A 97857-nucleotide genomic window follows, 5' to 3' on the forward strand; every position below is an offset into this window, starting at 1 on the left:
GTCAACAACCGTCACCTCGTGGCCGGCTCGAGCGAGTTGGTAGGCGGATGTGACACCGACGATGCCGGCGCCGAGGACGATGACTTTCATGATAACCTCGAAAGAAGAAACAATTCAGCAGTAAATTCGTTGGTAGCGGTTTCCGAGGCCGGTCAGGATCTCGTAGGAAATGGTACCGGCGTCGCGGGCCACATCCTCTAACGTCTGGTTGGGGCCGAGCAACTCGACACGGCTTCCGAGAGTTAGGCGCCGCTCTGGCAACGCCGAAATGTCGATGGTGATGCTGTCCATCGAGACGCGTCCCAAAATAGGTAGACGAACCCCATCGCAATAGAATGCACCGCGGTCCGATAGGCTACGAGGCAGGCCGTCCGCATAGCCGGCAGCGATAGTGGCAAGACGGGTTTCGCACGTCGCGATATGGGTACCGCTGTAACCAACGGGGGTACCGGCCTGTACCGTCCGCGTCTGCACCACCGATATGTCGAGGCTGACGACCTGCTCCATCGGGTTCGCTCGGCCAGAAACAGGAGCGCCGCCGTAAAGCGCGATACCCGGGCGGGCGAGCACCCCGTGATAGGGGCGCCCAAGAAAAATCCCTCCGGAATTGGCGAAGCACATATCGAAGTGCGGGAAGGCAGCGATGACGGCCTGCATATCGGCAAGCTGGCTGGCGTTTTGCGCGCTTTCGGCGTCATCTGCGCTTGCGAGATGGCTCATCACGAAAAGCACGACGATCCTGGCTTCGGTTTTCACCATTTCCGCAAGTGCATCGCGCTCCTCCGGCGGCACGCCGAGCCGCGACATGCCAGTGTCGAACTGGAGGACAGCGGGAAGCGAACGTCCGGCAATCCTCGCCGCATCGGCCCACCGCCTCCACTGCTCGAGGGAGTTGATAACGGGTACAATGCCGTGGCGCGCGCAGGTGCTTTCGTTGCCAGGGAGGAGACCGTTCAGCACAAATATGCTTGCATCGTCTGCCAGAAGCGGGCGTAACTGCAGCGCCTCACTGAACTGTGCGACGAAGAAGTGACGGCACCCCTCCGCATAGAGTCGCGTCCCGACCCGATCCGCGCCCAGCCCATAGGCATCGGCCTTGACAACGGCCGCCGCCCGCGCCGGAGCAATGTCGGCCGCCAGCCGCGCATAATTACGAGCAAGCGCCGCCAGATTGATGGTGAGGTAGCCGGGCGAGGCGCCAGCCTCGAGGCTGATATATCGTGATGTGACGCCGTCCATTACCGTTCCCCGAGTCCTTTTCGTAGAACCCTAATGAAACGATCATGAAATTTCTCGTTCTTGAGTGGTTGATTATTGCCCATCTGAATGATTGTTGGAAGAATGAAACGAATTTTGGAATAATCTGCCATGTCCGCTCTTGATGCCATTGATCGCAATATTCTGCGGCTTCTCCGGCTCGATGCGCGCATGAGCAATGCTGCTCTTGCATCCGAGGTGGGACTGTCGCCTTCCGCCTGCTTGCGGCGGATCCGCTTGATGGAAAAGAGCGGCGTCATCCGAGGCTATACTGCGCTTGTCGATGCCGGAAACGCTGAGGCGGCGATCGCGGTCATCATCAATATCACGCTGGAGCGCCAGACGGAGGACCATCTGGATCGTTTCGAGGCAGCGGTAAGACGCCACCCGGAAATCCGAGAATGCTTCCTAATGACAGGCGGTTCGGATTATCTCCTTCGCGTAGAGGTAGCCAATGCCGGCGACTTCGAGCGCATCCACAAGGAAATTCTGTCTGCGCTTCCCGGCGTTCAGCGCATCCATTCCAGCTTCTCGATCCGTAATGTGCTGGCAACGCGCGCGAAGGCACAACGGTAAGGAACCATAGCTCGAGAATGGCCGAGAATCGCATTCGGAATACTTGATGACTTGAAACGTGGGCGGTCGTGGGCCGGAGCATCATTGGGTGTAGACGGAGAGGGCGTGCCGGAGGAGAGCGTTGAGGTGAGCGAAGCTCCGGTTGGGTGTGGGAGGCGGGGGATCGCGACATTTATGGCCTGGGTGATGCGCTTGCCGCGATTGATGCAGTGCTTGCGCGCTCCGAGGCCGCGATCGAAGGGGCGAAGAAGTCGGGTCGTGCCAAAAACGTTCCGGACAAGGATCCCTTCCTCTACGATCTCGACTGGGATGAGGACGAGCGGCTGGCGGAGTGGCAGGCCGTGCTGGCGCGGGCCCAGGACCTGCCGCCGGTCCTGCAGGCCATCGTGGCGCTCGATGCCTGGAACGAGATCGCCGTGCTCCAGCATGCGCCCTGGCTCGGTCGGCTGTTGGCTGCCTCGATCATGCGCGAGGGCGGCGTTACCAGTGGCATCCACCTCGTCGCTATCAATCTCGGGCTAAAAGCGATCCCCATCGATCGGCGCCGGCGTCGTGATCGGGAGACGCGGTTGCTGGCGATATCAAGGGCGCTGATCATTGCCGCCGAGACGGGGCTCAAGGAGCATGACCGGTTGGTGCTGGCGCGGCATATGATGATGCGCAAGCTGGAGGGGCGGCGGACGTCATCCAGGCTACCGAAGCTGGTCGAGCTTCCGCCGATCTCCGCCGGCATAGTGGCAACGACGCTTGAGGTCACGCCTCAAGGCGCGCGGCGCATCGTGCAGGAGCTCGGTCTTCGCGAGATGACGGGGAGGGGGAGGTTTCGGGCATGGGGGATTTCCTAGCCGAAAAGATACTTTTGCCGACTTCTGCGACGGTATTTCTCGTCGCTAGGCTTCGTACGCTCAAATTTTGCTTTGTACACCTCGGTGATGAGCGCTAACACGAAGGCCGGATGGGAAACAGGTCCTCGCGGTGATGCTGATGCTTCGCGTGCTGGCGACGGCATAGCCACCGGACCTTCAGAGGCTCATCATATTGATCGTGATGGGCATGGACGGCTTCTTTGCCGCAGACCTCACAAAGGGCATCGCGTTGGTTTCCCGCTGAACAACGCTTGATCAGGCAGCGGCCTTGGTGTGGGAGGGGATCGATATCGTCGCGACAGCCGCAACGACAGAGGCGATGCCCGTCAGAACGAATGTCGTGGACAGCAATCACGTAATCACCATGCCGGCCAATGCGGAGCTGTGAGAGAGAAACCGGCCAGATCCAGGCTGAAATCGACATGATGCGGCCGAGCTGTTGCGGATCGGTTCGACACTGGCGAAGCGTCAGAAGAGCAACATCGATCGGACCGGACACGACGCCGGCCAGTATAAGACCGATAGCCAGGCGGCCATACCCAGATTCAGCTGCCACGGGCCATGCCGCCAAGGCCGTAATGACCATTCCGATTGGCACAATGTGACGCTGGCGACCGGTCGTTCGCAAATGCCCGGCGACCCGCGCACCAACCCCGCCGGCTGTCATTTCGGCTGGCCTTCGGGGCTGCTCTTTCCTTCCCTACGCGCCACGCTGGCGGAGCTAATCATGTGATTTTTCCTATCAATCTCATCGCAGATGATGACGTGCATGTTCACGATCCATGCAATCGATTGCCGCGAGATCAATCGTCCTCGCCGCACTATCAGCAATAGATACAGGCTGGTTTCGGAGGAGGGGAATGAAACGCTTCAGCATCAACAGTGTTCAGCCTGGAGATATTCTCTTCACGGCTCGACCGGGAAAGATAAGTAATCCCCGCGGGCTTACGCGTTTCGCCCATTGGCACCTAAAAGAAATCGGAAAATCATGAGGCTGGAATTCAAAGCTTTGTAACTGACCGGTTCCACACGGGAATTACCCGCTGGGTAAGGGTTCGATTCCGTTCAAGAGCAAGACAGCAGGGCCCACGCAGATGCGGGGATTGATTTGCATCTGCATGGGCGGTGTGGATCAGCTATTGATCCGAGTGGCGATGCAGCCTCCCGAACCCGATTGAGGATCTTCGCCGTAAGTGCAGCTTTGTCTACGGCAGGAACCGACCGTAGTGCCATAGTTGGTCAATTCCTAGGGATATCGGGCCAAGTATCGGAGAGCCGGTAGCCTGCAGGCCAGGGATCGTCCGGGTCGAGCATCACCTGGTGAGTGCCGGTAATCCACGCACGGCCGGAGATTTCTGGCACGATTGCGGCGCGCCCACCGACAGTCGTTTGCCTCACGATGCGACAATCGAAGCGTGAGCCGATAATAGAATAGCCGCAGAAGAGCTGATCGACCTTGATCTGGCCACGAGCGTGAAGCAATGCCATGCGGGCCGAGCAGCCGGTTCCGGTCGGCGAGCGGTCAAGCTTGGCGGGTTGTATCACAACAGTATTTCGACCATGTAAAACACCATCGCGCTCTTCGATCGGCAGCGTCAGTTGGCAAAAAGAGATATGGTTCCACTCCGGATTATCCGGGTGCGTGAAGCCGAGCTGCTCATTTGCAGCGTTTGTAATTCTGATGCCAGTCTCGGCAAGTTCGCGTGCTTCGTCGGGTGTGATTTTGAAACCAAGCGCTTGAGCATCAGCAAAAACGAAACTGTCTCCCCCATATGCGGTGTCGACCGTGAGTGTGCCAAGGCCTGCGACTTCAATCTTCGCGTTGAGCTTGTCGACGAAGGAGGGCACATTGGTGACCGTGATGCGTTCAGCCTTTCCATCGCGACACGACGCGACAACGTTGACCAATCCGCCAGGGGCCTCGAGCACCATCCGCGTTTCCGGCTCCACCATCGGCACGATACCGCTATCGAGCAACACTGTGGAGACACAAATAGAGTTGGACCCGGACATGGGAGGCGTATCCTCGGGCTCCATGATAATAAAGCCCATCGTGGCCCGCGGATCCTTGGGGGGGACCAGCAAATTGATGTGACGAAAAACTCCACCTCGGGGCTCATTCAATACAAAGTCGCGCAGCGTCTTATCCTCGGCAATGAACCTACGCTGCTCCCATAGCGTCTGGCCAGGTGGTGGTGCGACGCCACCAACGATCACATCGCCCACTTCGCCTTCTGCGTGGCAGGACACGATATGTATTACTCTGCTACTGCGCATTATCTCTCCCCACCGGATGCCGTTCCGTATCGAATGCAGAGGGCATACGATTTCGTCAAAATCCACCCGCTGCGCTTGACGCAACGGCAACGTCAATGCCCTTTTAAAACGATTGATTGGGCAGTTATGAGTTTGTATTTTATCTGTCGACAAGAGGGTTATCAATGGTCGATTCTGCTTCTCTCCCACTAGCCGCGCGTAAGCGCGGTTCTGGCGTCAAGATGGTCTACGATATCTTGCGCGACGAAATTCTCGATTTGAAGCTTCCGCCTGGGAGCCCGATTGACGAGGTCCAACTGGCGGAGCGTTTCCACATGTCGCGCACGCCGATCCGAGAGGCGCTTGTCCGGCTTGCGGGTGATGGGCTTATCGAGACCCTACCAAATCGGTCGACGATGGTGTTGAATTTTGATTTTATCAATCTTGGGCCATTCTTCGAAGCGCTCGTGCTAATGTATCGTGTCACGACCCGTCTTGCAGCACAGAACCACCGGCCGAGCGATCTAGCCGTTATCCGAATTCATCACGAGGAATATGCGGCGGCGGTGAACGCCCGCGACGCGATGCTGATGATTGCAACAAATGCGGCCTTCCACGCCGCGATTTCCGAAGCGGGCCGTAACCCCTACTTTACAGGCCTGTTCCGCAAACTGCTCGACGAGGGCAGGCGGATCCTGCGACTGTATTATCAGTCCTATGACGAACAGTTCCCTCAACGCTTCGTGGAGGAACATGCAGAACTCATTGCTGCGATTGTTGCCCGCGACGTCGATCGCGCCGATCATCTTGGGAAGGCTCACGCTGAGCAGATCGTTGCACAAGTGCAGAAATTGTTCAGTCGCAGCGGAGGACTCGACCTCGAGTTCTGATCGTTGTATTTTTTTTGTCGACAAACTAAATGCAAGTTGGTACTGCAGGGGAAACCGTTAGGGAGGTTATTCCTTCTTCTGACGGCCGGTTATATCTTCAAATGGAGACTGACGTGAAAGCCACCATATTTTCCGGCGTAATCCCCGCCTTGATGACCCCTTGCAAGAGTGATCGCACGCCAGATTTCGATTCTTTGGTCCGCAAGGGCAAAGAACTGATCGACAATGGGATGTCTGCGGTCGTCTACTGCGGGTCGATGGGTGACTGGCCGCTATTGACCGATGAGCAGCGTATGGAAGGCGTGGAACGCCTTGTGAAGGCCGGAGTGCCGGTCATTGTGGGTACCGGAGCCGTCAATACGGCATCTGCCGTCGCACACGCTGCTCACGCGCAAAAAATTGGGGCACAGGGTCTGATGGTTATACCGCGTGTCTTGTCTCGAGGGTCAGTCGTGGCCGCGCAAAGAAACCACTTTAAGGCCATTCTTTCCGCAGCGCCGGATTTGCCGGCAGTGATTTACAACAGCCCCTACTATGGTTTTGCTACACGCGCCGATCTCTTCTTCGCTTTGCGTGCGGAACATCCGAATCTAGTCGGCTTCAAGGAGTTCGGCGGCGCGGAGGACATGCGTTATGCGGCGGAAAACATTACAAGTCGCGACGATGATGTCTCGCTGATGATCGGCGTGGATACATGCGTGTTCCATGGCTTCGTCAACTGTGGGGCGACCGGTGCCATTACCGGTATTGGCTGTGTACTGCCTAAGGAAGTGCTGCACATGTGCAACCTTGCCCAGGCCGCGGCGAAGGGCGATCCGGATGCCCGCCAGCGCGCCCTTGAACTTGAATCGGCGCTTGGGGTGCTCTCTTCCTTCGACGAGGGGCCTGATCTTGTTCTCTACTTCAAGCACATGATGGTGCTCAAGGGTGACAGGGAATACACGCTGCACTTCAATGAGACGGACGAGCTCTCCGAAAGCCAGCGTGGTTATGTCGAAGCTCAACTGAAGCTCTTTGATACTTGGTATGCAGAGTGGAGCAAGCTTCCGGGCGCCGTCCAGACATGCAAGGCCTAGATCACCGGTCCTCCCAGGAAAAGGCCCTCCGCAAGGAGGGCCTCAGACCGCTGACAAACCCGCCTATTTTTGCTTGGCGGGTTTTCTGGTTTTTGAGGTTCATGCTCAGGTGGTGTTTCGGCCGTAGATTTTGGTGAACTCAATGGGACCTGTGCCCTTATGCCCAGGCGGGGTTCGTGGCTTTGGTGACTGCCATTGCGATCTTCTTGATGTTCTGGGCGCTCGCCGCCAGCAGGCATTGCCATTGGACTTTGATGAGGCCGCGGAAGCGGGCATAGCGATGCCCGTGGAGCTGTTTGGCATCGGCAAAGGAGCGCTCGACCGTCTCCTTTCGCCGCTTGTAGATCGCCTTGCCTCTGGCCGTCTTGCGGTTGGCATCGGTTCGCTCGCGGGCATCGGCCCAGACATGGCGGGTGATGGTCCGCTCCGCCTTGGCGTTTGCGGTGCAGGAGGCAAGAAGCGGGCAGTCGCGGCAAAGGGACGGGTCCGAGCGGTAGTGCTTGTAGCCGTTCCGGTCGGTGGTGGCATAGGTGAGCAGCTGACCCTGCGGGCAACGATAGCCGTCGGTCTCGGGCTCAAAGACGAACTGCGACTTGCGCATCATCCCGTCCTTTGGCGGGGGTCGGGTTGCGATAGCCGGTCACCCCGAGGATTTGTCTCTCCTCCAGCCCCTTAGCGATGCCCGAAGTGGCGTAGCCCGCATCCAGGCCGACTGCGCCAACATGGAAGTCGAAGCGCTGGCGCTGCCGGTCGAGCCGTTCCCGATAGACGATACTGTCATGCACATTGGCCGGCGTGACATGCGTGTCGGTGATGATCGCATGGCGGCCATCGACCGTGCGATGATCGAGATAAAAGAAGCCCTTGGGCTTGCCGTCGCGCACCATGTAGCCCGCATCCCGATCGGTGCGGCTGATCTTGGTTTCCTTCACCTCAGGCTCGCGCTCCTTTTGCCTAAGCGACTTCTGGCCGTGCGCCGCCCGCTCGGCCTCGATCGCCCGGTCAAGATCGGCCCAGTAGTCGGCGCGTGACTTCGCAAGCATCTCAAGATCATACTTGCCCTTGTTGGCATTGGCCTTCAGATGGGTCGAATCCGTATAGAGCACCGTGCCATCGACCAGGCCGTGGCGGATCGCCTGTTCCACGATCGCATCGAAGATTGTAGTGGCCCCCTAAATCCCCGGACACGATCTCCCACTTGCTAAGTGTTAGGAGTAATGTGCCCATTATGACCAGTCACATCCCCAAGATTGAAGTGCTGTCCGGCCGTGAGCGTCGCCGTCGCTGGTCGACAGCGGAGAAGCTGGCGATAGTCCAGGAGACCTACGAGCCTGATGTCACGGTCAGCATCGTGGCGCGACGGCACGGCATTCAACCGAACCAGCTATTCGCCTGGCGCAAACTTGCGGCGCAGGGTGCGCTGACGGCCACGGCATCGCAGGAAGAGGTCGTTCCTGCATCCGAATACAGAGCGCTTCAGAACCAGGTTAAAGAGCTGCAGCGCCTCCTCGGCAAGAAGACGATGGAAGGCGAAATCCTCAAGGAAGCGCTTGAGATCGCATCAGGGTCAAAAAAACACCTGTTGCGCTCGCTCTCGTTGCCGAAGGACGGTTCCCGATGACGACGGTGTGTAAGACCTTGGGTGTCGCCCGATCCAACATCGCGGAATCTGTGAAGCGACGTCCCTCCAAAGCCAGAGGGCGTCCGCCGCTTGCTGATCGGGAGCTGGTGGATGAGATCAAGACCATCATCGACGATATGCCCACCTACGGATATCGCCGGGTGCACGCGATCCTTTGCCGTAAAGCCCGAAGCGAAAGCCGACCGTGGCCAAATGCCAAACGCGTCTACCGGGTGATGAAGGTTCACGGCATGCTTCTTCAGCGCCACACCGGTGCTCTCGACACCCATCGCCACGATGGCCGTGTTGCCGTCGAGCAATCCAATCTGCGCTGGTGTTCAGACGGCTTCGAGATCGGCTGCGACAACAAGGAGAAGGTCCGCGTTGCGTTCGCGCTCGATTGCTGTGATCGCGAAGCCATTGCCCATGTCGCGACAACAGAGGGCATCAAGAGTGAGGACGTCCAAGACCTGGTCATTACGGCTGTGGAGAATCGCTTCGGTCTCATCAACACTCTTCCAAAGCCAATCGAATGGCTGACTGACAACGGCTCCTGCTTCATCGCAAAGGACACCAGGTCACTGCTTGTCGATATCGGCATGGAGCCTTGCTCCACGCCCATTCGCAGCCCCCAATCCAATGGGATGGCAGAGGCTTTCGTCAAAACATTCAAGCGCGACTACGTCTCAGTGAACCCTCGACCAGACGCCGCAACCGTCATCGCGCAACTGCCCTCATGGTTCGAACACTACAATACCCTTCACCCGCACAAGGCATTGGGGTATCGCTCGCCTCGTGAGTTCTTAAACCGTCAAACAGAAACCTGATCCTGTCCGGTTTTTAAGGGGCAACTCCAAAGATGTCCTGCGCCACATCAGTGCCGTTGAAGCGGCGGCGGCGGTTCTGACTGAGCGTCGAGGCATCAAAGACGGGATCAGTCAGCTTCATCCGCAGGAACCACCGATAGGCGACATTCATCTCGATCTCGCGCACCAACTGTCGCTCCGAACGCACCCCGAACAGGTAACCAAGGAACAGCGCTTTGAACATCAAGGTCGGGTCGAGCGGCGGGCGGCCGTTGCCGGCGCAATAAAGACCGGCAACCCGATCATGGATGAAGGAAAAATCAATCACCGCATCGATTTTGCGAAGCAGGTGATCCTTCGGCACAAGGCTGTCGAGCGTCACCATCTCGAGAGCCGTCTGTTCGGGAGCAGGTTTCTTCAACATGTCCCAGTGAATCATAAACCCCCGGCTGTAGCCAGGGGTTTGTCAGCAGTCTGAAGGCCCTCCGCAAGGAGGGCCTTTTTGCTTCGTCCTGAGCTTGAACCGTACAGGCGGTAATGTTCAGGGCACGCTATCGGATCACGCGATCGCGTCCAGCCCCTTCTCCAGAAGCCGGTCAAGCTGCTCCATTTCGGCAGCCGTCAGCGCAATCCCTTCCGCCTCGGATTTCGCACGGGCCTCAAAGCGGCGCTGCGACGGTAGGCGGGCGCCCTGGCCGACAATGCTCTCGAACAAGTTTTCGGCACGCGCAAAGGGGTTACCGGGACGCCCGGCGGCAAAGGCCTCAGGCGAGAGGGCGATGATCAGTTCCCCATGCATGGGCGCAAGCGTCGTGGTCCCGAGATAGTCCAGGACTTCAGGGCTCGTCAGGTCGCCGATCATGATGCCGGCCAGAAGCTCGATCATGGTGCCGATCGCCGAGCCCTTGTGGCCACCGAAGGGAAGCATGGCGCCGGCCAGGGCCGCTTCCGGATCGGTCGTCGGCTGTCCTTCGGCATCGATCGCCCAGCCTTCCGGCAGCGGCTTGCCGGCGCGTCGATGCAGTTCGAGCTCCCCGTGCGGCCACGGAGGTGGCGAAGTCGAAGACATAGGGTGAGTGATCCGGACGCGGCCAGCCGAAAGCGAAGGGGTTCGTCCCGAGCAAGGGCTTGCTGCCGCCAGTCGGCGCAACGGTCGCATAGCTGGGGCACATGGCGAGCGCGGCAAGGCCTTGGCCAGTCACCGCTTCCACTTCCGGCCATAGGGCGGAAAAGTGGCTGCAATCGTTGATGACCAGCGCCGCGAGACCGAGGGCACGCGCGCGTTCGGCAAGTGCGAGAAGACCGAGTTCGAAGGCGGGGTTGGCAAATCCCCCCTTGGCGTCGACTCTGACAATGGCCGAACCTTGGTTCAGGTCGAGTTCCGGCACTGCAGCCGGCTTGACCTTGCCCGCCTTCACGGTCCGCAGGGCCCCCTCGATACGATAGATCCCATGCGACTTGCAGGCGTCACGCTCGCCTGCGACGATGACGCGTGCAAGCGCCCCCGCCTGCTGCGCATTGAGGCCGGCCTTCCGGAAGATGGCATCGACCCGCCGGTGGAGATCCGCAATCGTGATGGTGGATGTCTGGGGCATATTCGTTTCTCCGAGGCTGGCCAACAAAAAAAGTGTTTGAGATTCGATCTTGCATACATATAGTATACAGCACGCGACAGGCGCAATCCATGCAGCGTCTACTGATCAGCAAATTCCTCCTTGGAAGAAAGGTGCCTCAAATGGCTTTTACCCCCAGTGGTAAACATATCGTCGCCGGCGAGTGGCTGGAGGGCGATGGAACCTTCGCCTCGTCACCTGCACATGGACCGGCACATGATTTTGCAGTCGGAAACCTGGCTCTTGTGAACAGGGCGGCCGAAGCGGCAGAGGAAGCATATGTGAGCTACGGCTACTCCTCCCGCGCGGATCGGGCTGCTTTCTTATGCGCCATCGCAGATGAGATCGAGGCTCGAGCCGACGAGATTACCGACATCGGCACGCAGGAAACCGGCTTGCCGGCCGCGCGCCTTCAAGGGGAGCGGGGTCGCACGACCGGCCAATTGCGCCTGTTTGCCGACCACATCGAAAAGGGTGACTATCTCGATCGCCGTGTAGATGCAGCGCTACCGGACCGCCAGCCGGCTCCGCGCCCGGAGATCCGCCTGATCCAGCGGCCGATTGGTCCAGTCGCCGTCTTCGGCGCCTCCAACTTTCCGCTCGCCTTCTCGACTGCCGGCGGCGACACCGCTGCAGCACTTGCTGCCGGCTGCCCGGTGGTGGTGAAGGGACACTCCGCCCATCCGGGTACAGGCGAGATCGTCGCTCATGCTATCGAAGCAGCGATCAAGAAAACCGGAACGCATCCGGGGGTCTTCTCGCTGATCCAGGGGGGCAGCCGTCAGGTTGGAGAAGCTCTCGTACAGCACCCGCTGATAAAGGCGGTTGGCTTCACCGGTTCGCTCACCGGCGGCCGGGCACTCTTCAACCTGTGCGCAGGCCGTCCAGAGCCGATCCCCTTCTTTGGTGAACTTGGTTCAGTCAACCCGATGTTCCTGCTGCCGGAGGCAATGAAGGCCCGTGCTGAAGCGCTAGGCGAGGGCTGGGCGGCGTCGCTGACCATGGGAGCTGGCCAGTTCTGCACCAATCCCGGCATCGCCATCGTCGCGGATGGAGCAGACGCCGATCGCTTCACCACCTCTACAGTGGAGGCGCTGCGAAAGGTGGGGCCGCAAACCATGCTCACAGACGGTATTGCGAATGCGTACCGGGAGGGGATGAAGCGCTTCAGCGGCCGCAACACTGTGAAGCCCTTATACGTCACTGAATCGAGCGGACGGAACGCCCTTCCGAACCTGTTCGAATTAACGGGCGATCAATTTCTGGCCGATCACGCGCTCTCAGAAGAAGTCTTCGGACCGCTCGGTCTCGTTGTGCGAGTGCAGTCGGTAGAGGAGATGGAGTTGATCGGCCGTCGGCTCGATGGGCAGTTGACTGTGACGATGCACATAGATGCCGGTGATCTCGAAGCCGCCATGCGCCTTCGTCCTATTTTGGAGCGCAAGGCGGGTCGCGTCTTGGTCAATGGCTTTCCCACGGGCGTCGAAGTTGTTGACGCCATGGTTCACGGCGGGCCGTATCCCGCATCGACAAACTTTGGCGCGACGAGCGTCGGCACAATGTCGATTCGTCGTTTCCTGCGGCCTGTATCTTATCAGAACATGCCGCCCGAATTGCTGCCTGAAGACATGAGGGACTAGATCGGGGGGAGGCGGACTGGCGCCTGCCTCCATCAAACTTTTTCAGAGAGGCTATATACTATCTGTATTTTTTTTGTATATTGATCTCAGGTCTTCGCCGTTCGGTGTGGGACGGACCTTCGCGGGCGAGGATTGCTTAGATTGGGAGAGAGCAATGAAAAAGGTTTCGGTACTGGCTTTTGGCCTTGTGGCTGCCACCGCGCTCGGTGGCGCCGCTTACGCGGACAAGCTTGATGATATTATCGGTTCCGGCACCCTGCGTTGCGCAGTGGTCCTCGACTTCCCGCCGATGGGGTCGCGTGATGAAAGCAACAATCCGGTCGGCTTCGACGTAGACTATTGCAACGATCTGGCGAAGGCTCTCGGGGTGACGGCCGAAATCGTCGAGACACCATTCCCGGAGCGCATTCCAGCCCTTATGTCTGGTCGGGTAGATGTAGGCGTAGCCTCGACCTCCGATACGCTTGAGCGAGCGAAAACAGTGGGAATGACTATCCCCTACTTCGCTTTCGAAATGGCCGTCACGGCTAACGACAAGTCTGGTGTGAAGTCCTTCGAAGATATGAAGGGCAAGGTCGTCGGCGCCACGGCCGGCACCTATGAGGCAATTGCTCTCGAAGAGCAGGTCAAGGCCTGGGGGGAGGGCGAGTTTCGTCCATATCAGACCCAGGCAGACGTCTTTCTCGCTTTGAGCCAAGGTCAGATTGACGCGACGGTTTCCACGTCTACCGTCGCTCAGGCGAACGTCAAGTCAGGAAATTTCACTGGGCTTGCAGTGGTCGGTAAGGCGCCGTTTGACACGGACTATGTCGCGCTCTTCACCAACCGGGAAGAATACGGCCTGATCAACTACCTCAACCTATTCATCAACCAGCAAGTCCGGACCGGGCGCTATGCTGAACTTTACGAGAAGTGGGTGGGTGGCGAGGCGCCTGATCTCACCGTCGGCGGCGTTTATCGCTGATTGACCCGTCTCCAAGGTGGCGTCGACAGCAGCCGGCGCCACTGCTCCCTTTAGTGAAGTGAGGCGGGAATGTTCAACTATACCTTTCAATGGAACCAGGCACTTAAGGCGCTGCCGCAGATGCTCGACGGTGCGCTTGTCACTGTTCAGGTTGCCATCCTGTCGATGGTCATCGGGCTGGCTTGCGCAATTGCGCTCACTGTCTTTCGTTTAACTGGCAATAGGGTCCTGTCCGGGTTAGCAGCAACTTGGATCGAGGTCGCACGCAACACTCCGGCACTGTTCCAGATCTATATGGCCCACTTCGGTCTGGGTAATTTTGGTATCCACCTCAGTCCCTATACAGCGTTGCTTGCAGGAATAGCTTTCAACAATGCGGGCTATCTCGCCGAAAACTTCCGTGGTGCGTTGAAGGCAATCCCGGAGACGCAGACGCGCGCAGCTCGCTCGCTCGGGATGACCTCGCTGCAGGCTTTCCGCTTCATAGTGGTGCCTCAGATGCTGCGCATCGCTTATCTGCCGGCGACGAACCAGATGGTTTGGGCAATCCTCATGACGTCGCTCGGCGTTACCGTCGGGATGAACACCGACCTTGCCGGTGTGACCCAGGAGCTGAATGCTCGCTCATTCCGTACGTTCGAATTCTTCGCGATCGCTGCGGTGATCTATTACGTCATCGCCAAGGCTGTGACCTTGGCCGCCAGAGCTTTGGCCTGGCGCATGTTCCGCTACTAGGAGGGCAGGATATGTTCGACACCGCCCTCACCTGGAACGACTTTGTCTTCCTCGGCCAAGGTGCCGCTATGACCCTAGCAGTAACCGCCGTTTCGGTCGCCGCGGGCACCATCATGGGAATTGTTTTCGGCGTGATCCGCTTTCAGGCCGGACCTGTCTGGTCGATGCCCTTGATGTTCTTCCTCGACGTTTTCAGGTCCGTTCCGCTTCTCATCCAGTTGGTGCTCGGCAATGCCTTGCAGTCTATAGCAAAGCTTGGTTGGCCCCCGTTTACCACATCTTGTGTGGTTCTCTCGCTCTATACTGCGGCCTATTGTACCGAGATCGTCAGAGGCGGCATTGAGTCAGTCCCGGTGACCACTCGCCGTGCAGCTCGCTCACTGGGCATGACCTGGGGGCAGGATATGCGCTACATCGTGGCGCCCTTGGCGACGCGCGTTTCGCTCCCCGCGTGGATTGGGCTGACGCTGGGCGTCATGAAGGATTCAGCCTTGGTCCTCTGGCTCGGCTTAATCGAACTGCTACGAGCATCGCAGATCCTGGTCACCCGCCTTCAGGAGCCGTTGTTTATCCTCCTGATCTGCGGTGCCATCTACTTCATCATCAGCTTCCCCATCGCCCGGTTCGGCGGTTATCTCGAAAGACGGTGGTCTCCCTATGATTGAGATTGAAAATGTCCATAAGTCCTTCGGCAGTCTGGAGGTTCTCAAGGGTATCAACCTGAACGTCAAGAACGGCGAGGTAGTCACGATCATAGGCGGGTCTGGCTCGGGGAAATCTACTTTGCTGACCTGTATCAACGGTCTGGAGCCAATCAACGCGGGACGGATCCGCATTGACGGCACCGAGGTCCACGCGAAGACAACCGACCTCAACAAACTGCGCCAGAAGGTCGGGATCGTTTTCCAGCAGTGGAACGCCTTCCCCCACCTCACGGTGCTGGAGAACGTGATGCTGGCGCCGCGCAAAGTCCTCGGCCTTCCCAAGGAGAAGTCCGAGGAGATTGCGGTGAAGCAACTCACCCATGTGGGTTTGCGGGACAAGCTGTCGGTCTATCCGAGCCGGATGTCGGGTGGCCAGCAGCAGCGCATGGCTATCGCTCGCGCGCTTGCCATGTCCCCGGAGTATATGCTGTTCGATGAGGTTACCTCGGCTCTTGACCCTATGCTGGTCGGAGAGGTTCTGGACACACTCAAGATGCTTGCAGAGGAAGGGATGACGATGATCTGCGTCACTCATGAAATGGCCTTTGCGCGCGACGTATCCGACCGTGTTGCTTTCTTCCACCAGGGCGTAATGGCGGAGATCGGTTCGCCCGATCAGATCTTTGGCTCCCCTCAGCGGCCGGAGACGCAGGAGTTTCTCGGGAGCGTCCGCTGATGACACAGCCGGACGTTGTCGTCATCGGTGCAGGCGTGATCGGCCTCTCCGCCGCGATCGCCGCGCAGGCGAGGGGGCTTTCGGTGACGGTGTTCGATCGGGAAGGGCCGGCGGCCGGCGCATCCGCCGGAAATGCCGGGGCCTTCGCCTTCACCGACATCCTGCCGCTTGCCTCGCCCGGTATCATGCGAAAGGCGCCGAAGTGGCTACTCGATCCGCTCGGCCCCCTTTCGGTTCGACCATCTTACGCTCTCAACATCGCGCCATGGATGTATCGCTTCTGGCGCGCCTGTTCTCCGGCTCGCGTTGCATCGTCCACGGATGCGCAGACCGCGTTGATGGATCTCTCCAAGGCAGAGCTCGAGCCGTTCTTGCAGCAGACGGGCACGCTGAACATGCTGCGCAAGGATGGCAACCTGCAGGTCTACGAAAGCCAGGCTGAGCTTGATGCGGCGTTACCGGGATGGGCGGCGCGCGAACGCCATGGCATTGAGTTCCGCCATCTCGATGCTGCAGGTATGGCAGAACTCCAGCCTGGGCTATCGCCCCGTTTTACCCACGGAACCTTTACCCCCGGCTGGTACTCCATCGCTGATCCAAAGCTCTATACGATAGCGCTCGCGGATCATTTTTGTGCCAAGGGCGGCAAGATCGGCCAGGCAGAGGTCACGGCAGTCCGGCCGGATGAGACGGGCGTCGAGATTGTCACCGCACAGGGTGAGCAATATCGTGCGGGGCAGGTGGTGGTGGCTGCGGGCGCTTTTTCGCACCGCATCGCGCGGACCCTTGGAGAAACGATCCCGCTGGAGACGGAGCGGGGCTACAACACGACCCTGCCGCTTACGGCCTTCGACCTCAGGACACAGGTCACTTTTGGCGGACATGGTTTCGTTGTGAGCCGTCTGTCGACCGGCATCCGCGTCGGCGGTGCGGTGGAGCTCGGGGGGCTGGACCTGCCGCCGAACTACAAGCGCTCGCAAGCAATGCTCGGCAAGGCGCAGGCGTTTCTGCCGGGCTTGAAGGCGGAGGAGGGTGTGCAGTGGATGGGCTTCCGCCCCTCATTGCCTGACAGTCTGCCGGCAATCGGACGAGCGCGCGGCCTGACTCGTGTCATCTACGCTTTCGGCCACGGACACCTTGGTCTCACCCAATCAACCGGGACCGCTCGGCTTGTCGCTGATCTGTTGACGGATGAGCGGCTCCCAATCGAAATATCACCCTTCTCGCCGCAACGCTTCTGACAGAGTTTGAGCCATGGCTTCCTATACCTTCTTTTGTATCGACGGGCATACGTGCGGAAACCCCGTCCGGCTTGTTTCCGGGGGTGGTCCGCGTTTGGAAGGGGCGAACATGCTCGAGAAGCGTGCGCATTTTCTTCGCGAGTATGACTGGATCCGCACCGGTCTAATGTACGAGCCGCGCGGCCATGACATGATGTCGGGTTCGATTCTGTATGCGCCCAGTCGGCCGGACTGCGATGTGGCTGTCCTGTTTATTGAGACCTCTGGCTGTCTGCCTATGTGCGGCCACGGGACTATCGGTACGATCACAATGGGTATCGAGAACGGGCTGATCACGCCGCGCGAGCCCGGTAAGCTTTCGATCGAAACGCCAGCTGGAAAGGTGGACATCGCGTACCGCCAGGAAGGGCGCTTCGTGGAGGAAGTGCGGCTCACCAATGTCCCAGGCTTCCTCCATTCCGAGGGGCTGGCGGTGGAGGTTGAAGGACTGGGCGAAATCGTCGTCGACGTTGCCTATGGGGGCAATTTCTACGCTATCGTTGAGCCACAGAAGAATTTCCAGGACATGGCCGATCATTCAGCAGGAGACTTGGTCGGCTGGAGCCCGAAATTGCGAGCCGCTCTCAACGACAAGTACGAGTTCGTGCATCCGGAGCATACGGAGATACGCGGACTGAGCCACATCCAGTGGACCGGCAAGCCGACGAACCCGGAGGCTCACGCACGCAACGCCGTCTTTTACGGCGAGAAGGCGATTGACCGCTCTCCCTGTGGAACGGGCACTTCGGCGCGAATGGCGCAGCTGGCGGCAAAGGGCAAGCTCAAGGTCGGCGACGAATTCATCCACGAATCGATCATCGGCTCGCTCTTCCGTGGTCGTGTCGAGGCGGCGACGACCGTGGCAGGTTGCGATGCGATTATCCCGTCGATTGCCGGTTGGGCGCGAATGACCGGCATCAACACAATCTTCATCGATGAACGCGACCCCTTCGCCCATGGTTTTATCGTCCAATGAATAACGTACATCATTGCCTGACTATCCTCGCTGGAGAAGCAGAAGGACCGATACTCTCAACGACCGAAGCGCTGAGCTTTTGGGGAGGTGTCTCTCCCGCCGATGGGAAAGTCATTGACGTTCATCACCCCTTGCACGGGGCGAGCTTGGCGGGTTCCATCCTCCTGATGCCATCGAGCCGTGGATCGTGCACCGGTTCCGGTGTCTTGCTTGACTTGATACTCAATGATCTCGCCCCCGCTGCTCTGGTATTCAGTGGCCCGGAGGATGTTTTGACACTCGGCGCCCTGGTCGCGGCCATGATGTTCGAAAAGCCGATCCCGGTCGTTCGAGTTTCTGCCGACGTTTTCCGGGAGCTTTCCAATTACCGCCGTGCTCACATCACCAGCAGCTCGATCGAAGCCGGTGAGATGACGATGCCACTAGCACCCCCTCCAAGCGGCGCGATTGATCTGACGGCTGCGGACCGAGCCATCCTCGCGGGTGACAAGGGTGCTGGCGCCCATCAGGCCATGCAGATCATCTGCGCCATGGCGGCGCAGCAAGGCGCAACAAGACTGATCGACGTGACGCAAGCTCATGTCGATGGTTGCATTTATGCGAGCCCTGCCAATCTGGTCTTCGCGGAGAAGATGGCCTATCTTGGCGCGCAGGTCTGTGTTCCAACCACAATGAACGCGATTTCGGTGGACTATGCGAACTGGCAGACGCAAGAGATACCACAAACTTTCGGAGCACCAGCCGCGAAGCTTGCGGAAGCCTATGTACGCATGGGCTGTCAGCCTACCTACACATGTTCGCCCTATTTGCTTCGAAGTGCGCCGGCTCTAGGCGAAGCGGTAGCCTGGGCTGAATCCAACGCCGTCATTTTTGCCAATTCGGTTCTAGGGGCGCGGACGCCGAAACATCCGGACTTTCTTGATCTATGCATCGCATTGACGGGTCGTGCACCGCTTGCCGGCGTGTATCTCGACGAGCAGCGAAAGCCGGAGCTTGTTATCAACGTCACGGTCCCTGCTGAAATCGATGACGCCTACTGGCCTCTGGTGGGCTATGTTGCCGGACAGCTGTGTCCCGACAGCATTCCGTTGTTGCGTGGCCTTGCATCAGCGAATCCATCGAAGGATGACCTAAAAGCTCTCTGCGCGGCCTTCGGTACGACATCAGCAGCGCCCATGTTACACATTGAGGGCGTGACACCTGAGGCCAACGTGCAGGTACTTCAGGAACTGCCTCAACAGACGATGAGCCTAACTCAGATGGCCGCGGCATGGCATCAGCTCGCTGAAGGGCCTGAAGAGGTCGAGCTCGTGGCAATTGGTAGCCCACATGCATCTATCGGCGAGTGTCAGGCCTTCTCCTCCGCGCTTGACGGCCGAGTTCGGCACCCAGATGTCTCCGTTATCATCACAGCGGGCCATCACGTGATAGCTGAGGCCCAGGAAAACGGTACCCTGGCTAAACTTCAAAGTGCCGGCGTCACCATACTACCGGATCTTTGCTGGTGCTCGATTAGCGAACCAGTTTTCCCGCCACGCGCGCGTACTGTCATTACGAATTCGGGCAAGTATGCGCACTACGGTCCTGGTCTAAGCGGTCGCCGCGTTCGCTTCGGCAGCATTGCCGATTGTGTCGCAGCCGCCGTCAGTGGTCGTGTGCCGCACCGCATTCCGGCTTGGTTGGTGTGAAAGAGGCATTGGCCGGGCAAAGCTGACTGGCGTGTGCACAACATGCCACTCCGCCAGCCGATGTCGAACGACATACTGTTGTGCGGTGATTGTCGAGGATCCTGGATCCGGGAGCAGTCAGTCTAATCGACTAGTCGAGGCGGCTAGGGGGCGAGCGGCCGAGAGAGAGAGCCGAATGCAAATACTTCTGATTCATTAGCGGCCGCAATCTCGCTGTTTTCCAGGGCTTGTACTGCGGTTACTGTTCGAGTCCCAGTTTCAGCGCCCGCATCAGCGATCCTGGCAGTTCGTGTGGGACGCAAATTATGTAAATCATCAGCAGCTCTGGCAGGTCACGTGTAGACAGCAAGTATCGAATCTGGACACTCAGCCGGATGACGGGGAGAGTAGTGGCAAAAAGCACTAATTCTCTCATAATACATGCTTTTTGTGCGGTGATTTGGCACGACCTATCCCTTTATTCAGGAACCCGAGTATGAGCGCCCCTGCCTACAAATCATTCGATCAGTCCCTTGGCGAGTTTACTAACACCGCATCCGCCATCCCATCGATCTCGCATCAGGAACTTGCTGCACGAATTACCAAGCTTCAGGGACTGATGCGGGAGGTGGATGTCAAAGCTGTCTATCTCGATACGTCGACCAGCCTCGCCTATTTCACTGGCTTGTCGCTCGGCGCGAGTGAGCGAATGCATGGCGGCATCATTCCGTCTGAAGGAGAACCTATCTATGTCACTCCAGCCTTCGAGGAGCCAAAAACCCGGTCGCTCATCGTGATCCCAGGGAAGATCGCGACATGGGAAGAGCACGAGGATCCGGCCGTTCTGGTGGCGAACCTAGTTTGTGGCCTGAGCGTCGACGGGGAAAGTTTAGCGTTCGACCCCGCGACACCGTTTGCTTTTTTTGACCCGATCACTGCCAATATCGGCGGCCGCCTCAAGGTTGTTGGCGCTCAACGTCTGATTGCCCAATGCCGGCAGATCAAATCGGCGACCGAGATTGCCATTGTCCAGGCCGCGATGACTGCAAGTCTCCAGGTGCATAAGGCTGTCTGGGTAGGCCTCTATGAAGGCGTCTCAACGAAGGAAGTAAACAGTTTCATCGCTGCCGCCCACGCCAAGCTCGGCATGCGTCACATGTTCGCTGCAGCACAGTTTGGCGAGGCGACCGCCTATCCCCATGGTGTGCCTTACGACCAGATACTTAGACGGGGCGACATGGTTCTTATCGATCTTGGGGCTCAGATTCACGGTTACTGCTCCGATATCACCCGGACCTACGTTTTCGGGTCGGCGACGGAACGCCAGCGGGAAGTCTGGAACCTGGAGCGGAAGGCCCAACAAGCAGCCTTCAACGCCGCACAAATTGGTATAGCCTGCGAGGAGGTCGATTTTGCGGCGCGCAAGGTCCTGACAGCCGCCGGATATGGTCCTGACTACGTCGTTCCTGGCCTGCCTCACCGCACGGGCCATGGTTTGGGAATGGATTTGCACGAAGCACCCTACATTGTTCGCGGTAACAAAACCCTTTTAGAGCCAGGGATGGTCTTCTCGGTCGAGCCGATGCTCGCGATCTATGGAGAATGTGGCGTGCGCCTTGAAGATATCATTTACATGACCGCCGACGGTCCCGTTTTTTTCACTCCTCCTCCAGTCTCGCTTGAGCAGCCATTTAACTGACTATCGTACTGATCGTTGGACGATAGAAAGTTGGTTCGGTTTGTATGAACAACTTCGGGCGTTTCGCCCGGAATACTGGCGTTCTGCTCTGGGTGGAGTAAGTCGGAGCTTTATGATCACCCTGATAATAGATGTGCTGACATCATCATGGCCTCGCAGTATCGGCTCTTGTTGCTTGCCAGTGGTTCGCCAGGAGCTGAACAAGGCCACCTCGGGTCGGGCATGACGCCCATCTGAGGTGTTGAAAAGCTCGCGAAGAGACTGCTTCTGACACCGACCTTGATAGGCAGTACGCCGTCATTCCTTCCGCGCGGATGTCGGCAGTCTTGTCCAAGAGAGAGCAGAACACTTCAGCTGCTCTGCATGACAGAAAGACCGCACCAAAAAACGTGCTGTTTCGCAGGCCGTCCAGGGTCGCAGTTGAGATCGACGTCGAGGGCACTGCGACATAAACAATTGTTCTGCGGGCTCGATATCCCCATTGTCGTAACTCCGCAGCGATGTCGCAGCTGATGTCCTCACCTGAGACGTGCACTATTGAGCCATCTCCAGGTCTCCAAGTGGAGTAGATCAGTTGCAGCAATGATGCGGCATCTCCTGATGCAGTATGCACGGTATGGACTCCATGCGCTGCGAGACGACCCGCCGTTTGCGGTCCAACGGCATAGATGACCTTTCCTCTTGCCGACCCGCCTTGTCCCATAAAGGCATCCACGCCGTTCGCGGAGGTGAATACCAAGGCTGAAGCGGGCTCCACGGTATGGGTCTCGAGTTTCCTCACATGCCAGATCGACAACATCGGTTCGCTGACGCAGGATATTCCCACTGACGCCAGCGCTTCGACCATCTCTTCGGCTTGCAAATCAGAGCGAGTGAGCAGGAGCCGACGTCTCGTCTGGTCATGCGGCATTTTTGAATTCGGGTTCATTGCCTTGCTCCAATGGTGAGTTCCTCGTGGTTCGAGACCTACGTGTTTCCGCGCACTGACCCGGCAGGCGTATCGCAGCCTCGCTAAGTGCGCTCGCTATAGAGACGAGTACGCGGTCTCGGCAGTCCATATCCTCAGCGAAGTTTGGTACCCAGAAGCGGACTACATAGGCCGCACCATCCAGTGATAGAGCGACAAGCCTCACGTCAGGAGGTGGATCGCTTCCGATGGTCCCCGCTGCGAGTGCTCCACGCAGGAGGATGGCTTTTGCCGAGGAGACCTCAACGTCATGCTCGAGCATGATTGTGACTTGAGTCCGATAGTGCCGCCGCGGTGCGCTATAGTTGGTGAGTTGTTGTCTTGCCACTTGGCTGTTGGGCAGGATCATATAGGTAGCATCCCTCGTAAGAAGACGCGTCGACCGCCAGCCGATTTCAACAATCTGGCCCTTTGTCGTTCCACCGAAATCGACCCAGTCCCCGATCCTGAATGGCGCTTCCAGACCGAAGGCTATTCCGGTCAGGATGTCAGCGACAACGTTCCTCATCGCAAAACCAATAATGGCGATGATCAGCCCCGAGCCTGCTAGAATGCCATTTGCAAAATCGCCAAACAGAACGGAAGCCGACCCAATCGCAGCTGCTAGGAAAGCCAGCGATCCCGTCAATTCTCTCAGGAGTTTGGGCCGCCGGTTCTTTGTGAGCCGCCGGTCGAAGAAGATAGACAGAAGACGGCTGAAGAGAATTGCGCCGGCGAAAAGGATTACGCAGATCGATGCCTTCTCAGTCCATTCTGGCTGGACCGATTGGTGCGATGAAACGTGAACACCTTGAATGGCCAAAGCCGGGATAATAACTATGATTGGCCAAACAACGCGGCTTGCCCGCCTTACCCGGTCAGTTGATGTCGTCATTTGTCTCCCCTTGCATTGAGTGCGCAGGCACATGGAGGCTCCCCGTCCGTCTGTGAACAGAGCCAGGTATCATTCGCTGCGAGCTTGTTTGGCGGCGGTAACCGGTACGTCGGCCTTCACGTCAACACCGGGCAGTGGCTGCAATGCCGGTCGCCCCTACGTCACATGATTGGTTGTCCGGAAAGATCGAGCAAGGCAGTGCCAATTCGTGTCTTCACACTGACCATCGACGGAGCAATGCTGGCCCCTCGAGGGGCGCGGAGTGTCGCTGCTCGATTATGACCGCTCTTTGTCTCAACAAAGATTCAGGCAATCTCCCCGCAGAGTCTGCTGGGAGTCGATTGCCTTCCACTAGGTCTGCGCCCTCAAGGTCGATCAGCCGCAGTTTGGAAACGTCGGGGTCCCGCGCAGATGCAGAGCCCGCAATAGAGGTCAAGCAAGCGCCGACGAACCGCCCAACGATTATCGTTGGCTTTCCGCGTAGGGTGATGTTCATTTCAATTGCCCCGTATCGCAGCTGAGGAGGCTGCGTTAGATAAAGACTGCTGTGATGGCTGAGTGCCGCGCAACCCCGGAGGATCGAAGCCCGGGTTTAGACGCGCGACAGCAGTCTACGGCCCGGGCTAGTGTCCTTCGACGGGACACTCTCGGCAGAGATGGGGAACATGGAGATCACTAATCTTCATCGTGGCCTCCTGATCATGGCATGCTTGAGGGGGAAGTCAACAAGGGCTTTACCGACAGGTCAGGTGCATGAAGACACGCTGATGGACGCTCGCAGTGCACTTGACTTCCTGGCACCTAGCATAAATGCTGTTGGCATGTTCGACTATAGCGACACACGCGCGATGCGCGCATTCCGGGTCTGCCCTATCGCAGGATCTTAGCTGGATCCGGCCATCGTCGCCGGCCGGATCCTGCAAGGCTCGGTCAACACGTTTCGTCTGACCATCTGCGACAGTCCTCTTTCAAAATGATCAAACAATGCACCTCCGTTGAATGACGGAGCCAATGCGCAGGTGACAATTCCTATGTTTTCACTCAACCGAACCATGCCCGTGATCGGGGTCACTGACTATCATGCGCTGAGCCGCTTAGCCTTCGTAGCCTTAGCCAATAATTTTGATGTCGGCCCCGAACTGAATGAGAGACTAGAAAATTGCTGGGTGGTGGCAGACGAGCAGGTTTCGCCTGTCACCGTTCGCCTTGGATCGGCTGTCTCGTATGAAGTTAATGGAGACCGACGCCATATTACTCTCGTTCTGCCGGACAAAGTGGATGCCGGCCATCTCTCGGTGCTGACGCCTGTTGGGGTCGCACTTATCGGGCTTAGGCCTGGAGAGCGAGGAGAGTGGCACTCTCGTGCTGGACGGAAGTGTCAACTGACGGTGACGAGTGTAGGCCACATCGATAGTGGTCGGTTGGCTTCTAAAACAATCAGCAGCCGCATCAAACTGAGAAGGCTCTAGCAGTGGCGTGGTTCGTGGCTGGGTGGGATGCGACGGGTCTTGTTCCGTCAAGATCCTGCTTTCAATCAACACGGTACTGAATTTTTGGCGAAAAGCACATCAGACTCTGGCCTCCCGAAACGAGGCTGTGCACCTTCGCCATCCTTACGATGAGACCTTTCTCGGAGCAATTATGGCAATTGACAAACGCTTAGCTGCCACACGTGCGCGGGCGGAATTCGTACAGGGCTTGGTTTGGATGGCGCTGAGCATGGCGTCATTCATAAGCATGGCAGTGGGATCGCGGGAAGCTCGCTTCAACCTTATCAATCCGCCAAGTCTTGTTTTTCCGTGCCTTGGTTGGTTTAGGCGTCATAATAATGGTGGGCCGATCGCTCCTACCGGAAATTCGGCAGAGGAAAATGGTTCGACGACACCTCGCCCGAAACGTCGTTCATTTCGCTGCCCAGTACTTTTGGACCGTCGGAGTAGTCCTTCTTCCGCTGGCTTCGGTGTTCGCCCTCGAGTTTACCATGCCCATCTGGGTCGTGTTCTTCGCTTGGCTACTGCTTGGGGAGCAGCTGACCTTGCCGAACTCCTTGCGACACTCGGCGGTTTCCTCGGTGTCCTGGTGGTGGTGCGGCCAGGATACGGTGTCATTGATCCCGCTGCGGGCCTGGTGCTGCTAGCGGCAGGTGGCTATGGGCTATCGTTGATCCTCGTCAAACAACTCACCAAGGAATGCTCACCTGGGGTGATCGTGATCTGGATGATACTCATTCAGCTGCCGCTGGGACTTTTGGCTGCCATGACTGATTGGCGGGACGTTAGCTTGACCGATATCCCATGGATGCTCGTTGCAGGTGTTGGAGCTTTAAGCGCGCATTACTGTCAAGCACAGGCGCTGAAGAGACTCGACGCTTCAGTCATCATGCCCATCGACTTTCTGCGAGTCCCTATGGCCGCGCTCGTCGGATTCTATGCCTATGGCGAAGGCATAGATGTCTGGGTCGTCGTTGGAGGAGGGATAATCCTCCTATCGAATTTCCAGGCGATGCGATCTGAGCGAATGAGGTCTCATGCCAGCATAGAACAATGACCTGTCGTCAAAGATTACTGACTTGTGAGCAAACAAAATCCCCCGCCGAGCCTTCAAAAATACTGGAGTAATTTATGGTACACGTTGACGAGAAACTCGAACCTATCCTCAATGAGGTCTTGCGGCGAAACGCGGGGGAGTTCGAGTTCCACCAAGCTGTGCGGGAGGTTCTGGAGAGCCTTGGTAGGGTCATTGCAAAGCATCCACGCTATGCTGAAAACGCGCTTATCGAGCGTATCTGTGAGCCGGAGCGACAAATCATCTTTCGAGTGCCTTGGGTCGATGACAACGGGCAGGTGCAAATCAACCGTGGCTTCCGTGTCCAGTTCAACTCGGCTCTGGGGCCCTACAAGGGCGGGATCCGTTTTCATCCATCGGTGAACGTCGGCATCATCAAGTTTCTTGGTTTCGAACAGACGTTCAAGAACGCCCTGACTGGAATGCCAATAGGGGGCGGCAAGGGTGGCTCTGACTTCAATCCCCGAGGACGGTCTGATGGCGAAATCATGCGCTTTTGTCAGTCCTTCATGACTGAACTTTACAGGCATATCGGGGAGTACACTGACGTTCCTGCTGGCGATATCGGCGTCGGTGGTCGCGAGATCGGCTACATGTTTGGACAATATAAGAGGCTTACCAATCGCTTTGAAGCGGGTGTTCTCACCGGCAAAGCCCTCTTTTATGGCGGTTCTCGAGCTCGCAGGGAAGCAACCGGTTATGGCGCGACCTACTTTGTCAGCCGAATGCTAAGCAGGAAAGGGATGGATTTTTCCGGGAAGCAAGTGGTGGTCTCTGGTTCGGGAAATGTTGCCATTTACACGATGGAGAAAGTTATCGAGTTTGGCGGAAAAATTGTCGCTTGCTCAGATTCAAATGGATACATTGTTGACAACAGTGGCATAGATCTCGCCCTGGTCAAAGAGATCAAAGAAGTGCGAAGGGAGCGCATTTCCGAATACATCAAGCTCAAAGGTGCCGGCGCTCGCTTTATCGACACCGGATCCATTTGGGATGTGCCGTGTGAAATAGCAATGCCGTCAGCGACCCAAAACGAGCTGACCGGCAAAGACGCCCGAGCCCTGGTCAAGAACGGTGTGATTGCGGTGGGAGAGGGGGCAAACATGCCATGCACTCCCGAAGCGGTGAAGCTGTTTCAGGAGGCTGGGGTGATGTTTGCACCGGGAAAAGCAGCAAACGCTGGAGGGGTCGCCACATCTGCTCTTGAAATGCAGCAAAACGCTTCGCGTGACAGTTGGAGCTTTGAACAGACGGAAGCGCGTCTCGCGGTCATTATGAGTGCTATTCATGATGCCTGCGCTGAAACTGCTGAGGAATATGGTGCGCCGGGGGATTACGTGCTGGGTGCCAACATCACCGGATTCGTAAGGGTCGCGGAAGCGATGGACGCCTTGGGAGTTATCTAAGCACGATAGCCGGGAGATCAGGTTCGGCTTGACTTCGTACGGTGGCAGTCTACGATCATCTTCATGATGACTTTTGGAACCAGAGCGAAGCGGGAGCCACTGCGTCTTAAAGCAGGCTCCTGACCCGATCGCACCAGTGCGGTCGGGCTTTTTGCTGTTCCCCGAAATTCCGTTGTACTCTGCTGCCACAGCGAGCATGCGACGGCTGGTAAAGGTCACCATCATGTTCCCCTCGTTGCTCAGCGGGACCGAACCAGGTCTCAAGGCTTGTGTTATCGACGATTTGCCTACGGCTTTAGGCGAAGACGCCGCCACAGTTGGTGCACTGGTAAAAACGGCAAACCCCTCGGTGGGGAGACCAAGCTTGATCGTGCTTGCGGTAATGCATGCTTTGTGGCGCAAAGCGAACGTCGCTCCTGAGATTACAGCCTCTGTCCTCAATGCTTGGCCGGAGATACCCGCCTCATTGGAAGAAATTCTGTGCTTTAGGATGAATGACTCAGCTGAAGAGAGTGACCCGTTTTTACTCCTCCATCCTTCCGCATCGGAATCGATACCCATCCCCGCTCTCGACGAATACATTGATCTTGTGCAGAACCGTTTCTTTATCTGGAGGCGCCCTGCTGTCGATCGGACCCATATAGCCAAAGGAATGATCGAGGGCTCCTCTCCGGACAGCGGTAGGGCGTATATGGAGTCGCTCAACTCGTTGGTAGCTCGACCGTCGTACGATAGCATTCGGCTCGGCTTTACAGATGGACGCCATTTCTTCCGCAGTGAAGGATCTCAGAAGGACTCGCGGCCGAAACTTGCATCGTCGGTTTTCGAGATCGAGCATTGCAGTTCGTCTATTGAGAGCAGCTACGACTGCAAAACATCCGTCAACGTATCGATCGCTGCTCGCGAGGCAAAACGCAGAGCTCTTGGTCTCAACGTGGTTTCCATGAGTGCGGTGCCGCCCGCAGGACACGACATCTTACGTAGGCGAAGCGAGATTCTGGCCGCAGGATCGGAGCCCTGGTCTAGCGCAGGCTAGGCCAGGGGAATCTGCCTCAATCCAGAATCTTTTCGGAGATAATTTAGATGTCTAGAGAATCCTTCTGTCAGCTGACAGCAGGCGACGTCAGCGTATTGATGTCTATGCTGGAAGCATATCGCGAAACACCGGACTTATTTACGGCCTTCCTCCGCGACAAAATAAACCATGCCGAGATCTACTTCAAAGACGATATTCCGTCAGACGTAGTGACGCTTGATAGTCACGTCATGTATACAATTAATGGACGAGACACGTTACTTCATGTCCTCGTGCGGAGCGGGCTGGAACGCCTGCCGGATTTCGCCCTTTCTGTCCACACGATGCGAGGGCTGGCGCTCTTGGGTCTCGCTGAGGGTGAAAAGGTCGAGTATTTTCTCGAGGACGGTAGGCGAGAGATCTTGCAGGTCGTGACCGTGACTTATCAGCCGGAGGCACGTGAAAGTAAGTTTAAAGGATCGTCGCAGGCGCCCTTTCAGTCTGTCGACAATGCACCGCAGGTACTCAGCTTCAAGCCGCGGCTGAGATCGATCGTTTACGAGCCGGACGACGATCCTGGCCCGAGTGCTGCGTGATGGGTGCCTTCGTCGACAGGCAGTGTAAGGAAATAGTTAGTACTGGGCACTCACTTGGGCCCAGTAGTGACGCCGAGGAGCACGGCTCTGCGCTCGCCAGGAGTAAGCCTTTTCGTCAGGTAGGTGCTTTGCCGTGGCGCTCCTCGAAAAGTGGCAGCCTGCGTATTATGTTGATAACATCAAGCAGCGGCCGTCATTGGATCATCCCGAAAGGATGGCCCATGACAGGTAAATCGGAATTTGACTCTGCCGCTCAGGAGGCACTTGAGGAAGCTGGTGTCATCGGGAGGGTGGCAGCCATTCCCATAGGTGAGTTTGAGTTTGCTAAGTCGGCAGATCCGCAGTCGGCCAGACGTGTTCGCGTTTATCCGCTCGAGGTACGCGGGACGCTGGTGCGGTGGCAAGAGTGGGAGAAGCGGAAGCGCCGCTGGTTCTCTGTGAACGAAGCAGTGGAAGCCGTGCATAATGCTCAACTAGCGGCAGTAATCAAAGGTTATGGCATGGCAAACAGGCAATTGATATCTGATAAATAGCCAGATTTTGGATTAAAATGAAAAGGTGCAGCGTATTATGTTCTCGGATCTTGGCAAATAAATCAGGAATTAGTATTTCGGGACGCCAGTGAAGTATTTTTTTATAGTCAGACGAATTTCGTAATTCACCCAACGGAACCGCCTTCAAAGGCGGTTCTCACAGCCGGTGCGTATAAGGCGAGTGCTGTCTGGGCATGAAGCGGCTTCATTCAAGACCGTCATCCAGCGCGCCCTCAATCGACGTGCCGTGTTTCTCGCACATGATCATCGGTGACTTAGCGCTAACGATCCATGCGTCGTTGCATTGGTCTGCCCAGATGTAACGGCATATGGCGATTTACGTCCTTGTAAAGCAGATACCGAAATGGGCCAGGTCCACCAGCGTAGCAAGCCTGCGGGCAAAAGGCCCGTAGCCACATAAAGTCTCCGGCTTCAACTTCGACCCAGTCATTGTTGAGCCGGTAAGCGGCTTTCCCCTCTAATACATATAGCCCATGCTCCATTACATGTGTTTCCAGGAACGGAATAACAGCGCCAGGCTCCAATGAAACAATGGTTACATGCATGTCATGTCGGAGATCGAGGGGGTCGACAAACCGTGTCGTTGACCATTTCCCATCAGTGCCAGGCATGGACACCGGTGTTATGTCATTTTCATTCAAGACTAGGGCTTCTGGTAGATCCAACCCCTCCACGGCATCATAAGCCTTGCGGATCCAGTGAAATCGGAGAGGCTCGGATCCGTCATTGTGCAACGCCCAGTTCTGGCCGGGTGGCAGATATGCGTACCCTCCAGGTGTCAGCTGGTGAACATCGGTACCGATGCTAAGCTTCGCGGTTCCTTCAACAATGAAAAGAACCGACTGTGCCTCAATGTCGATTTCCGGACGCTCAGATCCGCCGCCTGGCTGTACTTCCATGATGTATTGCGAAAATGTCTCCGCGAACCCACTCATCGGCCGGGCGATCACCCAAAGCCGGGTCTGAGACCAGAACGGGAGATAACTCGCGACGATATCGCGCATTGTCCCTTTCGGCAGAAAAGCGTACGCCTCCGTGAATATCGCGCGGTCGGTCAAAAGCTTATCTTGGCCGGGATGGCCGCCGATAGCGTTGAAGTATTGCCTCGTCATCGATAGTATCCTGTTGATGCTGGTCTGGCTTATCAACGCTCGCCCGGTCACGACGTCAACTCTCGAAATGTAGCTGAATGCGTCGAATGATGGCGGGACGATCTAGCAGACGAAAATTCGCCTCTCCATCATAATGCTGATTGTCCAGGATACCTGTGCATCTGCTGCTGAGGAAAATGGCACCTTGCAGACTACGCAAAGGGCGCGAGATTCGCGGATTTCATGTGGGCTGCACTCGCGATGGAACCGTCTATTTGATTCACGGGATCCGGGTGATGCACTTTGCAGTCTCGACCAGTACCAAATTCAAGCACAGGTGCGAGGCAACTTGCCCAGGGGTGCGCGCGTGAAACGCGTGAAAAAGAAGCGCTGAAGCCGCTTCCTGGCGGGGCTCAAAGCCGGATTCCGAGATATGGTGTAAGAAACCCCGAATAAAAAATGCCACGGCAGATGCCGTGGCTAGGAAGCGACTAACGCGCCGCTGGGGATGCCTTCAACTGGGAGGTCTTGGCCCACTTAGTGAGCCTATAAGTATGCGTCACGAATAGCAAGCTCAGCAATCGAACCAGAAAGCTGCGCGCCACCTGCTGCTTGGCTCGACCCTACGGATAGCGACTATTTGCCTGTTTCTGGGGCGAACTGCTGGCATTGCTTGACTTCGGAATCCGTTGCGCCCATCTTAGGGATATGCTGACAAATTGCTACCATATCATCCGCAAACGGATGTGCCTGATCGCAGGCAGGTAACCCCCGGCCCGGTTGCGTCACGACCAGGTCGTGGGGCATAGGTCGCGTCCCGCATAGCGGGAGCAGGCGTCAAAGCATAATTCATCAATAATCTAAATTACGGCTGTGCGGCAAACGCCCGGCTGCGCTTGTTTACAGGAAACAAGACTATGGTCACTGACACGAAGCGTCATCGCAAGCCTGCGATCGTCCTGACAAAAACAGACTATGAGAGGCTTTTGCGGCTCGCAGAAGCTCATGCTTTGCGCAATCCAGAAGTCTCCGAGGAGCTTATGGTCGAGCTCGATCGTGCGCGCGTCGTGCAAAATTACAAGATTGCCTCCAATGTCGTGCGTATGGGATCGACTGTCCGCTTTACCAGTGATCTTGGCGAGGATCGTACGGTGACACTCGTGTTTCCTGGAGAAGCCGATATTGCCGCTGGTAGGATTTCCATCCTCACACCAATTGGCGCTGCGCTCATTGGTCTCTCTGCCGGCCAGTCCATCGACTGGGTCGCACGCGACGGCCGTGTGCATCGTCTTCATGTTGAGCACGTGGAAAACCTTGCAGCAAGCAAGGTGGCATGATGGCTCACGACGCTCCGTCGTCTCTCCCTCAAGGGAGGCTCCCTAATCGCAGGATAGTCACCCCTGCGCGGAATGCGCGCAGGGGATCTCCCATTCTTGTCGATGTATTCGCTCAGAGGTGAGCGACGGAGAACTGCGAAATGTCGAACGACAATATCATCCTGACGACCAAGGATTTCACCATCCTGGAGGTCCTGCGTGACCGCCACCATGACCAAACTGGCCTGCTGATGCCCCTGATCCGGAACAAGATGGAGAAGGCCATCGTCGTATTCCGAGAAGACCTGCCGGGTGACATTGCAAGCATCAACAGCCGGGTACGCTTCCGCGTCGCAGCTGGCGAGAGTGATACGCGTGTTATCTCAACCGGACAGACTCATGGGCCGGTGGGCATGTTCCTGCCCATCACGACGCTTCGTGGTCTGGCGCTTCTTGGACTGCGCGAAGGTCAGGCGATGTCATTAGTCAATATGAACGGCGTCACGGAGAAGATTGTGCTCGAAAAGGTAGAGTATCAGCCAGAAGCGTCGCGGCGTGAACGAGAGGCGCTAGGTCAAGAAGAGCTTACGGCTGAGCGAAAACCGATGCTGCGCGTCATATCTGGCGGACTTGATAGGCATCGCTGCATGAGTTCCTTTGTGGCCGGCGGATTTGATGATCCGGGACCATCAGCAGCCTGACGTCTAGCCGTAAGCTTCTCCCGGATGCGCGCCGAGATCGAGGTGCGCATCCAATGGTGTGTCGGTAACTCGCCCATCCGCAAGATCGCTTACAGCGGTTGTTTCTCGTTGACCGGAAGCATCATCCTGTTGGTTTCCACGCAGAACTGAGCCGGTTAGGCGCATAATTTCCATTGAGAATTGAGCCATGTGAACCTTCCCCCAACGCGGTGAGCGACGGGGGCAACGGAGTGATCCACATGGGACTTTTAAACATCATCCGTCGGATGAAGCTGCGCGAGAAGCAGTCGATCCGCGAGATCAGTCGGCATACCGGTTTGTCGCGCAACACGATTGCGAAGTATTTGAACGCTGGCACGATCGAGCCGACGTTCACGGTACCGGAGCGGCCGAGCAAGCTTGATCCTTTTGCCGATAAGCTGGCGGCCTGGCTGAAGACCGAGGCCGGGAGGTCGCGCAAGCAGCGCCGAACTCTGAAGCAGCTTCACGCCGATCTGGTGGTTCTCGGGTTTACCGGCTCCTACGGTCGGGTCGCCGCCTTTGCCCGTGAGTGGCGAATTGAGCAGCAGACGACTGGCCGCGGCATATTCGTTCCGCTGTCTTTCCGTGCAGGCGAAGCATTCCAATTCGATTGGAGTGAAGATTATGCCGTGATAGGCGGCGAGCGTACCAAGCTTCAGGTCGCGCACATCAAGCTATCGCACAGTCGGGCGTTTCTGGTCAGAGCCTACTTGCTGCAAACGCATGAGATGCTGTTCGACGCCCATTGGCACGGGTTCCGCGTGTTCGGCGGCGTACCTGGTCGCGGCATCTACGACAACATGAAGACCGCCGTTGATCGCGTGGGCCGCGGGAAGGAACGACAGGTCAATATCCGTTTCCTCGCCATGACCAACCACTACGTCTTTGCGCCCGAGTTCTGCAATCCGGCTGCGGGTTGGGAGAAGGGTCAGGTCGAGAAGAACGTCCAGGATGCTCGACCACGGCTGTGGCAACAGATGCCCGACTTTCCGGATCTGGCGGCATTGAATGCCTGGCTGGAACAGCATTGCCAAGACCTGTGGCGCGACACGGCGCACGGCACCTTGCCCGGTTCGATCGCAGATGTCTGGGCTGATGAGAGGGCCGCATTGATGGCGTTGCCTATCGCGTTTGACGGCTTCGTCGAGCAGAGCAAGCGCGTCTCGCCCACCTGCCTGATTACCTTCGAACGGAACCGCTACAGCGTGCCGGCATCGTTTGCCAACAGGCCTGTGAGCCTGCGGATTTATCCCGAACGACTGGTCGTTGCGGCCGAAGGGAATATCCTATGCGAACATCCACGGGTGATCGAGCGGAGCCACGACAAGCCCCCGAGGACGATTTACGACTGGCGGCATTATCTTGCGGTCATCCAACGCAAGCCCGGTGCCCTGCGCAATGGTGCACCCTTTCTGGAATTGCCGCCGGCCTTTCGGAAGCTGCAGGATCAGATGCTTCGTCGCCCCGGCGGTGATCGGGAGATGGCGGACATCCTTGCCCTCGTTCTTCACCATGACGAACAGGTCGTACTCAAGGCTGTGGAGCTCGCCCTGGATGGGGGTGTCGCGACCAAGACGCATGTGCTGAACCTGCTGCATCGTCTGATCGACGGCAAGACGATCGACGGTCCCGACATCGATACACCACAGGCTCTGGCTTTACTGCGTGAACCCAAGGCCAACGTTGAACGTTACGATGGCCTGCGCGTCCGGATAGCAGGAGGCCGCAATGCGTCATGATCCTGCCAGCGCCTCCGTCGTCATCATGCTGCGTAGCCTGAAGATGTATGGCATGGCCCAAGCCGTTACGGACCTGATCGAACAAGGTGCTCCAGCGTTCGATGCGGCCGTGCCGACCTTGTCCCAGTTGCTGAAGGCCGAGATGGCCGAGCGCGAGGTTCGCTCCATCGCCTATCACATGAAGGCCGCCCGGTTCCCTGCCTACAAGGACATCTCCGGATACGACTTCGCCGCTAGCGAGATCAACGAGGCGACGGTGCGCCAACTGCATCGATGCGAGTTCATGGACGGAGCGCAAAACATCGTGCTCGTCGGCGGGCCAGGCACAGGCAAAACCCATGTGGCGACCGCCCTTGGAGTCCAGGCGGTCGAGCATCATCGCCGAAAGGTCCGCTTCTTCTCGACCATAGAATTGGTCAATGCGCTCGAGCAGGAAAAGGCCAAAGGCAAGGCCGGCCAGATCGCCGAGACGTTGGTCCGTCTCGATCTGCTGATCCTGGATGAGCTCGGATACCTTCCGTTCAGCGCGTCGGGGGGAGCGCTGCTCTTCCACCTGCTGAGCAAGCTTTACGAGCGCACCAGCGTGATCATCACCACCAACCTGAGCTTCAGCGAATGGGCAACCGTCTTCGGCGACGCCAAGATGACCACCGCTCTACTCGACCGTCTGACCCACCGTTGCCACATCCTGGAAACAGGAAACGACAGCTTCCGCTTCAAGGCCAGCTCGGCCGCTGCGGCACAGAAGAGAGGAGAGAAGACCAACCCATTGACCAAGGCCTGATCAGAAAACCATACTTAGAGGTGGCTCAATTCTCGGTGGAAAAACCGGCTCAGTTCCGCGTGGAAACCAACATTCCAGCGCTTGTCGTGTTCAGAAGTCCGGGGTGCAGAGGCCAGGAGGCATTTTCGGACTTTTGCGTGGCTCCTGGTCTTCGGGTAGCAGGCGGCAGTTCGCGCATTGCTTAGGCTCACTTCGCACCTCCACGACGGTTCGAAGTGGCAGACGCGCGGGCTCTCAGGCAGACGATGACGCCAAGCTTAGAGGTTGACCGGTTTAGGGTCCATCCGCAATGGTGCGTTGGTCTAATAGAAGCCGATTTCGCGGACGCTGATATCCGCATCATGGTTGCGACCATAAGCGGCTATCGCGATCGATGTCAGGCTGCTTGCGCGCGGAATGTTGCGCAAGATCGGTCCAGACGCTTTGAATTCAGTAAGGGGAAGTCGCACCTCGGTCCAATCGCGCGTCACATCAAATCCTGCCTGATAGAATTGCCAGGGCAAGATCGTGCCTCCCGTACGCAGATGTACGAAATATCGCTGATCGTTGCCACGGACAATCAAGCGTATGCCGACTGTGTTCTCCGGCGGAGTGTCCTGCAATTTCAACCGGATCTGAATGAAGCCGCCACGGTTATCGGTGCTTACGCGGCCTGTCATCTGTGCATGCGCATGCCCGTCGTCGCTGACGAATTGGACCCGTCCCGATGAAACGCCGCCCATCACGGTGTCTGCGAAAAAGCGCCAGCGCGTTTCGGGTTGCTGCTTGAAATCGTCGATCAACATGTCGCTCGCCAGCGCCGGTGTGTAAGCCGACAGTATCAGGGTGATCACTGTCGCAAGTCCAATTTTGAAACGCATCTGGTTGTCCTATATCCTCTCGGGGGATGACGCGAAGTCAAATCTCATGGCTCAGGCTTACGCGCGACGATGTAGGGGTTTTGCGAATACTTGCCGAAGATCCGCTCGTCTGTGATCTCAAAACCAGCATCTATGATCGAGTGCCGAAGCTCGGGGATGCTGTGTTGCCTGACCGCCGGAAATAGGCCTACGAACTGCAGCGCGCGAAACAGAAGACGGAACTTGAACTTCAGATCGGCGAAACACCAGGTTTTAGAAATGAGCAGGCCGCCGGGTCTCAGATTGGTGAAAATCTGCGCCAAGGTGGCTGGTTGGTTTTCCACCAGATGCAGAACGTTGAAGGCGCAGATGACGTCGAATGGTCCTCCGTCATAGGCATTCTCAGCGTCTGCCATCTTGAAGGTCAGGTTGGCTCCCGCAGGTTTGTCCTGAGCGATCTTGATCATCTCAGCCGAGAAATCTGTCGCTGTCCAGTGTGACACATGGGGCGCAAGCCGGATTGCCGTGCTGCCGGTACCACAGCCGAGCTCAAGGACGTGATCTCCGGGTTTGAGACGTGACGCGACATCACCGATCATGGTGTCATAGGCTGCCACGTCTTTCAGCGGGCGCGCTGCATAGCGCCCGGCGATTCGGTTCCAGAATTTCTGCTGCTTAGACAAAGACATTTCCAAACCTTTCATCAGAGCGGCAGGATCGCAGCACTGCTCTTGTACAGCACATAGAATGCGACGACGAAGATCAGCACGGCAAAGATTCGGTTGAGGATGTTACGCCGTGCTGACAGACGGGTCGCCAGCAGCATGCCGCCGACACCGCCGATCACGCCGCCACCGATAAACTCGGCCGCGACCGCCCAGTCGATCAGGCCCGAGGCCGCATAGTTGATCGCAGTGGCGAGGCCGAAGGTGCCAACGGCGAGAAGCGACGACCCGACCGCGTTGATCATCGGCATGCCGGTCGCGAGCATCAGGCCGGGCACGATCAGGAACCCTCCGCCAATTCCGAAGAAGCCGGATGCTGCTCCTGCCGCTATGGCAACAGCCGCCGTTTTCCAGCATGTCAGGCCATCTGTCTTGACGACGTCTGACGCTATGGTCCTCCGGGGCCGGAGCATCAGGGCTGCAACGACCAGCATCAGAAGGCCAAACAGGAAAAGCAGCTTGTGCCCGTCGAATGCCTTCCCGAGTGTTGAGCCGGCGAGTGCGCCTACCGTCCCGGTGGCGGCAAAAACAAAGGCGCAACGCCACCAGACATGCCCTTTGCGAGCATGACCGATGAGGTTGACATAGGCATTGATCGAAACGGCCAGAGCGCCGGTGCCGATTGCGATATGTGGCTGTGAGATGCCGACTACATAAAGCAACAGAGGTGTCGCCAGAATGGAGCCTCCGCCGCCGATCAGTCCAAGCGTGAAACCTACCAGCCCGCCCGAACCGACAGCCGTCAGAGCCTGGGTGACGAGGTCGTTCATTCCCACGGAGCTTCCTGCAAGCGCGTCGAGCGGGATCTTCAGATAGCGCTTGCCGTTTCCTTCCGGTTCCGGGAGGCGTCCTCCGCGGATGTTGACCTGAAGCGCATGCAGGATCAGCTTCGGCATGGGCAGTGTCTTGTCGCGAGCCTCGCGCAGCTCCACGAAGGACGCCTCGACCTTGCCGGCGATATGCGGATTGCTGCGCTTCTGTTCGGCGACCGTGCTTTCCCAGAGAGGTTTGCGCCCGTCGGGCTGATAATCGTGACCGGTGAACAGACGCGTGTCATCCGGCAGCGACAGGATTTCCTCGATCGAGGCCCAGAGCCGCTTTGCGCTGCCGCCGGGAAAATCCGCGCGCGCCGTGCCGCTGTCCGGCATAAACAGCGTATCATGCACAAAGGCGGCGTCGCCGATCACATAGGTGATCGAGGCAAGCGTGTGACCAGGTGAGAAGAGGACGCGGCCATTGAGTTCACCCACCGAGAAGGTGTCGCCGGCTTCGAACAAGCGGTCCCACTGCGAGCCATCGGTTCGCAGATCCGGCCAGTTGTAAATGTCCTTCCAGAGCTTTTGCACTTCGACGACACGCGCGCCGATCGCGGTCGGCGCGCCGGTCTTTTCCTTCAGATACCGAGCGGCGGAAAAGTGGTCTGCATGGGGATGGGTGTCGAGGATCCACTCGACGCTGAGGCGCTTTTCCCTGATGTAATCCAGGATCGCATCGGCATTGCGAGTCGCGGTTGCGCCCGACTTTTCATCATAGTCGAGGACCGGGTCGATGATTGCGCATTTTCCAGTTGCCGGATCGCTGACCACATATTGGATGCTGAACGTTCGCGCGTCGAAAAAGCCCTTCACATCTGGCTTGGCGGTCATGGTCTCGGCCCTCCTCTGGAAGATGCGGCAGGCGGAACACCTGCCCCGCAAGCAATATATATTCCGATATATATATCTACATATTAACGAAATAAAGGCGTGTGGCTCCTCTTCGGTCTCTCGGCTCTGTTGGACCGGATTCAGTGTGAGCACGGCGTTGCCCGATGTGCAGACGCACCCGATTATTGCGGCCCTAGCAGCATCCCCATCTGAGCTTCGCTCGGCATTCCGGCAAAGGTGTCGATCTTCCCTTCTTCGGTTCTGAAAACGATTGCCGGCGTGCCGCCGAAACCGAGCTCGGTCATTAAGGTGGCGTTGCGATCAAGCTTTGCAGCCGTGTCGCCATCGATCGTGTCTAGCGGGTGAATGCCGCCATCGGCATGTTTGCGCTCGTTCTCCGTCAGTGCTTCTTCCGGCGACTTCGCTTGAAGAATGGCGGCGGCCTTGGCGGGGGAATCCTGGCGGATCACGCCGACCATCACGTGACGCAACTGAACTTTGCCGCTTTCAATCCAGGGCCGAGCGGCCAGCCAGAAGCGATTGCAATAGGGGCAATTGGGGTCGGTGAAGGTATAGACGATGCGACGTGCATCGGGATCGCCATCCTGAACCCAGGTTGCGGCCTCGAGTTTGGTCCAAGCGGCTTCGCTCAAGGGCTCTTCGACCATCCTTTTGAGCTGATCTTCCGCCATATCCTGCCCATAGGCATCGACAAGCGTTCCGACGACCACATGCTGATTATCGGGTGTCAGATAGATCGCCAGAGGCTGCGCTCCGGCTTTGGCGGCGAAGGCTCTGAGACCACCCGGAACCTGCATCTCGCCGAGAATGCGAATGCCCTGCTGCTCGATGGTCTTAAGGATCTCGGGATAGGCCTTGTCTTCAGCTTCAGCACCCGTCGCCATGACGACGCCCAGCAGAAGCGCCAGGGGGACTGCCGGAAATTGTATGGGACGTTGACGTGATCTCAACAGCATGATGCGATCCTTTGATTGTCTGATTTCTTTTTGTGGGTAGGGAGATCAGGCCCCTGCGGGGCCAAGAACGACGATATTGGCGCCTGTCGGAACCTGGCTGTAGAGGTCGATGACGTCCTGGTTCAGCATCCGGATGCAGCCGGATGACGCAGCCGTTCCGATCGTCCAGGGTTCGTTGGTCCCGTGGATGCGATAAAGCGTGTCCTTGCCATCCTTGACGAGATACAGGGCCCGCGCCCCAAGTGGATTTCTGTCACCGCCGTCCATGCCATGGGCCCATTTGCCATAACGAGCGGGGTCACGCTTGAGCATGTCGGGCGTGGGCGTCCAGCGGGGCCATTGGCGCTTGAAGCCGATGTGAGCGGTTCCGGAAAATTCAAAGCCGGCCTTGCCGACGCCCACGCCATAGCGGACAGCTTTTCCCTTCTCCTTGATCAAATAGAGAAAGCGATTTTGGGGATCCACGACGATGGTGCCGGGTGGATGCTCGGTCTTGTAGTCCACGATCTGCTTCAGAAACTGCTGGCCGATCCGTTGTGTATCGACAGCGGGGACTGGGAAGGGTTCGTTTCCACGCGCCTTGTAACGCTCAAGGCCGGATGAGCGTGGTTCAGGTGCTGGCGGTTGAAAGGCATGCGGAGCAATGGTGCGGGTCGTCGGCGCGGTGGCGGCGCAGGAAATGAGGCCGATTGAAACCAGACCCAGAGCGACCAATGTCTTCAGGCACCGGATGTGGGTGCAGCTACGGTAAACGGCAGATACGGGGCAAGGTGAGAAGGGTGCGGACATGTCGAGCGATAAGCTCCTCGTGAGGTTTACCTCGCCCCGCTTCTCTCTCTCACCTTAAGGCTGGCTTAAGGCTCACCTTTCTCCCGTGGCATGGAGAGCGATCGCTCACGCTTCTGAACCTGGCAGCTCCAGACAAACGCAGAAACCCGTCTGCCTATGGAATGAAATCCGACCACCAAGCTTTGTCAGGGCCATCTCAACAATCGAAAGGCCGAGGCCGCTTCCGAGCGCGTTTGCGCTGCTACCGCGCTGGAAGCGGGCCATGAGGCGCTGCTCGTCTTTCTCATCGATGCCGGTTCCGGAATCGCACACGGCGATCGTGGTGCCTGTTACGGTCTGCGTGCCGATGATCCGGACGGATGAATTGCGCGGCGCATGTTGCAGGGCGTTTTCGATTACATTGCGCAAGGCCAGCCGCAAAAGTGTCTTCCCTGGCACGCTGATCACCAGGTCCTCGGCTATGTCGCTCTCAACCGTGATTTCCCTCGACGAAACGAGTGCCGCCATTTCGCCGCGCAGCTCTTCGACCATAGCTTTGACTGCCACTGCTTCTGATGCCGAAGACTTGTCCAGTGAATCAACGGCTGCCAGGTCTATAAGCTGGCGAACGAGGCGCCCGGTCCGGTCGACGCTGAGCGAGATCTGGTTGAGGGCATTGGCACGGACCTCATCGCTATCGCTGCGAAGGGCGACCTGGGCCTGGGTCTTCAAACCGGATAGCGGCGTCTTCAGCTCGTGGGCCGCGTAGGCGATGAAGGTCTTTTCCCGCTCGCGTGCCTCCTCCACGCGTTGGAACAGGGCGTTAAGAGAGCCGAGTAGAGGCCTGATCTCTCGTGGTGCTCCGCTATCGTCGACGGGGTGGAGTTCGTCGGCTGAGCGCAGCGACAAGGCGTCGGCGACTTGCCGGAGAGGGGATAGACCGCGCCCGACACTCAGCCAGATCAGGCCGGCGAGCATTGGCAGGATCGCCAGGGCAGGAACGAGCTGGCCCGTGATGACGTCACCGACCAACTTTTCGCGGATCTCGATACTATCGCCGACTAGGACCCTCACACCAAGCTCGGGATTGACGACAGCGTAGACACGCCAGCGCTCGCCGTTGACGAGCTTTTCGGCGAATCCGCTTTCGTGATCGGCGAGCGACGTACTGGGCGCGCGCTCCGACCGGCTGACAAGGTCACCTTGAAGGGACCAGATCTGACAGGACAATTGCCGGCTATAGTCTCCGTCATGCAGGCCGAAGCCTTCGGGAATGCCTGCCGCCTGCGCCGCGTCGACGGCTGCTGCGACGTCGATGTGGTGGTCGGTGATCAGCGAGCTTACCATGCGCGCCGCTTCCGTCAGGCGCGCGTCGAGAACCCGCTCGACTTCACGCTGCGTGCTGAGATAGGTCCAAAGCACGGCAAGCAGCCATACGGCACCCGTTGCCGCAAGCAGGATGAGAAAAAGCCGGAGCCGGATCGATCGCATCATGCTTTCCCCATGCGGTAGCCGACGCCGCGCACGGTTTCGATCGAGGCGGCACCCAATTTGTGGCGCAGCTTGTGCACGTGTACCTCGATCGTGTTGCTCTCAATCTCTTCCTGCCAGCCATAAAGCCTTGTTTCCAAGCTCTGCTTGGAGTGGACCATGGTCGGATTTTCCATCAATGCTAGCAGGACGGCAAATTCCCGCCGCGACAGGCCAGTGATTTCTCCATTTTTCTGAACCTCCATGCTCGCCGGGTCGAGAGTTAATTCTTCCCAGGTGAGCTTGGGTGTGGCGCGTCCCTCGGCACGCCGGGTGATGGCGCGCAGCCGCGCCGCCACTTCGTCGAGGTCGAAGGGTTTGCCGAGATAGTCGTCGGCGCCGGCGTCGAGACCATCAATGCGATCGGTCACGGCATCCTTGGCCGTCAACAGAAGTACGGGGGTGCGGTTACTGGCGGCGCGCATCGTACGAAGCAGATCCAGCCCAGATCCATCCGGCAACATGCGGTCGAGCACGATGGCATCAAAGGCATCGTTTTCGATCGCTGCCCGAGCATCGGAAAGCGTGCTGACTGTGTCTGCCGAAAAGCCGGCGAGGCCAAGCCCCACCTTCAACCCGTCGAGCAGGATCGCGTCGTCTTCGATGACAAGAATACGCATCACACCTCCGTGAGAAAAATGTCGTTTCACGCCATGGCCTGCCCAGCTTAAGCCTGCCTTAAGCTGCCCCGCAGACACCGCCGCACATTCGATGCGTCACAAGGAATGATGGAATGCAACTCTTGAGGTACCTGGCGATTTTCTTCTCCGTTTTGCTCTTCGCCGGCATCGCCATTGCCCAGACCGCGCCGCTTCAGATGGACGAGGCATTTCGGCCTTCGCTGTCACGGATCTCCGCCACCGAAGTTGCCGTGACGTGGGAGATCGAGCCAGGCTACTATCTCTACCGGGATTATCTCTCCGCCAAAAGTGACGATGGCAGTCCGCTGAAACTGGAGACGCCTGATGGAAAGATCAAGGACGATCCGGGCTTTGGATCGACCGAGGTCTATTATGACACCGCCCGGGCGACGCTTATCAGTGACGCGTCGACGATCGAGTTGACCTATCAAGGCTGCCAGGATGGCGGGCTCTGCTATCCGCCTGTGACGAAAACGATCGACATGGCCAGCCTGAAGTTCAGCGACTCGGAGCACGGAAGTCCGATATCTTTCCAGACATCGAATGCACCGCAAAGCGGATGGTCGTCCTTCAGCGCTCAAAATCCGGATTTCGCGCTCGCTCACGATGAAGCAACGACCGGTGTCGATGGACTCCTGGCGCGAGGCGGCCTGCCTCTGCTTTTGATTGGTTTTGTTGGGTTCGGCGTGCTTCTGGCGTTTACCCCGTGCGTCTTTCCCATGTATCCGATCGTTGCCGCCATGCTGTCGCGAGAGGGCGGGGCCCTTTCGCCGAAACGTGGTTTCATCCTTTCGAGCGTCTATGTCGGAGCGTTGGCGCTGGCGTTCGGGCTGTTCGGCATGGTCGCGGCCTGGTCGGGGCAAAATCTGCAATTTGCCTTGCAATCGACAACGGCGACGATCGTCATCGCCAGCCTGTTCCTGATCCTAGCCCTGTCCAACTTCGGGCTCTTCGAGATCCAGATGCCGGCTGGCTTCAGCAATCGCCTGTCGTCCGGGGGACGCAGTGGCGGATCGCTTGGTGGGGCTGCGATGCTGGGCTTTACCTCCGCATTTCTTATCGGTCCCTGTGTCACCGCGCCACTTGCGGGGGCGCTGCTCTACATTGCCCGCACCGGAGATGTCCTCATCGGGGCGGCCGCGTTGTTCGCGCTTGGGCTAGGCAAAGGCCTCCCCTTGATCCTGATGGCAACGCTCGGCGGCAAGGCACTGCCGCGTGCCGGGGCGTGGATGGCAAGCATCCGCTCCGCCTTCGGCTTCGGTTTCATCGGAACGGCGATCTGGATGGTCAGCCCTCTTCTGCCTGAAACGCTGGTGCTGTTTGCCTGGGCGTGCCTTGCCGTTTCAGTCGGAGTATTCCTCTGGCAAATCCGGGTCGCAAGTGCCTCTGCTGGCGCGGCTGTCATCTCGCGATCTGTGGCCACTGTTTCGGTCGTCTGGGGAGCCCTCCTGCTCGTCGGTGTCGGGCTCGGTGCCCGCGATCCGCTTGCCCCTCTGGAGCCGCTGACGATTAAGACCGGGGTCGGGCAGACGGTGGCCGAAATCGCGAAATCGGACTTTGAAGCCGTCGCCTCGCCACAAATGCTGACTTCGGTGCTGGCCGAGGCTTCTGTTGAGAACAGGCCCAGCCTCGTTTATGTGACCGCGGATTGGTGCGTCACCTGCCGCGCCATAGAGCGAACTGTTCTGACGGACCAGAGTGTCTCGGCGGCCCTCCACGGTGCGCGCCTGCTGACCATCGATATGACCTCGACCTCTCCAGAGACCGATGAACTCCTGAGGTCCCTCAATGCCATTGGTCCGCCGACGATGATCTTCTTCGATCACGAAAAGCAGGAGGTGGCGGGTACGCGTCTGGTGGGCGACGTAACGATCGACAAGCTTGCTGCCTCCGCCCGGGCAGCCAAGGGTACGCCCTGATGGACGTCGTGACACTGGGGCCGCTTGCCTTCGCATCCGGCAGGCTGGCGGCGATCATCGGGTTCTTCGTGTTCCTCGGGCTCGGCTCATTTCTGGCGGGTCGCTATGACAAACGGCTCGCGCCCTGGACGACCGCTGCGGTGCTGTCGGGCCTCATCGCAGCAAGGGCACTGCATGTCCTCATGCATCTCGACAGCTTTCTCGCCGAGCCATGGCGCGCCCTTTATGTATGGCAGGGCGGCTTTTCGATGATTGGCGGCGCGATCGGTGTTGCGATCACGCTCGTCTTTCTGATGCGTGAATCCCGGCAGACGCTGCCGCTTGCCGCCGTGCCGCTCGCCGCAGGATGCTTTGTCTGGTTCTCGCTGACCATGCTCTGGCAAGCAGCGGAAGGGCCGGCTGCGCCCCGTTTCACGCTGGCAAATCTTGATGGTTCTCAGTTTGTCGCTTTGTCAGAGCGCGGTGGGCGCCCTGCCGTCGTGAACCTCTGGGCAACCTGGTGCCCGCCTTGCCGCCGCGAAATGCCACTTCTGGCAGAAGTGGCTGCGGCTCGGGCAGACGTCGATTTCATCTTCGCCAATCAGGGTGAAGGGCCAGCAGTGATCAAGGCGTATCTCGAGGACGAAAACCTCCGGCTTGAAGCCATCCTGCTTGATCCTGCCCGTTCCCTTTCGCGCCACTACGCAGCGCCTGGAATGCCGGTGACCCTCTTTCTTGGCGCTGACGGCCAAGTTGTCACGACCCATTTCGGAGAGATTTCGCGCGAGGCTTTGAATGCCGCCATCGCCCGACTGATCCCCGCAGACAAGGAATAACAGAGAATGAGACTTGCAGAATTGTGGCCGGTTATCGGCATCCTGAAGAAACTAGGCGTAGGGGCGGGGCTCGCTCTCCTGCTTGCCGCCTGCTCGCAGACGACGGGCACGCCGTCTCAGCCATCTCCACCGCCTATCGATCCGGCGTTGCAGGCCATGTATGGCGAAGTGCAGGACGGCGAGGAGATCATTCCTGCTGTCGATGTCTCGAAGATGGATCCGCGCAATGTTCGCCAGGTCGTCAATTATCGCACGTCCTATGCGCCCGGCACGATTGTGGTCGATCCCTATGCTCGCTTCCTTTATCTCGTCATGGAGAATGACAAGGCGATGCGCTACGGCGTCGGCGTCGCCAAGGCCGGGCTGGAATTCCAGGGTGAGGGCGATATCAAGCGCAAGGCCCGTTGGCCCGGCTGGGTTCCGACACCCAACATGATTGCCCGCGAACCTGATCGCTATGGCCCACTCGCCCAGGGCTTACCGGGCGGTATAGACAATCCGCTCGGTGCGCGCGCTCTCTACCTCTATCAGGGCGGAAAAGACACGCTCTACCGGATCCATGGCACCAATGAGGCCTGGTCGATTGGCCAGTCCGTCTCGTCTGGTTGCATTCGCCTTCTTAACCAGGACATCATCGATCTGCATGCCCGTGTTCCGGAAGGGTCAAAGATGGTTGTCCTCACTGCCGAAGAATCCGGAAAGGGAGAATTCTGATGATGAAGCGTCGCACAATACTGACATCGGGGCTCGCCCTTGGCACGTTCGCCGTCTTCGGCAGTCGGCTGGCCTTCGGACAACAGCTCACGAAGGACGAGGTCTTCAACGACAAGGACGCACCGTTTCTCGGCAATTCGAAGGGCGACGTCACGGTTGTCGAGTTCTTCGACTATCAGTGCCCCTACTGCAAAAAGGCGCATCCCATGGTGAAAAAGGTCATCGAAAGGGACGGCAATGTGAAGCTGGTAATGAAGGACTGGCCGATCTTCGGCGATGCCTCGATCTTTGCGGCCCAGGCGGTGCTGGGTGCGGCGCAGATCGGCAAATACGAAATCGCCATGGGCGCGTTGATGAAGACCAAGGGCAAGCTGACACATGATGACATCGAGAGCAGGCTGACCGGGGCGGGCTTGTCCATGGACGAAATCGCTGTTGCCGTGAACAAACACACGGCCAAGATCTCCGGCCTGCTGGACCGCAATTACGCCCAGGCCACGGCCTTCAACTTCGCGGGTACCCCGGCCTATGTCATCGGATCGAGCCTCTATCCCGGTGTGCTGGACGAAAAGGGGCTCGTTGATGCGGTCGCGCGCGCGCGACAGGGCTGAGGGGATGCGGTCTATTGAAAGAGTGAACCGGCGGAGTTTTCTCGTCGGGACCCTTGCCGTCGTCCTCGCACCTCCCGTTGAGGTGCAGGCGGCGTCGACAGTGGTCGGGCCGATACGCTCCGTCCAGGATTATACCGAAGCAATTGCTTTTGCCCGCATGCGCAACAGGCATGCACTGGTCGATGTCGCGGCAGATTGGTGTGCCTTCTGCAAGACCATTGATGGACAGATCCTCGTGCATCCGAGGGTCCGGGCGCAGATGAATGACTTTGCGTTGCTCAAGATCGACGTGACCGCCTGGACGGCCGACAATGCCGCATTGCTTCAGTTTCTGAATGTGCAGGGTCCGCCAACCGTCTTCATTGCAGAGACGGGGCAGGGAATAGAAGTTCCGGGTACACGCACAGTCGGTGAGTTCGACGTCGACAATCTGGTCGGTCGACTGGAGAGTGCGCGCTAGGTTGGCCCTCCATTCCAGGGAAACAGCGACTAAGGAGCGTCTGATCCGCCACTGAAAGGGAGGATCACAGTTGCCCGCAGGCCACCTTTTGCTCGGTTGAGTAGTTCCACATCCCCACCCTGGGCTCGCAGAATGTCGCGCGCAATCGTCAGGCCGAGACCGTGACCGCCCGTGTCGCGGGAACGGGACGCCTCGAGGCGTTCGAAGGGGCTGAACACGCGTTGCAGGTCCTCCAGAGGAATTCCGGGGCCGTCGTCATCGATATGAATGCGGGCGGCGGATCCGTCCAGTTCACCACTGATGTGAACCTTGCCGCCGTATCTCTGGCCATTTTCGATCAGATTGCGAACGGCGCGGCGTACCGGTAGCTCCCGCAGTGGCGTTGTGACGACCGGCATGCTGCCGAGCGTCACCGGGCTCGCGGTCGTGTTGAGCTCTTTGGCGAGGCGGGCAACGAGTGCGAAGGGGTCGGACGGACGCTTGTCACCTGCTTCGCTGAGGCCCCGTGCATAGGCGAGGGTCGTTTCGGTCATCTCCTGCATTTCGTCGAGAATGCGAGCTATCCGCTCGCGCAGTTGATCCTCATCGATGAATTCTGCTTGCAGCCGAAGTGCTGTGATCGGGCTTCGCAGATCGTGGCCAAGTGCTGCCAGAATGCGGGTCCGCTCGCGGACTGCATTCACAAGGCGTGCATGCAGACTGTGGAGTGCCTTCGCCAGGACTCTCACTTCGCTTGGACCAGTTTCGATACGCTCCGGTGGGGCCCGGTCCAGATCCAGGGCGTCTGCCGTGTCAGCAAGTTGTCGCAAGGGAAGGGTAATGCGTGCCACCAGGAAACGCATGACGATCCAGACCGCGAGAGCTGAGAGGATCGCGCCGAGCAACAGCCGCGGCGGCAGGAATGCGCCGGGCCGCTCCAGATTGGCCTCGATGTTGAGCCATTGACCGTCGGAGGTCGGAAGAGACAGACGCAGGGTTGCTGGTGTGAGGCCAATCCTGCGCGCGAGCGCCGTCACCGTTCCATCGTCGCGGTGGTCGAATGAGGAGCTGCGACGCGCTCCCAGCTCCATGCGCGCATCTCTATCTGATGTCACAGCGGCGACAATTGGCGCGTCGCTCAGCCGGAACAACACGCGGTCCGATCCGGCGGCCGAAAGAACATCCATCCTCGCCGGTTCAGGGATCGTCGGCAGGAGATCAACCAGGCGTTCACCCTGCCTTACAATATCCGCCCTTTGCTCCTCCACATGGGAGAGGCCCCGCTCGGCACCGAACAAGGCGAGGAACAGGATCTGGGTAAAGATCAGCGCGGCGAGGGTGGTCAGTCCGATCTGCGCACTCAGATCCTTGGGCCATCCAATGCTCATGGCAATACTGCCACATCACAGGCGAGGCTGTAGCCTCCCGCCCGTATCGTCGTGATGATGGTCGGGTGTCCCGGATCGGGCTCGATCTTGCGACGCAGCCGGCTGATCTGATTGTCGACCGCCCGATCAAAGACGTCCGGGGCCCGTCCTTCCGTCAGATCCATCAACTGATCCCGGGAGAGAACAAATCGGGGGCGTTCGAGGAAGACGATGAGGAGGCGGAACTCCGTCGAGCTCAGCGATATCTGTTTTCCGTCCTCGTCACGTGTCAGCTGCCGCGTATCCGTGTTCAGTGTCCATCCGGAAAAGGCAAGGCGTCGGCCGGAGAGGCTGCCGGCCAGGCTGGTCGTTCTGCCGGTCCGCCGCAAGATGGCCTTGACCCTTGCCAGCAATTCTCTCGGGCTGAATGGTTTCGGCAAATAGTCGTCAGCGCCTACCTCTAGACCGACAATGCGATCTGTCTCTTCGGCCAGGGCACTGAGCATCAGGATCGGCGGTCCACCTGCGCTGCTCAGCCGCCGTGCGATCGAAAGGCCGTCTTCCCCCGGCATCATGACGTCGAGGATCACGAGATCGAAGCGTCCGCCATGTAGGCACTTGTCCATTTCGGTCGCGTCGCGCGCAGCCGTGGTCCGAAATCCATTCTTCTCAAGGTAACGGACCAGTCCGTCGCGGATGTCGCGATGGTCGTCGACGATCAGGATATGGGGACTGGGCTCGCTTGAGGTCATGGCACGTTTCTAGCGCATGATGGGGACTGCGTTCCACTCCTCCTTTGTCACGCCGGGTGTCAGTCCGCCGATCTGCGACAAACCGTTACAAAAGGGACCGCAGACGGCATCATCGTGCGACATGCATCCGTCATCACATGTCCATCGCAGTCGAGGCGGGGTGAAACAGACTTCGCCGCTCAAGACGCGCAAATGAGATCCGATGAAGAGGAACGCAAAATGCATAGTCTCAAGAAAACTCTGATCGCTGCCATGGCTCTGGCTGCTTCCGCCGCACCCCTTATGGCTCAGCAACAGGGCAATCCCGGTGCCCACTTCCTGGAGAACTGGGACCTCGACGCAAATGGCGAAGCCACCCTTTCCGAGCTGCAGACCAAGCGCGGTGACGTTTTCCTCACCTTCGATTCCAACGAGGACGGGTTTATCGACGCCGATGAATACGTGTATTTCGACGAGGCGCGCGCCAACGACATGAAGGCCAATGCCGGCGGTCATGGTGGCAGAGCCGACCGGGCGTCCCAGGGAATGACACTCCAGAACAACGACACAGACCAGGACGGCAAGGTGTCACGGGACGAATTCCTCGGCGGTGCCGTCGCCTGGATGAGCATGCTGGACCGTGACACAGACGGCGTTGTGACAACGGCTGATTTCGGTCGCTAAACGTTGGGCTTGAGTGGCTTTGTCGCATCTTTCCTGGCCAGACATCCGCTTGGATGTCTGGCCAGGCTCACAAATGCACGATATCAAACAATGGAAATATACGCCTCGTCATATGTGTAGCGTTGCAGTCTGAAAGCTGAGGTATCCTTGCAGGTTGGCAAGACCGTGGCGAAGGTATTGAAGTCAACATCCCATTCAAAGATCGACAGGAACGAGTGACCTGCAATGTCAGCCACGGATGAAAAAAGCCTCCCGATCAATCTGAATCTGTCCGAGCCAAAAACGCCTCGGCAGCGCCGCTGGTTTCGCAAGCGGTACCTGCTGGTGTTGCTGGTCCCAGTCTTCATGTTCTCGGGCGCTGTGCTGGGGATGTATTTTCAGCCGACGGGTTTGCAGAAGTTTTACGCGCTGACGGGACTTCAACCCGGCGGCGGCTCTGACGCACCCATTGCCTTGCCGCCTGACATCGAACTCCCCCCGAAGATGGTGGAAACCCTGTTGCCTTCCGATGTGGTGGGTTTGGCGAGGATGATGCCGCGTGGCGACGTTTCAGTTGTGGCGGCGCCCTATGGGGCTGGGGATGCGCGCATCGCGGACATCCTGGTTTCCGTCGGCGATCGGGTGGAAAAAGGTTCCTTGCTGGCGCGGCTCGACAATCATGCGGCTCTCGCTGGTGCCGTACTCACCGCAGAGGCAAATCTCGCCGTGCGCGAGGCCAACCTCATCCAGACCCGGTTGGCGGTCGAGGCTAGCCGCAACGAAGCAAAAGCCGCACTCGATCAAGCACTGTCCACGGCAGCAGAAGCTGCATCGACGTTGGCGCGAACGGAGGCGCTCGCCTCGAACGCGGTCAGCACGCAGGCTGCACTCGATTCGGCCCGTGCAGCAGCGGAAGGCGCCAATCTCTCCGTTGTGCGCGCAGAGGCAACGCTAACGCGCTATGCCGCAGTCACGCTGGACGAACAGCCTGATGTGATCGTCGCCAGCCGCAATGTCGATGCCGCCCGATCCGAACTGGCCCGTGCTCGGCTCGACCTTGCACGCGCCGAAGTCGTGGCGCCCATCACCGGCACGGTCCTCGACATCCATGTTACGCCCGGACAGCGACCTCCCACCGATGGCATCATGGATATGGGGGACACGGATCAGATGATGGCCGAGGTTGAGATCTGGCAGGACCGTATCAGTGCCGTCATGGTTGGCCAGCCGGTGGAGCTGGTAACCCCGGCTCTCGGCGTCACGCTGCAAGGCCGGGTGGACAGGATCGGACTGACCGTGGGACGGCAAGGCCTGATTTCTGACGATGCGGCGGAAAACAAGGATGCGCGCGTCATCCAGGTCTTGGTGGTACTGGACGAAGCCTCCTCGGATGTCGCTGCACGCTTCACCAATCTCGAGGTCATCGCCCGCATTGACACCACGGTACGGGTCAATCCATGAGCTACCTGCTGCAACGCCTGTTCGGGCGGCTGCCCATCGGCTGGCTGCAATTGACCCACAACCGCACTCGCTTCGCCGCAGCACTCGCCGGGGTGGCCTTTGCCAATGTGCTGGTTTTCGTCCAGCTCGGGATTATGAATTCGATGGGGGCTGCAACATTGCGACCCTATGATTTCTTCCAGGCAGACATCATGATCTCGGCTGGCGATGCGAGTACCTTGACCGACGGTGGCAATGTGGCTCGACAATGGTTGCTGCAGGCGCTGGGAGATCCGGATGTAGCCGCTGGAATGGGTCTCTTCATCGCCAACGTTCCCTGGGACCGCGGCGAAAAGGACATCAGTCTGACGACCTTCGGTGTAGATCCGATCAAGACCGAGTTTCTGTCGAAGGATATTGCAAGCGATCTCAATCTCCTGCAGGTGCGAGACGCAGCGATACTCGATCGGCTGGCCCGAGGGCTGGCCAAGGACGAAGCAGCTTCAATCCGTCCGCAAACGCCTTTGTCCTTTGAAACGCAAGGCCGTACTATTACCGCCTATGCCACGTTCTCCGGCGGTGGAGGCTTCGGTGGCGATGGCTATATGCTGGTTTCTGACCAGACGTTCCTGTCGCTATTCCCGACGCGGAGTTCCTCTGCTCCCGACCATATTTTCTTGAGCCTGCGCCCCGGTGCCGAGACAGAAGCCGTGATTACGCGCCTGAAAACCCTGATTTCCGATCCGTCCCTTCGCATACGCAGCTATAAGGATGCAGCGCAGGAGGATCTGCGCTATCAACAAACCAAGCGGCCCACGGGCATCATCTTCGGGTTCGGCGTGCTGATCGGTGTTCTCGTCGGCATCGTCATCGTCTACCAGGTGCTGTCCACCGACGTGGCCGACCACCTGCGCGAATACGCAACCTTCAAGGCCATGGGCTATAGCCCGCGTTTCTTCCTCGGCATCGTCTTCGAAGAGGCGCTGGTGTTGGGGATCATGGGATTTATCCCAGGACTGATCGTCGGGACGATCATCCTGACGCTGATGGGAAAGATCACGACCCTGCCTCTGGGCATGACACCTTCGATGGCAATGACCGTCTTTCTCGGCACCATAGTCTTTTCCGCCCTTTCTGGCGCCATTGCGACCCGCCGACTTGGTGCGGCCGACCCTGCCGATCTTTTCTAGGAGGCTGCGATGGACAACGAGGCAATCGTTGAGGTGCGTGGATTGAACCATTGGTTCGGCAGTGGCGACGCTCGCAAACAGGCACTGTTTGATGTGAACCTGACGCTGAAGCGCGGCAGCTTCACCGTGCTTATGGGTCCTTCCGGTTCTGGCAAGACGACGGTCCTTACGCTTGTCGGCTGTCTCAGAGCCGTGCAGGATGGATCAGTGCAGCTTCTGGGAAGTGAGTTGAACGGCGCATCGCAGCCACAGCTTGTCAGCCTGCGCCGCCGTCTGGGCTTCATATTTCAGGCACACAATCTGCATGAAAGCCTGACAGCGCTGCAGAACGTGATGATGGGCATGCAGGTACACGGCGAAGTGGCCGATAGCGTGGCGCAAAACGCGGCTGAGCATGCGCTTGGCCTGGTCGGCTTGAGCGACCGCACCACATATCGGCCCGCGAACTTGTCAGGCGGGCAAAAGCAGCGCGTGGCCGTGGCCCGCGCTCTGGTCTCAAGCCCAGCGCTCGTGCTAGCCGACGAGCCCACAGCCGCCTTGGATAAAGACAGCGCGGCGGATGTCGTCGATCTTCTGAAGCGAATGGGTGAGGCACGAGGTACCACCACATTGCTCGTTACCCACGACAATCGCATCCTCGACCGCGCTGACCGCATTCTCACGCTGGAGGACGGTCGCATCGTCAAGACAGAGGAACGAGCACAAAATTAGGATCCATGAAACACGAGAGCCTAGGAAATCATATGTGCGATGAATGGATTTGCGTAGTGGACTGAACAACAATGTAATGTGGGCTAGAAGTTCCATAATTATACTTATGCGATGTTGGTTAAAACGTTGATTCATATCGCAAAATTACGAGGTTTTGCGTGCCTCCATCGTTATGGACAGTGGTTGCGGCGGAGCTGGCAGGAGCCGTGGCATTCGCTCATATCGGACTTTTCAGGCCGAGCACTGCATCCAAACTGTCCTTAGGCCCAGGAAACGAGAACTGCCTGAATAGAACTTCGGCAGCGAAGAAGCTGGTATAGGTACTCATGCGACGGCTCTCTCCGGCCCCTCGGAAGAAGACGGCTGAGCACGCGAATAGCCGACGCCGAAGACGCACCAAACCGCGAGCGCTACGCGTGGGACTGAACGAAAGACATCGCGGCCAGTACGCCACCAGCGTGGGTTCTTTAATATTGCGTGCCGCACGCGCGGCCGGATGCGCCTGTGCCGCAAGGCCGCTAGAAGTCAAAACCTCCGCCATGTTACGGGTTTGCCCGGATGTCCGCGTCCGGCCACGTGTGGCGTGCAGCGTCGCGAAGGGCGGCAAGGCCCGCCTTTGCTTCTTCTAGTCGCATGTCAAGCGTCTCGACGGCATAACGGATCGGGTCGGGATCCTGCAGCTTGTTCAACACCCAGGCGGCGCTCCTCGAAACGAGGCTGCCATACGCTGCTTCCGCAGTTTGCACTGCCACGTGAGGGATTTCCCCCTTCTGGAGAACAAGGAAGCCAAGGTCGATGGCGTCACGGTAGGCAACGGAATTGTCCTGGCAACGGTCGGCGTTTGCGAGCAGCTTCTCTGCGAACATTGATTCGATCGCGAGGGTGGGGACGCCGAGGTCGGGGTCGAGATTTCCCGAGAGGGGGATGCGGCTCTCCCGGACAATTTCGAACTTGATTGCCTGGCCCTGGTATTCGACAAAAGTTCTGATGCCGTACTGGTCGGTTCTAACCTGGCGTAGCTCTTTCGCTCCGTCCGGCAGCACGGCAGCGACGCCATGGTCGAAGAACGCGACCCGCAGTTTCCGGTAGCCTTCCATGTCCGCGCATAAGAAGTCGACGTCGAGCGACCTGCGGTACTCGTTGTTCTTCAGGACGATCGCGGTTCCGCCCCCGAAGTAGCACTGGCATTCCGCTAGGAATGGTGCATCCATTCCGGCAAGCAGCTCTCCGATGATCTCGTGCTCGGGTTTAAGATAAGCCACTATCGCCTCGCGTTCATGGATGCTCGGATGAGATGGCAGCACAGCGCTTTTTTGAAGCGAGGAAGCTAGACGAGCATCACGCCGTGGCCGCATTCGTCGGTCAGCTCTCTAATAAGCAGCTGTTCCCGCGGCGTCAGGTTGTCTGCGTCTACGAGGCGCCAGTTCCGCTCATAAAGAGCGAATGCCTCGTCCGGTGCGATAGGGCGCACGGGATTGCGGTTCCACGCGAGCAACTTAAGCTCCGGGAATTCGGCGGGAACGATCTTGTCGCCAAAGTGCATCATGATGACAATCTAACTCATTGAACACGGTCGATCAACACGACAACGTGTCGCCTCATCCACGAGTTCCTCGCATATGGTCCCCCGCGGAGCAAACGTCAACGTCAGTAGTCGTCGATCTTGCTAGGCTACGCAGTCCCCTGCTCTGGGTCCGAACCGACAGCCGCTGCATCGGATGTGATGTCGGCACCCCCGCTTTCTTTTGGAGGTGTCACACGGGCGAGGACTCCGCCTCCCCTGCCTCCTGCTTTAGGATCCAGCCTCCGACCGAAATTCGCATGGACGAACAGGAAAATGGTTTCGACGAAGACCTGTCGCATCTGTGGACCATGACTCTAGTGCTGCCGCATGTGGAGCGTCTCGACGACGACCAGATGCTTGTCTACTTCCCCGATTATGAAGCCATAGCCAAGTTGCAGGTAAGGAGCCCTGAACTGAACGCAAACAGGGCACTCTTAAGGCGTGACCGGTCGTGTCCCGGCTGCGGGAGATCGAAGAGCGAGATCTTCCGCAGGTCTGAAACGGCAGGCTCGGGTCGGAGTGAGCGGCAATGCCGGGCTTGATAGAAAGCGGCTCATCGCCGAACAATATCGGCTGTTCAGGGAGCATTCTGATCAATATCACTGGCAAATGTGCATTTCTAGTGCTGCGGGCAACAGTTCATCGGGAGGAGCTTAGATCGAATGGCGGCTGTGGTTTTGGAATTCGATGACGACGGCGCGCGGTTTCGGCATGGTGCCGAGGAGCGAGAGGCTGACGGTCAGCTCGACACTCTTCTCGATCAGCGCGCTAGCGGAAGCCTGTCGGAGAAGAAGTTCCATCTGGCATTGGCTGATCTGGTGGAGCACTATCCGAATTATATTGATGGTCATGCGCATCTCGGCTTCGTGATGCTTGAGCGAGGCAAAGCCAAACAGGCGCTCGACGCCTGCGAACGAGGGCTAGGAATTGGCCTAGCGGCTATCCCGCGGACTTACCGGGGCCGCATCGAATGGTCCTGGTTGGAAAACCGGCCTTTCTTGCGCGCAGCTCATGGTGTCGCTCTTTGCTACCAGAAACTTGGTCTACGGTATCAGGCAATCGAAATAATGGAGCATATGTTGCGCTGGAATCCCAGCGACAACCAGGGCATCCGCTACCTGATCGGCTCGGAGTATTTGCGCACGGGCAACGAGAAGAAGGCCCAGAAGATCTTCAAGCAAGAAGCGGACAGCTACCCTCCTTATCGCTACGAGGCTGCCTTGGTTGAAATCATGTCTGGGAAAATGGTCGAGGCCGCAACGATCCTGCGCCGGGCCTTTATCGAGAATCCATACATTGCCGAGATCTTAACGGGCATGCCGAGCCCCTTGCCAATGGCCATCTGGCATGGATCGAACCTGTCGGAGCCCGAAACCGCAGAGGCCTATGCCGAACACTACGACGCTCTGTGGCGCTCGACTCCGGAAGCGGTTGCATTTCTGCGCTGGCTCCATACCCATCCGAAGGTGATGCGTGAGCGCGGGGACATTTTTGCAATCAAGGAAGCGCTGCTCTGGGAACAAGAGTTCGAAAAGCGCAGTGCATTGGGCGCCCAGGAGGAAGTCTTGATGGCCGCAATCGACGACAAGCTCTCGAAAGCGATCGTTATCGAAAGGCGCGATCGCCGGGGCCAACCCGTCAAACCCTGGCTCTATCCTCAACTGCAGCCGCGTTACGGGGTGTGAGACTGACGGCCGGCGCTCGACCGCGCTGCTTTGGTTCCACTAAATGTTTGGCCTAGCCATCGAACCCAAACCGTCGGAGCTGCTACCACTCCCTCCCCTCACCCGGCGGGACTCGATCCGCCACCGCAGCGCGCTCCATCGGCATGCGAGCGACCGGCTCGGAGCGCTCTAGAGACTTATCGATCGCCGGAAGGATCCGTGCGCCTGGGAGCGTCCATTTCTACTCCCCGGTGTCGCTCCCATCTTTTCGGGCTACATTGCTCCTAACAGGGCCTGTAGGCGGTCACTTGATGCATTCATGGTGCGATAATGATCTATGCTGGAATTGAGCGAGCTTCGGACGCCCACCCTCACAGGCCACCCTACCCCCGTCTTGAAATATACCCCGGGTGGTGAGACATGAATAATCAGCTACGGACAGCGGGGCTTCTACTTTGGTAGTCGCCGTCAGCATGTGCGCCCTCGAGGCCGGTACACCACGGTAAGGCACACCCGCATTCCTTTCAAAAGGCTCCTGCTCTGCGGAAGCCTTTTTTCATTCAGGGAATTCGCTTCGCTTCATGCAAGCATTTGCGCAGAATAGTGTGGATGTTGAAACGCTGCTTGATACGGCTGAACGCCACCTCGCGCGAATGGCAGCTGGTGATGACTAGATAAACGTCCGCGGTGATACCAGATGCCGGGTAAAGGTAGAAAAACACGACCTGATGGCCACCTACCACTTCACGCTGTGGCGTAGGCAGACATGTCCTTTTTGACAGCCGGCATACCTGGCGTCCACGTTTCCTGTGCCCGGGCTGCTCCCAGCGAGACCTGAGGTTGCTATACAAGTGCCGCAAGCCTCCAGTTTCGCATTCGCCGACGTCTTACCCGATCTGTTACGACCGCCGAGAATAATGCAGGTGGGCTGGAGCAAAGAGTTCAGACCTCAGGCGGCAGAGACGCGCTTGCTCTGCGCATGTTTCGCCTGATCTTCGGCTTCGTTTTGAAGGTCACGAGCGGAGAGCGGCAGGCCCAAACGACGGCTCTCGGCCATCGCTTCGCGGCCGATCTGCTTCAGGGCTTTCTTGTTTTCGTCAAACTTCTTCAAGAGCATTTGCGGTCGCCTACAGAAAGGATATAGCGCAGAGCAACCCCGTCCGCAAATCATGGCTTTGCCGTTTGAAGGGACGCTCCCAAAGAGCACAAATCAGGCGCCAAATGAAGGCGCCAGGCGACGCCATCGAAAGTTGCAGGTCTGCTCTTTGCGCGTGTACAACGAGGACGGTACCTTTTTGAATCCGTCGCACCGGAAGGATGATCACGCCATGACAGACGAAGTTGTCGACCTTTCGAAAACGCTGGTTTGGACTGTTGGAATGATCACGCAAGCCGGTCCTGATGAACGTGAGAGAGTAGCCAATGCTTATCGCGAAGCGCGGGACCTGGTTGAGCAGATCCCCAAATCCGAGGAAGGCGCACGGCCTCGTATTGTCGCTTGCTTCCATCGCTCGGATAAATACCGCGCTGTCGAAGATATAGCCTGCGTTGGCTGGATCCTGACGGCGATCGAGGAACGCGTCAATGAAGGCGACCTTCCCGATTGGCGAAAGCTTCGTAAGGTCGTGAAGAACGCGGTGAAGCTCCTGTCGGCCCCTGCCCCGACACTGCACTGAATGCAGTCAGGTCCGGCACACATCCGATGGTTAGACATCGCTTTTGGCTTGGTGATGCGGAACGGTCTTGGCGGGGTAAGTCGGTCCCGGCTTCCGCTTCGCGGCGCTATGCTAAGCCTCCTGCGGCTTCCCTTCTTCCGTCAAAACCGTGTCGAGAATTCCCGCTTTCCCGCCCCTGAAGGAGGGGCGGCGCTATGCTGAAAGCTCCGATGTTCTTCATTGTCTTCCTCGGATCTCGGACTGGCGCCGATCGATCCGAGCGGTGTCTTCGCCAGATGGGGGGAAGGACGCCGCATGAGCGCCAGCTGTTCGCCAAAGGCGGCCGGCGCGCGGTGGAAACCAGAGCCAACCCATTGAGTGCAAGTTATGGCGCGGCTTTCGCCGCGCCATTCCCTTTCTGCTTCTCGATCGTCCGGGGCTCCATGGCAAGCACAAGATCATGCACCATCTTCAAGGTCGTATCGTCGAGCTTTTTCAGGTGGTCGACCGTTTCCTCCATCAGCTGGTCTCTCAGGGCTTCGCGTGACTCGGCTTTGGAGTGAGAGGGCTGTTCGTTGACTAGAGGATCGAAGAACTCTTCCGGAGTAACATCGAGGACCTCGAACACGTGGAGCAGGCGTCCGACTGTCATCAAGGAGGAGGCGTTTTCGTAGCGGGCGTAGGTAGCCTCCTTCACCCCTAGAAGCATAGCCACTTTGGCTTGCGCAAGTTGTCGATCGGTTCGCAGGTCACGCAGCCTTTGCGCGACAAGCAGATCCAGTTGCCTGAGATCGATGATCTTTCCGTCGAGCCGTTTGCGATAAACCGGATGATCTTTGTTTGGATCGTCAACGCGTTCAAGTCCGAGATAGTTTACCCACTGCTCGAGTCCGAAACCTGCCATTGCCACCAACCACACTGGAAAATAATCGTTATTCCTCCGGGACAATTAAAGATGGTGCCTCGAAAGTCTACCCCGGATCGCTGCTTTGGCGCATCGCTTTGCGACCCCGCTCTATGCCTTCGGCACGGAGCCAGCAGGCACTGTCTCCGCCCATTCGGGTGACGATCGGTTGCGCTGCGGCTTCGCCTTCCATCACATGCATCTTGGGCAAAAATCGGTTCGGAACATTTACAGCTTCGCCCGATCGACCGATATTGCCGGCTGATCAGGTCAGGTCGTGGCAGATCTCTAGCCCTTTTCTGTCATGTGCCTGCGGAGGCCGCCCTGCCTCGTATCTGGGCGGTCTCCACTCTCCCAAAGCCTCCTTCACATTCATCAGCATCAGGAGGATTTGTCCGGTCCACGTCACGATGAAGCAGTGACGCCGGAGGCGTCCTGTCTGTCTCCTCGATGAGGGAAAGAGGAGCGCCGCCCCCTCTCCCTCACAAGGGGAAAAAACGGTCTCCCCGTCCTTCCTTCGCGCAGCCTTGCGGCCGCGCTTACGTGCAGGAGCGCCGCTGACGCGCCGCCCCTTCGGCTTTGCCTCGGGCGGGCGAACCCCCTCCGTTTTTATCCCCTTGCCACCCTCTCCCCCGCTGCTCCGCGCGAACTCGGGAACAGGAGCGGGGCTCCTGCCCACGAGGGGCATGAGAAGACCGCTTCGCGGAATTGGAGAAAGGGTGAGAACTATGGCCACAAACGCAAACGTTTACCTGCTGGACCCGGAAGTCGGGACCATTCAAGCTGCCGAGGTCGCAGCACCTAGCGCATTCTCTCAGACCTACGGGCTGATTGGATGCCAGCTTGTCGAGGTGGTGCCATTCGACACGAACCACGTTCTTATCGTCGATGAGGAGGGTTTGCGGGACGGCTTGACCGCCTTCACCGTCTTTGACGGCTACCCGCAGCCATTGGCTGGAAAGATCGTTCTTGCCAGCCTGGACGGCGCGCATGTCCTACCGCCGCAGATCAGCATTGAGGAAGCAGCGGCCCGCCTGAACGTCTGCAAGCCGGTTCTTGATCCGGTCTTTGCCAATGCAGACGAGCATTCCCCCAATGGGGTCATTCTGGGCGGCGCCTTGATCGGGTTCCAGACCCGTATCACCCGCACTCACCCAACCGTCATGGCGGGGGTAGTCCGATGATCATCGCTGTTGTCGAGGACCGCACCCTGTCCATTCTCGCCGGAACCTTTGCCGCGACCATCGCGGCGAAGGACATCGAACATAGCTTCCATGCCCTTACTCATTTTCCGGAGCGGCGCACCCTTTCCGAACTCGAAGGGCTGGCAGAGCGTCTGAACGGCTTTGCCGCCTACATGGTGGAGCTGTGGGAGCAAGCAAAACTCCCCCTGCCGGATGCTGAACTAGAGGCCTTTGCCCGTCGTCATGTCGAGATCACCGCCAAGTATTGGGCAGCGGAAGGCCGTTGCATGAACTGGTTCATCACCGGACCTGCCCGCTTTCCCGTCGCCCGCAATGAAAAGCGGATGCGAGTTTCAGACGCCCGCCGTGCTGACATCTCAGCCCATATCGCGACTGCGAAAAAAGCAGTGAAGCGCAAGGCGTTCCCCCACGGGAGCGATGACGAGCCGATCCGAGCCAGTGACCCGGCAGCCATGCAGCGCATCGCCTCGCGGATCGAAGACCTGGCACTGTCCATCGACCGGATGAAACGGGCGAATGTCATCATTCGCCGGATGGAGAAGGATCAGGCGAGCGAAGCCGACATTCTGGCCCGTGTGGTGGCCGAAACCGGCATGGACGAGGAGAGGGCATCGCGTGGCGTTACCCTTGCCCCGTGGCAGAACCGACGCGGCTTTTCCACCACCAACACCCGCGCCGAACTGCGCCGTATGCAAACCCGCCATGCATCGCTTGCTGCGATGAAGAAGCGCGGCGACCGCGCCGAGGACGTCGAGACGGAGGCAGGAGCCGTCACGGTCAAGGAAAATACCGACATGGCCCGCATTCAGTTGCTCTTTCCTGGCAAGCCGGACGAACAGACGCGGCGCACCCTGAAATCTCACGGGTTCCGCTGGTCCCCTTCGCAGGGGGCTTGGCAGCGCAACTTGAACGAGGCCGGGCGCTATGCGGCCAAGTGCGTCTTGAAATCGATCAGCGGCGACAGCGCCGCTTGATCAGCTCCGGAGAACAGAGGATCCCCACATGAATGAGCAGATTTTTACAGTCATGGAGTTTTCCGGCCGAGGCGACGCCATGTTCGGCGGCAGTGCCGCCGACTGGAGCCTATACACCCAAGAAGACGGCTCAAACGCTTTCATGAGTGCCGCCGACGCGCAGCGCCGCCAGCTGGTGAAAGCCTATTTCCCGACCAAGAAGGAGGCAAGTGAGGCCGGAGAGGCAGCCAGTCAGCGCAAGGCCCTGATTTCGGCCTTGCCTGTTCGGCGCGTTGACGAGATCCCCTATGCGCAATTGCGCTGGATTGTCGGAAACATGCACGTTGGGACCAGCGATGACGACTTGAAAGCCGACATCAAGGGACGCGCGAAGTCGGGCATGACCGAGAATCCCGACCTTCTGGCGCAGGCGTGCGCCTATGCACTGGCAAGCCACCGAGCCAATCAGGGCTTGGTTGCTCATTTCCGGCTTTAGGAGGCGAGGCATAAAAAGCAACGGCCAGCGCCGAAGCGTTGAGGTCTTCGACACGCCCTCCGGTCTAGGAGGGAGCCACACGGTTGAGGTGGTCGAGGACCTTGGAAACAATAAGGTCAAGGTGCGGGTCTGGTATGGACGCGCCACCGCGACAGGTTGGGAAGCGTGGAAGGATTGGGACGGCTACCGCTTTGAGACCGACCGCGCCAGGCTAACCAACAAGCGGTCAATGCCGCTGTTCAAATAGGACCTGGGCCGCATTTCGATGCGGCCCGACATCAGGAGGGACACCATTGAGCCGCTACACCGTGACCGTGAAAACCGAGGAAGAGACCGACGAGAACGCCGTAATCGGCTATGATCCGCCGTTGCGCACCTTCTTTCTGCAGGCATTTCCCGACGAGGAAACCGACGAATATGCCCTGTGGTTCGGGACGCTTCTTGAGCAGCACCCAAGCCTTGAATCGATCATCGAGAGCGCGCGCCGGTTTGGCTATGAGATCGAAGGGCTGTCACAGAACGCCATCGTCGCGATGACAAAGGAAGCAGGAAGGCCGCCGCCGCCAAGCCTTGGCGAGCGGTTAGGGCTGGTACGCTGACAATTGTTGGATGCATTTTTGCGGGGCTGGTTCGGAAGAACTGGCCCCGTAGCCATTTTGGCCGTTGCGAACCTGGCCGCATCGAGCGGGCTGCGGTCCGCCCGAAGGGAGCCCATGCCCCTCCCCTCGGCTCCCCTCCCGCCCGATTGCTGCCGCTGAAGCGAGGCCGGGATCGGAACGTCAGGGGCGTCCACGAGCGCCAGAGTTCTCAGAAATCGACTTCAGCTCTTGGAAAGATAATGAGCTCCTGGTCGCGATCAGATAACCGGCCAGATAGGTCAGCTTCAGATATGCTTCACCGTCGCCTCTTGGCTCATAATTGATGATTGCCAAGCGGCTCGCCTTCGCCTTTTTTCCCCCTTGAACTGCCGCTGAATGCTGATCAATCAGCTCACGAAGCGAGGGTTTTTCTCCTGTCGCACCAGCTGCGATCTCCGTTCCCACTTTGTTTGACGTGGACAATGCCGGAGCCGTTTTGGTGCATCGAGCGGCAATTGCTTCACGGGACGAACGCGAACTGGATGACGACAGTAGCATGGCGGATGCCTCACCGATCTAGTTGCATTGGGGATCGTCTCAGACCATCAAATCGTCCACAACGCACGATAGGATACGAAACAAGACGAAATCTTGGGCTGTAAGTCATTGGAAAAAAACGGTAAGATTTTTGTTCCACCGCCGGCGGATGGAAGCGATTTCAAGGAACTGTTCAAGAAAATGGCTGCTGCGGGTGCCGGACGCCTGTTGGGTGAAGACGGTTTTCCCCAAGGCCCGTGGACGCCGGAGCTGCTGGCGGATGCCATCTCAAAGATCGACGCCAACCGTGTCGGAGTGGATCTTCGCACCGTCCAGCTCTGGTTTCAGGAGAATGACAAAGGCATCAGCCCGGCCAACATTCGCTGGCTGGCACGCATCTTCGGTTGCGACGATCGCGAGGCGACGAAAGATTGGCTGAATGAGCTCAGCTCGGCCCAAGCGCGCCTGACCGCCAGGCGGCGAGATCAAAAGAAGACCGGTGGCTCGACTGCGACTGCCCTGCGTGTGCCTGACACGTCAGCGCCAGAAAAAAACCAGGTTCCTCTAACGCCCGTCGTCTCGGTGGACCTTCAAACCATGCCAGCGGAGCGGCCAAGGGGTTTGGCAATCAAGACCGAGGCGATTTTCTCGCATGGATCACATCTGAACTTGCCGGCCTGGATCTTCGCCGGTTCGTCCGCCCTCGGATTCCTCTCTTACATTTTGGGGATCCACAGCATCACCTATGTGCGCTCGGATGGTATCGAGAAGCAGGTTGGCTTCCTCTGGGCACCGAATTGGACCTTCCTGTTCATGGTGCTGTTGCCACTGTTTTTCGCCGTCGTCATCGAGCTTCTGGGTTTCTGGAAGCATGATGGCCGGCTCAGGCTACTGGCGGAGGCTGATCGTGTTAGAAGCGGCGACGCCTGGACGCTACATTTGCAGGCCAACTCACAGACCTATTGGGCAGTTTTCCTGATCTGCATATTATTCGCGGGCGTGGTGCAATGGATCGGCGTGCAGCTTATCCCTCTGCTTGAGCAAGCGCAGGATTTTGCCCCAAGCTGGGGGACGATCGGTATCATCAGGCCGGATATCCTATCGACGCCGGCGGCAATCGTATTTACCGCCCTTGCCTATCTCTACATGTCCACAAGCTTCTACCTGCTGTTCGCTGGCCTGATCCTGCTGCATACGATCATCCATGATCTATGGAAGCTTAAACGCGGAACTGAACTCCTTGGCGAGCAGAGAGCCTGGCCGGACACCAGTGAAATCGGTCTGCGGATCATGCGCGGGGTCTTCAGATGTTCCGTGCTCGTCGTCCTTGCTGCCATCTGCATGAAGGCACAAAGTGCCTATCTTGCATCGCAGGGCCCGGATTTCGTGACATGGCTGGTCCGCGATGTCTGGGCTGCGCTGGCAGATTACGACGATGGAGATAGGACCTTCGATTACATCATGCCCACACACTACAGCAGCTTGCTCGTCGTGCTTTCGACCTGCAGCGTCTTTGTGTATGGAGCAATCCGCTTGGGGGATGATAGGCGGCTTCGTTCCCCCCTGTGGAAGATGTCTGCGGTGATCGGTTTGCTTTTCGTCTCATACATGTTGATCGACGCGTTCGATGGTTTCTCTGTTTTGCTAATCGTTACCGCACTCATTGCGACCTATGGTCTATTCGATCCGGCGTTTGAGCCAGCTTGGCGTGCCCGTGAGATAAGAGGCGACAGCCGTGTTTCATAATTGGCTGGATCGTTGGGACGAGGGTCGCGCACAGCGCGGCGAAGAGGCCAAGAAGATCACGGACTTCATTCTGGACGCCGATCGTGCATTTCCCGGCATGGGGGCGGCTGAAACGGTAGAGGAGTTTTGCGTTCTCGCGGAAACGGCCGCCGCTGACCCGGACTTTTTTGAGCCGCCTGATGCGAGCGATCATAGCTTCGAGCTGCGGAATGGCTGGCTGACATTCCCTTCGGACGTTTCAACCGATGTTGCTGAAAACAACATCGTGTGGGCCAGGATCACGGAGAGCGGAAAACGCGATCAGGCAGTCGTGATCTTCCATCACTGGAACGCGACCAGTCGGAACCGGCAGATCGCCGGGTTCCTTTCCTGGCAGGGGATCACGGTTATTGAGATCGCCATGCCCTACCACTTGGAACGCAAGCGGCCCGGATCGCTCTATGCCGATTACATGCTCAGCGCCAATCTCGGCCGCACGATGCAAGCCGTCAAACAGGCGGTATGGGACGGGCGTAAGCTTATCGGCTGGCTAAAGCGCCAAGGCTATCGGGATGTTTCCGTTCTCGGGATGAGCCTTGGATCTTGGGTTGCAGGATTGGTCGCGGCGTATGAACCCGCCGTCTCGCGGGCGTCTATGTTCCTCACGGCAGGGAGCCTTGCTGAAATGGTATGGACCGGGCGCGCAACCCGCTCGATCCGGACAAGCCTCGAGCCGCATCTTACGCTTGCCCAACTGCAAAGAGCGTGGGCACCGCTCAATCTCGAAAACCAGCCAGACAGGCTGGCGCGGCCAGGCCTCGAACTTCTGGTGATTCTGGCGTCGAGGGATTCGGTTGTTCTGCCGGACCTGTCCGAACGGCTGCTCGGAAGGCTGGAGAACGCCGGAGCCAGAGTGAGCGTGCTGCGGCTGAATTGCGGGCACTACTCTCTTGGGCGGCCACCCTACATCTTGCGAGCCGGATGGAGCTTGAAGCGGTTTCTGTTACGCAAGCGCGGCGCCACTCAGGCTTAGGAGCGATTGAGCGCCGCATCAAGCGGCACCCAACCGCAATGAGGGGAGCCCCCTTCGGCCCCTCCCCTCAAACTTCCCTTCCCCCTCACGACGGAAGCGCCCCGCAAGCTGGGCGGCTCCCTGAGACTTGTTGTCGTTTCCAGCCAGAGCGTCGATGTCAGCTCCCCACCGCTGCAGCATCACGGCGATGGAGATCCGACCTGGCGGCCGGATGGCGATTTGCCGGTTGAAGGCGAAGGCGACGGCCGGGGCTACGAAGGCCGCGTTTTCAGGCCGCTCCTTAGTGGCCGTACGCAATCTAATCCTGCGCACGATACGGCAGGCCCCGCCTTAGCGTGCAACCCTAAAGGGTTCTCCCCTCCGCTTCGCTCTGTTGCGATCGCTACGCGATGCACTCGGCGGTTCCAGCCGTATTCGAGCTTCGCGATTACGCACAACCACTAAGGAGGAACCTCTGATGAAAACGCTCGTAACCTTCTGCCAGAAAACCGGCCGTCGCCTTCGCCAGTTTATCAACCGGCAAATCGCGAAGTTGTCCCATAAGGCCCAACTTCGGTTCTCCATCGCCGTGATGCTTCCGCTCCTCGCCAAGGTCGAGTTCAGCTATCAAGTCGAGTTCAACGGCAAGGCCGGAAACGACAACAAGCCTCAGTGAGGTACGGCCGCACCCTGCCCCGCAGGGTACGGCCTATCATGGAATAGAACGCCCGGCGCAGACGCATGGAAGTGCAGCGCTCAAGCAGGACGAGTGGCAGGAGTTCCGATATTGCGCTATGAGGCCTTTATGTCCGGTGTCGAGGATCTGCCTCTGGGCAGGCGTAATGGTCCGAAAGCCGGGTCTGCGGTCTGATCCCCAAAAAAGACCCGCCGTAAGTGGCGGGTCAAAAGCCGCTCCTGGGAGTCCCAAGCGGCGGGGGCTGCATCAGTTTCGGTCCAAGCTCGGCTCGCCTCTGCCTCCCAAAGCTTGGCATGGCCAGACACACCATAGCGAGCAGTCTGCTTGATGCAATGCTCAAATACAATGGATCGTCCAAGAGCAAGGTACTGGCAGGGGTGGCGATATTCCGCAGCAGTTGTTGGATGCTCGCGGCTATTAAGGCTAGTACGCTTGCTGAGGAAGAACCAGATGGCCAGCAAGTCCACTGTTGCCGTGATCCCGGGGTAAGGCGCTGCGAGCCTTACCTCGTGCTAGTTGTGTCCGGCGGTGATGTGAGAGGTGTCCTCGACAATCTTTACGTCTGCATCGGGCTCATCAAACACAACCAAACCGAGTTTGAGCAGCTGAATACAGCAAACTACCGACAATCCACACAAAAAGACGGTTCGCCACTTCATGCTCAGCCCCACCAGAGATGGAATCCCCTCAGAAACCGACGGCCGCTACAGGCTCTGTAGGCCTGCTGGCCTCGGCAATTAGGTCAATAAACGGCACTGGGATTCCCAAATAGTATCCCTGCAACGTATCGCAGCCGAGCAGCCGCAAGATCTCTAGCTGCGTTGCGGTCTCGACGCCTTCGGCAACAACGGTGTGCCCAAGGCCGTGAGCCATCGAAACTATCGCCGACACAATGATCCGGCTATCGTGATTCGTCACAATGTCAGAGATGAGCGAACGATCGATCTTGAGGCTGTCATAGGGGAGCTTGGACAGCTGGGCCAGGTTGGAAAATCCCATCCCGAAGTCATCGATGGACAGTTTGAAACCGGCGCTTTTCAGAGCGAGCAGATGTTTTCTCGCCTTCTCAACATCTAACATCGCGACAGCTTCCGTGACCTCCAGCTCGAAATTACTAGGCGCGACACCGAGCGACTTCACATAGTCGGTGAGCCGATCGGCAAACTCATCATCCGCGAATTGAGTTGGACACACGTTGACTGCAACGCGGCACGAAATTCCCGATGCACGAAGTTTTGGGATATCGGTCGCGACAATCGACATCACCTTGCGTCCAATCCGCTCCAGCCCATCACCCGTCCCTACGACATCAAGGAAGCTTCCGGGATACAACAGGCCCCGCGTTGGATGCGCCCACCTCACCAGCGCTTCATAACCTTCGACACTATTTGAGGCGAGATTGATCTTGGGTTGATAGTGGACAATGATTTCGTCGTTGGCGATCGCATGGAGGAAGTCACGTTCAAGCTCGCAGCGATCAGTCGCCCTATCTCGCATTTGATCATCAAAAAACGCGTAGGTTCCTCGACCGCGGCTCTTCGCCTCGTACATAGCCATGTCGGCGTACTTGAGGGTGTCAGCAGCATCAACGGCTTCGTCGCCAAGCACGGCAATACCAACACTCGCGCCAATCTGAACTTGTCGTTCGCCGATCACAAACGGCTCAGCGAGTGATCGAATGATCTGCTGAGCTATGTCCGTAACGTCTTTGTCCCCTGCGCTACCTGTCACCAGCACAACGAATTCGTCACCGGCAAATCGAAACAGAAGTTGACATCCGGCCGATTCCAAATTGACACTCTCTGGAGTGAGACATCGGTTCATCCCATCCAGAGTGATTTCAAGGCCGTCCACCATCATTCTGGTCGCAGCCATCTGAAGCAAAGTGTCACCGACCTGATGACCATAGAGGTCATTGACTTGTTTGAACCGGTCGAGGTCGATGAACAGCACATGACCCTTGAGATCAGGATTCCGGTCGATGATCTCGCTCAGTACTGCGCGGTTGGGAAGACCGGTAACACCGTCTTCATAGGCCAATGTGTTGATCTTGGACACATTATCATTGAGGCGCGCCACCATCTTGCGAAAGCTCTCGGCCAAGCCGCCGACTTCACAGTTGCAGTCCACAGTGACAACAGCGCTATAGTCGCCTGAGGCAATAGCCTCCGTACTGGCTTTCAGGTTCTGAATTGGCCGAGTGAGCCGACCAGTCATATAATATGTAAACCCCGAAGCGGCAGCGATCGAAGCTACCAGCTTAATGTAGCCCAAAGTCGTCAACGTGTGGGTGAAATCGCTTCCGGCTTCCAGCAAGTAGAACACGAGTGCTGCAACAATCGAGCAAAAAGTCCCAATCATCAGGGTGAACCGTACGCGTAGGCTGTTCAAGCCACGACCAAGAATGCGTCCTGTGATCAGCTCGGTATCAACTTCCATGACTGCAACCTTCATTGCCGGAATGCGGACGCGGACCAGATCGAGCTGGCCCGCGACTATTATGAACGGAGGACTTTAAAAATCCTCCCACGCCTCGGATTTCACTGCAGCATTCCCTCTGACGGCGGTGGCAACACGATTCATTAGTCGGCGTGCAGGTGATGTGTTTGCCGGGGGCATCGAGGAACGTTCCGCTGGCATGGACTTGTTTTGCGAGTTTCCGATTTCGAAAAGTCCGATGAGCTGGAATAAAGCTTCTGCTTCCTTGGCCAACGAATGGCTGGCTGCAGTCGATTCCTCGACCATCGCAGCATTCTGCTGCGTGCCTTGGTCCATTGTATTGACGGCTGTATTGATTTCCTTCAGCCCCGTCGCTTGCTCCTTGGCGCCCTCGACGATTGCGGTAACATTGACGCTGACCGCCTGAACCTGAGACACGATATGCTCAAGCGCCCTGCCCGTTTCTGTGACGAGATGTACGCCGTTCTCCACCTGCTCGCCAGACTTCGAGATCAAAGTCTTGATTTCTTTCGCCGCGGAGGCGGATCGCTGAGCAAGTTCTCGCACCTCCTGGGCGACGACAGCAAAGCCCTTGCCAGCCTCACCAGCGCGCGCCGCCTCGACCCCAGCGTTGAGCGCCAGCAGGTTCGTCTGGAAGGCGATCTCGTCGATTACACCGATAATGCTTGAGATTTCGCGCGACGAGGATTCAATCTTCTGCATTGCATGAACAGCACGATTGACGATCTCTCCGGAGCGCTCGGCAGACTGCCGTGTTTCTTGGACCTGCTTTCCAGCTTCTTCGGCGCGGCGACTGGAATCGGAGACCGTTGTGGTGATCTGCTCAAGCGCTGCTGCAGTTTCCTCTACAGATGCCGCTTGCTGTTCCGTTCGCTTTGAAAGGTCGTCGGCCGCCGCGCGGATCTGATTGGAGCCGGCCGCGATGGCTTGCGCATTTTGGCCGACCCGGCGCATCGCATCCTCGAGCTTAGCAACGGCTTCGTTGAAGTCTAAGCGAACCTGATCCAGTCGCTCTGAAAAGACGGCATCTATCCGGTAATTCAGTTTGCCATTTGAGAGCTCGTCGAGGGCGTGGCCGATGCTCTCAACGGCGAACCGCACTTCTGCGGCTTCGCGAGCCTGCTGCTGCTCACGCTCGAGACGCTCCTGCTCGCTGAGTGAACGATTTGCCTCAGCTTCCTGTTCAAGGCGCACACGTTCTTGGGCATTGTCTCGGAATATGGCAACGGTGGAGGCCATCTTGCCGATTTCGTCCCGACGGCCCTGGCCGTAGATTTGGACTTGAAGGTTTCCATTCGCGAGATCGGACATCGCCGCGGTGATGGAGTTCACGGGGCGAATTACGCCTCTCAATACGGTCCAAGTGGAGAATGCGGCAACAGCGGCCCCGAAGACCGTGAGTATCGTCATGCCGGCTGTCAAAAGCGATGCCAGCTCATTGCCTTTAGCGAGGTCCTGCTTTGAGACCTCGATCTGCAGATCGATCAGTTTCGAGATATCGGTGCCGAGGGGATCAATAGTCGGGTAGAGCCTCTGCTCAACGAATTCTGAGAGCGCAGCACTGTCGCGGGAAACCAGAATCTGTCTCAGCAACTGCACTCCGTCGTTTGCCTCTCCCTTGACCTGCACGAAGTGATCGGCAATTTGCTTCTCTTCTGCGGTCAGCACCGTCGATGTGTACTCCTTCCAGTGCGTATCGATGGAGGCCAGCGCCGCGTCTATATTATTCAAGCCATCTTGAGGAGAGAGCGCGCCAGATCTCACCTTGTGAGCGCTATCAACAATATTGACGGCATAGCCATCGCCGATCCGCTTCAGTTGCTCCATTGGCAACACCCTGTCGGCAACGATCGAGTTGGCGATTTCCGCTTCCTTTTTAAGGGCTAAAAGCTGAAACCCGTGATGGTTATCAATGCTGCGGTGAGCAACGAAATGCATGCAAGAAGCTTGACCCTGATGGTCATAATGATCCCTTCCCAACGAATGTCCCCGTCGACATTTCAAATGCGGCAAGCCGCATTTGAGGTGAGGCCCATCGAAGAAGCGTTTTTAACGACTTCGGACGGAGCACAGTCACCGAATGCGATATTTAAGGGCCACTTGTTTACGCTTCGCTAATTTCGTGGTTTCTTTTGCACGAAGCGTGGGCAAACGCCCAAAAAAAAGCCAAGCGCGTCTATGCCGTACACCGCACTGCTGCGTCCGCACTGGGATGCCTTGTCCAGCCTTCGGAGTTCTAGCGAAACGCCAGCCGGTCAGATATCCCTGCAAAAGCTCGTAGCCAGCATCGCGCCCAAGACTTGCCTGTCGCTCTGTCTCTCTATCTTCGTCAGGGACTGGGATAGCGGCCGCTATCGACATGTTGAATCAAGTTGAAATGGAGAGCTGCTCGAGGAGCGGAGCGCTCATCACTCGGAGCGCAGCGGGCAGATCCGTCGTGTTATAACCTGTATCAGAAGACGGAGAACCGGCGTCGCCGGTTCGCATCCGAAAGGAGCGGCCAGGGTCGGCCGCCCATCTACCCTGCCCTGTACCGCTCTTACGATAGGTCGCCGATCGCGCCAATGGGCAAGCGCGCAAGCGCTGTCGCTCGTCAGGAAAAACGGCTTTCGCCGTCAGGCCGGCAAACCTTCCGTTTTTCCTTCCTCCCGCCCCATGACCCGATCCGCGTCCTAACGGGAGCGGGCTCAAGCCCTCCCCCTTCGTTCCGCCGGATGTGGGGGCACATCCTTCGAAAACGAAGGCAGAGGCTTCGCCCACTAGCGGGGCTTGCTCCCAAGGGAAACGGGAAAAACTGGAGCAAGGAACCATGAGCGACATCATCGCGGTAGCACTGAACAAGCTGAACGCAGACCCCAAAAACGTCCGCAAGACCTACACCAAGGAGAGCATCGAGAGCCTGTCGGCGTCCATTCTCGCCAATGGCATTATTCAAAACCTTGTGGTGCGCAAAGCTCCCAAAGGCCGATACCTCGTGACGGCCGGCGGTCGCCGCCTCGCAGCCCTCAATCTTCTCGCCGAACGCGGCGAGATCGGGGCCGACTACGCCGTGAACGTCATTGTCCGGGAGGCGGGTGACGCAACGGAGTTAAGCCTGACCGAGAACGTCATGCGGGAGGCCATGCACCCGGCGGACCAGTTCGAGGCATTCAAAGCGTTGTTCGATGAGGGCAAGTCCATCAAGGACATCGCCGCCCGTTTCGGGACAACCGAAATCATCGTCAACCGCCGCCTTGCGCTGGCGAAGGTTTCCCCGGTCCTGTTCGCGGCGTTCCGCGCCGAGAATATGACCTTTGAGCAGCTTGCCGCCTTTACCATCACCGACGATCACGCTCGACAGGAAGAGGTTTGGAATGCCCTCCCCTTATGGGATCGCAGCGCCAACACAATCAAGCGCCGTCTCGTCGTGGATGAAGTCCCCGCAAGCGACAAGCGGCTCGCGCTGATCGGCGGATTAGAGGTTTATGAGGCGGCTGGCGGTCCAGTGCGCCGCGACCTGTTTGCCGAGCAGGGAGGGGGCTTTGCATGCGATAGCGGCTTGCTTGAAAAGCTGGTTGCCGAGAAGTTGGAGGCCGAGGCCGAAACCGTGAAGGCCGAAGGCTGGAAATGGGTAGAGTGGTGCCCTCAGCAGCCGGATAACATCTACCAGATGGCTCGGGTTTACCCGCAGCGCATAGACCTCAACGACGAGGATCAAGCCAAGCTTGACGCGCTGACTGAGCGCTATGACGAATTGGCGGCGCAGATCGATGCGGATCAGGAGGATGAAGGTGCAGAGGCCGCCTTGTCCGCCGTCGAGCAGGAAATCGCCGTCCTGCAGAAGCGTGAAGAAGCCTATCGGAGCGAAGACCTTGCGATTGCAGGGGCAATTGTTACCATCGACCATTGGGGCAAGTTATCGGTGTTGAGAGGCCTTGTCCGAGACGAGGACAAGAAGAAGGCCGAAGCCACAGAACGAAAGCAAGGCGGGGCGACCGAGGACGCTGACGGCGCTTTGAAATCTGCGGCGCTTACTCACTCAGCGGCTTTGATCGAGGACCTGACCGCTCAGAAGACGGCGGCACTTCGTGTCGAGCTGGCGAACAATCCCGAAATCGCGCTTGTGGCAGTCGTCCATGCGATGTTGCTCAAAGTGCAGTATCGGACCGCATGGGGCATTCCCGGCCACCAGAGCGCGCTTGAAATCTCTGTCACTCATGAAGTGCTCGACGGTTCGATGAAGCGTCCCGCCGAGAACAAGGCCCTTGAGGCGTGGGGAAGCCTTGAGGAAAACTACGGGCACCGGCTTCCCGGCGATCCTGCTGACCTTTGGGAATGGCTGATGGATCAATCGCAGAGCGAGTTGTTGCAGCTTCTGGCCTATGCCGCCGCCCATTCCGTCAATGCAGTTGAGAAGAAGTTCAGCAGTCGCAGCCAAGCGCTGGCACATGCCGACCAGATGGGCCGCGCATTGAATGTCGATATGCGGGATTGGTTCGAGACCACGGCGGAAAGCTATTTCAGCCACGTCAACAGGCCGACCATTCAAGCCGTTGTTGCCGAGGTGCGCGGCGAGGATATCGCCGCTGGTGTCGGCAACATGAAGAAGGGCGAGGCTGCGGAGTATGCCGCCAAGTCCATCAAGGACAGCGGGTGGCTTCCGCCTCACGTTCGGATCGCGTCTGACCCCGACGCAGAGGGTGAGGCTGAAACCTCTGAGGAAAAGAGCGAACACTCGTTCCCGATGGCAGCGGAATAATCCCGCCGCTGCTTGTCCCCGGTCACGTCCTCCAGTGTGACCGGCTCCCCTATTCCCGAGGATAAGCCGTGCTCGCTTCCGATCCTGATCCGACCCTTGCCGCCGAAAGCTGCTGTCAGCTAATCAACGCCTACCTGAGCGACCCGGAGCATGTTGATTGGGATGAAGTGCAAAAAGCACTCGATACAGCGCTAAAGGCCTTCGATCTACCGCCGACCTATCTTGAGGATGCTGCTCAGCGCGGCTGAGCCTGCTTCAAGATCGCACTTTAGCGCCCGCCTTGGCATCGAGCCAATGCGGGCGCTTTTGCAGGTGCGTGGGAGGCAGAAACGTATCGGGGGACGGCAGATCAGGCCGCTTGTTGAGAGGAGGCCCTCGCCCCCTCCTCTCAAACTCTCCTCCCCACCCTGTTGAATTTCCCCAACAATAAAGGGGGCTAATTCATACTCTGGAAACGTTCCAATTTTAGGCGCGAAGAGAGGGAAGGCGCGGACAAGCGCGCTAAAAAATTGAAATTTAGGCGCTATTTCAGATGTCAGCTGAACCGGCAAAGCAACGCGGAAATGTGACAACTTGCATCAATTCGGTATCTCAGGTTACTAATCGCAATCGGGCGGAACCTAAACCGATTCCGACTCGCGCATTTTAACAGTTTTTTGGAGATCGCACCCGGCCCAGAAAAGAAAAACCGCTCCCGAATAATCCGGAAGCGGTCTGCAGTTCGAAATATAAAAGCACCATCGTTCTCGCAGACCTCCCCTCCGATGTCAACAATCAAAACACCTTTTCGGTGAACGGCGGAGCTTTGTCTGGCCTCTGACAGGAGACGGACGATGGGGGAACCCAGACAACACAAGCGGCCGACAGGTCGCAGAATGACGAAGGAGCGAGCCGAATTCCGGCGACTGGCGCAGTCAACGGAAATCGGATCTGTTACCCGCGGACAGCTTGCTGTGCTCGCTAAGAATCTGATGACGATCGGAATGATCACGACCTCAGAATATGCGTTGCTCGAGGCTATCATAACGACCGCTAAGGCCGATACCTTTGACAAAGGCGGGCGCCCGATTGTCTACAAGTCGAACCGACAGCTGGGGTATGACATCAACAAGTCACCGGGACGCGTAAGCCGAATTCTTTCCCGGTTGTACGACCTCGGCCTTGTCACCATGCAGGACAGTGCGAATTTCAAGCGCTACCCGATCCGGGACAGCGAAGGAGATATTGCCGACGCCTGCGGCATTGATCTGCGCGTCCTGATCGCTCGGCACCATGAACTTGATCAGCTGGTGCGCCAGAAGCGGGAAGAGATTCGAGTTCGCGACAACGCAGCGCGTCGCTTCCGGGACGCTCTGCGTGCCGCGAGGTATGCTCTCGCGTCCTCAACCGAACGAGGCGAAGTCATTCTCGGGCGGATCGGGTCCCGTGTTGAGAAGATCGCGGCCTTCATCGGATCAGCTAGGCACGAGCCGGCCCACGCCCTTCGGAAGGCCACAATGCTTTTGGAGTGGCTTGCCGACCGATTGCGCAACGTGAATCGGACCCCTCAAGCTTCCGACATAGATGCAAATATGACATGCACGGATGTCGAAAACGACATGCACATACAGATTACAACCCCGAAGCCTTTTGAAGCTCGTAATGATGAACGGCGTTCGGCTGACGCCGAACAAATCAGTTCGTTAGGGGCTGGCTCCGCCAGCAAGAGGGCTTTTGAAGAAAGCCTGGGGAGCCCTTCGCGCCAAAGCAATAGGCAACTGCAAGTGCGGCCTTCACTTGTGGCGCTGGAAGATGTGTGGCGGGCTACGCCAAGCCTTGCCGAATATGGCTACCAGCCCCCGCGCAGTTGGGCGGACCTGGACCGGATCGCTCCCAAACTTTGCCGCATCGCCGGCGTGTCCGAGGATGCGCGCCAGCGCGCCGTGGACCGAATGGGCCACCAGGCGGCCGCCGTTGCGATCGCTCTCACCTTTGAGAAATACACGCGCGCCGAAATCAGCTCGCCGGGCGGCTATTTGCGGGCCATGACAGACCGTGCCGCGAGGGGAGAGCTTCATCTAAACCGCTCGGTATTTGGGCTGGCAGCCCGCAAATCAATGGAGGCACACTCGTGATAGAAAATCGCTTGGTTGGAGCCGCGTTGGCCGCGCTTCTGTTCACCGCGTATTCTGCAGCGGCCGACTATTCAGGCCGAGCGCGAGTGATCGACGGTGACACCTTCAGCATTCGCCAACAGAGGATCCGTATCGCGGCCATTGACGCCTGTGAGCGGGACCAGACCGGCTCCAAAAACGGTGTGATATGGAATTGCGGGATTGAGGCACGTCGCTTCCTCGCCCGCATGATCGATGGCAAGCATGTCCGCTGCATTGAAGTCGATCGAGACCAGTATAAACGCCTTGTCGGCCAGTGCTTCGTCGAGAACTCGGATATTGGCCTCGAGATGGTGAGGGCGGGCCAAGCCACCCTCTTGTTGCGCTATCTACCGAGATCCCACCCAATCGACCTGAGCCAGTACCGCCGCGCCGAGAATCGCGCCCGACAGCTCGGCCAAGGCTTGTGGGGAGCCGAGGTTGAATCGCCCTCCTCCTATCGCCGCAGCCATTCCGGCAACTGAACGACTGGCGGCACTCTGTGAGCAACAGATGGCGAGATCGCATGTTTTGGCGAAACCATCGGTTACCCCAGCCTCTTGTTTCAGGCTGCTGGTTCGGCTGCATTCAGCACAATCCCGCTCTTGACCTGTGCCGATGTCTCATTTGTCGAGGTGACGTATTGCTGCAAGCGCTCAGGCCCCACACCTCCAAAGTGGTTGCTCTTGATGCCCGTTCGCACGGCGACGCGGTTGGCGCAAAGCTGTTCGTCTCCAAATTTTCCCCGCCTTCGGCTCCTCGCGAAGCAAAATTTGTCCCCGTCCAGCCTCCTTCGCTGCGCTCCGGCCTACGGTGCGCACCGCTTATCCCCGTGCCCTTTGAACGATCATCGCAACCACCATAGAGGAGTGATTAACATGAGCATGACCAACTTCATCCAGTTCGACAAAGACGACATCGACAACGCCAAGGGAACCGGCCTCATCTCCACCATCGACCGGGACCTGGACATTAAGGTCACACCGTTCGACTCCACCAACGAAAAGGCTCCGACGCATCGCGTCTATGCCAAGTCGCCTCGCGGCCACGACATTGAAGTTGGCGGCATCTGGAAAAAGACTAGCGGAGAAGGGAAGCCGTACTACACGCTCTCCATCAAACGCCTCGGCTTCAACGCCAACTTGGGCCGCTACCCCGGCCAAGATGACCTGGCGCTGCAAGCTATTATCGAATGGGAACCCCGCGATTGATCGCTCTGGGAAGCCCGATCTCTGATCGGGCTTCCACCATAAAAGAGCCGATTACCCCGCATTCGCTGGATATTCGGCTCTTTTTGTGCTACGTTGAATACTAACTGGAGGCTCTGCCAATGAACGTTCATGCCCCCCGCCCCGATCGCTCTCCGGAAGCTGTTGCTGCCCGAAAGAAAGCCGTCGATCAGGCTCGTGCCGCCAACATGCGGCAGGGTTACACCGGCGATCCGGTTTTGGAAGAAGCAAACAGCCGTTACGTTGCCGGAGACATCACCTCCGACGAAATGCGCCAAGAGCTTCTGGCACGCTTTAAGCGGGCTTGAGCATCGCCTAGAGATTTGTAGCGGCCGCCTGTGATCTCAGGCGGCTTTTTGCATGAGGTTTTGCTTGGCGCGCGATGATGAAGCCAAAGGCTCCTACACCTATCCCAACACATCAGAGGATAAGGATTTCAAGGATGTTCTGAAGAACAAGCTTGATATCAGGAGCCAATCTGCGCTGCGTGAAGCCGAATACGCATTCACAGCTTTGAGGCAAACGGAGCTGGCCGAGGGAAAAGGCCCAGTCGGTAATCACGATGCAGCGCATCTGAAGGCTCTGCACGGCTACATCTTCCAAGATGTCTATGAATGGGCAGGACATACGCGCAACGAAAGTCCTGTCGTCGATGGACAGCGGGTAGAGCCGGTAGGGGGGCTTTCGAAGGGTGACACGACCTTCCTGCCCGGATCGCGGATCGAAATGGGGCTCAACGAGGCACTGCGGCCCACCAAAGACGTTCAGGGCTTGCGAGCCGCCACACCTGAGCAATTCGCCGAGAAGGCCGCTCACGTCCTATCTGAGCTGAACTACGTTCATGCCTTTCGTGAAGGCAACGGAAGGGCAAACGAAGCGCTGGTGGTCTCATTGGGCCGCACCTACGGTCATGACATTGATCTTACCGTCATCACCAAGCCTCGCATGATCGAGGCATCCATTGAGACCACGAACGATCCGTCCAGTCCGGCGATGAAGCACCTCATCCAGGATGCGATGGAGCCTAACCGCCGCGAGGCGATCCGCAGTGCCATGTCAGATCTTGAGCAGGCTGGCGAGAAACCGTTCGAGCACAACATCCGCACGGCCCGCCCGGGCGAAGTGATCGAAGGGCAGGTTCTTGGGCATGACAATCGCGTGGCGAGCCTCGTGACCGACAGAGGGATTGTGGCCGTTGACCGCGCTGACCTTCCCGAGCGGATGCCTCCTGACGACGAGGAGTTTAAGTTCACCGCAAGATCTGATTTCAAGACTCTGGGTCGGCCGGAACAGGTCCAAGATGCCCATTCGCAGCCAGGTCAGCAAAAGGCCCAAGAGCCTCAGTCGCAGCACATCAATGCCGAGCTTAAGGCTATCGAAGCGCAGCAGCTTGCCGATCGCCAGCGAAACCGCGACCAAGACGACCGAGAGCGCTGATCTGCGGCCCTGTCGCTGCAGTGAGGGCCCGTATCGTCGGCCGGGGGGCCTACGCTCAGCGCCCTCTCCTGTCCGTTGGATGGTTTGACGGACAAACTACGATAGCCCCTCACCCATTCAACCGCTTGCGCGGTCCTACACTCCGTTGCGGCCCTACGGGTGCATGGGCTCGTTTCGCTATCTTCGGATCTTTGCCGTCAACCAACGAACAGGAGACGGCAATGCAGAGCGTAAAGGACACCTACCAGCGGATCACCGACACCATCATCCAGCAGCTCGAGGCCGGCACCAAGCCTTGGATTCGGCCATGGCGCGGAAATGTTCGCAGGTCGGCTACGCCGCTGCGTGCCTCCGGCGAAGCCTATCGCGGCATCAACGTGGTCATGCTTTGGCTCTCCGGGCAACTCGCCGGCTACGACGAAAACACATGGATGACTTACCGGCAGGCTCAGGAGCTTGGCGCTCAGGTCCGCAAGGGCGAACAAGGAACCCTCGTCGTCAAGTACGGCACCTTCACGCCGAAGGATCAGGAGGCGGACGATCGCGCAGTCCCCTATCTCAAGGGCTACGCTGTCTTCAACGTCGAGCAGATCGATAACCTGCCTGACCGCTTCAAGAGCCCGGCCGATGATGTGCCAATGGATGCCGTTCCAGTCCTCGAAAACGTCGAATCCTTCATAGATCGCACTGGCGCGAAGATCACCTACGGCGGCAAGCAGGCTTGTTATCGCCCTGGTCTCGATGACATTCTGATTCCGGATCGGGGGCGGTTCCTCAGCGAGATTCACCTTTACAGCACTGTTCTTCATGAAATTTCTCATTGGAGTGGTGCAAAGGCACGTTTGGGCCGTGACCTGAGTGGGCGGTTCGGCAGTGAGGCCTACGCCATGGAGGAGCTTGTTGCCGAGATCTCAGCCGCGTTCGTCTGCGCCGATCTTGGCATCGAGCATGATCCGCGAGACAACACCGCGACCTACGTTGAAAACTGGCTCAAGGTGCTCAAGCAGGATTCACGTGCAGTCATCACTGCCGCCGCAAAGGCTCAGGCAGCCGCTGACTATCTGCGACAGTTCAGCTCTTCTACAGGCTAGGGGCACTGGCATAACTGTCGGGCCTCATGCGCATCGACCTAAAACTTTACAACTGTAAAGTCGGGCATCCTTGATGCGTTAACTTCTTGTTAACGAAAAACGCCTTGAAGAATCGGAGTCAGTCTGGCATCCCTGACGGAAATGATCTCGTAAAGTGGTCAGAACCGTCAAGAGGATTGAATGTTGCAGCCAGCTTCTCAGAGCGTCAGAGACACTGCGTCGAAGATCGGGGTCTACACCTCGAAACTCTCTGCGGAGCTGAACGATATGCGTGAGGCTGTTTATCCACCCTCTGCGCAGAAAACATTTGGTCGGACATTCTCAACCCTTGACCTAGTGAGGCTACTCAAGGTTCCGGAAAGTACTCTTCGCCAGTTGACGCTGGAAGGGAAGGGGCCTTTGCCCGAGCGTGCAGAAAATAACAGGCGAACCTACACGATAGAACAGGTCAAGGAACTGAGGGCATTCCTGGCCGAACTTCGTCCGGACGAAGCTGGCGAGCTGCTTCCGCATCGTCGCAAAGGGGAAAAGCTTCAGGTAATTGCTACGGCGAATTTTAAAGGTGGTAGTTCCAAGACAACCACTTCTATCCATCTCGCACATTTTCTAGGGCTTCAGGGTTATCGGGTCCTGTGTCTGGATCTTGATCCGCAAGCATCGATGACTGCGCTATTTGGTATTCAGCCCGAGTTCGATCTCGGCGAGAACCAAACAGCCTATGCAGCCATTCGATATGACAATGAGAGGCGGCCGCTCGCTGAAGTGATCCGGCCAACCTATTTCCCGGGTGTCGATCTAGTTCCTGGCAATCTGGAGCTAATGGACTTTGAGTTTGATACCCCGTCCTATCTGACCTCGAAAACCAGAGATGACTTGGGTTTGTTTTTCGAGCGGTTAAGCAGTGCCCTGGCCCGCGTCGATGATCGATACGATATCGTTATCATCGACACCCCACCGTCCCTTGGATACTCGACGCTCGCCGCTCTTTACGCAGCCACGTCCTTAATCATTACCGTTCACCCGGCGATGCTCGACGTTGCATCGTGCAATCAGTTCCTGATCATGATCTCCGATCTATCGGAGGTGCTGGGGCAGTTTGGAGCAAAATTTGAGCATGACTTTTTCCGTTTCCTGCTCACCCGCGTGAACCCGAATGACGGGCCTCAAAAGTATATGTCTGGAGTCATGCGCCGATTGTTTGGTGATGATGTACTGGTTGCGGAGGCGCTCGAATCGACGGCAATCGCCGGTGCAGCGGTAGCGAAGAAGACCCTTTACGAGCTCGAGTCGGGCGAGGTCGGTCGTGAAGCGTTGAAGCGTGCAATTGAGAGCGCTGATCGAGTTAACTCCGAAATCCTCGACCTCGTTCACAAAGTTTGGGGGCGTAGCACATGAAGAAAAGCATCCTTCAGCGAATGGCGGCTGCCGAAAACCGGACAGAATCTACTGTGGTGTCGGACGCGTCTGACAAGCCCTCGCTGGCGCGGCGGCACTCTTCACCGGTCATTTCCAATGTGGGTCGAGCACTGACACAGCTCACCGAAGATAGTGTCATTTCACTCGATCCTGACCGTATCGACCGCTCGCCCTATAGAGATCGCTTTGGCAACGACGAAGATGCGGCCAAAGAGCTCGAGGCGCTTAAGGTTTCTATCGCAAGCGAAGGCCAAAAAATTCCGGTTCTCGTTCGGCCGCATCCGACGAAACCGGATCATTACCAGCTTGCCTACGGTTACCGTCGATGGGCGGCGATCAAGGCCATAATGGCAGAAGCGGATCGCCCGGAGACCATAAAGATTCGAGCGTATGTTCGAGAGCTTTCCGATCGGCAATTGATTGAAGAGCAATCGCTTGAGAATGGTGTTCGGGAAAACTTGACCTGGATCGAGCAGGCAATGTGGGCAGTACAGCTCAAAAGTGCTGGCCTTTCCCATCGCGCCATGTGCCCAATCTTGGGAGCTTCAGAAGCGGCAATATCGCATCTGTTTCGAGTGACGGAGGCGGTTCCCGAAGACATCATTCTTGCGATCGGCAGAGCAAAAGGAGTTGGTCGCCCGAAATGGACCGCATTTGCCGAGTTGCTGAAAGATCCGAGCAGCGCAGCACGTGTTCGCAAGATAATCGACACGGTCGAGTTTCGAGGCGCTGACAGCTCCAGCCGTATTGCCCAAGCGATACGAGCTGCAAGTGCTGCAGCCGACAAAGTGACTGCGGAACCAGCTGAAGAGATTGTTGACTTCGCCGTGGGTGACCGAGTTTTTGGCCGCATGAAGAGTAATTCGGCTGGAACTACGGTCTCAATCCCGAAGCAGGAACGCGCTTTCGCGCGCTGGCTGGCGGACCGAATGCCTGATCTTCTAAGCGAATACAACAATCATTCCGATCCAACTCACCAAGAGGTGTGATCGAGACACTCGTTAATTGGTCAAGAGGAGAGACCGCGACAAAAGAAAAAGGCCCCCAAAACGTTTCCGTCATGGAAGCCTCTCTCAATTCCTAGCAAGATCGAGAATCGCATTTCCATAAATCCCAGTCGAAGAGTCTTTGGCATCGTTTTGGTGAGCGGATTTCTTTTGCCTGAAGAAAGGTGAAGGAATATGCAGACGGGAAATGTCACGACGCCCTTTGGGCGGCGGCCGGTTGTGCTTGCTCTTGTAAAGAGGCAGCTTCAGACGTCCGAGACGAAACCAAACCGCCCGGTCGAAAAATGGAAGGTGTTTCGCGACGCCTGTGAGGCCCGTGAACGCCTCGGCCTCCAGGACAGGGCGCTGACTGTGCTGGACGCATTGCTGACATTTTATCCGGAAAGCGAGCTCAACTGCGATAGCGGATTGGTGGTCTTCCCTTCGAACGCCCAGCTTTCTGTCAGAGCGCACGGCATCACTGGAACGACCTTGCGGCGCCATTTGGCTGCCCTGGTCGAAGCCGGGCTCATCCAGCGCAAGGATAGTCCGAACGGCAAGCGCTACGCTCACCGGGACAAGGGTGGCGATATCGAGCAAGCCTTTGGGTTCGATCTTTCTCCACTTTTGGCTCGTGCTGCGGAACTTGCAGCACTGGCACAGGAAGTCGCTGCCGAACGCCTGCAGTTCAGGCGAGCCAAAGAGGCACTGACTATCTGCCGGCGTGATGTGCGCAAGCTGATTTCAGCAGCGATGGAGGAGGGGGCCGACGGCGACTGGGAAGCCATCGAAGACATGTATGTCGGCATTGTCAGCCGACTTCCCCGCAATCCTGACCGTCACCAGGTGGAGGCAATCCTCGACGAGATGCAGCTTTTGCGCACCGAAATCCTCAACCTTCTGGAAAATCAGTTAGATTCTCAAAATATGGACGGCAATGCTGTTCAAAATGGCTGCCACATACAGAATTCAAAACCCGAATCCATCTATGAACTTGAACCTAGCTCTGGAAAAGAGCAGGGCGGAGCCGTCGAGCTGGAAGTAGCACCCAAAGCGGTTGCTCAGCCGTTGGCAAAGCCGGAACAGATGAAGGCGTTCCCGCTGTCGATGGTCCTGAAAGCCTGCCCGCAGATTTCGGACTACGGGCCCGGCGGCACGATCTCCCATTGGCGCGAGCTGATGGGCGCCGCGGTGGTGGTACGATCAATGCTTGGTGTTAGCCCGTCGGCTTACCAGGAGGCTTGCGAGGTGATGGGGCCGGAGAACGCGGCGGTTGCCATGGCTGCAATCTTGGAGAGGGCAGGGCATATCAATTCGGCAGGTGGATATCTCCGCGATCTCACGCGCCGGGCGAGGGGAGGGGAGTTCGGACTGGGACCGATGCTGATGTCGCTGATGCGTGCAAATGCGAACAGCGATCGGAAAACGGGGTGAGGGACGACGCGTTCCTAAATGGCCATCACTTGACGGCCCTTTCCGTTCTTCAATCGTCTGTCGGGGTATCGACCTTGGATGATTTTCGACCTGGTGGCCGGCCAGGGGGACGGCCTTTCCTGCTGACTCTCGCCGCTTTTCTAGTCAGTCGTTGGCGTTCGGCCTCAGCTTTTGCTTCGGCCTCCGCTTCCGCTTTTTGCCGAGCTTCAAGAACATCCTTAGGCGTCAGTTGGCCAACTATACCGATCAAACTGCGTATGGTGTCATGCGGGAGGTCATGAATGAGTCTGAAGAGTTCAACACGATCATCGGCCTCTTCAGGATTTTTACCGTAGAGATGAGGTGCTGCGGCATGAATCATCTGCATCGGCAGGAACCCAAGGAGCTCGGAAAGGTGAATCATTCGAGAGACAGTCAGTCGCGAAATGTTCAGTTCGTAGCGGCTGTAGACCACTCGAGCGAGACCAGCCAGGGTCGCGAAATCGCTCTGGGTCAGACCAGTTTTCGCGCGTTCGTCCAAGAGGAATGCGGAAAGTTTTGCGTCAATCTCGCCGAAGCTGACTATGCCGTCGAATCCCTCCTTGCGGTACAGGGGTCTCTGGAAATCTGGATCTGTGGTCTCAACCAGTTCCCTCGATTTGATATAGTCGGATAAATTCCGCACCGTAGGCATTCCCTCAGTCCCCAAATCCGCCTGTGGCAGATATCACGCACCATATCGTGCCATTAAGGCACTGTCATCCTTCGCACCAGTTACAAAACCCTCACAAAATTGGGGGGAATGACGTGGGCATGGATCTCTTGGATGCGAAATGTGCAACTCAGAGGCGCGTTGTCCGTCATGCTTAAGATTGACCGCGCGTATTCCTATTGACCGCTTTCGCAGCAATCAGATTCCAGCCGTGGGCATTGGATTGAAAGACGCCTTCGAGGGTCCTCTCTTCGGTGACCCAACTCAACTTCACGCGCATTTCGCATGCCACGGAGAGCTGGTCGATGCTGATGCATCTTGTGATGCGGGCTCAGACCTTGGTCCGTATGCCTCGAAATCCCACATTGCAAACCGGAACAGCTCACGTTTGGCGCGATCGTCCGTTGGCCAGTCTGTTTGCTTGAAAGGCTCCGGTGGAGAGGCGGCGAAACTGGGTAAAGTTCTCTCTATGGCGCGAGTATCGATCCCGACCTTCTCCGCCGCTTCAGGGTTGATCAAAAATCCAAGCGTTGTGCCTACCGCTACCCCCGCCAGAAATCGAAGGTCGAGGATCAATAACCATTATCCTTCAGGAACTGGTCGATCGCGGCCTTGACGATTACCGTCATTTTCAAGTCGTTGTCAGAGGCTGCTCGCTCCAGACGCTTCTTGGTGTCGTAATCAAGGGGGCAGTTGACGAAGTGTTTGCTCTCCCGCGCTTTGTTCTGCTTCAGCTCCTGCAGTCGTATTCTGGACGCCTCACGCTCCAACGATTTGTTCGTCGCTCTCTCCCGGCGAGCCTCCGGTGATGGCAGGATCAAACTCGACCTTGGTGGCACCTGAACGTCAGGAACCTTAGCGGCAGCTTCTCCTAAAGCGACTTGGTCCAGATGATCGCTGGGCACCACATTTTCTGCTTCATGGTCTATGGCCGGTTGCGACATTGGATTGGGCACATTTCCCCGCGACCGTCGCGGTGCAACGGGAAAATCAGATATACTTGAAGTCCCTTTAGCCATTTTGCGCCCTCTTTTGCTCGTTTGGCAGGAAACGTTCAATTTCTTGCATCATGGCCATAACCTCACTCCGGGCCTTTTTGACAGAGTCGCTGAGCTCCAGCATTTGCAGTGTCCCATATCCAAGTCTGATGTCGCGATACGGGTTTCGCTCATAAAGCTCGGTGTCGAGGAGGTGTGAATCATATCCCTGCTCCTGCAGGTTTGCGATGAAGGGGCGGATTAGGCGGTAAGCTTCCAGTGAGCGGCCGGGGAGAGTGATCCGGGTCCTGAAGTTGAGGTGAGGAATGTTTCGTCCGGTCCGATCGCAGGCGTCAGCTACGTCCATTGCGGCCTGGCCAGCTGCAAGGATCTCGTCCTGATTTGGTTGGATCGGCGTCATAACGATGTGCGAGCCGGCGATGATCGTGTCTCGTAGCACGGTGTCTTGACCGGGTGAGTCGATTAACACGACGTCAAACCCGACGGTTTCGTTCTCCAGAATATGCTGCAGTGATGCGTTGGTTACCGCCGTGCGAAGCTCAATGCCGTCTGGCCTGTTGTCTTTCGCCTCGGAGCGGGACCACCACTCATTCAGGTTTTGTCGTCCGTCCGCATCAATTAAAAGCACTTGCTTACCATGAAGCGCATATTCCCCAGCGATCAGGATAACGGCGGTTGTCTTCCCCGCGCCGCCCTTGCCGCTTACCAGCGATATGCAGATTGCCATTTCACGATCCACTTCCAGTCTAACAGTGCACCCCGCCCCCTAGCAGTCCAACGAGTGCTCAATCGGTAAAGCCATATCGTCGTTAAGATCATAACATCGATGCGAAACTAACATGTGAATGCACGCAGGTTAAGATCAAAACCACCATGTGAACACACGGTAATATGCCGTTACGAAACCACACGAGTTAGTCGTGTGGTTTAGTCGAGTGCTCCGGTCGAGTGGTGAACCCCGGAGCCGCGTAAGGCCTCACTTGGCGCTCGCACGGAAGGCGCAAGGGCGAAGAGCGAAGCGTCCCTTTCGCCTGAGTACGAGGGACAGACAAAGGCCTTCAGAAGCGGTTTTGGCGGTGAACCCTGGTGAGCGTTCCAACGGAAATAACGCGAAGCGAAGCGGAGCCAGTCAAGTGGTGGAATTAGATTGAAATTTGGAAATAGTGCTTTAAGTTGAGAGTGGCAGAGATCGGCAGCAGTAAGGCCCTGACTTCGTTCCATTTCCTATACAAAGGTACGGCGATTGCCACTGTAGCTGGGCCCAGCAAGAAGTGGATGAATTGGGCTCCCGCGAAGTAACGCTCATATGGCACTTCGGCCGCGATCATCATGACGGAAAGTGCAAGTATGGAGATGAGCACTGGATTAACCAGGGGATGCCGTCCCAGTCTTTTTGAAAGCTCGGAAGCCAAGATCCAGGTAAATAGGGTCAATGTGAGCCATAAGAGAGGGGAGGCTGAAAGGTAGACCCAGAGCTCAATCGGCGATCGGTTCATGACCGACGCCGTACAGAGATCAGCTTTCTGACCAGGATGAATGCCCAAACCGTGAGCATCAATGTGATAATCGCGGACAAAATGAGCACGGCACCGAGTGCCCATATCTGAGCACTCAGAATGCTGGCCAGCGCTACGACGCCGACACCTGCCGGTACAAAAAACAGCCCCAGATTTGACAGTAGGGTTTCGGCGGCCTCATCGATACTTGCTGCTTCCTGCATCCATAGGCGATCCAGTACCGGAAGAGCTGCAAACAAGAGCACAAGCCCCGCCACGGGACCTGGTATGGATACTCCCAGCAAGAACACAAGGCTCTCGCCCACCAACTGGAACAGCAGAAGGACGGCAAATCCACGAAGCATGGGGCTCTCCTAGAATCGCATTTGGGCCAACAGCCCCGGCATTTGAGTGTGTCGTCAAAGACTGCGCAGTTAAATTCTCAACGCCTTCGATCGATGGACAAATTTAGCTTAGAAGGCGGGATGCACGGCCGCTGCGTCTCTGTGCGTGGTTATAGTACTCCGCAGCCTGCTGCACGGATCGGTGACGCGACTGCTCCATGGCCTCAGGCAGGGGAATGCCGCGATTCGCCGCTTCGGTCAGATAACCAGAGCGTAGGCCATGGGCGGAAAACTCCGTCGGATCGAGCCCGGCCAGTTCCGCCCGGTGCTTTAGAATGTCATTGATGGCCTTCGGATCCAAGGGCCGGCGCGAAACATTCCCCCAGCGATCGATCGCCCGGAAGATACTACCCTTGTCGATCTTTGCAGCATCAAGCCAGGCGTTCAGGGCATCAACGGGACGTCCAGCAAGATAGACCACTTCATCGTTTTCAGCGCCGCTGGTCTTTGTGCGGCCCAGATGAATGGAAAGAGAGGGCAGGGGAGGGCCACTATCGACCTCGATAGGATCCTCCTGCTGTAACTGTTCTTTCCGGAGGCTCGCGACCTCGCTGCGGCGACGGCCGCCCGAGGCAAAGGCGACCATCAGGATCGCACGGTCTCTGACATCACGAAGGCTTCCCGTCGTGCAGGTTCCGAGCAGTCTCGACAGAATATCCCCCGTGACGGCCTTGGCGCTTTTCCGCTTCCTTGGCCTCGGAGTCGCACGAACGGCCAGTCGGAGTGCAGATTTGAGAGCAGGAGAACCGAAAAAGCCGTCCAGCCCACGCCATGCCGTCAGGGTCGACCAAGTGGCGAGCCGCCGGCGCACGGTATCGGGTGCATGCGGTCCGACCGTCCGTAGAAATCCCTGGATCCGGAGCTTGTCGTCGACATCTGCCGGCATACCGTGTTCCGGATCCGTCAGACGTTTCTCTGCGTCCCACAGGTGGTGCGCGACGAATTTTAGAAGGAGCGCTTCGGGTGCTGGCCAAGGAAGCGAGCGGCCCGTCGCCGCCAGCGACCAAGCCTGCAGGTACGCAAGATCGGAGGTCAGCGCGCGCAGCGTGTTGGCACCCATGCCCTCGTTGACGAGATGGCGAAGGGTCTCGATGTCCTGATCGGTCAGAAGTTCCGCCAGCTCATCCCGTCGGTCCATGGGGAGAACTGCGGCAATTGTGTCGAGTGTCGCTACTCGGGCCGCGAGCTCAGCAGAGCGATCAATGCTCATGCTCAGGGGTTCCAAACACCGCCACACCTTCTGCGCGGGCAGCTTCCGCCAGTCGGCGGTCGAGCGTGGCGAGAGGGAGCTGTTCAAGAAGTGCTAGAGCGAGGTAGGCGGCATCGTAGGCGCTGAGACGGTATTTCCGGGACAAACGCACCACCTCTGTGTCGTCGCCGGCGCCACTCAGGTGCAATGGTAGGCTGCGGAACCGCGCCAGCGCCGAATGAACATAATCAGCCGAGATCCGCTCACGCTTTTCGGCGCTCAGGAGTATGCTGCGAATCTCATGGCGAAGCAGATCCGGCGCGACTGCGTCTTCCTCTGCCATGCGGGCCATTGCTAGTTCGGCGGTTGTGTTTTCTTCGTCCGGCAGCAGCCACGCGCCAGCGATCGAGGCATCAACGATAAAAGCCACTAGCGTCGGCCTTCCTGCTTCCATTCCTGGATTTCTTGATGGGTGACGGGCTTGGCCTGGGCGCGCAGCGCTCGTACCGCTTCGATCGCGGCCAGACGCTGACGTCGCTCGTCCACGGCCACCAAACGCGCTACGGGATCATTGCCACGAGCGATGATGAAGTCCTCGCCGGCCTCGACGCGTGCCAGCAGTTCTGACAGATGCGTTTTGGCCTCGGCGACCTTGACGGTAACAGTCATGACAGGTCCTTCCCTGTTCGTTTTCGCAATTCATATGTAAAATAGTCCGCATGCCGAAGTTGGTCAATAGGCTGACTAACTGACCTCCGATAAGCATTACTTATCGGCGGTGAGCCACCGCGGGCTCTTTGGTAAGAAGTACGGAACCGTATTAGGCATATAGCTTTCGCTTAACGAATCATTTACCATAAATTCAATGTCTTACGATCTCGCCAGATTGCCCATCCAGAGCCTGCTGCGGTGTAAGCGGGGCTAATCCGGTGGCAATGCCGAGAAAACCTGCAGTTTCGGGAGCTTGTGCGCGCTGGCAGGACCGGCTGCTGAGAGGGCAGGGTGGTCGTCAGAGACGCGCCGCAACCAGGGATGCGAGCGGGGCAATAGGATGATCTTTGTCGCTGATCCCCAGCCGATCGCCGAGGTAGTGCCAGAACGACAGGCCGAGCTTCTGGCAGGTCTTCGAAAGGCCCAGCATGCTGTCGCGCGCCTGGCGGCCGTTGCGACTGACCGTGCCCCCGGAAATCTTCCGCTTGATGACAAAGCCACGCAGATCGCGCTCCGACGCATTGGTGTGAAGCGGGATCTCCGGCCGCTCAAGAACCATGAGCAGCTCCGGCTTGCGACGCCTCAGCCGAAACAGCAGTTTGTCGAGATCGCTGTAGCCGGTGCGGATCGAGAATATCCGGTCGAAGCGAGCCCGCAGGCCCTTGGCCATAGCTGGGTCAGGCCTTCGTCGATAGGCTTTGAGAGCCTTGTAGAAGTGCCAGATGAGCTCGCGCAGGATCTCGACGTGCTTCACCTGGCAGGGCGTGGCCGGCATCAGCTTTTGCAGCAGCCGTTCCGCATGCACCCAACACAGCGCGTGGGTACCAACCCGAAACTGCCCGGCATCGTCGGAGACGATCACCGCGTTTCCAACCAGGCCATGATGGCGGATGGCGCCCCATATGCCGGCCTCCGCAAATGGCCGAAGCGTTTCCGTGTCGAAGATGTCGATGCCATGTTCAGCGAGGTGCTGGAGAAACGGCACCCTATTGCCAAACCGCAGCGGTTGACGGGTTCAACCGAGCCACAAGAGCAGTATCGACCTGACGGTCTTCCAGCAGCGCAAAAGCGGCGTCGTTGAGAACATAGTCCTGATAGTTGCCGCGCAGCAGAGCGAGGAAGTTCAGCCGCGACTTCGAGGACGCCGTGCGGAAGGCGGTGAAATGCTCGCCGCCAATATGCGTCGTATGGAAATTGCGGTTGGCGTGACGGGCACCGGTGTCGTCGACCGTTACGTAGGGCGCCGAGACGAGGCCGGCATGCAGCACGGCTGCATCCTCGGCGTGGAAACCATCCAGCCTCTCTGTCAGGAACCGCACCACCTGGCGCTTCGATATTTCGACGCCAACGTCGTTGAGCAACGTCGTCATTCGCTGCGTCGTGACCTGCCCATGCGCATGCAGCATCAGACAAAACCGCCGCAGATTGGGTCCAAAGCCACCTCTTATCCCCGCAGGCAGCTGTGCTGTGATGGTGTCTCCCTCCGGCGGTCACCCAGCACTCCCGCCGGTAACGAACCACCTCGACCTTGAGCACCAGATCCCGGACGAAGCAGTCCTTGTAGCCCTTAAAACGCGATCCGGGCGGTACACTGGCAGGCAGCACCTCTTCACGCGTCACCCGCTTCGTGTCGTTCTTCGGCCCTCGCGGCCGGGGTGCAGGATCCTTGGCCGAGAGCGGCTTGTCACCCGTTGCTTTCTCCATGCCAGACGGTCTGAAGGGCGGGCGGGGGGCCAAGTTTTTCAGGCGCGCAATCTCGTCGCGCAGAAGCTGGTTGTCGATCTTCAGCCGGGTGTTCTCGAGCCTGAGCTGATCGTTCTCATCGCGAAGCCTTTGGTTTTCAGCTTCGAGCTTTTCAACCCGGGCCTCTGCTCGATCAGCCCGCTCCACCAAACCCGTCACGAGCTCTCGCAGCGCCTTCAGCGACAGCGTGTCGGCATGCTCGGCCATGGGCAGGCGGCGCTTCGTCATAACGGGAGTGAATCATGAATTACCGGAAACAGGAATCCCTCGTGCCACCGGATTTGCTCCAGGTACTGCTGAGGCCGATCTCCGAGGCCGCCGTCGCGCTTGCCCGCCTCGACGAGCGCATTGCCCGCTCTCCCGTCGGCGAGGGCTTTCTCGAGCGCGGCCACTTCCTCGAGGCACACGCCTCGCTCTGGGTCGACGGTGAACTCGTTCATCTCGAGGACCTAGTCCTGCATGACGCGCTTCGCGACATCCGCGCACCCACCCACGAACTCACCATCGCCCGCGACATCCTGAAAACCCGCCGCCGCATCACCGCCCATCCACCGGCCTGGGCGCTCTCAGGCCCGGGCCTCACCTCGCTGCGCGGGCAGGCGTGGCCTGCAGCATTATCGGGTGGAGACGGGGAGGGGGGGCTCGATAGGAATGTTGAGGTGAGCGACGATCCTGCCCGGGTAGGGGAGGATCCCGACATTGATGATCTGGGTGATGCGTTTGCCGCGATCGATGCGGTGCTCGCCCGCTCCGAGGCTGCGATCGAAGATGCGAAAAAGCCAGGGCGCGCCAAAAACGCTCCGGAAAAGGATCCCTTGGTCTACGATCTCGACTGGGATGAGGACGAGCGGCTCGCGGAGTGGCAGGCCGTGTTGGCGCGCGCCCAGGATCTGCCGCCTGTCTTGCAGGCCATCGTGGCGCTCGATGCCTGGGACGAGATCGCCGTGCTCCAACACGCGCCCTGGCTCGGTCGGCTACTGGCCGCGTCGGTCCTGCGCGAGGGCGGCGTTACCAGCGGCACCCATCTCGCGGCGATCAATATTGGGCTAAAAGCGATCCCTGTCGATCGGCGCCGGCATCGTGATCGCGAGACACGGTTGCTGGCGATAGCAAGGGCGCTGACAATCTCCGCCGAGACGGGGCTGAAAGAACATGACCGATTGGTGTTGGCGCGGCAGATGATGATGCGCAAACTCGAAGGGCGGCGAATGTCATCCAGGCTGCCAGAGCTGGTCGAGTTGGTCATGGCGCGGCCGCTGATCTCGGCTGGCATGGTGGCGAAGACGCTTGAGGTGACGCCTCAAGGCGCGCGGCGGATCGTGCAGGAACTGGGGCTTCGCGAGATGACGGGGAGGGGGAGGTTTCGGGCATGGGGGTTACTATAGAGATGTTGGTTTCCGCGCACCTCAATGGCGTTGGCACGTCAGCTGTCCACCGTTAGGGGGATCGATTAGCTTTAGAAAAAATTAGAGTTATCGCATATACTGTTGTCGAAGTTTGCATTCGCATGGAAGCGCTATCAAGGTGAACATCGAGAAGCTATTCGAAATTCGTTCCATGCGCCGGGTCTACAAGTTGACCAGCATCGTGACGCTTTTCGCGGTCGCAATACCAGCACTGATCTTCACCATCCCTTTTGCCGTTTTTGGAAACAATTATGTCCGCGTTTTTGTGATCGCCATCGTACCGGCCACCCTGATACCGCTTTTAATCACGCCACCGCTGGCATTCATCGTCCTTAACCTCTTCAGGGTTCAGACGATGACAATTGACAAGGTCGACCATTACGTTCGGTTTGATACCCTGACAGGCGTGCTAACACGAGCCTATCTACTTGGTAAGACGCGCGAAGCGTTGCCAGCCGGCGGCGCCTTTCTCATGATTGATGCCGATCACTTTAAGTCAATCAACGACACGCATGGTCACGATATCGGAGACGAAGCGCTCAAGCGCATTGCCGAAGTGCTTCGCAAGGCATTTAGCACCGAAGCTCTCGTTGGCCGACTGGGTGGCGAGGAATTTGGTGTGTTTCTACCGGGTGCTGATGCCGCACAGACAAACAATTCTGCCGACCGACTTTGCCGGCTGATGCGCGAGGAAGGAAAAATAATCGCCGGCAAGATGTTGAATTTGACGGTGAGTATCGGTTGCGCACTTCATCAGGGCCATCGGTCTTTGGAAGAGACCATAAAACTTGCTGACACTGCACTTTACCACGCAAAGCACAACGGGCGTAATCGTTACTGCATTGCTGATAGCCACGCATAGGATAAGAACAGCTAGCCTGCAGGACCAGAACTCGACGCGGTTCGGAGGAAAACTGCAGCCGATGTCTCTTCGTCGAAGCGAACAGTAGCATGCTGGAATCCTGTTGCTTGCGCAAATTTCAAGCGCATTTTACTCCCAGCCTCGAATTTCGTTAAGAAGATTCTAATGCATCGCTGTCAAATATTGCGCTAGTTGCAGTGACAGGGGGCCAGGGGCACATATGCTGATTTTTCAATGGTTAAGGTCTGACAGGAGAGGAAACTTTTCGATCATCACTGCACTTCTGCTACCTGTTTTGCTTGGTGTGGTTGGCGTCGCTGTCGATTTCACCCTGGCCGTAAATGAGGCCCTTCGTCTTCAGGCTGCTACTGATGCGGCGGCATTGGCCGTGGCCCGCCAACCGGATTTGAGTGAGAAAGAAACGGTCGCCCTTGCGCGCGCAATGCTTGTCGGGAATGGCAGTGAATTGAACGCTGAATTCAGTGTCAATCGTGTCGGCACTTCGGCTCAGGTTTTGGGCAAAGCGAAGGTGAAGACAACTTTTTCCGCAGTTCTCGGCTTCGAGTACCTTCCGGTCGCGCGGGAGAGCGTAGCCAATATCAGCGAAGATAAGTACGAAATCGCGATGGTCTTGGATACAACGGGCTCCATGGAAGGCGGTAAGCTCACCGCTATGAAACAGGCTGCAACAGATCTCGTAGACGACCTGTCCACAAAGATCACAAAGCCAGCTAATTTGAAATTTGCCCTGGTCCCATTTTCGTCTTTCGTAAATGTCGGACCGGATTTTGGTCCCGCGTTCTCTAACGGTAAGGTTTCGCGGCAGCCTGCTCAGTGGCTCGACGCTCTGGGTACATCGCCCATCGCGCAGAGAGACTTCGGGAGCAACTTCTCCCGTTTCATTTTATTCCATCATCTCAATACCGCTTGGGCTGGTTGTGTTGAATCCCGGCCCAAGTCAGGTGGCCGCGATTACTCCACAACAGATGACACTCCCTCATCGAAAAAGCCGGAAACTCTTTACGTACCCGCGTTCTCAAACGATGAGCCAGGAGGCGGCGCGTATATGAACAGTTACGTGAGCGATAGTCCTGCGACAATTAACCAGGCGACTTGGGACGATCGGCGGAAGCGATATGGCGTCACCTATACAAATATGCCGACCACGCTAGACGGCTGGGCGAAGTCCCAGCCAAACTGGACGAAAGTCACGCAGGATAATTCAATCTCTTACTTTTATTCGAACTATCACTATCCAAAGGGCCCGAATTTTATGTGCAAAACACAGAAGATTACGCCCCTGACGAACAATTATAGACAGATCAAAAGCGACATCGACACTCTGTTTACCGCCGGAAGCACCAATATTAACGAGGGTGCTGCATGGGGATGGCGCGTTCTTTCAAGTAGCGAACCTTTCTCTGAGGGAGCTCCGGAAAGCGACAAAACGGTCAAGAAAATCATGATCCTGCTCACCGATGGAACAAATTCATTTGGACATACATCGAGCGCCTTGGGATCCGCTTACAGCAGTTACGGATATCTTGTTGATGGTCGTATGGGTACAACGTCGACCGATCAGAATGTCACGACAACTACAATGAACTCAAAGACGCTGTCGACCTGTGACAACGCCAAAGCAGCTGGCGTCCAGATATACACAATCCTGCTGGAGGAAAATAATGGATCGACTAGCGATCTTTTGACGAAATGCGCGAGCTCGCCAGAAATGTTTGTCAATGTTCCTGATCGCGCGGGCTTGGCCAAGGCATTTGAAAAGATCAAGAACGGGATCAGCGGCACCCGACTCACAAACTAAAAGCTCGGAAGTCATTACACAATTACACCTACTGAATATGCATGTAGATTATTCGGGAGATTGGCCAATACGAAATAACTGAATAGCAGCACGGCCTCCGGACAGCGAAAGGTGTTATGTGGGCGGCCATGGCTTATTGTGCGGCGATCTTGAGGCACCGAAGCCGTTCAATAACGTAACGTAACGCAGCTGCCACTCAACATGAGCACGCTCGAGTTATGATCAGCGGCGTATTGGTTTCCACGCGGAACTGAGCCGGTGGCGCATAACCGGCTCAGTTCCGCGTGGAAACCAACAAATCAACAAAAGCGCTTGTCTTGCAATAATGGGAATGGCGCTGAGTTGCTATGGTATGAAGACTTAGCGCTCGACTGGCTGTGAAGAGGCTGCAGGAATCGTCTGGCCGCCTCTTAGAGCCTGACTCGAAAAGAATTCAATAAACGTAATATCTTGCGAGCCGTCGGGTCAGGATGCGTGTACAGAAACGGTATTCACCTGACAGTGCCGCGCTTTGAAGCGGGTTCAGGCGGCGCGGGTTTCGGGTTGCATTGAAGCCTGTTTCTGCGTTTTTGTCAGCGTTGCTCCTTTGGTTTTTTGCGGTGTTGGTACGGGCTCTTTGTTTAGCCCGTCGATGAAGGCTTGGCGCGGTGTCCGGCCTGCCATGTTACGACCTTGGTGGGGTCGTTTGGTGTTGTAGCTGACGAGCCAGTCATCGAGGACCACCTGCATTTCCTCGATCGTCTCGAACCATGTCCTGCGGCCTTCGACGCGGAAGTGCTCGTCGAGCACGGTGCGGTGGAAGCGCTCGACGATGCCGTTGGATTGCGGCCGGCGGACCTTGGTCGTGCGGTGCTCGATCTCCTCGAGCTGCAGGAAGAGCTCGTAAGGATGCTGGTCGGGCCTGCCGCAGAATTCCCGCCCATTGTCCGACAGCACCGTCTCGATCCTGGCGTCATGGGCCTCGAAGGTCGGGATGACGTCGTTGTTGAGGATATGAACGGCGGTGACCGGCAGCTTGGAAGGATAGAGCCTGGCCCAGGCATGGCGCGAATGGCAGTCGATGGCCGATTGCATGTAGATCTTGCCGATCCCCTTGAGCGTCCCGACGAAGAAGGTGTCGACGGCGACGAGACTTCCCGTATGTTCGGCCTCGATATGACGCTCGCGGAATTCGGGCGAGAAGCGCTCAAGCAGCTTGACCTGCTCGTCGGAAAGGCTGATCGACCGCTCGGCCGTCTCTCTCTCCAGCCTGAGCAGACGCTCGTGCTTGGTGAGCAGGTTGTGGCGCTGCCAGACGCCGCGCACCCCTCCCGACGAGACGGCGAGGCCCTTGAGCCGGAGCTCCTGCTCGACCCGAAGCGCGCCATGGCAGGGATGGTCGAGGGCATGGGCCAGCACCGCCTGCTCGATCTCGGCGGGCACGCGGTTGGGATGCGGTCCCTTGGCACCCGGCAGCCGGTCGATGAGCCCTTCTGCTCCATAGGTCTGGAAATTGCGCCTGATCTCGTAGAATTGCTGGCGCGAATAGCCCATCACCTTGCAGGCGCGGGAAACATTGGAAAGTTCGCTCGCCAGATCGAGCAAAGACAGCTTGCGACGTGCTATCTTATCCTTCGTGGTCATGTTCGTTGTCCTCGGATTTGAGATGTTTGGCGACACCATCAAACCCGCTTCGACGCGGCATGGCCACACCCGTTTCGATGCGCTCGACTCTTACGGTCGCGCATCGAAACTTCGGACCAACTGTCAGGCGATTACCGTCTCAGGACAGGATGCGGATGTGGGCGATGACGATCCAGGCTTCAGCGGAAGCGATTGATTTCTCCCAATCCTTGGCCAATCGTCGACATCTGCCAAGCCATGCGAAGGTGCGCTCCACGACCCAGCGACGCGGCAGAACCTCAAAGCCCTTGGCCTTGTCGGTCCGCTTGACGATCTGGAGAGTGAACGCAGCGATCTTTTGCAGTGCGCCCTTCAGCTTCGGTCCGGCATAACCACCGTCGGCGAAGATATGTCTCAGCCACGGCCAGCGCTTGAGAATGGTTTTGAGAACGGCAGGCGCGCCGTCGCGATCCTGAATATCGGCGCTGTGAACCATGAGGCCGACCATCAGTCCGAGCGTGTCGACGACGATATGACGCTTGCGTCCCTTGATCTTCTTGCCCGCGTCATAGCCCGAAATTCCGCCGCTTTCCGTGGTTTTCACACTTTGACTATCGATCACGCCCGCAGACGGCGAAGCTTGCCGGCCTTCCAATTCACGCGCCTCCATAACAAGATGATGGTTGATCCGACCCCATAAGCCTGTCGCTCGCCACTCGTAGAAATAAGACTGCACAGTTGTAAAAGGCGGAAAATCCTTCGGCAGCATTCGCCACTGGCAACCCGTTGAAGCAATGTAAAGCAGCGCGTTCACGACCTCGCGGAGATCGGTGCTGCGCGGCCTGCCTAAACGCCTCGGCTCAGGCAGACAAGGCGAGATCAATCCCCATTCCCGATCCGTCAGGTCACTTGCATAGCGGCGCGCGCGTCGGGCATATTGCCGACGGGTGAAATCAGTCCAGCCCATGGTGGTCTCCGTTCGTCCTAAGCAAACAAACAGAATCACAACTGACTGATTTCACTCAACTCTTTTTCGGTCAGGCTCTAAGAATGTTGAAATCAGAATTTCGGCTATGGCGCGCGCCGAGCACGGCTATCGAAGGCGGAAAATCAGACTTGTGCCGAAGATTAAATACTTAGTTTCATCTTTGCTTAGCTGATCCCCGCCGCGACCGTTGTATGTTCTAGACTAACTCTTTCTGGCTTCACCGATAACGCGCTACAGCGAGGTCGGTGGCGTCGATCTCCGGCGATCGGCCGCATACAAGATCCGCGAGCACGCGGGCCGAGCCCGAACTCATGGTCCAACCGAGCGTGCCGTGTCCAGTGTTGAGGTAAAGGCCGTTAATCTTCGTTGGGCCAATGACTGGCGTTCCATCGGGCGTCATTGGACGCAGGCCGGACCAGAAACTCGCTTTCGAGACGTCGCCACCGGGGAAAAGGTCGGTCACGGAATGCTGCAGTGTCAGGCGGCGCGGTTCACCTAAATCGTTGGTATAGCCGGAAATTTCTGCCATGCCACCGACGCGGATACGATCGCCAAGCCGGGTGATTGCGATCTTATAGGTCTCGTCCATCACGGTTGAGACCGGAGCACGCGCCTCATCAGTTATTGGGATAGTCAAGGAATAGCCCTTGACCGGGTAGACCGGTAGGCGAATGCCGAGCGGACGCACCAGCAGAGGAGAATAGCTACCAAGCGCTACGACCACGGCATCAGCCTCGACACGGCCATGGGCAGTGACGACGCCGGTAACGCGTCCGGACTCTACATCGATACCCCGGATGATGCTGCCATAGTTGAAGCGTACTCCGAGTTCGGCCGCCTTGGCGGAAAGCGCATTGGCGAACTTGAAACAATCGCCGGTCTCGTCCTTCGGCGTCAGCAGACCACCGACGATCTTTTCGCGCACGTGCCGGAGCGCCGGTTCCACGCGGATACAACCTTCAGGGTCGAGTACCTCGTAGGGAATGCCGTCGGCGGCGAGCGCCTTCACGTCCTTCGCCGAGGCGTCGAGCTGAGCCCCCGTGCGAAAGAGCTGTAGCGTTCCTTTCATGCGCTCGTCATACGAGATGCCGGTTTCTTCGCGCAGCGCGGCAAGCGCAACGCGGCTGTAATCGGCAAGCCGCAGCATTCGGCTCTTGTTGAGGGCGTAGCGATCGGACGTGCAGTTTCGCAGCATTTGCGCCATCCAGGACAACATGGCCATGTCGACCTTGGGCCGCAAGATGAGCGGCGCGTGCTTCATGAACAGCCATTTCATCGCCTTCATAGGGATGCCGGGTGCGGCCCAAGGCGAGCAATAGCCAAATGAGACCTCGCCCGCATTGGCAAAACTGGTCTCCAGCCCTGGCCCAGGCTGGCG

General features: G+C 57.9%; 92 protein-coding genes and 6 pseudogenes. 58 read left to right on the top strand and 40 right to left on the bottom strand.

Annotated elements, in window-relative coordinates; genetic code table 11:
* Both ACWPVA_RS21165 and alr read right to left on the bottom strand, forming a co-directional pair.
* A partial coding sequence (locus ACWPVA_RS21165) for an FAD-dependent oxidoreductase (protein WP_454289736.1) occupies positions 1–90 on the bottom strand: 90 nt, incomplete at its 3' end.
* A 24-nt stretch (positions 91–114) separates the two neighbouring features.
* Positions 115–1239, bottom strand: a complete 1125-nt coding sequence (gene alr / locus ACWPVA_RS21170; RefSeq protein ID WP_454289678.1) for an alanine racemase — start codon at positions 1237–1239, stop codon at positions 115–117.
* A 129-nt stretch (positions 1240–1368) separates the two neighbouring features.
* Here alr and ACWPVA_RS21175 point away from each other — a divergent pair, with 129 nt between their 5' ends.
* Both ACWPVA_RS21175 and ACWPVA_RS21180 read left to right on the top strand, forming a co-directional pair.
* Positions 1369–1833: an Lrp/AsnC family transcriptional regulator gene (locus tag ACWPVA_RS21175; protein WP_454289679.1), complete on the top strand. Its 465-nt coding sequence runs from the start codon at positions 1369–1371 to the stop codon at positions 1831–1833.
* Between the two features lie 194 nt (positions 1834–2027).
* Positions 2028–2678 (top strand): annotated as a pseudogene (locus tag ACWPVA_RS21180) (RHE_PE00001 family protein); the annotation flags it as partial.
* A gap of 94 nt (positions 2679–2772) precedes the next feature.
* Here ACWPVA_RS21180 and ACWPVA_RS21185 read toward each other — a convergent pair.
* The gene (locus ACWPVA_RS21185; RefSeq protein WP_454289737.1) at positions 2773–2988 is read right to left on the bottom strand and encodes a hypothetical protein; all 216 of its coding nucleotides are present in this window, start codon (positions 2986–2988) and stop codon (positions 2773–2775) included.
* Between the two features lie 950 nt (positions 2989–3938).
* Entirely contained in the window at positions 3939–4976 is a 1038-nt protein-coding gene (locus tag ACWPVA_RS21190) for a trans-3-hydroxy-L-proline dehydratase (protein WP_454289680.1), read from the bottom strand.
* Positions 4977–5140: 164 nt separating this feature from the next.
* Between ACWPVA_RS21190 and ACWPVA_RS21195 the strand changes: the two genes are divergently transcribed.
* A complete protein-coding gene (locus ACWPVA_RS21195; protein WP_454289681.1) occupies positions 5141–5845 on the top strand; it encodes a GntR family transcriptional regulator in 705 nt (234 codons plus the stop codon).
* 113 nt (positions 5846–5958) lie between these two features.
* On the top strand, positions 5959–6921 hold the full coding sequence (locus ACWPVA_RS21200; RefSeq protein WP_454289682.1) for a dihydrodipicolinate synthase family protein: 963 nt from the start codon (positions 5959–5961) through the stop codon (positions 6919–6921).
* A 157-nt stretch (positions 6922–7078) separates the two neighbouring features.
* Here ACWPVA_RS21200 and ACWPVA_RS21205 read toward each other — a convergent pair.
* Positions 7079–8090, bottom strand: a pseudogene (locus tag ACWPVA_RS21205) (IS1182 family transposase); the annotation flags it as partial.
* A gap of 59 nt (positions 8091–8149) precedes the next feature.
* Between ACWPVA_RS21205 and ACWPVA_RS21210 the strand changes: the two are divergent.
* Positions 8150–9369 (top strand): IS3 family transposase gene (locus tag ACWPVA_RS21210; RefSeq protein ID WP_454289683.1). Its coding sequence is split into 2 segments (ribosomal slippage): positions 8150–8489 and positions 8489–9369, totalling 1221 coding nucleotides; the frame shifts between segments, so codons are not numbered across the junction.
* Between the two features lie 28 nt (positions 9370–9397).
* On the opposite strand, the pseudogene ACWPVA_RS21215 reads toward ACWPVA_RS21210, so the two are convergent.
* Together ACWPVA_RS21215 and ACWPVA_RS21220 are read right to left on the bottom strand one after the other, a co-directional pair.
* Positions 9398–9772 (bottom strand): annotated as a pseudogene (locus tag ACWPVA_RS21215) (transposase); the annotation flags it as partial.
* Between the two features lie 234 nt (positions 9773–10006).
* Positions 10007–10943, bottom strand: a pseudogene (locus tag ACWPVA_RS21220) (Ldh family oxidoreductase); the annotation flags it as partial.
* 140 nt (positions 10944–11083) lie between these two features.
* Between ACWPVA_RS21220 and ACWPVA_RS21225 the strand changes: the two are divergent.
* The 9 genes from ACWPVA_RS21225 to ACWPVA_RS21265 all read left to right on the top strand — a co-directional run bounded on the left by ACWPVA_RS21225 (position 11084) and on the right by ACWPVA_RS21265 (position 21302).
* The gene (locus ACWPVA_RS21225) at positions 11084–12601 is read left to right on the top strand and encodes an aldehyde dehydrogenase (NADP(+)) (RefSeq protein ID WP_454289738.1); all 1518 of its coding nucleotides are present in this window, start codon (positions 11084–11086) and stop codon (positions 12599–12601) included.
* A gap of 154 nt (positions 12602–12755) precedes the next feature.
* Positions 12756–13565, top strand: coding sequence for an ABC transporter substrate-binding protein (locus ACWPVA_RS21230; protein WP_454289684.1), 810 nt, complete (start codon positions 12756–12758; stop codon positions 13563–13565).
* A 69-nt stretch (positions 13566–13634) separates the two neighbouring features.
* On the top strand, positions 13635–14300 hold the full coding sequence (locus ACWPVA_RS21235) for an amino acid ABC transporter permease (RefSeq protein ID WP_454289685.1): 666 nt from the start codon (positions 13635–13637) through the stop codon (positions 14298–14300).
* An 11-nt stretch (positions 14301–14311) separates the two neighbouring features.
* Positions 14312–14965, top strand: a complete 654-nt coding sequence (locus ACWPVA_RS21240) for an amino acid ABC transporter permease (protein WP_454289686.1) — start codon at positions 14312–14314, stop codon at positions 14963–14965.
* On the top strand, positions 14958–15680 hold the full coding sequence (locus tag ACWPVA_RS21245) for an amino acid ABC transporter ATP-binding protein (protein ID WP_454289687.1): 723 nt from the start codon (positions 14958–14960) through the stop codon (positions 15678–15680). Before ACWPVA_RS21240 ends, ACWPVA_RS21245 begins: the two co-directional genes overlap by 8 nt.
* Positions 15680–16921 carry an NAD(P)/FAD-dependent oxidoreductase gene (locus ACWPVA_RS21250; protein ID WP_454289688.1) on the top strand — a complete coding sequence of 414 codons (1242 nt, stop codon included), beginning with the start codon at positions 15680–15682 and terminating at the stop codon, positions 16919–16921. The genes ACWPVA_RS21245 and ACWPVA_RS21250 overlap by 1 nt, the downstream gene beginning before the upstream one ends.
* Positions 16922–16934: 13 nt before the next feature.
* Positions 16935–17936: a 4-hydroxyproline epimerase gene (locus ACWPVA_RS21255; RefSeq protein WP_454289689.1), complete on the top strand. Its 1002-nt coding sequence runs from the start codon at positions 16935–16937 to the stop codon at positions 17934–17936.
* Entirely contained in the window at positions 17933–19624 is a 1692-nt protein-coding gene (gene lhpI / locus ACWPVA_RS21260) for a cis-3-hydroxy-L-proline dehydratase (RefSeq protein ID WP_454289690.1), read from the top strand. The genes ACWPVA_RS21255 and lhpI overlap by 4 nt, the downstream gene beginning before the upstream one ends.
* A gap of 475 nt (positions 19625–20099) precedes the next feature.
* Positions 20100–21302 (top strand): M24 family metallopeptidase, encoded by a 1203-nt coding sequence (locus tag ACWPVA_RS21265; protein ID WP_454289691.1) that lies wholly within the window; start codon positions 20100–20102, stop codon positions 21300–21302.
* Positions 21303–21447: 145 nt separating this feature from the next.
* Here the strand turns inward: ACWPVA_RS21265 and ACWPVA_RS21270 are convergent, their stop codons facing one another.
* Both ACWPVA_RS21270 and ACWPVA_RS21275 read right to left on the bottom strand, forming a co-directional pair.
* The gene (locus ACWPVA_RS21270; protein WP_454289692.1) at positions 21448–22230 is read right to left on the bottom strand and encodes a uroporphyrinogen-III synthase; all 783 of its coding nucleotides are present in this window, start codon (positions 22228–22230) and stop codon (positions 21448–21450) included.
* A complete protein-coding gene (locus tag ACWPVA_RS21275; protein WP_454289693.1) occupies positions 22202–23143 on the bottom strand; it encodes a mechanosensitive ion channel family protein in 942 nt (313 codons plus the stop codon). The genes ACWPVA_RS21270 and ACWPVA_RS21275 overlap by 29 nt, the downstream gene beginning before the upstream one ends.
* Positions 23144–24174: 1031 nt before the next feature.
* Here ACWPVA_RS21275 and ACWPVA_RS21280 point away from each other — a divergent pair.
* From ACWPVA_RS21280 to ACWPVA_RS21305, 6 genes are all read left to right on the top strand, one after another.
* Positions 24175–24612 carry a GreA/GreB family elongation factor gene (locus ACWPVA_RS21280; protein WP_454289694.1) on the top strand — a complete coding sequence of 146 codons (438 nt, stop codon included), beginning with the start codon at positions 24175–24177 and terminating at the stop codon, positions 24610–24612.
* Positions 24613–24784: 172 nt separating this feature from the next.
* Positions 24785–25690 carry a DMT family transporter gene (locus ACWPVA_RS21285; protein WP_454289695.1) on the top strand — a complete coding sequence of 302 codons (906 nt, stop codon included), beginning with the start codon at positions 24785–24787 and terminating at the stop codon, positions 25688–25690.
* A gap of 74 nt (positions 25691–25764) precedes the next feature.
* The gene (gene gdhA, locus ACWPVA_RS21290; protein WP_454289696.1) at positions 25765–27114 is read left to right on the top strand and encodes an NADP-specific glutamate dehydrogenase; all 1350 of its coding nucleotides are present in this window, start codon (positions 25765–25767) and stop codon (positions 27112–27114) included.
* Positions 27115–27337: 223 nt separating this feature from the next.
* Entirely contained in the window at positions 27338–28150 is an 813-nt protein-coding gene (locus ACWPVA_RS21295; protein WP_454289697.1) for a hypothetical protein, read from the top strand.
* Between the two features lie 47 nt (positions 28151–28197).
* Positions 28198–28725 carry a transcription elongation factor GreAB gene (locus ACWPVA_RS21300; RefSeq protein WP_454289698.1) on the top strand — a complete coding sequence of 176 codons (528 nt, stop codon included), beginning with the start codon at positions 28198–28200 and terminating at the stop codon, positions 28723–28725.
* Positions 28725–29258 (top strand): NUDIX hydrolase, encoded by a 534-nt coding sequence (locus ACWPVA_RS21305; RefSeq protein WP_454289699.1) that lies wholly within the window; start codon positions 28725–28727, stop codon positions 29256–29258. The genes ACWPVA_RS21300 and ACWPVA_RS21305 overlap by 1 nt, the downstream gene beginning before the upstream one ends.
* A gap of 281 nt (positions 29259–29539) precedes the next feature.
* Here ACWPVA_RS21305 and ACWPVA_RS21310 read toward each other — a convergent pair whose 3' ends face one another.
* A complete protein-coding gene (locus tag ACWPVA_RS21310; RefSeq protein WP_454289700.1) occupies positions 29540–30391 on the bottom strand; it encodes a bifunctional allantoicase/(S)-ureidoglycine aminohydrolase in 852 nt (283 codons plus the stop codon).
* A gap of 896 nt (positions 30392–31287) precedes the next feature.
* On the opposite strand from ACWPVA_RS21310, the gene rnk reads away from it, so the two are divergent.
* The 4 genes from rnk to istB all read left to right on the top strand — a co-directional run bounded on the left by rnk (position 31288) and on the right by istB (position 34931).
* On the top strand, positions 31288–31707 hold the full coding sequence (gene rnk, locus ACWPVA_RS21315; protein ID WP_113460735.1) for a nucleoside diphosphate kinase regulator: 420 nt from the start codon (positions 31288–31290) through the stop codon (positions 31705–31707).
* Positions 31708–31847: 140 nt separating this feature from the next.
* On the top strand, positions 31848–32387 hold the full coding sequence (locus ACWPVA_RS21320) for a nucleoside-diphosphate kinase (RefSeq protein WP_454289701.1): 540 nt from the start codon (positions 31848–31850) through the stop codon (positions 32385–32387).
* A 239-nt stretch (positions 32388–32626) separates the two neighbouring features.
* Positions 32627–34147: an IS21 family transposase gene (gene istA, locus ACWPVA_RS21325; RefSeq protein WP_454289702.1), complete on the top strand. Its 1521-nt coding sequence runs from the start codon at positions 32627–32629 to the stop codon at positions 34145–34147.
* Entirely contained in the window at positions 34137–34931 is a 795-nt protein-coding gene (istB, locus tag ACWPVA_RS21330; RefSeq protein ID WP_454289703.1) for an IS21-like element helper ATPase IstB, read from the top strand. Before istA ends, istB begins: the two co-directional genes overlap by 11 nt.
* Positions 34932–35233: 302 nt before the next feature.
* Here the strand turns inward: istB and ACWPVA_RS21335 are convergent, their stop codons facing one another.
* The 8 genes and pseudogenes from ACWPVA_RS21335 to ACWPVA_RS21370 all read right to left on the bottom strand — a co-directional run bounded on the left by ACWPVA_RS21335 (position 35234) and on the right by ACWPVA_RS21370 (position 42036).
* On the bottom strand, positions 35234–35791 hold the full coding sequence (locus ACWPVA_RS21335) for a CIA30 family protein (RefSeq protein WP_454289704.1): 558 nt from the start codon (positions 35789–35791) through the stop codon (positions 35234–35236).
* Between the two features lie 44 nt (positions 35792–35835).
* Positions 35836–36474, bottom strand: a complete 639-nt coding sequence (locus ACWPVA_RS21340; protein ID WP_454289705.1) for a class I SAM-dependent methyltransferase — start codon at positions 36472–36474, stop codon at positions 35836–35838.
* Entirely contained in the window at positions 36474–37265 is a 792-nt protein-coding gene (locus ACWPVA_RS21345; RefSeq protein ID WP_454289739.1) for a sulfite exporter TauE/SafE family protein, read from the bottom strand. The genes ACWPVA_RS21340 and ACWPVA_RS21345 overlap by 1 nt, the downstream gene beginning before the upstream one ends.
* Before the next feature lie 6 nt (positions 37266–37271).
* A pseudogene (locus ACWPVA_RS21350) lies at positions 37272–38129 on the bottom strand (MBL fold metallo-hydrolase); the annotation flags it as partial.
* A gap of 194 nt (positions 38130–38323) precedes the next feature.
* The gene (dsbG, locus tag ACWPVA_RS21355; protein ID WP_454289706.1) at positions 38324–39118 is read right to left on the bottom strand and encodes a thiol:disulfide interchange protein DsbG; all 795 of its coding nucleotides are present in this window, start codon (positions 39116–39118) and stop codon (positions 38324–38326) included.
* A gap of 45 nt (positions 39119–39163) precedes the next feature.
* Positions 39164–39907, bottom strand: coding sequence for a L,D-transpeptidase (locus ACWPVA_RS21360; protein WP_102022212.1), 744 nt, complete (start codon positions 39905–39907; stop codon positions 39164–39166).
* 105 nt (positions 39908–40012) lie between these two features.
* A complete protein-coding gene (locus ACWPVA_RS21365; RefSeq protein WP_454289707.1) occupies positions 40013–41380 on the bottom strand; it encodes an ATP-binding protein in 1368 nt (455 codons plus the stop codon).
* Positions 41377–42036: a response regulator gene (locus ACWPVA_RS21370; RefSeq protein ID WP_102022214.1), complete on the bottom strand. Its 660-nt coding sequence runs from the start codon at positions 42034–42036 to the stop codon at positions 41377–41379. Before ACWPVA_RS21370 ends, ACWPVA_RS21365 begins: the two co-directional genes overlap by 4 nt.
* 113 nt (positions 42037–42149) lie before the next feature.
* Here ACWPVA_RS21370 and dsbD point away from each other — a divergent pair, with 113 nt between their 5' ends.
* From dsbD to ACWPVA_RS21395, 5 genes are read left to right on the top strand one after another with little or no spacing between them, the layout of a single operon-like run.
* On the top strand, positions 42150–43976 hold the full coding sequence (dsbD, locus tag ACWPVA_RS21375; protein WP_454289708.1) for a protein-disulfide reductase DsbD: 1827 nt from the start codon (positions 42150–42152) through the stop codon (positions 43974–43976).
* Positions 43976–44791 (top strand): prolipoprotein diacylglyceryl transferase family protein, encoded by an 816-nt coding sequence (locus tag ACWPVA_RS21380; protein WP_454289709.1) that lies wholly within the window; start codon positions 43976–43978, stop codon positions 44789–44791. The genes dsbD and ACWPVA_RS21380 overlap by 1 nt, the downstream gene beginning before the upstream one ends.
* A gap of 6 nt (positions 44792–44797) precedes the next feature.
* Positions 44798–45505 (top strand): L,D-transpeptidase, encoded by a 708-nt coding sequence (locus ACWPVA_RS21385; RefSeq protein WP_454289710.1) that lies wholly within the window; start codon positions 44798–44800, stop codon positions 45503–45505.
* Positions 45505–46116: a DsbA family protein gene (locus ACWPVA_RS21390; protein ID WP_454289711.1), complete on the top strand. Its 612-nt coding sequence runs from the start codon at positions 45505–45507 to the stop codon at positions 46114–46116. Before ACWPVA_RS21385 ends, ACWPVA_RS21390 begins: the two co-directional genes overlap by 1 nt.
* A 4-nt stretch (positions 46117–46120) precedes the next feature.
* A complete protein-coding gene (locus tag ACWPVA_RS21395) occupies positions 46121–46576 on the top strand; it encodes a thioredoxin family protein (protein ID WP_454289712.1) in 456 nt (151 codons plus the stop codon).
* Positions 46577–46605: 29 nt separating this feature from the next.
* On the opposite strand, the gene ACWPVA_RS21400 is transcribed toward ACWPVA_RS21395, so the two are convergent.
* Together ACWPVA_RS21400 and ACWPVA_RS21405 are read right to left on the bottom strand one after the other, a co-directional pair.
* Complete coding sequence (locus ACWPVA_RS21400; RefSeq protein ID WP_454289713.1) at positions 46606–47943, bottom strand: sensor histidine kinase; 1338 nt, start codon at positions 47941–47943, stop codon at positions 46606–46608.
* Positions 47940–48674 (bottom strand): response regulator, encoded by a 735-nt coding sequence (locus ACWPVA_RS21405; RefSeq protein ID WP_454289714.1) that lies wholly within the window; start codon positions 48672–48674, stop codon positions 47940–47942. The genes ACWPVA_RS21400 and ACWPVA_RS21405 overlap by 4 nt, the downstream gene beginning before the upstream one ends.
* A gap of 219 nt (positions 48675–48893) precedes the next feature.
* On the opposite strand from ACWPVA_RS21405, the gene ACWPVA_RS21410 reads away from it, so the two are divergent.
* The 4 genes from ACWPVA_RS21410 (at position 48894) to ACWPVA_RS21425 (ending at position 52657) form a co-directional block, all read left to right on the top strand.
* Positions 48894–49337, top strand: a complete 444-nt coding sequence (locus ACWPVA_RS21410; protein ID WP_454289715.1) for an EF-hand domain-containing protein — start codon at positions 48894–48896, stop codon at positions 49335–49337.
* Positions 49338–49562: 225 nt separating this feature from the next.
* Complete coding sequence (locus tag ACWPVA_RS21415) at positions 49563–50777, top strand: HlyD family efflux transporter periplasmic adaptor subunit (RefSeq protein WP_102022222.1); 1215 nt, start codon at positions 49563–49565, stop codon at positions 50775–50777.
* Entirely contained in the window at positions 50774–51946 is a 1173-nt protein-coding gene (locus tag ACWPVA_RS21420; protein ID WP_454289716.1) for an FtsX-like permease family protein, read from the top strand. Before ACWPVA_RS21415 ends, ACWPVA_RS21420 begins: the two co-directional genes overlap by 4 nt.
* A 9-nt stretch (positions 51947–51955) precedes the next feature.
* Entirely contained in the window at positions 51956–52657 is a 702-nt protein-coding gene (locus tag ACWPVA_RS21425; protein WP_454289717.1) for an ATP-binding cassette domain-containing protein, read from the top strand.
* 542 nt (positions 52658–53199) lie between these two features.
* Here ACWPVA_RS21425 and ACWPVA_RS21430 read toward each other — a convergent pair.
* A complete protein-coding gene (locus ACWPVA_RS21430; protein ID WP_245408068.1) occupies positions 53200–53961 on the bottom strand; it encodes a nucleotidyl transferase AbiEii/AbiGii toxin family protein in 762 nt (253 codons plus the stop codon).
* Positions 53962–53984: 23 nt separating this feature from the next.
* A complete protein-coding gene (locus ACWPVA_RS21435; protein WP_102022151.1) occupies positions 53985–54203 on the bottom strand; it encodes a hypothetical protein in 219 nt (72 codons plus the stop codon).
* A 275-nt stretch (positions 54204–54478) separates the two neighbouring features.
* On the opposite strand from ACWPVA_RS21435, the gene ACWPVA_RS21440 reads away from it, so the two are divergent.
* Both ACWPVA_RS21440 and ACWPVA_RS21445 read left to right on the top strand, forming a co-directional pair.
* Positions 54479–54763, top strand: coding sequence for a hypothetical protein (locus ACWPVA_RS21440; RefSeq protein WP_102022152.1), 285 nt, complete (start codon positions 54479–54481; stop codon positions 54761–54763).
* Positions 54764–54883: 120 nt separating this feature from the next.
* Entirely contained in the window at positions 54884–55906 is a 1023-nt protein-coding gene (locus ACWPVA_RS21445; RefSeq protein WP_102022153.1) for a tetratricopeptide repeat protein, read from the top strand.
* A gap of 928 nt (positions 55907–56834) precedes the next feature.
* Here ACWPVA_RS21445 and ACWPVA_RS21450 read toward each other — a convergent pair.
* Positions 56835–57002 (bottom strand): hypothetical protein, encoded by a 168-nt coding sequence (locus tag ACWPVA_RS21450; RefSeq protein ID WP_172450267.1) that lies wholly within the window; start codon positions 57000–57002, stop codon positions 56835–56837.
* A gap of 211 nt (positions 57003–57213) precedes the next feature.
* On the opposite strand from ACWPVA_RS21450, the gene ACWPVA_RS21455 reads away from it, so the two are divergent.
* Entirely contained in the window at positions 57214–57561 is a 348-nt protein-coding gene (locus tag ACWPVA_RS21455; RefSeq protein ID WP_102022282.1) for a hypothetical protein, read from the top strand.
* Positions 57562–57925: 364 nt separating this feature from the next.
* On the opposite strand, the gene ACWPVA_RS21460 is transcribed toward ACWPVA_RS21455, so the two are convergent.
* Positions 57926–58444: a helix-turn-helix domain-containing protein gene (locus ACWPVA_RS21460; protein ID WP_102022154.1), complete on the bottom strand. Its 519-nt coding sequence runs from the start codon at positions 58442–58444 to the stop codon at positions 57926–57928.
* A gap of 85 nt (positions 58445–58529) precedes the next feature.
* Here ACWPVA_RS21460 and ACWPVA_RS21465 point away from each other — a divergent pair, with 85 nt between their 5' ends.
* The 5 genes from ACWPVA_RS21465 (at position 58530) to ACWPVA_RS21485 (ending at position 61697) form a co-directional block, all read left to right on the top strand.
* Positions 58530–58709 carry a hypothetical protein gene (locus ACWPVA_RS21465; protein WP_102022155.1) on the top strand — a complete coding sequence of 60 codons (180 nt, stop codon included), beginning with the start codon at positions 58530–58532 and terminating at the stop codon, positions 58707–58709.
* Positions 58710–59172: 463 nt separating this feature from the next.
* Complete coding sequence (locus ACWPVA_RS21470) at positions 59173–59628, top strand: DUF3846 domain-containing protein (RefSeq protein ID WP_102022157.1); 456 nt, start codon at positions 59173–59175, stop codon at positions 59626–59628.
* Positions 59625–60623: a hypothetical protein gene (locus ACWPVA_RS21475; RefSeq protein WP_245408069.1), complete on the top strand. Its 999-nt coding sequence runs from the start codon at positions 59625–59627 to the stop codon at positions 60621–60623. Before ACWPVA_RS21470 ends, ACWPVA_RS21475 begins: the two co-directional genes overlap by 4 nt.
* 28 nt (positions 60624–60651) lie before the next feature.
* Positions 60652–61098 carry a hypothetical protein gene (locus ACWPVA_RS21480; protein ID WP_102022158.1) on the top strand — a complete coding sequence of 149 codons (447 nt, stop codon included), beginning with the start codon at positions 60652–60654 and terminating at the stop codon, positions 61096–61098.
* A gap of 293 nt (positions 61099–61391) precedes the next feature.
* Positions 61392–61697 carry a hypothetical protein gene (locus ACWPVA_RS21485; protein ID WP_102022160.1) on the top strand — a complete coding sequence of 102 codons (306 nt, stop codon included), beginning with the start codon at positions 61392–61394 and terminating at the stop codon, positions 61695–61697.
* 180 nt (positions 61698–61877) lie between these two features.
* Here the strand turns inward: ACWPVA_RS21485 and ACWPVA_RS21490 are convergent, their stop codons facing one another.
* Positions 61878–62234 carry a hypothetical protein gene (locus ACWPVA_RS21490; protein WP_143708367.1) on the bottom strand — a complete coding sequence of 119 codons (357 nt, stop codon included), beginning with the start codon at positions 62232–62234 and terminating at the stop codon, positions 61878–61880.
* A gap of 108 nt (positions 62235–62342) precedes the next feature.
* On the opposite strand from ACWPVA_RS21490, the gene ACWPVA_RS21495 reads away from it, so the two are divergent.
* The 3 genes from ACWPVA_RS21495 to ACWPVA_RS21505 all read left to right on the top strand — a co-directional run bounded on the left by ACWPVA_RS21495 (position 62343) and on the right by ACWPVA_RS21505 (position 65626).
* Positions 62343–63959 carry an RcgA family putative transporter gene (locus ACWPVA_RS21495; protein WP_102022161.1) on the top strand — a complete coding sequence of 539 codons (1617 nt, stop codon included), beginning with the start codon at positions 62343–62345 and terminating at the stop codon, positions 63957–63959.
* Positions 63949–64971 (top strand): alpha/beta fold hydrolase, encoded by a 1023-nt coding sequence (locus tag ACWPVA_RS21500; protein WP_102022162.1) that lies wholly within the window; start codon positions 63949–63951, stop codon positions 64969–64971. Before ACWPVA_RS21495 ends, ACWPVA_RS21500 begins: the two co-directional genes overlap by 11 nt.
* Positions 64972–65428: 457 nt before the next feature.
* On the top strand, positions 65429–65626 hold the full coding sequence (locus ACWPVA_RS21505; protein WP_172450268.1) for a hypothetical protein: 198 nt from the start codon (positions 65429–65431) through the stop codon (positions 65624–65626).
* A 708-nt stretch (positions 65627–66334) separates the two neighbouring features.
* On the opposite strand, the gene ACWPVA_RS21510 is transcribed toward ACWPVA_RS21505, so the two are convergent.
* Positions 66335–68086: a bifunctional diguanylate cyclase/phosphodiesterase gene (locus ACWPVA_RS21510; protein WP_454289718.1), complete on the bottom strand. Its 1752-nt coding sequence runs from the start codon at positions 68084–68086 to the stop codon at positions 66335–66337.
* A 75-nt stretch (positions 68087–68161) separates the two neighbouring features.
* A complete protein-coding gene (locus tag ACWPVA_RS21515) occupies positions 68162–70045 on the bottom strand; it encodes a methyl-accepting chemotaxis protein (RefSeq protein WP_454289719.1) in 1884 nt (627 codons plus the stop codon).
* A gap of 871 nt (positions 70046–70916) precedes the next feature.
* Here ACWPVA_RS21515 and ACWPVA_RS21520 point away from each other — a divergent pair.
* The 11 genes from ACWPVA_RS21520 to repC (ACWPVA_RS21570) all read left to right on the top strand — a co-directional run bounded on the left by ACWPVA_RS21520 (position 70917) and on the right by repC (ACWPVA_RS21570) (position 82570).
* Entirely contained in the window at positions 70917–72845 is a 1929-nt protein-coding gene (locus tag ACWPVA_RS21520; protein WP_454289720.1) for a ParB/RepB/Spo0J family partition protein, read from the top strand.
* A gap of 68 nt (positions 72846–72913) precedes the next feature.
* Positions 72914–73093 carry a hypothetical protein gene (locus tag ACWPVA_RS21525; RefSeq protein WP_102022169.1) on the top strand — a complete coding sequence of 60 codons (180 nt, stop codon included), beginning with the start codon at positions 72914–72916 and terminating at the stop codon, positions 73091–73093.
* Between the two features lie 627 nt (positions 73094–73720).
* On the top strand, positions 73721–74959 hold the full coding sequence (gene repC / locus ACWPVA_RS21530; protein ID WP_454289721.1) for a plasmid replication protein RepC: 1239 nt from the start codon (positions 73721–73723) through the stop codon (positions 74957–74959).
* 26 nt (positions 74960–74985) lie between these two features.
* On the top strand, positions 74986–75462 hold the full coding sequence (locus ACWPVA_RS21535; RefSeq protein ID WP_215570359.1) for a thermonuclease family protein: 477 nt from the start codon (positions 74986–74988) through the stop codon (positions 75460–75462).
* Between the two features lie 393 nt (positions 75463–75855).
* On the top strand, positions 75856–76188 hold the full coding sequence (locus tag ACWPVA_RS21540) for a DUF736 family protein (protein WP_052642533.1): 333 nt from the start codon (positions 75856–75858) through the stop codon (positions 76186–76188).
* A 119-nt stretch (positions 76189–76307) separates the two neighbouring features.
* Entirely contained in the window at positions 76308–76514 is a 207-nt protein-coding gene (locus ACWPVA_RS21545) for an antitoxin VbhA family protein (RefSeq protein ID WP_113460381.1), read from the top strand.
* Positions 76515–76578: 64 nt separating this feature from the next.
* Positions 76579–77643: a Fic/DOC family protein gene (locus ACWPVA_RS21550; RefSeq protein ID WP_454289722.1), complete on the top strand. Its 1065-nt coding sequence runs from the start codon at positions 76579–76581 to the stop codon at positions 77641–77643.
* A gap of 221 nt (positions 77644–77864) precedes the next feature.
* On the top strand, positions 77865–78734 hold the full coding sequence (locus tag ACWPVA_RS21555) for an ArdC family protein (RefSeq protein ID WP_102022174.1): 870 nt from the start codon (positions 77865–77867) through the stop codon (positions 78732–78734).
* Between the two features lie 180 nt (positions 78735–78914).
* The gene (repA, locus tag ACWPVA_RS21560; protein ID WP_102022175.1) at positions 78915–80129 is read left to right on the top strand and encodes a plasmid partitioning protein RepA; all 1215 of its coding nucleotides are present in this window, start codon (positions 78915–78917) and stop codon (positions 80127–80129) included.
* Positions 80126–81139, top strand: a complete 1014-nt coding sequence (gene repB / locus ACWPVA_RS21565; protein WP_102022176.1) for a plasmid partitioning protein RepB — start codon at positions 80126–80128, stop codon at positions 81137–81139. The genes repA and repB overlap by 4 nt, the downstream gene beginning before the upstream one ends.
* Positions 81140–81331: 192 nt before the next feature.
* Complete coding sequence (gene repC, locus ACWPVA_RS21570; protein WP_454289723.1) at positions 81332–82570, top strand: plasmid replication protein RepC; 1239 nt, start codon at positions 81332–81334, stop codon at positions 82568–82570.
* A 49-nt stretch (positions 82571–82619) separates the two neighbouring features.
* Here repC (ACWPVA_RS21570) and ACWPVA_RS21575 read toward each other — a convergent pair whose 3' ends face one another.
* The 10 genes and pseudogenes from ACWPVA_RS21575 to ACWPVA_RS21620 all read right to left on the bottom strand — a co-directional run bounded on the left by ACWPVA_RS21575 (position 82620) and on the right by ACWPVA_RS21620 (position 90030).
* Positions 82620–83243, bottom strand: coding sequence for a helix-turn-helix domain-containing protein (locus ACWPVA_RS21575; protein WP_102022285.1), 624 nt, complete (start codon positions 83241–83243; stop codon positions 82620–82622).
* 288 nt (positions 83244–83531) lie between these two features.
* Positions 83532–83837: a hypothetical protein gene (locus ACWPVA_RS21580; protein WP_454289724.1), complete on the bottom strand. Its 306-nt coding sequence runs from the start codon at positions 83835–83837 to the stop codon at positions 83532–83534.
* The gene (locus ACWPVA_RS21585; RefSeq protein WP_252193244.1) at positions 83834–84280 is read right to left on the bottom strand and encodes a hypothetical protein; all 447 of its coding nucleotides are present in this window, start codon (positions 84278–84280) and stop codon (positions 83834–83836) included. Before ACWPVA_RS21585 ends, ACWPVA_RS21580 begins: the two co-directional genes overlap by 4 nt.
* Positions 84273–84986, bottom strand: coding sequence for a ParA family protein (locus tag ACWPVA_RS21590; protein WP_113380119.1), 714 nt, complete (start codon positions 84984–84986; stop codon positions 84273–84275). Before ACWPVA_RS21590 ends, ACWPVA_RS21585 begins: the two co-directional genes overlap by 8 nt.
* 415 nt (positions 84987–85401) lie before the next feature.
* Positions 85402–85860 (bottom strand): LrgB family protein, encoded by a 459-nt coding sequence (locus ACWPVA_RS21595; RefSeq protein WP_454289725.1) that lies wholly within the window; start codon positions 85858–85860, stop codon positions 85402–85404.
* Entirely contained in the window at positions 85752–86120 is a 369-nt protein-coding gene (locus ACWPVA_RS21600; protein WP_454289726.1) for a CidA/LrgA family protein, read from the bottom strand. Before ACWPVA_RS21600 ends, ACWPVA_RS21595 begins: the two co-directional genes overlap by 109 nt.
* Positions 86121–86223: 103 nt before the next feature.
* Positions 86224–87369 carry a site-specific integrase gene (locus ACWPVA_RS21605; protein ID WP_454289727.1) on the bottom strand — a complete coding sequence of 382 codons (1146 nt, stop codon included), beginning with the start codon at positions 87367–87369 and terminating at the stop codon, positions 86224–86226.
* On the bottom strand, positions 87359–87778 hold the full coding sequence (locus tag ACWPVA_RS21610; protein ID WP_454289728.1) for a type II toxin-antitoxin system VapC family toxin: 420 nt from the start codon (positions 87776–87778) through the stop codon (positions 87359–87361). Before ACWPVA_RS21610 ends, ACWPVA_RS21605 begins: the two co-directional genes overlap by 11 nt.
* Positions 87778–88017, bottom strand: coding sequence for a type II toxin-antitoxin system Phd/YefM family antitoxin (locus tag ACWPVA_RS21615; protein ID WP_454289729.1), 240 nt, complete (start codon positions 88015–88017; stop codon positions 87778–87780). Before ACWPVA_RS21615 ends, ACWPVA_RS21610 begins: the two co-directional genes overlap by 1 nt.
* A gap of 340 nt (positions 88018–88357) precedes the next feature.
* Positions 88358–90030 (bottom strand): annotated as a pseudogene (locus ACWPVA_RS21620) (IS66 family transposase).
* 14 nt (positions 90031–90044) lie between these two features.
* Here ACWPVA_RS21620 and ACWPVA_RS21625 point away from each other — a divergent pair.
* The 3 genes from ACWPVA_RS21625 (at position 90045) to ACWPVA_RS21635 (ending at position 93889) form a co-directional block, all read left to right on the top strand.
* Positions 90045–91187 carry an RHE_PE00001 family protein gene (locus tag ACWPVA_RS21625; protein ID WP_454289730.1) on the top strand — a complete coding sequence of 381 codons (1143 nt, stop codon included), beginning with the start codon at positions 90045–90047 and terminating at the stop codon, positions 91185–91187.
* Between the two features lie 139 nt (positions 91188–91326).
* Complete coding sequence (locus ACWPVA_RS21630; RefSeq protein ID WP_454289731.1) at positions 91327–92070, top strand: GGDEF domain-containing protein; 744 nt, start codon at positions 91327–91329, stop codon at positions 92068–92070.
* A gap of 220 nt (positions 92071–92290) precedes the next feature.
* Positions 92291–93889 (top strand): pilus assembly protein TadG-related protein, encoded by a 1599-nt coding sequence (locus ACWPVA_RS21635; protein ID WP_454289732.1) that lies wholly within the window; start codon positions 92291–92293, stop codon positions 93887–93889.
* 522 nt (positions 93890–94411) lie between these two features.
* Here ACWPVA_RS21635 and ACWPVA_RS21640 read toward each other — a convergent pair.
* The 3 genes from ACWPVA_RS21640 to ACWPVA_RS21650 form a co-directional block, all read right to left on the bottom strand.
* Entirely contained in the window at positions 94412–95512 is a 1101-nt protein-coding gene (locus tag ACWPVA_RS21640) for an IS481 family transposase (RefSeq protein ID WP_454289733.1), read from the bottom strand.
* 139 nt (positions 95513–95651) lie between these two features.
* Positions 95652–96458 carry an IS5 family transposase gene (locus ACWPVA_RS21645; protein WP_454289734.1) on the bottom strand — a complete coding sequence of 269 codons (807 nt, stop codon included), beginning with the start codon at positions 96456–96458 and terminating at the stop codon, positions 95652–95654.
* Positions 96459–96696: 238 nt separating this feature from the next.
* Positions 96697–97857: D-amino acid dehydrogenase (locus ACWPVA_RS21650; protein ID WP_454289735.1), on the bottom strand; the 1161-nt coding region annotated here is incomplete at its 5' end.

It is taken from the genome of Rhizobium arsenicireducens (assembly GCF_964021225.1).

Bases quoted from the DNA above. Each gene is read 5' to 3' on its own strand.
- alr (WP_454289678.1), bottom strand. From the start codon at position 1,239: ATGGACGGCGTCACATCACGATATATCAGCCTCGAGGCTGGCGCCTCG.
- ACWPVA_RS21175 (WP_454289679.1), top strand. From the start codon at position 1,369: ATGTCCGCTCTTGATGCCATTGATCGCAATATTCTGCGGCTTCTCCGG.
- ACWPVA_RS21190 (WP_454289680.1), bottom strand. From the start codon at position 4,976: ATGCGCAGTAGCAGAGTAATACATATCGTGTCCTGCCACGCAGAAGGC.
- ACWPVA_RS21195 (WP_454289681.1), top strand. From the start codon at position 5,141: ATGGTCGATTCTGCTTCTCTCCCACTAGCCGCGCGTAAGCGCGGTTCT.
- ACWPVA_RS21225 (WP_454289738.1), top strand. From the start codon at position 11,084: ATGGCTTTTACCCCCAGTGGTAAACATATCGTCGCCGGCGAGTGGCTG.
- ACWPVA_RS21230 (WP_454289684.1), top strand. From the start codon at position 12,756: ATGAAAAAGGTTTCGGTACTGGCTTTTGGCCTTGTGGCTGCCACCGCG.
- ACWPVA_RS21235 (WP_454289685.1), top strand. From the start codon at position 13,635: ATGTTCAACTATACCTTTCAATGGAACCAGGCACTTAAGGCGCTGCCG.
- ACWPVA_RS21240 (WP_454289686.1), top strand. From the start codon at position 14,312: ATGTTCGACACCGCCCTCACCTGGAACGACTTTGTCTTCCTCGGCCAA.
- ACWPVA_RS21245 (WP_454289687.1), top strand. From the start codon at position 14,958: ATGATTGAGATTGAAAATGTCCATAAGTCCTTCGGCAGTCTGGAGGTT.
- ACWPVA_RS21250 (WP_454289688.1), top strand. From the start codon at position 15,680: ATGACACAGCCGGACGTTGTCGTCATCGGTGCAGGCGTGATCGGCCTC.
- ACWPVA_RS21255 (WP_454289689.1), top strand. From the start codon at position 16,935: ATGGCTTCCTATACCTTCTTTTGTATCGACGGGCATACGTGCGGAAAC.
- lhpI (WP_454289690.1), top strand. From the start codon at position 17,933: ATGAATAACGTACATCATTGCCTGACTATCCTCGCTGGAGAAGCAGAA.
- ACWPVA_RS21265 (WP_454289691.1), top strand. From the start codon at position 20,100: ATGAGCGCCCCTGCCTACAAATCATTCGATCAGTCCCTTGGCGAGTTT.
- ACWPVA_RS21270 (WP_454289692.1), bottom strand. From the start codon at position 22,230: ATGAACCCGAATTCAAAAATGCCGCATGACCAGACGAGACGTCGGCTC.
- ACWPVA_RS21275 (WP_454289693.1), bottom strand. From the start codon at position 23,143: ATGACGACATCAACTGACCGGGTAAGGCGGGCAAGCCGCGTTGTTTGG.
- ACWPVA_RS21280 (WP_454289694.1), top strand. From the start codon at position 24,175: ATGTTTTCACTCAACCGAACCATGCCCGTGATCGGGGTCACTGACTAT.
- ACWPVA_RS21285 (WP_454289695.1), top strand. From the start codon at position 24,785: ATGGCAATTGACAAACGCTTAGCTGCCACACGTGCGCGGGCGGAATTC.
- gdhA (WP_454289696.1), top strand. From the start codon at position 25,765: ATGGTACACGTTGACGAGAAACTCGAACCTATCCTCAATGAGGTCTTG.
- ACWPVA_RS21295 (WP_454289697.1), top strand. From the start codon at position 27,338: ATGTTCCCCTCGTTGCTCAGCGGGACCGAACCAGGTCTCAAGGCTTGT.
- ACWPVA_RS21300 (WP_454289698.1), top strand. From the start codon at position 28,198: ATGTCTAGAGAATCCTTCTGTCAGCTGACAGCAGGCGACGTCAGCGTA.
- ACWPVA_RS21305 (WP_454289699.1), top strand. From the start codon at position 28,725: ATGGGTGCCTTCGTCGACAGGCAGTGTAAGGAAATAGTTAGTACTGGG.
- ACWPVA_RS21310 (WP_454289700.1), bottom strand. From the start codon at position 30,391: ATGACGAGGCAATACTTCAACGCTATCGGCGGCCATCCCGGCCAAGAT.
- rnk (WP_113460735.1), top strand. From the start codon at position 31,288: ATGGTCACTGACACGAAGCGTCATCGCAAGCCTGCGATCGTCCTGACA.
- ACWPVA_RS21320 (WP_454289701.1), top strand. From the start codon at position 31,848: ATGTCGAACGACAATATCATCCTGACGACCAAGGATTTCACCATCCTG.
- istA (WP_454289702.1), top strand. From the start codon at position 32,627: ATGGGACTTTTAAACATCATCCGTCGGATGAAGCTGCGCGAGAAGCAG.
- istB (WP_454289703.1), top strand. From the start codon at position 34,137: ATGCGTCATGATCCTGCCAGCGCCTCCGTCGTCATCATGCTGCGTAGC.
- ACWPVA_RS21335 (WP_454289704.1), bottom strand. From the start codon at position 35,791: ATGCGTTTCAAAATTGGACTTGCGACAGTGATCACCCTGATACTGTCG.
- ACWPVA_RS21340 (WP_454289705.1), bottom strand. From the start codon at position 36,474: ATGAAAGGTTTGGAAATGTCTTTGTCTAAGCAGCAGAAATTCTGGAAC.
- ACWPVA_RS21345 (WP_454289739.1), bottom strand. From the start codon at position 37,265: ATGAACGACCTCGTCACCCAGGCTCTGACGGCTGTCGGTTCGGGCGGG.
- dsbG (WP_454289706.1), bottom strand. From the start codon at position 39,118: ATGCTGTTGAGATCACGTCAACGTCCCATACAATTTCCGGCAGTCCCC.
- ACWPVA_RS21360 (WP_102022212.1), bottom strand. From the start codon at position 39,907: ATGTCCGCACCCTTCTCACCTTGCCCCGTATCTGCCGTTTACCGTAGC.
- ACWPVA_RS21365 (WP_454289707.1), bottom strand. From the start codon at position 41,380: ATGATGCGATCGATCCGGCTCCGGCTTTTTCTCATCCTGCTTGCGGCA.
- ACWPVA_RS21370 (WP_102022214.1), bottom strand. From the start codon at position 42,036: ATGCGTATTCTTGTCATCGAAGACGACGCGATCCTGCTCGACGGGTTG.
- dsbD (WP_454289708.1), top strand. From the start codon at position 42,150: ATGCAACTCTTGAGGTACCTGGCGATTTTCTTCTCCGTTTTGCTCTTC.
- ACWPVA_RS21380 (WP_454289709.1), top strand. From the start codon at position 43,976: ATGGACGTCGTGACACTGGGGCCGCTTGCCTTCGCATCCGGCAGGCTG.
- ACWPVA_RS21385 (WP_454289710.1), top strand. From the start codon at position 44,798: ATGAGACTTGCAGAATTGTGGCCGGTTATCGGCATCCTGAAGAAACTA.
- ACWPVA_RS21390 (WP_454289711.1), top strand. From the start codon at position 45,505: ATGATGAAGCGTCGCACAATACTGACATCGGGGCTCGCCCTTGGCACG.
- ACWPVA_RS21395 (WP_454289712.1), top strand. From the start codon at position 46,121: ATGCGGTCTATTGAAAGAGTGAACCGGCGGAGTTTTCTCGTCGGGACC.
- ACWPVA_RS21400 (WP_454289713.1), bottom strand. From the start codon at position 47,943: ATGAGCATTGGATGGCCCAAGGATCTGAGTGCGCAGATCGGACTGACC.
- ACWPVA_RS21405 (WP_454289714.1), bottom strand. From the start codon at position 48,674: ATGACCTCAAGCGAGCCCAGTCCCCATATCCTGATCGTCGACGACCAT.
- ACWPVA_RS21410 (WP_454289715.1), top strand. From the start codon at position 48,894: ATGCATAGTCTCAAGAAAACTCTGATCGCTGCCATGGCTCTGGCTGCT.
- ACWPVA_RS21415 (WP_102022222.1), top strand. From the start codon at position 49,563: ATGTCAGCCACGGATGAAAAAAGCCTCCCGATCAATCTGAATCTGTCC.
- ACWPVA_RS21420 (WP_454289716.1), top strand. From the start codon at position 50,774: ATGAGCTACCTGCTGCAACGCCTGTTCGGGCGGCTGCCCATCGGCTGG.
- ACWPVA_RS21425 (WP_454289717.1), top strand. From the start codon at position 51,956: ATGGACAACGAGGCAATCGTTGAGGTGCGTGGATTGAACCATTGGTTC.
- ACWPVA_RS21435 (WP_102022151.1), bottom strand. From the start codon at position 54,203: ATGATGCACTTTGGCGACAAGATCGTTCCCGCCGAATTCCCGGAGCTT.
- ACWPVA_RS21440 (WP_102022152.1), top strand. From the start codon at position 54,479: ATGGACGAACAGGAAAATGGTTTCGACGAAGACCTGTCGCATCTGTGG.
- ACWPVA_RS21445 (WP_102022153.1), top strand. From the start codon at position 54,884: ATGGCGGCTGTGGTTTTGGAATTCGATGACGACGGCGCGCGGTTTCGG.
- ACWPVA_RS21450 (WP_172450267.1), bottom strand. From the start codon at position 57,002: ATGCTCTTGAAGAAGTTTGACGAAAACAAGAAAGCCCTGAAGCAGATC.
- ACWPVA_RS21455 (WP_102022282.1), top strand. From the start codon at position 57,214: ATGACAGACGAAGTTGTCGACCTTTCGAAAACGCTGGTTTGGACTGTT.
- ACWPVA_RS21460 (WP_102022154.1), bottom strand. From the start codon at position 58,444: ATGGCAGGTTTCGGACTCGAGCAGTGGGTAAACTATCTCGGACTTGAA.
- ACWPVA_RS21470 (WP_102022157.1), top strand. From the start codon at position 59,173: ATGGCCACAAACGCAAACGTTTACCTGCTGGACCCGGAAGTCGGGACC.
- ACWPVA_RS21475 (WP_245408069.1), top strand. From the start codon at position 59,625: ATGATCATCGCTGTTGTCGAGGACCGCACCCTGTCCATTCTCGCCGGA.
- ACWPVA_RS21480 (WP_102022158.1), top strand. From the start codon at position 60,652: ATGAATGAGCAGATTTTTACAGTCATGGAGTTTTCCGGCCGAGGCGAC.
- ACWPVA_RS21490 (WP_143708367.1), bottom strand. From the start codon at position 62,234: ATGCTACTGTCGTCATCCAGTTCGCGTTCGTCCCGTGAAGCAATTGCC.
- ACWPVA_RS21505 (WP_172450268.1), top strand. From the start codon at position 65,429: ATGAAAACGCTCGTAACCTTCTGCCAGAAAACCGGCCGTCGCCTTCGC.
- ACWPVA_RS21510 (WP_454289718.1), bottom strand. From the start codon at position 68,086: ATGGAAGTTGATACCGAGCTGATCACAGGACGCATTCTTGGTCGTGGC.
- ACWPVA_RS21515 (WP_454289719.1), bottom strand. From the start codon at position 70,045: ATGCATTTCGTTGCTCACCGCAGCATTGATAACCATCACGGGTTTCAG.
- ACWPVA_RS21520 (WP_454289720.1), top strand. From the start codon at position 70,917: ATGAGCGACATCATCGCGGTAGCACTGAACAAGCTGAACGCAGACCCC.
- repC (WP_454289721.1), top strand. From the start codon at position 73,721: ATGACGAAGGAGCGAGCCGAATTCCGGCGACTGGCGCAGTCAACGGAA.
- ACWPVA_RS21540 (WP_052642533.1), top strand. From the start codon at position 75,856: ATGAGCATGACCAACTTCATCCAGTTCGACAAAGACGACATCGACAAC.
- ACWPVA_RS21545 (WP_113460381.1), top strand. From the start codon at position 76,308: ATGAACGTTCATGCCCCCCGCCCCGATCGCTCTCCGGAAGCTGTTGCT.
- ACWPVA_RS21555 (WP_102022174.1), top strand. From the start codon at position 77,865: ATGCAGAGCGTAAAGGACACCTACCAGCGGATCACCGACACCATCATC.
- repA (WP_102022175.1), top strand. From the start codon at position 78,915: ATGTTGCAGCCAGCTTCTCAGAGCGTCAGAGACACTGCGTCGAAGATC.
- repB (WP_102022176.1), top strand. From the start codon at position 80,126: ATGAAGAAAAGCATCCTTCAGCGAATGGCGGCTGCCGAAAACCGGACA.
- repC (WP_454289723.1), top strand. From the start codon at position 81,332: ATGCAGACGGGAAATGTCACGACGCCCTTTGGGCGGCGGCCGGTTGTG.
- ACWPVA_RS21575 (WP_102022285.1), bottom strand. From the start codon at position 83,243: ATGCCTACGGTGCGGAATTTATCCGACTATATCAAATCGAGGGAACTG.
- ACWPVA_RS21585 (WP_252193244.1), bottom strand. From the start codon at position 84,280: ATGGCTAAAGGGACTTCAAGTATATCTGATTTTCCCGTTGCACCGCGA.
- ACWPVA_RS21590 (WP_113380119.1), bottom strand. From the start codon at position 84,986: ATGGCAATCTGCATATCGCTGGTAAGCGGCAAGGGCGGCGCGGGGAAG.
- ACWPVA_RS21595 (WP_454289725.1), bottom strand. From the start codon at position 85,860: ATGGGCACTCGGTGCCGTGCTCATTTTGTCCGCGATTATCACATTGAT.
- ACWPVA_RS21600 (WP_454289726.1), bottom strand. From the start codon at position 86,120: ATGCTTCGTGGATTTGCCGTCCTTCTGCTGTTCCAGTTGGTGGGCGAG.
- ACWPVA_RS21605 (WP_454289727.1), bottom strand. From the start codon at position 87,369: ATGAGCATTGATCGCTCTGCTGAGCTCGCGGCCCGAGTAGCGACACTC.
- ACWPVA_RS21615 (WP_454289729.1), bottom strand. From the start codon at position 88,017: ATGACTGTTACCGTCAAGGTCGCCGAGGCCAAAACGCATCTGTCAGAA.
- ACWPVA_RS21625 (WP_454289730.1), top strand. From the start codon at position 90,045: ATGAATTACCGGAAACAGGAATCCCTCGTGCCACCGGATTTGCTCCAG.
- ACWPVA_RS21635 (WP_454289732.1), top strand. From the start codon at position 92,291: ATGCTGATTTTTCAATGGTTAAGGTCTGACAGGAGAGGAAACTTTTCG.
- ACWPVA_RS21640 (WP_454289733.1), bottom strand. From the start codon at position 95,512: ATGACCACGAAGGATAAGATAGCACGTCGCAAGCTGTCTTTGCTCGAT.
- ACWPVA_RS21645 (WP_454289734.1), bottom strand. From the start codon at position 96,458: ATGGGCTGGACTGATTTCACCCGTCGGCAATATGCCCGACGCGCGCGC.